Source organism: Hymenobacter rubidus (genome assembly GCF_016734815.1).
GTDB lineage: Bacteria > Bacteroidota > Bacteroidia > Cytophagales > Hymenobacteraceae > Hymenobacter > Hymenobacter rubidus.
In genome coordinates this window covers 114861-228679 of the sequence record NZ_JAERQF010000001.1, presented here as the reverse complement: position 1 = coordinate 228679, position 113819 = coordinate 114861, and the positions used below count along the sequence as shown (strand labels likewise).

Annotated in this window: 106 protein-coding genes (1 of these 106 only partly in view); 37 read left to right on the top strand and 69 right to left on the bottom strand. The window is 60.6% G+C overall.

Annotation, left to right across the window (positions count from 1 at the left end; translation table 11 throughout):
- The 4 genes from JKL48_RS00975 to pelA all read left to right on the top strand — a co-directional run.
- Positions 1-1163, top strand: partial view of a RagB/SusD family nutrient uptake outer membrane protein gene (locus JKL48_RS00975; RefSeq protein WP_201977446.1) — the 3' portion only. Its footprint begins 643 nt before the window's first position; the window shows 1163 of its 1806 coding nt (coding positions 644-1806); its start codon lies beyond the left edge, outside the window; the stop codon is at positions 1161-1163.
- Between the two features lie 159 nt (positions 1164-1322).
- Entirely contained in the window at positions 1323-2729 is a 1407-nt protein-coding gene (locus JKL48_RS00970; protein ID WP_201977445.1) for a glycoside hydrolase family 28 protein, read from the top strand.
- Entirely contained in the window at positions 2722-4716 is a 1995-nt protein-coding gene (locus JKL48_RS00965) for an alpha/beta hydrolase family protein (RefSeq protein WP_201977444.1), read from the top strand. The genes JKL48_RS00970 and JKL48_RS00965 overlap by 8 nt, the downstream gene beginning before the upstream one ends.
- A 119-nt stretch (positions 4717-4835) precedes the next feature.
- Positions 4836-6887, top strand: a complete 2052-nt coding sequence (gene pelA, locus JKL48_RS00960) for a pectate lyase (RefSeq protein WP_201977443.1) — start codon at positions 4836-4838, stop codon at positions 6885-6887.
- A gap of 379 nt (positions 6888-7266) precedes the next feature.
- On the opposite strand, the gene metK is transcribed toward pelA, so the two are convergent.
- The 4 genes from metK to JKL48_RS00940 all read right to left on the bottom strand — a co-directional run bounded on the left by metK (position 7267) and on the right by JKL48_RS00940 (position 11418).
- Positions 7267-8529, bottom strand: coding sequence for a methionine adenosyltransferase (gene metK / locus JKL48_RS00955; protein ID WP_201977441.1), 1263 nt, complete (start codon positions 8527-8529; stop codon positions 7267-7269).
- Positions 8530-8719: 190 nt separating this feature from the next.
- On the bottom strand, positions 8720-9454 hold the full coding sequence (locus JKL48_RS00950) for an SDR family NAD(P)-dependent oxidoreductase (RefSeq protein WP_201977439.1): 735 nt from the start codon (positions 9452-9454) through the stop codon (positions 8720-8722).
- Between the two features lie 117 nt (positions 9455-9571).
- On the bottom strand, positions 9572-10777 hold the full coding sequence (locus JKL48_RS00945) for a class I SAM-dependent methyltransferase (RefSeq protein WP_201977437.1): 1206 nt from the start codon (positions 10775-10777) through the stop codon (positions 9572-9574).
- A gap of 29 nt (positions 10778-10806) precedes the next feature.
- Positions 10807-11418, bottom strand: coding sequence for a hypothetical protein (locus JKL48_RS00940; RefSeq protein ID WP_201977435.1), 612 nt, complete (start codon positions 11416-11418; stop codon positions 10807-10809).
- Positions 11419-11572: 154 nt separating this feature from the next.
- Here JKL48_RS00940 and JKL48_RS00935 point away from each other — a divergent pair, with 154 nt between their 5' ends.
- Both JKL48_RS00935 and ahcY read left to right on the top strand, forming a co-directional pair.
- Positions 11573-12328 carry a DUF4397 domain-containing protein gene (locus tag JKL48_RS00935; protein WP_201977433.1) on the top strand — a complete coding sequence of 252 codons (756 nt, stop codon included), beginning with the start codon at positions 11573-11575 and terminating at the stop codon, positions 12326-12328.
- 127 nt (positions 12329-12455) lie between these two features.
- Entirely contained in the window at positions 12456-13775 is a 1320-nt protein-coding gene (ahcY, locus tag JKL48_RS00930) for an adenosylhomocysteinase (RefSeq protein WP_201977430.1), read from the top strand.
- Positions 13776-13847: 72 nt separating this feature from the next.
- Here ahcY and JKL48_RS00925 read toward each other — a convergent pair whose 3' ends face one another.
- From JKL48_RS00925 to JKL48_RS00890, 9 genes are all read right to left on the bottom strand, one after another.
- Positions 13848-14516: a T9SS type A sorting domain-containing protein gene (locus tag JKL48_RS00925; protein ID WP_201977428.1), complete on the bottom strand. Its 669-nt coding sequence runs from the start codon at positions 14514-14516 to the stop codon at positions 13848-13850.
- Positions 14517-14573: 57 nt separating this feature from the next.
- The gene (locus tag JKL48_RS00920; protein WP_201977426.1) at positions 14574-15638 is read right to left on the bottom strand and encodes an LLM class flavin-dependent oxidoreductase; all 1065 of its coding nucleotides are present in this window, start codon (positions 15636-15638) and stop codon (positions 14574-14576) included.
- Between the two features lie 6 nt (positions 15639-15644).
- Positions 15645-16424: a hypothetical protein gene (locus JKL48_RS00915; RefSeq protein WP_201977425.1), complete on the bottom strand. Its 780-nt coding sequence runs from the start codon at positions 16422-16424 to the stop codon at positions 15645-15647.
- A gap of 2 nt (positions 16425-16426) precedes the next feature.
- Positions 16427-18484: a prolyl oligopeptidase family serine peptidase gene (locus tag JKL48_RS23480; protein ID WP_317191869.1), complete on the bottom strand. Its 2058-nt coding sequence runs from the start codon at positions 18482-18484 to the stop codon at positions 16427-16429.
- The gene (locus JKL48_RS22930) at positions 18456-18647 is read right to left on the bottom strand and encodes a hypothetical protein (protein WP_236668531.1); all 192 of its coding nucleotides are present in this window, start codon (positions 18645-18647) and stop codon (positions 18456-18458) included. The genes JKL48_RS23480 and JKL48_RS22930 overlap by 29 nt, the downstream gene beginning before the upstream one ends.
- 73 nt (positions 18648-18720) lie before the next feature.
- Complete coding sequence (locus JKL48_RS00905; protein WP_201977423.1) at positions 18721-19776, bottom strand: hypothetical protein; 1056 nt, start codon at positions 19774-19776, stop codon at positions 18721-18723.
- A gap of 131 nt (positions 19777-19907) precedes the next feature.
- A complete protein-coding gene (locus JKL48_RS00900; RefSeq protein ID WP_201977422.1) occupies positions 19908-22856 on the bottom strand; it encodes an Eco57I restriction-modification methylase domain-containing protein in 2949 nt (982 codons plus the stop codon).
- Between the two features lie 300 nt (positions 22857-23156).
- The gene (locus tag JKL48_RS00895; RefSeq protein ID WP_201977421.1) at positions 23157-24599 is read right to left on the bottom strand and encodes an RNA-binding domain-containing protein; all 1443 of its coding nucleotides are present in this window, start codon (positions 24597-24599) and stop codon (positions 23157-23159) included.
- 230 nt (positions 24600-24829) lie between these two features.
- Positions 24830-25831, bottom strand: a complete 1002-nt coding sequence (locus JKL48_RS00890; protein ID WP_201977420.1) for a sugar phosphate nucleotidyltransferase — start codon at positions 25829-25831, stop codon at positions 24830-24832.
- 191 nt (positions 25832-26022) lie between these two features.
- Here JKL48_RS00890 and JKL48_RS00885 point away from each other — a divergent pair, with 191 nt between their 5' ends.
- The 3 genes from JKL48_RS00885 (at position 26023) to JKL48_RS00875 (ending at position 27999) form a co-directional block, all read left to right on the top strand.
- Positions 26023-26601, top strand: a complete 579-nt coding sequence (locus JKL48_RS00885) for a LemA family protein (protein ID WP_201977419.1) — start codon at positions 26023-26025, stop codon at positions 26599-26601.
- An 88-nt stretch (positions 26602-26689) separates the two neighbouring features.
- Complete coding sequence (locus tag JKL48_RS00880; protein ID WP_201977416.1) at positions 26690-27148, top strand: TPM domain-containing protein; 459 nt, start codon at positions 26690-26692, stop codon at positions 27146-27148.
- The gene (locus JKL48_RS00875) at positions 27145-27999 is read left to right on the top strand and encodes a TPM domain-containing protein (RefSeq protein ID WP_201977414.1); all 855 of its coding nucleotides are present in this window, start codon (positions 27145-27147) and stop codon (positions 27997-27999) included. Before JKL48_RS00880 ends, JKL48_RS00875 begins: the two co-directional genes overlap by 4 nt.
- Positions 28000-28132: 133 nt before the next feature.
- On the opposite strand, the gene JKL48_RS00870 is transcribed toward JKL48_RS00875, so the two are convergent.
- The gene (locus tag JKL48_RS00870) at positions 28133-28516 is read right to left on the bottom strand and encodes a hypothetical protein (RefSeq protein ID WP_201977410.1); all 384 of its coding nucleotides are present in this window, start codon (positions 28514-28516) and stop codon (positions 28133-28135) included.
- Positions 28517-28659: 143 nt separating this feature from the next.
- Between JKL48_RS00870 and JKL48_RS00865 the strand changes: the two genes are divergently transcribed.
- The 4 genes from JKL48_RS00865 to JKL48_RS00850 all read left to right on the top strand — a co-directional run bounded on the left by JKL48_RS00865 (position 28660) and on the right by JKL48_RS00850 (position 32033).
- The gene (locus JKL48_RS00865; RefSeq protein WP_201977408.1) at positions 28660-29061 is read left to right on the top strand and encodes a hypothetical protein; all 402 of its coding nucleotides are present in this window, start codon (positions 28660-28662) and stop codon (positions 29059-29061) included.
- Positions 29062-29178: 117 nt separating this feature from the next.
- On the top strand, positions 29179-30186 hold the full coding sequence (locus tag JKL48_RS00860) for a hypothetical protein (RefSeq protein ID WP_201977406.1): 1008 nt from the start codon (positions 29179-29181) through the stop codon (positions 30184-30186).
- A 128-nt stretch (positions 30187-30314) separates the two neighbouring features.
- A complete protein-coding gene (locus JKL48_RS00855; RefSeq protein ID WP_201977404.1) occupies positions 30315-31358 on the top strand; it encodes a DUF3089 domain-containing protein in 1044 nt (347 codons plus the stop codon).
- A 57-nt stretch (positions 31359-31415) separates the two neighbouring features.
- Entirely contained in the window at positions 31416-32033 is a 618-nt protein-coding gene (locus JKL48_RS00850) for a DUF6624 domain-containing protein (RefSeq protein WP_201977402.1), read from the top strand.
- A gap of 88 nt (positions 32034-32121) precedes the next feature.
- Here the strand turns inward: JKL48_RS00850 and JKL48_RS00845 are convergent, their stop codons facing one another.
- The 6 genes from JKL48_RS00845 to rplM form a co-directional block, all read right to left on the bottom strand.
- Positions 32122-32424 carry a hypothetical protein gene (locus JKL48_RS00845; protein ID WP_201977400.1) on the bottom strand — a complete coding sequence of 101 codons (303 nt, stop codon included), beginning with the start codon at positions 32422-32424 and terminating at the stop codon, positions 32122-32124.
- A 107-nt stretch (positions 32425-32531) separates the two neighbouring features.
- Positions 32532-33323, bottom strand: coding sequence for a hypothetical protein (locus tag JKL48_RS00840; RefSeq protein WP_201977393.1), 792 nt, complete (start codon positions 33321-33323; stop codon positions 32532-32534).
- A 112-nt stretch (positions 33324-33435) separates the two neighbouring features.
- Positions 33436-34272, bottom strand: coding sequence for a translation elongation factor Ts (gene tsf / locus JKL48_RS00835; RefSeq protein WP_201977391.1), 837 nt, complete (start codon positions 34270-34272; stop codon positions 33436-33438).
- Between the two features lie 103 nt (positions 34273-34375).
- On the bottom strand, positions 34376-35143 hold the full coding sequence (rpsB, locus tag JKL48_RS00830; protein ID WP_201977389.1) for a 30S ribosomal protein S2: 768 nt from the start codon (positions 35141-35143) through the stop codon (positions 34376-34378).
- Positions 35144-35161: 18 nt separating this feature from the next.
- Positions 35162-35548: a 30S ribosomal protein S9 gene (gene rpsI / locus JKL48_RS00825; RefSeq protein ID WP_198069873.1), complete on the bottom strand. Its 387-nt coding sequence runs from the start codon at positions 35546-35548 to the stop codon at positions 35162-35164.
- Positions 35549-35584: 36 nt separating this feature from the next.
- A complete protein-coding gene (gene rplM, locus JKL48_RS00820) occupies positions 35585-36037 on the bottom strand; it encodes a 50S ribosomal protein L13 (RefSeq protein WP_201977388.1) in 453 nt (150 codons plus the stop codon).
- Between the two features lie 303 nt (positions 36038-36340).
- Between rplM and JKL48_RS00815 the strand changes: the two genes are divergently transcribed.
- Positions 36341-37714 carry a hypothetical protein gene (locus JKL48_RS00815; RefSeq protein ID WP_201977386.1) on the top strand — a complete coding sequence of 458 codons (1374 nt, stop codon included), beginning with the start codon at positions 36341-36343 and terminating at the stop codon, positions 37712-37714.
- Positions 37715-37722: 8 nt separating this feature from the next.
- Here the strand turns inward: JKL48_RS00815 and JKL48_RS00810 are convergent, their stop codons facing one another.
- The 6 genes from JKL48_RS00810 to recA all read right to left on the bottom strand — a co-directional run bounded on the left by JKL48_RS00810 (position 37723) and on the right by recA (position 43372).
- Complete coding sequence (locus JKL48_RS00810) at positions 37723-38436, bottom strand: RluA family pseudouridine synthase (RefSeq protein ID WP_201977385.1); 714 nt, start codon at positions 38434-38436, stop codon at positions 37723-37725.
- 148 nt (positions 38437-38584) lie between these two features.
- Positions 38585-39649: a sensor histidine kinase gene (locus JKL48_RS00805; protein ID WP_201977384.1), complete on the bottom strand. Its 1065-nt coding sequence runs from the start codon at positions 39647-39649 to the stop codon at positions 38585-38587.
- Between the two features lie 139 nt (positions 39650-39788).
- Positions 39789-40484, bottom strand: a complete 696-nt coding sequence (locus JKL48_RS00800; protein WP_317191868.1) for a response regulator transcription factor — start codon at positions 40482-40484, stop codon at positions 39789-39791.
- A gap of 99 nt (positions 40485-40583) precedes the next feature.
- Positions 40584-41240 (bottom strand): hypothetical protein, encoded by a 657-nt coding sequence (locus JKL48_RS00795; RefSeq protein WP_201977383.1) that lies wholly within the window; start codon positions 41238-41240, stop codon positions 40584-40586.
- Between the two features lie 140 nt (positions 41241-41380).
- Positions 41381-42199 (bottom strand): DUF3108 domain-containing protein, encoded by an 819-nt coding sequence (locus JKL48_RS00790; RefSeq protein WP_201977382.1) that lies wholly within the window; start codon positions 42197-42199, stop codon positions 41381-41383.
- A gap of 141 nt (positions 42200-42340) precedes the next feature.
- Complete coding sequence (gene recA, locus JKL48_RS00785; protein WP_201977602.1) at positions 42341-43372, bottom strand: recombinase RecA; 1032 nt, start codon at positions 43370-43372, stop codon at positions 42341-42343.
- Between the two features lie 523 nt (positions 43373-43895).
- On the opposite strand from recA, the gene JKL48_RS00780 reads away from it, so the two are divergent.
- A complete protein-coding gene (locus JKL48_RS00780) occupies positions 43896-44834 on the top strand; it encodes a hypothetical protein (RefSeq protein WP_201977381.1) in 939 nt (312 codons plus the stop codon).
- Between the two features lie 6 nt (positions 44835-44840).
- Here the strand turns inward: JKL48_RS00780 and JKL48_RS00775 are convergent, their stop codons facing one another.
- From JKL48_RS00775 to JKL48_RS00730, 10 genes are all read right to left on the bottom strand, one after another.
- On the bottom strand, positions 44841-45386 hold the full coding sequence (locus JKL48_RS00775) for a GNAT family N-acetyltransferase (RefSeq protein WP_201977380.1): 546 nt from the start codon (positions 45384-45386) through the stop codon (positions 44841-44843).
- Positions 45387-45567: 181 nt separating this feature from the next.
- Positions 45568-45993 carry a hypothetical protein gene (locus JKL48_RS00770; protein ID WP_201977379.1) on the bottom strand — a complete coding sequence of 142 codons (426 nt, stop codon included), beginning with the start codon at positions 45991-45993 and terminating at the stop codon, positions 45568-45570.
- 135 nt (positions 45994-46128) lie between these two features.
- Entirely contained in the window at positions 46129-47094 is a 966-nt protein-coding gene (locus JKL48_RS00765; protein WP_201977377.1) for an AAA family ATPase, read from the bottom strand.
- Positions 47095-47227: 133 nt separating this feature from the next.
- The gene (locus JKL48_RS00760; RefSeq protein ID WP_317191867.1) at positions 47228-48607 is read right to left on the bottom strand and encodes a peptidylprolyl isomerase; all 1380 of its coding nucleotides are present in this window, start codon (positions 48605-48607) and stop codon (positions 47228-47230) included.
- A gap of 226 nt (positions 48608-48833) precedes the next feature.
- A complete protein-coding gene (locus tag JKL48_RS00755; RefSeq protein ID WP_201977375.1) occupies positions 48834-51152 on the bottom strand; it encodes a peptidylprolyl isomerase in 2319 nt (772 codons plus the stop codon).
- Positions 51153-51360: 208 nt separating this feature from the next.
- A complete protein-coding gene (locus JKL48_RS00750; protein WP_201977374.1) occupies positions 51361-51774 on the bottom strand; it encodes an ATP-binding protein in 414 nt (137 codons plus the stop codon).
- A 108-nt stretch (positions 51775-51882) separates the two neighbouring features.
- Complete coding sequence (locus tag JKL48_RS00745) at positions 51883-52212, bottom strand: STAS domain-containing protein (RefSeq protein ID WP_201977373.1); 330 nt, start codon at positions 52210-52212, stop codon at positions 51883-51885.
- A gap of 15 nt (positions 52213-52227) precedes the next feature.
- Positions 52228-54330 (bottom strand): PP2C family protein-serine/threonine phosphatase, encoded by a 2103-nt coding sequence (locus JKL48_RS23475; protein WP_201977372.1) that lies wholly within the window; start codon positions 54328-54330, stop codon positions 52228-52230.
- A gap of 180 nt (positions 54331-54510) precedes the next feature.
- The gene (gene guaB, locus JKL48_RS00735; protein ID WP_201977371.1) at positions 54511-55989 is read right to left on the bottom strand and encodes an IMP dehydrogenase; all 1479 of its coding nucleotides are present in this window, start codon (positions 55987-55989) and stop codon (positions 54511-54513) included.
- 89 nt (positions 55990-56078) lie between these two features.
- Positions 56079-57254: an alpha/beta hydrolase-fold protein gene (locus JKL48_RS00730; RefSeq protein ID WP_201977370.1), complete on the bottom strand. Its 1176-nt coding sequence runs from the start codon at positions 57252-57254 to the stop codon at positions 56079-56081.
- 116 nt (positions 57255-57370) lie between these two features.
- Between JKL48_RS00730 and JKL48_RS00725 the strand changes: the two genes are divergently transcribed.
- Both JKL48_RS00725 and JKL48_RS00720 read left to right on the top strand, forming a co-directional pair.
- Entirely contained in the window at positions 57371-58222 is an 852-nt protein-coding gene (locus tag JKL48_RS00725) for an oxidoreductase (RefSeq protein WP_201977368.1), read from the top strand.
- Positions 58223-58387: 165 nt separating this feature from the next.
- On the top strand, positions 58388-59230 hold the full coding sequence (locus tag JKL48_RS00720; protein ID WP_201977367.1) for an FRG domain-containing protein: 843 nt from the start codon (positions 58388-58390) through the stop codon (positions 59228-59230).
- A gap of 9 nt (positions 59231-59239) precedes the next feature.
- Here JKL48_RS00720 and JKL48_RS00715 read toward each other — a convergent pair whose 3' ends face one another.
- The 5 genes from JKL48_RS00715 to JKL48_RS00690 form a co-directional block, all read right to left on the bottom strand.
- Positions 59240-60154 (bottom strand): fatty acid desaturase, encoded by a 915-nt coding sequence (locus JKL48_RS00715; protein WP_201977366.1) that lies wholly within the window; start codon positions 60152-60154, stop codon positions 59240-59242.
- Between the two features lie 113 nt (positions 60155-60267).
- On the bottom strand, positions 60268-62982 hold the full coding sequence (gene hrpB, locus JKL48_RS22920; protein WP_317191866.1) for an ATP-dependent helicase HrpB: 2715 nt from the start codon (positions 62980-62982) through the stop codon (positions 60268-60270).
- Positions 62983-63059: 77 nt separating this feature from the next.
- On the bottom strand, positions 63060-63812 hold the full coding sequence (locus JKL48_RS00700) for a YqjF family protein (RefSeq protein ID WP_201977365.1): 753 nt from the start codon (positions 63810-63812) through the stop codon (positions 63060-63062).
- Between the two features lie 225 nt (positions 63813-64037).
- Positions 64038-64550: a hypothetical protein gene (locus JKL48_RS00695; protein ID WP_201977364.1), complete on the bottom strand. Its 513-nt coding sequence runs from the start codon at positions 64548-64550 to the stop codon at positions 64038-64040.
- 411 nt (positions 64551-64961) lie between these two features.
- A complete protein-coding gene (locus JKL48_RS00690; protein ID WP_201977363.1) occupies positions 64962-65294 on the bottom strand; it encodes a rhodanese-like domain-containing protein in 333 nt (110 codons plus the stop codon).
- A 74-nt stretch (positions 65295-65368) separates the two neighbouring features.
- On the opposite strand from JKL48_RS00690, the gene pnuC reads away from it, so the two are divergent.
- From pnuC to JKL48_RS00675, 3 genes are all read left to right on the top strand, one after another.
- The gene (pnuC, locus tag JKL48_RS00685; RefSeq protein ID WP_317191865.1) at positions 65369-66004 is read left to right on the top strand and encodes a nicotinamide riboside transporter PnuC; all 636 of its coding nucleotides are present in this window, start codon (positions 65369-65371) and stop codon (positions 66002-66004) included.
- Between the two features lie 176 nt (positions 66005-66180).
- Positions 66181-67644 carry an aldose epimerase family protein gene (locus JKL48_RS00680; protein WP_201977362.1) on the top strand — a complete coding sequence of 488 codons (1464 nt, stop codon included), beginning with the start codon at positions 66181-66183 and terminating at the stop codon, positions 67642-67644.
- A 299-nt stretch (positions 67645-67943) separates the two neighbouring features.
- A complete protein-coding gene (locus JKL48_RS00675) occupies positions 67944-68354 on the top strand; it encodes a GNAT family N-acetyltransferase (RefSeq protein ID WP_317191864.1) in 411 nt (136 codons plus the stop codon).
- A gap of 73 nt (positions 68355-68427) precedes the next feature.
- On the opposite strand, the gene JKL48_RS00670 is transcribed toward JKL48_RS00675, so the two are convergent.
- Positions 68428-68652: a hypothetical protein gene (locus JKL48_RS00670; RefSeq protein ID WP_201977361.1), complete on the bottom strand. Its 225-nt coding sequence runs from the start codon at positions 68650-68652 to the stop codon at positions 68428-68430.
- 201 nt (positions 68653-68853) lie between these two features.
- Here JKL48_RS00670 and JKL48_RS00665 point away from each other — a divergent pair, with 201 nt between their 5' ends.
- Entirely contained in the window at positions 68854-69006 is a 153-nt protein-coding gene (locus tag JKL48_RS00665) for a hypothetical protein (protein WP_201977359.1), read from the top strand.
- Between the two features lie 102 nt (positions 69007-69108).
- The gene (locus JKL48_RS00660) at positions 69109-70344 is read left to right on the top strand and encodes an acyl-CoA dehydrogenase family protein (protein ID WP_236668530.1); all 1236 of its coding nucleotides are present in this window, start codon (positions 69109-69111) and stop codon (positions 70342-70344) included.
- A 69-nt stretch (positions 70345-70413) separates the two neighbouring features.
- On the opposite strand, the gene JKL48_RS00655 is transcribed toward JKL48_RS00660, so the two are convergent.
- The gene (locus tag JKL48_RS00655) at positions 70414-72120 is read right to left on the bottom strand and encodes an FG-GAP-like repeat-containing protein (RefSeq protein WP_201977357.1); all 1707 of its coding nucleotides are present in this window, start codon (positions 72118-72120) and stop codon (positions 70414-70416) included.
- Between the two features lie 231 nt (positions 72121-72351).
- Here JKL48_RS00655 and JKL48_RS00650 point away from each other — a divergent pair, with 231 nt between their 5' ends.
- From JKL48_RS00650 to queG, 3 genes are all read left to right on the top strand, one after another.
- Positions 72352-72699 carry an HIRAN domain-containing protein gene (locus JKL48_RS00650; protein WP_201977355.1) on the top strand — a complete coding sequence of 116 codons (348 nt, stop codon included), beginning with the start codon at positions 72352-72354 and terminating at the stop codon, positions 72697-72699.
- 212 nt (positions 72700-72911) lie between these two features.
- Positions 72912-73967 carry a Holliday junction branch migration DNA helicase RuvB gene (ruvB, locus tag JKL48_RS00645; protein WP_201977353.1) on the top strand — a complete coding sequence of 352 codons (1056 nt, stop codon included), beginning with the start codon at positions 72912-72914 and terminating at the stop codon, positions 73965-73967.
- A gap of 144 nt (positions 73968-74111) precedes the next feature.
- Positions 74112-75047 carry a tRNA epoxyqueuosine(34) reductase QueG gene (gene queG / locus JKL48_RS00640; protein ID WP_201977351.1) on the top strand — a complete coding sequence of 312 codons (936 nt, stop codon included), beginning with the start codon at positions 74112-74114 and terminating at the stop codon, positions 75045-75047.
- 25 nt (positions 75048-75072) lie between these two features.
- Here queG and JKL48_RS23470 read toward each other — a convergent pair whose 3' ends face one another.
- The 7 genes from JKL48_RS23470 to JKL48_RS00605 form a co-directional block, all read right to left on the bottom strand.
- Positions 75073-75477, bottom strand: a complete 405-nt coding sequence (locus tag JKL48_RS23470) for a hypothetical protein (protein ID WP_317191863.1) — start codon at positions 75475-75477, stop codon at positions 75073-75075.
- A 10-nt stretch (positions 75478-75487) separates the two neighbouring features.
- Positions 75488-76342, bottom strand: coding sequence for a ferritin-like domain-containing protein (locus tag JKL48_RS00630; protein WP_201977349.1), 855 nt, complete (start codon positions 76340-76342; stop codon positions 75488-75490).
- Positions 76339-77079 carry a ferritin-like domain-containing protein gene (locus JKL48_RS00625; protein ID WP_201977347.1) on the bottom strand — a complete coding sequence of 247 codons (741 nt, stop codon included), beginning with the start codon at positions 77077-77079 and terminating at the stop codon, positions 76339-76341. Before JKL48_RS00625 ends, JKL48_RS00630 begins: the two co-directional genes overlap by 4 nt.
- A gap of 169 nt (positions 77080-77248) precedes the next feature.
- Positions 77249-78226 carry a ferritin-like domain-containing protein gene (locus JKL48_RS00620; protein ID WP_201977345.1) on the bottom strand — a complete coding sequence of 326 codons (978 nt, stop codon included), beginning with the start codon at positions 78224-78226 and terminating at the stop codon, positions 77249-77251.
- 29 nt (positions 78227-78255) lie between these two features.
- A complete protein-coding gene (locus tag JKL48_RS00615) occupies positions 78256-78936 on the bottom strand; it encodes a ferritin-like domain-containing protein (RefSeq protein ID WP_201977343.1) in 681 nt (226 codons plus the stop codon).
- Positions 78937-79164: 228 nt separating this feature from the next.
- A complete protein-coding gene (locus JKL48_RS00610) occupies positions 79165-80139 on the bottom strand; it encodes a ferritin-like domain-containing protein (protein ID WP_201977341.1) in 975 nt (324 codons plus the stop codon).
- A gap of 38 nt (positions 80140-80177) precedes the next feature.
- A complete protein-coding gene (locus JKL48_RS00605) occupies positions 80178-80951 on the bottom strand; it encodes a ferritin-like domain-containing protein (protein ID WP_201977339.1) in 774 nt (257 codons plus the stop codon).
- A 275-nt stretch (positions 80952-81226) separates the two neighbouring features.
- Between JKL48_RS00605 and JKL48_RS00600 the strand changes: the two genes are divergently transcribed.
- The 4 genes from JKL48_RS00600 (at position 81227) to JKL48_RS00585 (ending at position 85486) form a co-directional block, all read left to right on the top strand.
- Positions 81227-82723 (top strand): BatD family protein, encoded by a 1497-nt coding sequence (locus JKL48_RS00600; RefSeq protein ID WP_201977337.1) that lies wholly within the window; start codon positions 81227-81229, stop codon positions 82721-82723.
- Positions 82724-82828: 105 nt separating this feature from the next.
- Positions 82829-83908, top strand: coding sequence for a chorismate synthase (gene aroC / locus JKL48_RS00595; protein WP_201977335.1), 1080 nt, complete (start codon positions 82829-82831; stop codon positions 83906-83908).
- 54 nt (positions 83909-83962) lie between these two features.
- Entirely contained in the window at positions 83963-84760 is a 798-nt protein-coding gene (locus JKL48_RS00590; RefSeq protein WP_201977333.1) for a phosphatase PAP2 family protein, read from the top strand.
- A gap of 123 nt (positions 84761-84883) precedes the next feature.
- Complete coding sequence (locus JKL48_RS00585; RefSeq protein ID WP_201977331.1) at positions 84884-85486, top strand: NifU family protein; 603 nt, start codon at positions 84884-84886, stop codon at positions 85484-85486.
- An 86-nt stretch (positions 85487-85572) separates the two neighbouring features.
- Here JKL48_RS00585 and JKL48_RS00580 read toward each other — a convergent pair whose 3' ends face one another.
- The 9 genes from JKL48_RS00580 to JKL48_RS00540 all read right to left on the bottom strand — a co-directional run bounded on the left by JKL48_RS00580 (position 85573) and on the right by JKL48_RS00540 (position 96851).
- Positions 85573-86484 (bottom strand): DUF5777 family beta-barrel protein, encoded by a 912-nt coding sequence (locus JKL48_RS00580; protein WP_201977330.1) that lies wholly within the window; start codon positions 86482-86484, stop codon positions 85573-85575.
- A 30-nt stretch (positions 86485-86514) separates the two neighbouring features.
- Positions 86515-87099, bottom strand: coding sequence for a YceI family protein (locus tag JKL48_RS00575; protein WP_201977329.1), 585 nt, complete (start codon positions 87097-87099; stop codon positions 86515-86517).
- An 18-nt stretch (positions 87100-87117) separates the two neighbouring features.
- Entirely contained in the window at positions 87118-87513 is a 396-nt protein-coding gene (locus JKL48_RS00570; protein WP_201977328.1) for a c-type cytochrome, read from the bottom strand.
- Positions 87514-87609: 96 nt separating this feature from the next.
- Positions 87610-89277 (bottom strand): porin family protein, encoded by a 1668-nt coding sequence (locus JKL48_RS00565; RefSeq protein ID WP_201977327.1) that lies wholly within the window; start codon positions 89275-89277, stop codon positions 87610-87612.
- Positions 89264-89878, bottom strand: a complete 615-nt coding sequence (locus JKL48_RS00560) for an RNA polymerase sigma factor (RefSeq protein WP_201977326.1) — start codon at positions 89876-89878, stop codon at positions 89264-89266. The genes JKL48_RS00565 and JKL48_RS00560 overlap by 14 nt, the downstream gene beginning before the upstream one ends.
- Before the next feature lie 273 nt (positions 89879-90151).
- Positions 90152-93148, bottom strand: a complete 2997-nt coding sequence (gene secDF, locus JKL48_RS00555) for a protein translocase subunit SecDF (RefSeq protein ID WP_201977325.1) — start codon at positions 93146-93148, stop codon at positions 90152-90154.
- Positions 93149-93301: 153 nt separating this feature from the next.
- Positions 93302-93673, bottom strand: coding sequence for a hypothetical protein (locus JKL48_RS00550; RefSeq protein ID WP_201977324.1), 372 nt, complete (start codon positions 93671-93673; stop codon positions 93302-93304).
- Between the two features lie 310 nt (positions 93674-93983).
- Positions 93984-95399: a T9SS type A sorting domain-containing protein gene (locus JKL48_RS00545; RefSeq protein WP_201977322.1), complete on the bottom strand. Its 1416-nt coding sequence runs from the start codon at positions 95397-95399 to the stop codon at positions 93984-93986.
- A 33-nt stretch (positions 95400-95432) separates the two neighbouring features.
- Positions 95433-96851 (bottom strand): T9SS type A sorting domain-containing protein, encoded by a 1419-nt coding sequence (locus JKL48_RS00540; protein ID WP_201977319.1) that lies wholly within the window; start codon positions 96849-96851, stop codon positions 95433-95435.
- 467 nt (positions 96852-97318) lie between these two features.
- Between JKL48_RS00540 and JKL48_RS00535 the strand changes: the two genes are divergently transcribed.
- Positions 97319-98008 (top strand): hypothetical protein, encoded by a 690-nt coding sequence (locus JKL48_RS00535; RefSeq protein WP_201977317.1) that lies wholly within the window; start codon positions 97319-97321, stop codon positions 98006-98008.
- Between the two features lie 47 nt (positions 98009-98055).
- Here JKL48_RS00535 and JKL48_RS00530 read toward each other — a convergent pair whose 3' ends face one another.
- The 5 genes from JKL48_RS00530 to JKL48_RS00510 all read right to left on the bottom strand — a co-directional run bounded on the left by JKL48_RS00530 (position 98056) and on the right by JKL48_RS00510 (position 101303).
- A complete protein-coding gene (locus JKL48_RS00530) occupies positions 98056-98517 on the bottom strand; it encodes a DUF4268 domain-containing protein (RefSeq protein WP_201977316.1) in 462 nt (153 codons plus the stop codon).
- Between the two features lie 148 nt (positions 98518-98665).
- The gene (locus JKL48_RS00525) at positions 98666-99058 is read right to left on the bottom strand and encodes a hypothetical protein (RefSeq protein ID WP_201977314.1); all 393 of its coding nucleotides are present in this window, start codon (positions 99056-99058) and stop codon (positions 98666-98668) included.
- 204 nt (positions 99059-99262) lie between these two features.
- Positions 99263-99889: a uridine kinase family protein gene (locus JKL48_RS00520; RefSeq protein WP_201977311.1), complete on the bottom strand. Its 627-nt coding sequence runs from the start codon at positions 99887-99889 to the stop codon at positions 99263-99265.
- A gap of 176 nt (positions 99890-100065) precedes the next feature.
- Positions 100066-100653 carry an RdgB/HAM1 family non-canonical purine NTP pyrophosphatase gene (gene rdgB / locus JKL48_RS00515; protein ID WP_201977309.1) on the bottom strand — a complete coding sequence of 196 codons (588 nt, stop codon included), beginning with the start codon at positions 100651-100653 and terminating at the stop codon, positions 100066-100068.
- Positions 100654-100811: 158 nt separating this feature from the next.
- Positions 100812-101303: a hypothetical protein gene (locus JKL48_RS00510; RefSeq protein WP_201977307.1), complete on the bottom strand. Its 492-nt coding sequence runs from the start codon at positions 101301-101303 to the stop codon at positions 100812-100814.
- A 166-nt stretch (positions 101304-101469) separates the two neighbouring features.
- Between JKL48_RS00510 and JKL48_RS00505 the strand changes: the two genes are divergently transcribed.
- The 6 genes from JKL48_RS00505 (at position 101470) to JKL48_RS00480 (ending at position 107019) form a co-directional block, all read left to right on the top strand.
- Positions 101470-101739 (top strand): type B 50S ribosomal protein L31, encoded by a 270-nt coding sequence (locus JKL48_RS00505; protein WP_201977305.1) that lies wholly within the window; start codon positions 101470-101472, stop codon positions 101737-101739.
- Positions 101740-101922: 183 nt separating this feature from the next.
- On the top strand, positions 101923-103134 hold the full coding sequence (locus JKL48_RS00500; RefSeq protein ID WP_201977302.1) for a GlmU family protein: 1212 nt from the start codon (positions 101923-101925) through the stop codon (positions 103132-103134).
- Positions 103131-104261 carry a DNA polymerase III subunit gene (locus tag JKL48_RS00495; RefSeq protein WP_201977300.1) on the top strand — a complete coding sequence of 377 codons (1131 nt, stop codon included), beginning with the start codon at positions 103131-103133 and terminating at the stop codon, positions 104259-104261. Before JKL48_RS00500 ends, JKL48_RS00495 begins: the two co-directional genes overlap by 4 nt.
- Positions 104262-104372: 111 nt before the next feature.
- Positions 104373-105338, top strand: coding sequence for a hydroxymethylbilane synthase (hemC, locus tag JKL48_RS00490; protein WP_236668529.1), 966 nt, complete (start codon positions 104373-104375; stop codon positions 105336-105338).
- Between the two features lie 81 nt (positions 105339-105419).
- The gene (locus JKL48_RS00485; protein ID WP_201977298.1) at positions 105420-106073 is read left to right on the top strand and encodes a peptidylprolyl isomerase; all 654 of its coding nucleotides are present in this window, start codon (positions 105420-105422) and stop codon (positions 106071-106073) included.
- 34 nt (positions 106074-106107) lie between these two features.
- The gene (locus JKL48_RS00480; RefSeq protein WP_201977296.1) at positions 106108-107019 is read left to right on the top strand and encodes an SDR family oxidoreductase; all 912 of its coding nucleotides are present in this window, start codon (positions 106108-106110) and stop codon (positions 107017-107019) included.
- Between the two features lie 152 nt (positions 107020-107171).
- Here JKL48_RS00480 and JKL48_RS00475 read toward each other — a convergent pair whose 3' ends face one another.
- From JKL48_RS00475 to JKL48_RS00455, 5 genes are all read right to left on the bottom strand, one after another.
- Positions 107172-107375 (bottom strand): hypothetical protein, encoded by a 204-nt coding sequence (locus JKL48_RS00475; RefSeq protein WP_201977294.1) that lies wholly within the window; start codon positions 107373-107375, stop codon positions 107172-107174.
- 388 nt (positions 107376-107763) lie between these two features.
- Entirely contained in the window at positions 107764-108696 is a 933-nt protein-coding gene (locus JKL48_RS00470) for an ABC transporter permease (protein WP_201977292.1), read from the bottom strand.
- 29 nt (positions 108697-108725) lie between these two features.
- Entirely contained in the window at positions 108726-109790 is a 1065-nt protein-coding gene (locus tag JKL48_RS00465) for an ABC transporter permease (protein WP_201977289.1), read from the bottom strand.
- A 3-nt stretch (positions 109791-109793) separates the two neighbouring features.
- The gene (locus JKL48_RS00460; RefSeq protein WP_201977288.1) at positions 109794-111407 is read right to left on the bottom strand and encodes an ABC transporter substrate-binding protein; all 1614 of its coding nucleotides are present in this window, start codon (positions 111405-111407) and stop codon (positions 109794-109796) included.
- A 207-nt stretch (positions 111408-111614) separates the two neighbouring features.
- Entirely contained in the window at positions 111615-111896 is a 282-nt protein-coding gene (locus tag JKL48_RS00455; protein WP_201977286.1) for a hypothetical protein, read from the bottom strand.
- 414 nt (positions 111897-112310) lie between these two features.
- Between JKL48_RS00455 and JKL48_RS00450 the strand changes: the two genes are divergently transcribed.
- Entirely contained in the window at positions 112311-113789 is a 1479-nt protein-coding gene (locus JKL48_RS00450) for a hypothetical protein (RefSeq protein WP_201977284.1), read from the top strand.
- Positions 113790-113819 lie beyond the last annotated feature (30 nt).

Sequence of the window (113819 nt, the reverse complement as noted above, 5' to 3'; positions counted from 1 at the left end):
GTGCCGCCAGCGAGCGCCTCACCAAAGCGGCTGTGAAGGGACTGCGCGCCCGCATGGCCCTGTACCGCGGCGGCTACCGCTCCAATGCCAGCACCGGCTTGATGGAGCGCCCCGGCGATTACGCCACCTTCTACACCATGGCCCGGCAGGAATGTTCCGACATCATGGCCAAGCGCGGCGAGCACACCCTCAACCCCAGCTTTTCGGACCTGTGGCGCAGCATCAACGAACTGCGGTTTGATACCTACCACGAAATTATTTTTGAAGTGGCCATGGCCGGCTCAAGCGCCGTTTCGGACAGCAAGCTGGGCTACTACAACGGGCCCAAGCTGAACGGGTCGACCACCTACGGCACTACCGCCGGCTCCATTGGCGCGGTGCCGACCTATTTCTACGCCTTCGACTCGACCGACGTGCGCCGCGACATTACCTTGGCTGCCTATACAGTTGAGAGCAACAACCTGCAAAAAGCTACGCCCCTGGCGCCCCTGACCACTGCAGGCGGCGGCATGACGGACGGCAAGTTCCGCCGCGACTGGCGCAACCCCGCTCTGCCCGGCGTGAACAACTACCTGCAATACAACTGGCCCATCCTGCGCTTTGCCGACGTGCTGCTGATGTTTGCCGAAGCCGACAACGAGCTGAATGGCCCTACTGCCGCCGGCATTGCCGCTGTGCAGGAGGTGCGCAACCGCGGCTATGGCGGCAACACCACCCTGGCCCGCCTGCCGGCCGCCGGCACCGCCACCAAGGCCGACTTCTTCAACACCATTGCCAACGAGCGGTACCTGGAGCTGGGCGGCGAGGGCATCCGCAAATACGACCTCATCCGCTGGAACCTGCTGAACCAGAAGCTGACCGAAGCCCGCGCCAACCTGGCGGCCCTAAAAGCCGGTACGGGCCGCTACGCCGGCTATCCCGCCACCGCCTACTACCGCGTGGTGAATGGCGTGGTGCAGTGGGCCCGCTCGTTCTATAAGCCTTCGCCTGCTACCGCGCCCACCGGCACCACCGCCGTGGCCTGGCGCAGCTCCATCACCGATGCCGGCATTGCCAACCTGGCCTCCGAATACAAGCCAAATGCGGGCAAGGAGTTGCTGCCCATCCCGCAAACCACCATCGACACCAACCCCAACGTGGTGCAAAACATGGCCTACAAATAAGCCGTCAGTTACGACTTAAAACGTCCTGCTGAGCTTGTCGAAGCATCACTACTGCGCAACTAATCAATTTTAATGCTGCGGTAGAGGTGCTTCGACAAGCTCAGCAGGACGTTTAGTTCTGTTTTAAAGCCCCCTTCCGACTTAGCGAAAACATGCTTTATGGGAAACTCTAATACCCGGCGCGGCTTCCTGAAAATAGCCGGGCAAAGCCTGCTGGTGGCGCCGGTGGCCTCCTCGCTGGTGGGCAGTGCGGCGGCCGCTGTTTCAGGTAGTACTCCCGTCCCGGCTCCGACTACACCCAAGGTTTTGCTCAACGTGCGCGATTTTGGGGCCAAGGGCGACGGCACCACCAAGGATACCGTGGCCATTCAGCAGGCGCTGGACCGCTGCTGGGTGCTGGGCGGCGGCGAGGTGCTGGTGCCGGCCGGCAACTACCTCACGGGCGCCATTGCCTTGAAATCGAATACGCTGCTGCGCCTGGACAAAGAGGCCGTGATGACCGGCACGCCGGATTTCGCCGATTATCCGGTGATGCAGGTGCGCTGGGAGGGCAAGTGGATTCCGGGCCACGTCGGGCTCATTTACGCCGTCGATGCCCACAACATTGGCTTGGTAGGACCAGGCAAAATCATGGGCAACCACGCGCTGGGTGGGCGCCCCAATGCCGAAAACCCGCTGCGCCATCCGGCCCTCATCGAGCCGTTGGGCTGCACCGGCCTGCGCTTCGAGGACTTCTCGACCGACTACTTCCGCATGTGGTGCCTGCACCCCACGTACTGCGAGAACATCGTAATTAAGAACCTCACCATCCGCAGCACCGGCGGCAACGGCGACGGCATCGACGTCGATTCCTGCAAGCACGTGCTCATCGAGGGCTGCGACATCAACACCGGCGACGACTGCATTTCGCTCAAGTCGGGGCGCGGCCTGGAGGGCTACACCCTGCTGCGCACCACCGAGGACGTAGTCATTCGCAACTGCACCTTCGCCGACAGCATTTTTGCCTGCATCGGCATTGGCAGCGAAACGTCGGGCGGCATCCGCAACGTGCGCATCGAGCACTGCAAGTTCACTTTTGCCAACACCCACGCCATCTACATCAAAAGCCGGCCCGGCCGGGGGGCGTTTATCGAGGACATCGTCGTCGATGACATCGACGTGACGGGCACGGTAGCGGGCTTCCTGCGCTTCAACCTGTTGGGCAGTGGCTTGCAGGACCAGCAGCCCGTGCCCGGCGACGAAGGCATTCCCACGGTGCGCAACTTTCAGTTTTCCAACATCCGGGTGAAAGACGTGCCGGTGCTGGTGGAAGGCACGTCCGTGCATCCGCATAAGCCGCTGGACGGGTTTACGTTCGTCAACGTGTCGGGCACCTGCGCCAAAGGCATTTCGCTGGCCAACATCAAGAAAGCTAAGCTGCGCAACATTAGCGTCACCGGCTTCAGCGGGCCGCTGCTGAGCGTAAACAACGTGACCGGCTCGGGGCTGGAGGGCGCCGTCACCATTGACCCACCCAAGCTGCCCGATGTGGTGAACGCCCCGGCCCAGCCCTACAAACTTGGTTAGTCCTTCTGCCATGCGCCACGGCCTGCTGCTCTTGCTGCTCTTTACTGGCGTGGCCCGGCCCGGCCGGGCCCAAAGCGCCTCGGCGCTGACCTGGAAAAACAACACGGCCTACAATGCTTACCTGATGCGGGCCGTGCATCAGCAGTACGCCGACCGCCAGCGGGAGCTAACCGAAGCCCTCGCTTCGCGCAAAGCGCTGCTGCGCTACCAGCAAACCCGCCGGGAGCGGTACCGCAGCATTCTGGGCGAGTTTCCGGCCAAAACCGACCTGCACGCGCAGGTGGTGGGCACGCTGCCGCAGGACGGATTTCGGGTAGAGCGGGTGGTGTTTGAGAGCGCGCCGCACCGCTACATTACGGCTAATCTGTACTTGCCGATGGGAGCGGGGCGTTTTCCGGTGGCGCTATCGTTGGCCGGGCACGGGCCCAATGGCAAGGTGGGCGACCAGCGCGTAGGGGCGCTGTTTGCCCGCCACGGCGTGGCCGTGTTCGCCGTAGACCCCGTGGCGCAGGGCGAGCGACTGCAGTTGACTGACGCGGCCGGCAAAGCACTCACCCGCGGCTCCACCACTGAGCACACCCTGCTCAATGCCGGCGCCAACCTGGTGGGCACCAGCGTGGCCGCCTACGAATATTGGGACAATACCCGCGCCCTCGACTACCTGGAAACCCGCCCGGAGCTTGATAAAACCAAAATGGGCTGCATCGGCAGCTCAGGCGGCGGCACGCAGGCCACTTACCTCATCGCCCTCGACGAGCGCATCAAGGCCGCCGTGGTGTGCAGCTACGTGTCGCGCCGCGAGCGGGTGCTGGAACTACAAGGCCCTTCCGACGGCTGCCAGCACATCCCGAACGAAGGCCGCGAACACTTGGAAATAGCCGATTTCCTGGCGCTGTTTGCGCCCAAGCCGCTGCTCATCATGTCGGGCTACTACGATTTTGTGGATTACTGGGGCGCCACCCAGGCTTACGATGACCTGAAAAAAGTCTACCGTGTTTTCGGGGTTGAAAAGCAGGTGAGCCAGTTCACCATCGAAGGAGGCCACGGCATGCCGCAGCCCAAGCGCGAGGCCGCCATCACTTGGTTTCGCACCTGGCTGAGCCACGATGCCGCGCCCGTAGCCGAGCAGGCCCTGACGCCGATACCCGAGAAAGACCTGCTGTGCACCGCTACCGGCCAAACAGCCACCGCCTTTCCCGATGCCGTGAGCTTGCCGCGGGCCAACCTGGCACTGGCGCAGGCGTATGCCGCCCGGCGCGCCGCTTTTCTTGGGCAGGAGAAGACAGAAGTGGCCCGACAGGTGCAAAAGCTGCTAGGCATTGAGGAGCCGTTGGAAGCTGTCCGCGCTGAGCCCACGGGCACCGTGGCGGGCCGGACGTATGCGCTGGCCAAGTACCAACTTATTCGGCCGGGACAACTGCCGGTGCCCTGCGTGGTGCTGACGCCGGAAAATGCGTCGCCCGCCTCCACCGTGGTGCTCTACCTCAATGCGGCGGGCAAAGAGCCGGTGCTGAACGACGAAACCACCACCAACGCCTACCTGAACCGGGGCGATATTCTGGTGCTAGCCGACCTGCGCGGCTTTGGCGAAACGGCCGACCCTGCCGAGCTCAACGACCTCAAATACTGGAGTAAAGAATACCGCAATGCCATGCTGAGCCTGCACGTGGGCCGCCCCGTACTGGGCCAGCGGGTGGTTGACGTTCGTTCGCTGGTCGACTTCATTGGTACCGATGCCGGCCTGCGCGGCCATGCCCTAAAACTGGTGGCCAATGGTTTGTACGCCCCCACCGCCATCCACGCAGCCTACCTAGACGACCGTATTAAAAGCGCCGAAATATCCGGCGGCTTTCGCTCCTTCGAGCAGCTGATTCAGAACCCGATGCAACAGGATGCCTACACGAACGTGCTCTACGGGGTGCTGCAATACTACGACCTGCCGGATTTGGTGGCCAAGGCCGGTGGCCGCATTCGGTTTGTGGATTAAATAGCCGTCATGCAGAGCATAGCATCTCGCGTGCTTTAGTAAACAAATCGATTGAATTACGTTGAGCAAGCGAGATGCTTCGCTACGCTCTGCATGACCGTTCAATGATGTTCAAAACAATGTTCAAGTACCTGTTCCTGCTCTTACCTCTGCTGTTCGGTAACTCTGCCTCGGCCCAAACACCAGCCAGCGCCAAGCGCCAGATTACAGTGGCCCAGAACGGCACCGGCGATTTTCGCACCATTCAGGCAGCCATCACCAGCCTGAACGGCCGCGCCGCGCCGTTGCCGGTGGTGTTCATTAAAAACGGCACCTACCGCGAAAAAGTCACCATCGACGGCAAGCCCGGCCTGGTGCTGCGCGGCCAAAGCGAAGCGGGCGTCGTCATCACGATTTCGCAGGCCAACGCCAACTTTCGCTGCGACCCGGCCAATGCCGGCCGCTGGGACGTGGCCACGTTGAACCTGCGCGACAGCCCCGATGTGACGTTGGAGAAGCTCACTGTCATCAACAGCTACGGAGCCGACCACCCTAAGGGCGAAACCATTGCCTGCGCCAGCGAGCCTGGCGGCCAGAAGGTCATCAACAGTGCCGACCACCAAATGGCCCTCTACACCGCCGCCAACACCACTCGGCTGGCCGTGCGGCATTGCACCTTCCGCACCCTCGGCAACGACACGGTGAGCCCCTGGGACAAGGAGGAAGGCCTGTACTATTTCCAGGACTGCACCATGGAAGGCTCGGTGGATTTCTATTGCCCCCGCGGCTGGGCCTACGCCGAAAACTGCCGCTTCGTTTGCCACAACCTGAACGCCGCCATCTGGCAGGATGGCTCCATGAATAAGGACGCGAAAACGGTGCTCAAAAACTGCACTTTCACCGGCGACCCGGATTTCAAGCTCGGTCGCTACCACCACGACTCGCAGTTTTACCTCGTCAACTGCACGTTTGCCAAGAACATGGCCGACGCCGACATCTACCCGGCCCCGTCCGGCGATTCGGCGCCCATGTGGGGGCGGCGCGTGTATTACTTCAACTGCCACCGCACCGGCGGCGACTACGCCTGGCTGCGCGACAACCTGAGCACCGCCGCCAATTCCCCCACGCCCCAGCAGATTACCGCCAACTGGACCTTCGGCGGCCGTTGGAACGTGGACCCCCAAGCACCCAGGCTGCCCGCGCCCGGCCCCGTGGCCCAGGACACCGTGGCCGAGCGGATGCTGGTGTACCAGCGCCTCGACGGCGGCTGGCCCAAGGCCATCGGCGAGAAGCGGGTGGACTACCACCGGCCGCTGGACCCGGTGTTCAAAGCCCTGCTCACAGACGAAGCCGGCCTCAACGATGCTACCATCGACAACGACGCGACCACCCGCGAAATCACTTACCTGCTGCACGCCTTCGTGACCACCAGCAACCCCGCCTACCGCCGGGCCGCCGAGCGCGGCATCGGCTACCTGCTCAAAATGCAGTACCCCAACGGCGGCTTCCCCCAATTCTACCCCAACCTGACCGGCTACCACCACCAGATTACCTACAACGACGACGCCATGATTCGGGTACTGCGCCTGTTGCGCGCCGTGGTGGCCCGCACCGGCGATTACGCCAGCGTCGACCAGAACCTGCGCCAGCAGGCCGAGCAGGCCCTAGCCCGCGGCATCGACTGCATTCTGAAAACCCAGTACGTGCAGCACGGCAAGCTCACGGCCTGGTGCGCGCAATACGACGAGAAAACCCTGCAGCCGGCCAAAGCCCGCAACTTCGAGCTGCCCTCGCTCAGCGGCAGCGAGTCGGTGGGCATCGTGGCGTTTCTGATGGGCATCGAGCACCCGTCGCCCGAAGTTAGAAAAGCCATCGACAGCGCGGTGGCCTGGTTCGAAGAAGTAAAAATCCCCGGCTACACCGTGCGGCAAATCGGCGCCCCCGGCACCCCCAAGGGCTACGACCGGGTGATGGTGCCCGACCCCACCTCCACCATCTGGGCCCGCTTCTACGACCTCGAAACCAACAAGCCCATTTACGTAGGCCGCAATAGCGAAAAAAAGAACTCCTTGGCCGAAGTCGAGTACGAGCGCCGCACGGGCTATGGCTACGCCGGCACTTGGCCCGCCGAGCTGCTAGCGAAGGAGTACCCCGCTTGGCAGCAACGGGTAAGCGCGGAGAAAAGCCATTGACTGTCAGCAGAGCACCTGGAAGAACGTCATGCAGGGGCGCCGCCGAAGCATCTCGCGTGTGGTAGTAATTCACGTGTGGTAGTAATTCAATCGTCTGTCATCCTGAGCATCGCGAAGGACCTTCTCACCTATAAACGATTACATTCAAACCATGCTAATATGGTAAGTTTCTGTTTATCTGGCTGATGAGCAGATGGTCGGGATGGCGGGCACCGCACGCGAGATGCTTCGGCGGCGCCTCTGCATGACGTTCTTCCAGGTGCTCTGCCACCGCCGTTCTGCGAATTACATCATACAAAAGCCCCGCTCACCGAAAGGTGAGCGGGGCTTTTCATTGCTCGGCCATTGACCACGGCGCAAGCGGAAGCTTCTGCTAAAATTATAACCCGAACTCGGCCTTAATCTGGGGCACGTAGTCGAGCTTTTCCCAGGTAAAAGTCTCAAAGGTCTTCTTCTCGCCGCCGGGCATCACCACATCCACGGTGCCGGGCAGGCGGCCCATGTGCCCGTAAGCTGCACTTTGCGCGAAAATGGGATTTTGCAGGCCAAAGCGCTTCACAATGGCATAGGGGCGCAGGTCGAACAGCTTGTTCACTTTCTCAGCCACTTCGCCATCGGTCAACAACTGGCCGGCCGCGTTTTTAGCCTTGATGGTACCGTAAGTCGTCACGAACACGCCCACCGGCTGGGCCACGCCAATGGCGTAGGCCACCTGCACCAGCACTTGGTCGGCAACGCCGGCGGCTACCAGGTTTTTGGCAATGTGGCGGGCGGCGTATGCGGCCGAGCGGTCGACTTTCGAGGAGTCTTTGCCGGAGAAAGCGCCGCCGCCGTGGGCGCCTTTGCCGCCGTAGGTGTCCACAATAATTTTACGGCCGGTGAGGCCGGAGTCGCCGTGCGGGCCGCCGATAACGAACTTGCCCGTGGGGTTGATGTGGTAGGTAATCTGGTCGGTGAACAAGGCTTGCACATCGGTGCTCAACCCGGCTTTCACGCGCGGAATGAGGACAGCCAGCACATCAGCCTTAATCTTTTCCAGCATTGCAGCTTCCGACGGGTCGAACTCGTCGTGCTGGGTGCTGATAACGATGGTATCGATGGCCTCGGGCTTGTGGTCGTCGGAGTAGCGGATGGTCACCTGGCTTTTGGCGTCGGGGCGCAGGTAGGGCATGTCGCGGGCCTCGCGGCGGATGGCGGCCAGCTCCTGCAGCAGACGGTGCGAGAGGTCGAGGGCCAGCGGCATGTAGTTGGCCGTTTCGTGGCTGGCGTAGCCGAACATCATGCCTTGGTCGCCGGCGCCCTGGTCTTCGTCCTTGGCGCGCTCCACGCCTTGGTTGATGTCGGGCGACTGCTCGTGCAGGCGGTTCATCACCTCGCAAGTGTCGGCGTTGAACAGGTATTCGGGCTTGTTGTAGCCGATGCGGCGGATGGTTTCGCGCACAATGGGCTCGGCATCCACGTGGGCCGTCGACTTAATTTCGCCGGCTACGAGGGCAAAATCCGTGGTCACGAGCGTCTCGCAGGCTACTTTGGCGGTGGGGTCCTGACGCAGGTATTCGTCGAGAATGGCGTCGGAAATCTGGTCGGCAACTTTATCAGGATGGCCTTCCGAAACCGATTCGGAAGTGAACAGATAGGGCATTGAGTGCGCGAAAAGAGGAAAAGATTAGAAGCAAAGGCGCCCGCCGGGCCGGAAACCGGCGGGCGGGCGCGGCGCAAAAGTACGGAAATTCGAGCTATTAAGATAGGCGGCCGCCGATTTTGCTGCATCGCGCAGTAGCCTGCTCACTCGCAGCCGCCAGCCGGTGCAAAAGTTGGCGCAATGGCGGCCCTTACAGTTGCGCCAAGCGGCCGCCATCGACCACCAGCGTCGTGCCGTGCACAAAACTCGCTTCGTCGGAAGCCATGAAAGCAATGGCTGCGGCCAGTTCCTCGGGCGTCCCCACCGTGGCTTTGTCGATTTTTTCGGCGCCGCTTTTCACGTTGGGGTTGCTCCAAAGCATGGGCGTGTCCACGGCGCCGGGCGCAATGGCGTTGATGCGGGTCTGCTGGCGGTCGAGCTCCAGGCTCATGCCGCGCACAAACGCTTCCAGGCCGCCTTTGCTGGTGGCGTAGGGCACCACGCTGGCCGTGGTTTGGTGGGCGTGCACCGAACTGATGGCCACGATGGCGCTGCCCGCCGGCATGTGGGGCAGGCATAGTTGCGTGAGCTGGGCCAGCGAGCGCAGGTTCACCAGCATCAGCACATCCCACTGGGCCAGCGGCAGGTCCACAAGGTGGTCGAAGGTCATCATGGCGGCATCGTTCACCAACACGTCGATGCGGTGGTAACGGGCCAGCGCTTTCTTCACCATCGCTGCTATCGCGCGGGGCTTGGCCAGGTCACAGACCAGAAACACGGCTTTGCCGCCCGCTTTCGTGATGAGCCGAACGGTATCGGTTCCCTCGGTGCGGTCGCGGCCCACCACTACAACGGTGCCCCCTTCAGCTGCCAGCCGCACACAGGCGGCCCGGCCAATGCCGGAGGTTCCGCCCGTAACCAGGCATATCTTATCGGTAAATCGCATCGAAAAAGGCATAGGCAGAAAAGCGCCCCGCGCTAAGTGCGCGGCAAGCAAGAAGCTGGAATACAGCTAAGGTTGAGCTTTGGTTGTGAGCGCGCTGCTTTGGCCTTCCTGCACCGGCTAGCGGACGGACCCCGCCTGTACCTTTTCGCACACCAGTACAGTGAGCCGGCCGCGCAGGTCGGTGGTGGCAAAAAGGTACACCTCGCCCCCCTCCCGAATACCGGTACGCCGCCGAAAGTCGGCCACCGAGTCGGGAAAATTGCGGGTGGTAACGTGGGCACGCGCTTCCGGGCCCAAGTGTGCTTTCAAAGCCGCACCATCGGCTTTCTCCACGGCCAGTACTTTAAAAATGCGCCCCGGAAAGTCCGCCCTTAGAACATCCGACGTGTAAAGGTGGCTGTGCTGGTGCAGCTTCAGCAGCTCGAAGGCCGTGCCAATGCTGCGGAAGGCTCCCGCCTTGAGCACGGCCGCGTTGGGCTCGTACAGGTACTGCTGCGCCTCGGCGTAGCGGGGCGTTGCCCGTGCTTCGCGGGCGCGGTTGAGGCGAAACTCCTGCTGGCTCCCGTCGCGGCGCAGGTTCAGGGCGTGGCGCTCGGGGTCAACGGCGGGCTCCTGCCCCAGCTCATACAGCACTTCTTTTACCTCATTGTCGACGGCCACCACCCAGAGGCGGCGCACATGCCCCAAGCCCTGCACCGCGTGCTCAATGTCGAGCATGGGCGAAGTTTTGAGCAGGATTTTATCGGCCTTGTGCAGCAGCAGGGGCAGCAGTTTCACTACATCGGGCTCGCAGTCGCGGAGCAGAAAAATCTTGCGGGCGGCCGTGTCGCGGCGGGCGGGGTCGAGGTAGAGCCAGTCGAAGTGCTGCGGCGTGCTTTTGAGAAACGCCAGCGCATCAGCCGGATGCACCGTCACGTTGCCAATACCTAACTGCGTCAGGTTGTAGCCCACAATGGCCGCCAGCTTGGGGTCGCGCTCCACGTAGTCGACGTGCGCCACGCGCCCGGCAAATGCCGCCGTGTCGGCCCCGAAGCCTCCGGTGAGGTCGGCCAGTCGTTGGCCCGCCACCAGGGTGGCCTTAAATGCTGCGGTGCGCGCCGAAGAGGCCTGCTCAACCGAAAGCGAGGGCGGAAAAACAAGGTCGGGGTTGTCGGCCCAGTCGGGCAGCTTGGCGCGGGCCTTTTGGCGGGCCTGAATCTGGCGTACCAGCTCCGGTACGGGCAAGCCGGGGTGTCGGCGGGCTTGGAGGGCCAGGTGGGCGGGGTCATCGTGCAGGTGCGCGGCCACGTAGCGCCTGGCCGCTTCGGGCAAGGGGTAGTCCATGATGGGACCTATACGGGAAAACCGCGAAGTTAGCGCACCGTCCAACGCAGGGCCAGCACCGGCTGGCCGGTGGGCGCGGCGCCCAGGCCCACGGCGGCAGGGCGCAGGCGCGGCCACCAGCCGCTGTGGCTGAGGTTGCCGTTGTAAGAATTCACCGCCCGCTGCAGATAGCTGTTGGTGTTGTGGTTGATGAAGGCGGTTGATAGGATACTCACCGCAAACACGCCCAGGGCGACCTTCTGGGTGCCGTTGAAGTACTGCGGGGTCCCGTCGGCAAAAATTTGCTGGCCCCATACCCCAAACGAGCCAACTGCGACCAGGCGGTCGATGAGAAAGATGGTTTTTTGACGCTTGTACAGGTCCAGCGCGGCCAGGGCGTCGGGGTGGCCGGCGAGGTAAGGCCGCAGCTTCTGGCCAAAAAAGCCCGCCGTCTTATACTCATTGCCCGTCACGCCGGGGGGCAGAAAATCGAAGTTGTGCTGGGGGCCGCCCAGGCCGCGCTCGGCGTCTTCAGGCAACAGGCGGATGGTGGCGGGCGCTTGCTGGGCAGCGGCCGAAGCTAAAAAGCCGCCGGTGAGGGCTGCGCTGGCCGCAACGCGAAGCTTCCAACGCTGCAGGGACAACCGGGTGATAGTACGCATAAGCGCAAATATAGCGCGACGGCTAAAGCCGAAAAGGACAGCAACCCCAATATTTTGTGGGCGCCTACTCAACAAAGTAGCCGCGGTGCACGTTCAGGCCGAGTCGGCCGGCTAAGCCGGATGACATGCTTCACCCTTAAGCCGATTTATTTTCATGGAAACTTCCTTTCTCTTTCGTCGGACCCTGCAGGCCGTTTTGCCGGCCACCATGCTGCTGGCCGCGTGCAGCAAGAGCGATACCCCGGCGCCTGCCCCTGCGGATACGGGTAAGGTAACGTTCATCAATGCAGCGTCGCACATTGCACCCACTACGTTAAAGTTTTTGGTTGACAATGCTGAAAAAGCTTCGCAAGCTTATGGTGGAAACAGTGGTTACCAAAGCATCAACACTGGCAATCATACATTGCAGGTTGCTGCCGGAACCCAAACGGCCTTTTCAACTGCGTTGGTCGTTGAAAAGGATAAGTCCTACACCTTTGTTGCCTCTCCCTCCGCGTCTTCGTCCTCTACTAATGGCCTGACATTTACGGACGACCTGACCGCTCCGTCAACAGGCAAGGCCCGAATTCGCGTCATTAATCTGGGTCAGGGCGTAGCAACTCCTGTTCGCATATCGCAGGTTACCAGCACAGTGACCGGCCCTGTAGTAGCAGATATTGTTACCGGCGTTGCGCTGAATACTGCTTCAGCCTTTACGGAATTTACTCCGGGTACCTATGCACTATCCATCCTGGATAATTCGGCCACGGCGGGTGCGAATCCTTTGGCGCAAATAGGAGACGGTTCAGGCTCAGGTACTGGTACCAAGAACTATGAAGCGGGCAAAATTTACACGGTTGTATTCAGCGGAACGAACGGTAGTCTGAACGCCGACCAAAAACTCAAAGCGTTTTTGTCTCAGAATAATTAGACTACCGCCATTCGCTAGGTTAGTTACGCACAACGCTCGCCCATCCAGGCGGGCGTTGTTGCATTTCACCCCAAACAAATCCAGTATCTTTGCAGTTGAAAAGCGAATCAATAATCTAATCCGCATCATGGTGGAAACCAAGACGAAAACGTACGAACCGTACAAAGTAAAGGACATGGCCCTGGCCGAGTGGGGCCGCAAGGAAATCCGCCTTGCCGAAGCCGAAATGCCGGGTTTGATGAGCTTGCGCGCGGAGTTTGGCGCAGCACAGCCCTTCAAAGGCGCGCGCATTGCCGGCTGCCTGCACATGACCATCCAAACGGCCGTGCTGATTGAAACCCTCACGGCATTGGGCGCGGAGGTGACGTGGTCGTCGTGCAACATCTTCTCGACCCAGGACCACGCCGCTGCGGCCATTGCCGCCGCCGGCATTCCGGTGTATGCCTGGAAAGGCATGGACGAAGCTTCGTTCGACTGGTGCATCGAGCAGACGCTGTTTTTTGGCGAGGACCGGCAGCCGCTGAACATGATTCTCGACGACGGCGGCGACCTCACCAACATGGTGCTGGACCGCTACCCCGAGCTGGCCGCCGGCATCAAAGGCGTATCGGAAGAAACCACGACCGGCGTGTTGCGCCTCTATGAGCGCGTAAAAAATGGCACCCTGCCTTTCCCCGCCATCAACGTGAACGACTCGGTTACGAAGTCGAAGTTTGACAACAAGTACGGCTGCAAAGAGTCGGCCGTGGACGCCATCCGCCGGGCTACCGACGTGATGATGGCCGGCAAAGTGGCCGTGGTAGCCGGCTACGGCGACGTAGGAAAAGGCACTGCGGCTTCGCTGAGCGGCGCCGGGGCCCGCGTCATCGTGACGGAAATTGACCCCATCTGCGCCCTGCAGGCGGCCATGGATGGATACGAAGTGAAGAAGATGGAAAACGCCATTCCGCGCGCCGACATCGTCATCACCACCACCGGCAACTGCGACATCATCCGCGAGGAGCATTTCCGCGCGCTGAAGGACAAGGCCATTGTGTGCAACATTGGCCACTTCGATGATGAAATCGACATGGCGTGGCTGAATGGCAACTACGGCCACACCAAGGACACGGTGAAGCCGCAGGTCGACATCTACACCATCGAGGGCAAAGAGGTAATTATTCTCGCCGAAGGCCGCCTCGTGAACCTGGGCTGCGCCACCGGCCACCCGTCGTTCGTGATGTCGAACTCGTTCACCAACCAGACCCTGGCCCAGCTGGAGCTGTGGCAGCGCGGCGGCCAGTACGAGAACCAAGTGTACACCCTGCCCAAGCACTTGGACGAGAAAGTAGCCCGCCTGCACCTCGCCAAAATCGGTGTGGAGCTGGACGAGCTGACCCACAAGCAGGCCGATTACATCAAAGTGCCGGTAGAAGGTCCGTTCAAATCGGACTTGTACCGCTACTAAGCCTTGAAGATTCAGATACAAAAAGGCCCTGGCTGCAACTCGCAGCCGGGGCTTTCTGCATTTAAGCCGGTTTTACTGGCGTAAGAAGCGCTGGGTACTCGTCTGGCCGGTAGCATCTACCACGCGCAACAGGTACATGGCGGGCTCCAGGGCGGGCAAGGGTACTTGGGTTTGGTTGCTTTGCACCGCCAGCTCGGCGGCGGTGAAGCGAGCTTTTTCGCGGCCGGTTAAATCATAGATGCTGATTTGCTGAAGCTTGGACGCATTGGTGAGGCAGAGGGTAGACGCCGTAGCGGGGAGAATGGTGGGGGCAACCTGCCAGATAGGCACGGCCGCGCGAGTGGCCAAGGCAAGCCCCACCGTGAAATTGCCCACCGCATTGGGCTGGCCGGGCGGGGTGATGGTGCTGCCGTCGCAACCGGCTGCGCTGGTGGCAATGTGGCTAACTGTGCTAATGGAATAGCTGCCGGCAGGAAGGCGGCCCAATCGAACCGTGTCGTACGTGACGCACGGCATCGCAATGACCACCGCTGGGTAGCAACCCGTTATTGCCAAGGTAGTAGCCGTGCGGTTGACAGAATAGCCAAAATTGCCGCCGCAGCCCCCATGAAAAACGGTTAACACCAGTTTCAGATTGTCGTTGGCCGACGCATTGGCAGGCAGCAGCTGGTAAGCCGTGATGGACTGCGCAAAAGCCTGTTGGCTGGCCAGTAGCAGCAGGAGAAGAAAGAAGGGGCGCATAACAAGAAGCGGTGTGGTGGACAACTTGTTGACCGGTGAGCGAAGCTGATGGTTGCTTTAAGCAGGCAATGTAGCGATAGGGATGTTTGGGCTGCCCAGCGCTGCCCGCACGGCCGGCGCCACCTGCGTGCCCAGCAGCTCAATGGAGCGCAATACGCTCGGGTGCGCAATGCCCTCGATAACCAGCTGGGCCAGGAAGCGGGTATTATGGAACAGCCGGTGCTGGTACAGCAGCTTGTCGATGACATCCTGCGGCGAGCCCACGAGCAGCGGGCCTTGCGGGCCGCACAGGTAGTCGAAATGGCGGCGGTCCATGGGCGACCAGCCCCGCTCGCGGCCGATGCGGTTCATGAGGGTGGAGTAAGGCGGGAAAAATTCGTCGCGGGCCTGCGCGGCGGTGTCGGCCAGGTGCAGGTGGCAGTTGATGGCGAGCTGCAAAGCAGCTACGTCGTGGCCGGCTTTTTGGGCCGATTCGCGGTAGAGCTCCGCAAACGGCACGTACTGCGCCGGCGCCCCACCAAGGATGGCAATGGTAAGCGGCAGCCCCAGTTGCCCGGCCCGAATGACCGAGGCCGGCGTGCCGCCCACCCCAATCCAGACCGGAATTCTGGCTTGCGCTGGGCGCGGGTATACGCCTTTGGCGTCGATGGCGGCGCGGTGCTTGCCCTGCCAGGTCACCACTTCGTTGTCGTTGATTTTCAGCAGCAGCTGGAGCTTCTCAATGAACAGCGCATCGTAGTCTTTTAAGTCCTGCCCAAAGAGCGGGAACGACTCGATGAAGGAGCCTCGCCCGGCAATAATTTCAGCCCGGCCGTTGGAAATCAGGTCGACCGTGGCGAAGTTCTGAAACGTGCGGACCGGGTCGACGGAACTCAGAACCGTGACGGCACTGCTCAGGCGGATGCGCTTGGTGATGGCAGCCACGGCCGCCAGAATGACTTCGGGAGCCGAGATGACGAAGTCGGGGCGGTGGTGTTCGCCCAGAGCAAATACATCGAGACCGGTTTCGTCGGCCAGCCGGCCCATGGCCAGCAGCTCCTGCATGCGCTGGGCCGCGCCGTGGTCCTCGCCGGCCACGTGGGCAGGGGCCACTTCGCCGAAAGAGCTAATTCCTACTTCCATAGCTGATTATTTTCGTTTGGCTTTTGGTGGGGCAACTGGGGGCAAGTGCGCCAGGTAGGGCTGCACGTAGCGGTTGTGGGGGAAGAGCTTGAGGGTTCGGTTGCCGTAGTAGCGGCACAGCTTGGCGTTCTGCAGGTTATAGAAGCATTCGGTAAGGTAGGCCAATGCTTCCTCGTGAATGGGCGTGCTGTTGAGGGTTCCCAGTTCCTCCAGGCTCAGCAGAGCCCGGGCAATGTTGTCGACGGCTGCCGCCCACTGCGCGTTGTCCATTTGCAGGGTGCCCAGCTTCCAATACGCCTCCGGAAACCACATGTCAACCACCGCAATAGTGTCGTTCTCGCCTCCTTGGCGGGCCAGGGCGGCAATCAGCTGCTGGTAAACGGTGTAGCTCTGGGGCTTGGTTTCGTCGGTCTTGTAAAGCGCCCGGGCGTAGTGGTAGAGTAGGAAAGGGTTGTCGGGCTCATGGACTACTGCGTCGGCCAATGCCGCGGCGGCCTGCGGGAAAAAGCCTTCATCGTACGCTTTTTTGGCGCCAGCCAGCACCAGGTCGTAGCCTTCCGACTGCACCGCGGGCTCGGGCTGAATGACGGCAATCTGCTGGCCCTTCTGGACTTTGCTGCCGAGTGGTAAGTTATCCACCACGTCAACGTGGGTGTAGCTGACGCTGTTTTTGCGCACGGGCAGCACGGCATCAGGCGTGCGGAAATAGTATTGCGCGACGCCGGTTGCGGGAAGCAAAAGCCCCAACGCCAAGCTAAAAATGGAGTAGAACAGGCGCATGGACATGGCTAATGGCTATCCGGCGTTACGCCCATATTGGCGTAGCAGAAGCTCCACACGTCGGCCCACTCCTCAATCAGCAGCTTGGTGCTTTTGCCGGCGCCGTGGCCGGCGTTCACGTCCACCCGAATCAGGGTGGGGTGGGGGCCGGCATTAGCCGCCTGCAGGGCGGCCGCGAACTTGAAGGAATGCGCGGGCACCACCCGGTCGTCGTGGTCGGCGGTGGTGATGAGCGTGGCGGGGTAGGCGGTGCCGGGCTTCAGGTTGTGCAGGGGCGAGAAGGCCAGCAGGTTGTGGAACTGGGCTTCATCCTCGGAAGTGCCGTATTCGGGGGCCCAGTTCCAGCCGATGGTGAAGGTGTGGTAGCGCAGCATGTCGAGCACGCCCACGGCTGGCAGTGCCACCCGGCAGAGGTCGGGCCGCTGCGTCATCACGGCCCCCACCAGCAGGCCCCCGTTCGAGCCGCCTGCTATGGCGAGGTGCTGGGTGTCGGTGTAGCGGTTGGTTTTGAGGTACTCAGCGGCGGCAATGAAGTCGTCAAACACGTTCTGCTTGTGCGGCGTCATGCCGGCCTGGTGCCAGGCTTCGCCGTACTCGCCGCCGCCGCGCAGGTTCGGAATAGCCAGAATGCCGCCGTTTTCCAGCCACAGCATGCGGGCCACCGAGAAGCCCGGCGTGAGCGATACATTGAAGCCGCCGTAGGCATAGAGGTAGGTGGGGGTGCGGCCCGTGCGCTCCACGCCCCGCTTGTGCACGATGAACATGGGCACCCGCGTGCCGTCCTTGCTGGGGTAAAATACCTGGTGGGTTTCGTAGTCGTGCGGGTTCACATCCACCTGCGGGGCCCGGAACACGGTGCTGATGTTGGCAGCCAGGTCGTACCGGTAAATCGTGGTGGGGTAGGTGAAGGAAGTGAAAGCGTAGTACACCTCCGTAGCATCGCACCGGCCGCCGAAGCCGCTGGCCGTGCCAATGGCCGGCAGCTGCACCTCGTGCTGAAACGCGCCCGCTTCCGAATACACCTGCACCTGCGAGCGGGCATCGTGTAGGTAGCCGGCCACGAGGCGGCCGCCCACTTGGCTCACGCTTTCGAGCTTATTCGGGGTTTCGGGCAGCACGTCGTGCCAGTGGGCTTCCTGCGGCTGGCTGGGGTCGATGCGCACCACGCGGTAGTTGGCCGCCCGGTAGTTGGTGTACACCAGCACCTCACCGCCCACGTTGCCAATAACGCTGTTGTCGAATTCGTACGAAGCGATGAGTGTGGTCCAGGTAGTGGCCTGGGCCGGGTCGGTGAGGTCGCGCACCAGCAGGCGGTTGCCGTCCGAAACGCCGTCGGTCAGGCTCAAAATAAGAAACCGCTCGTCTTCCGTCACGCCCACAATGCGAAAGCCCAGGGGCATTTCGGGGTTCTCGTACACCAGCTCGTCGGCAGCCTGCGGCGTGTTTAGTCGATGAAAATAGACCTTGTGGAACTCATTTTTGCCGGCCAGCTTGTCTTCCTCGGGTCCGGGCGCATCGTAGCGGCTGTAGTAGAAGCCGTTGCCAGCCCACGACGTGCCCGATACCTTCACCCAATCCAAGGTTTCGGGCAGCAGGGCATCGGTGGCCAGGTCTAGAATGCGGACCTGGTTCCAGTCGGAGCCGCCGCTGCTGGTCGCGTAGGCCAGAAAGCGGTGGTCGTTGCTGAATTCCATGCCGGCCAGCGCGGTGGTGCCTTCCACGGAAAACTGGTTGGGGTCGAGCAGCACGCGCGGCTCCTCGGGGCCGCGCTGGCGGTAGATGACGGCTTGGTTTTGCAGACCGTCGTTTTTGGCAAACACCCATTCGTCGCCCACCTGCTCGGGCACACCGTAACGCTCATAGTTCCAACTATCGGTGAGGCGGGTGCGAATGCGGTCCCGAAACGAAATCTGGCTCAGGTAGCCAAACGTAACCTCGTTTTCGGCCGCTACCCAGGCCTTGGTTTCGGCCGAGTCGAGGCTTTCGAGCCAACGGTAGGGGTCGGGGATGGAGGTGCCGAAGTAGGTGTCGGTAACGTCAGTTTTGCGGGTGTGGGGGTAGTGCACTGGTATCGGGGCGAGGCGGGCGGCTGGGCTCGGCGCGTTCGGGCGTGGCCGCTTCGGTGAGGGGTTGGTGGCGCGGCAGCGTGTTGCGCTCCGCGGGGGCGGTAGCACGGCAGGCCGACAAGGTGGTCGCCAACAGCGCAAGCAGGCGAAGGGCCGCTTTCATAGAAAACGAGGAAAAGGGCGGACTGTTGCTGGTCGAAGCGAGGCAGAAAAGAAAGGCGCTGGTATCCCGTAAATTAATCCATCTGCACGTCATCCGCAACGGGCGGCGCTGTGCTTTCCGGCGCAGGCGCCTCGGTTGCCGCCGGTGTCCGGGAGGCCGGCGTTTCGGCGGCCGGCACAGGAGCTGCCACGGCCGCAGCTACCAGTTCGGGCAGGTTGGCGCGCAGCCAGCGCAGCTCCTCGTCTACGCGCTGGCTCACCAGGCGCTCCACTTCCAGGCGCTGGGCGGGGCTGAGCTGGTCGGGGGCCGGGGCGGCGGGTGCAGGATGGGCTTCGGCCGCCGCCGCCGCCAATGCTTCGGCGCGCTTCACCCGGGCGGCCGAGTCGGCTACGGCGGCGCTGGTTTCGGCGGCGGCGGCCTGGGCGGCGGTGGCAGCCTGCTTGGCCGTGAGGGTTTCGCGGCGCTGCTGGCGGCGCCATTGGCCCAGCGTCACGCGCAGCATCACGTACAGCACCAAACTCAGAATGGCCAGAATCAGGGCCAGCGGGGCGGCAAAGCGCATGAGCAGGCTTTCGGTGCTGGTCGAAGTCGTGGCCGAGGCGCCCACAGCGTCGCGCTCGGCGGCAGTCTGGGCTTCGGCCGCTTCGGCCGGGCCGAGAGGGGTGCCGGCGGCCACGGCGGTATCGGGGGCTTCGGGCGTCATGGCGGCGTGCACATCGCCCAAGGGCGTGCCCGAGGCCACGTAGTTGGTGAGGGCGGTTTCGAGGGCGGCCACGCGGGCCATGCGGGCGGGGTCTTTGCGGCGGGCCGGCGAGCCTTTCAGCTTGTTCACAATGGCTTTGGCCAGGGCCGCCAGCCGGGCAGGGTTGTCTTTTTTGCCCTGGTAAATAGCGCCCCGGCCCTCAATGGGCTGGTACAGCAAGCTGTACACGCGCAGGCTGTCGGGTCGGATGCTGGCGGCCAGGGCGTCGAGGTTGCCGCCTTCGCAACGCACGCTGCTCTTAAGGTTGGGCCGGCCGGCGTCGTCGTACACGAAGCGCACCGTGGCGCACCAGATTTGCACCTTGGCTTCGTCGAGTGAAGGCTGGCCCAAGGGCGTTTGGGCACGAAGCGGGTTCGTGAGTAGCACGAAGGCCAAAAGTGGGGCTAAGACAAAGCGGAAAGTCATAAGCAGCGCGGTTTTGGCCGAAAGTACGGTGTTGGGCGCTATTTATTATGAGATTGGTACTATGAGGGTGAGGCGCCCCGCCAAGGCGATTACTATTTAATCGCCCCCGCGACGTGCGCCCGTTCTTCCTCCGTCAACTGGTACAGGTCGTACACCAGCCCGTCGAGGCGGCGCTCTAGGTGCCGCAGCTTCGCCTGCGCCTGCTCTTTGGCCGCCGCCAGCTTGTGCCCCGCCAGTCCCGCGTAGCCGGCCAGCAGCTGGTCGACCAGGCCCACTACTTCGTCGTGCTTCATTTTGTCGGTGGGGGTTTTGAGTAACCTAAATGGCATTGCATCCAGCTCATTAGTGCCCACATTATTGTTCGTGCTAGTGAGTTTGAACCGCCATTGAAACAGTTTTGAGTTCAGCAGCCCTAGTAAATAGCGCAAGTCATATTCACCAGCTTCTAGTTTGACAACTGAATTAGTGGAGTCAGCAAAGTAGCAGTTCGGTTCAATGATGGTGGCAACAATTCGCAACTTTTCATCGACACCTGTGATTCGCTGGGTAGCGATACGACGCAGCTTTATTATGCTTTTAGGTGAGTTCTTTTTAAGAAATTCCTTTTCATCAAACCACTCCTTTTTTCCTTGGCTCAGTTTGGAGTTCTGCTTGTAACGCCCAACTTCAACACCTTTTAACATCCTCACATTGGACGGGTCTTCATTTATGAATTGGCGGAGTATAGTTTGGTTAACCTCACCTCTAGTGACCTTAAAACCTGTTTCGGAGTTTCCTAATCTAACCACATTAGGGAGAGAATAGATATTGCGCAATACCAACCAATCTGCTTCATCAAGTAAGGGTATTGGCAGGTTTTTACTGTCTATTTTTTTAAGGTTTATCGTTTCAATAAGAGCCTTCTTATGCTCCTCATCAAGACTGTTACCTGGGAATGTCCGAATTCGGAAGGTCGAAGAGGGCTTTGTTTTATTCTTTACTGCTGTAATAACTACTGTGGATAATTTAGCATCAGTAAATACCCTTCTGGCAACATCATCTTTTTGAGGGAAGCAATCGAATTGCAAATTTTCACTGGATTTCAGAATAAAATCCCGGCTACTGGCACAGCTAATATCTGCTAGGATGGATAAGGGGATTATCATTCCAAACCGACCATCTGCTTTGCACAAGTTCACAAACTTGACAATGAAGAATCGAAACAGATTGAGCTTTCCACCTAACGCAGGCTGATATTCAGGTCGGTCTATGAGGTATTGATGTACAAATTCGTGCGGGTCGCCGTCACCGAGTCGTTCTTTTTCCAACACATCATACGGCGGGTTCCCAATCACCACATCGAACCCGCCCTGCTTGAACACGGCCGCAAACTCGTCGTGCCAGCCGAAGGGCTTCACGGTTTTTTCGGAGCCGGGGGCGAAGTCGATTTCCCCGTCGTAGAAATCGGTTTCGACCAGCGAATTGCCTACCCGAATGTTCTGGTCGATGGTGGGCAGCACCCGCTCCAGCCCCAGCACCTGCTGAATGCTGGCCGACGTTTCGCCCTCCAGGCACTTGAGCAGCAGCGAGAGCTTGGTCACTTCCACGGCCTGCGCATCGAGGTCTACGCCGAAGATGTTGTTGAGCAGAATGGCTTTTTTGACGGTGCTGCTCAGCCGGCCATCCGGCGTGAGGCCACCCCCGCGCCGGGGCGGCGCTTTGGCCCCCGCCTTGCCCGCCGATGTGGGCACGGGCGGCAGGGCCGCCGTGGGATGGGTCTGGTAGTAGGCCAGGTGCCAGTCGAGCAGGTACTGATACGCCCCGAGCAGAAATGAGCCCGAGCCGCAGGCCGGGTCCAGCACCCGCAGCTTGGCCACGTCCTGCGGGGTGCGGCCGGTGCAGCGCGGCCCCAGGGTGGCGGCCACAATGTAGTTCACGATGTATGCCGGGGTGTAGAACACGCCGCCCGCCTTGCGCACCTCCGGCTTGTCGTCGATGCGCACCACCCGGCCCGGTTCCAGGCTGATGACCTTGCCCAGGAACCGCTCGTAGGCCGAGCCCAGGATTTCGGCCCCAATCACCGAGAATTCGTAGGGCGATTCCGGGTAGTAGAGGTGTTGCAGCAACGGGGACAGCACGGCATTATCGAGCCGCACCTCGGCCGAGAGCGTGTCCTTCTCCAGGTCGAACAGCCCCGAGTTGTAGCGGGCCGCCGCCGCCTTGAAGCGGTCGAGCAGACCGGCGTACACTTCGTCTTTTTTCTTCACGCGGGCCACGGCCTGCAAGTCGGCGTAGGGCTCAATGCCCCGGTCCTCGGCAATGCGCAGGAAAATGATGCGGTCGAGCAGCATCTGCACCAGAAAGCGCAGCTCGTCGGCGTCGAGGTGGCGGTTGCGGGTGGCCAGGCCCTGGGCCAGCTCGGCCCGCATGGCTTCCAGGGTGGTGAGGAAAGCGGCGTCCACGGTTTCCTTGCCGCGCTTGCCGCTGCCGGTGGTCACAAACCTATCAAGGCCGCCGCGCAGCACGCTTTCTTTCGAAAACGTGTCCCACAAGAAATCAAACTCCGCCGCGTACTCCCGAAACGTGAGGTACTTCAGGCGGCCCTTGGCGGCCTTGTCGGTGGGGGCGGGCTGCAGGGTGCAGTCGTACACGGCCAGCTCCTCAAAATCGGTGAGGATGCTCAGGGCCAGCTTGGCACTCCAGCCGTAGCGGCGCACTTGGTAGGCGGGCAGTATTTCTTCCTTGATTTTGACGCTGGGCTTCTTCGCCTCCACAAAAAACAGCCGCTGCCCGCCCGGTAGCCGAAACGAGTAGTCGGGCGCTTTGGTGGCCTTGCCCACCTTCACCTTGTCTTCGTGAATGACTTCACGGTAGGCTTCGGCGGCCCCACTGCTGTTGTCGATGTCCCAGCCCAGGGCCTGAAAGAAGGGGTCGATGAAATCGCGGCGGGTCTGGGTTTCGTTGTAGCTGCCCCGGTGGTAGTCGGGCAGCTGGCGTTCGAAGTTTTCAACCAGCGTCGCAATGCGGGCACGGGCTTCGTCTTTGGTAGGAGCTTGAAACATTGAAGAAAGGGGATAAAATATAGCGACTAAGCTACGCTATGTCCGGTACATGCTGGCTAACTCATGCGTTAGTAATTAGTGCTAATAGACTAAGACGGCATCACCGTTCGCCATCAGGCGTTTAAAGTAGAAGCCCCAGCCGCTCACGCAGCCGGGGCTTCATTCGCTTCCGCCAACAGGAAGCGTTGTTGCCAATAACCCAAACGCTGCCCAAACGGACAAAACGGACAGAAAGTAGGACACGCTGTCCGTTTTAGGGCCTGAAACGGACATCTCTGTGGCCACACTGTGGCGCGTAATCTAATTTGCCAACCGGTAGGAGCCATATTCTTCGGCCGGCTCAATCAACCCCGCTTCTCGAAGGGTCTGGAAATCGCGCCGAACCGTTCGGGGAGTTATGGCCAGTAAATCAGCTATTTGCGTAGCCATTAACGGCTCGCCCGCAAAGAAAAAACCAAGTTCCTGGGCTAGCCGGTTGCTGACATTTTTAGCTAGGTTAAGCGTCGCCAACTTATCGATGAAGGGCTTGATAGCCGCCAGGCGATTTAGGGGTACAAGGTCAGCGTCGGCAGCTGGGACGGGAATTATCGTGCGGAAAACGTCCTCTTCCACAAATTCGGCACTGGCACCTGGCCGGTAGCTTTTCAGGTAGCGCGTCACGTTGCGTATCCCGGAGCCTAACTCCTCGACCCGGCCCAACTGTACGAAGAATTTAGCAATGGTTGGGTTTTTGGGAAAAGGCGAAAACCGTTCTGGGTTGATGGGGCCGTGGCTGATGGGCTTATTGGCGTTTTCGACCTCAACGCGGTCAGCGTAGATAATAAGCCGGGCCGGCGTCGCATTGGTGTATTCCCGATGCACCAAAAGGTTAGCCACGACCTCCCGAAATATCTTTTCGCGCAGACTGACCCGTTGGGCTCCTTCCAAGTGGAAGGTGTCGGGCAGATGTTTGGCTGTGAAGGCCATGAGTTGGTCGTAGGCATCCAGTAGGTTCGTGCGGATGTCGAGCCGGTCGTCGTACCGGTCCAGGTCGCGGCGGCGCACTAGGGCATCGATGCGAAAGTGGGGCAGGATATCCTGAATAACCTCGTCGCGGCCCAACAATAGTGCCGCTGCCAACGTGTATCCCTGTTCGCCGGTCAGGAAATCGGTTTTATAAAGCCCGGCGCTTCGGAGCAGCTCCTTGTCTTCAAGAGCCAGCCACGGGTGGTCAGGTCGGTAGCTGCGGATGAGCGTACGAGCACGGTCGAGCAGACCAGGTTTGAAAGCAGAAGCCCCCAAAAAAGGAAAAATCCGGGCTTCTGTGTAATAACCGCTTTTACGCGCGTAGAGCTGACTGATGCTGGTATTATCAAGTACTCTAAAATCGCCCTCGTGTCCCCGGTCAAATACCACGCCGGCCGAACGATGTACCTGGGAGCTTTGCGGCACATATACGTACAGCAACAGCATACCCCGCACCCGTACCTGCTGCAATTCGAGCAGAAAAACCGGCTGGAGCTTGTTGGGGTTGTTGCTCAGCGAAGCAAAGTCGCGCTGCAAGGCATCGGCGGCTTCTTCGGCTACCCCCATTGGCACCCCATCATTGCGTACTCCTAGTAGCAGATGCCCACCTTGCCGGTTCAGAAAAGCACAGATACTTTCAAAAATATCCGCCGGTAATTGATTACGGGCCCGCTTGAATTCTAGGTTGATGCTTTCGGGCTGGCTCAATAAACGCTCTACTACGTCGGCGGTGGTCATGTAGCGGTTAAAAACAATGCTTTTGAGGTAGTCATTCTGCAAAACAAACACTTGAAAACGGCTGGAAAATATGCGACATCCTGAAGCAGCTGTCTTTTAGCACTATTCCGGTTTTGCCATAACTGGCTTGGCTCCGGTGTTTATCAGGGGAAGCTCCGACGTGGCTCCGATTTCACCAAACTAGCCAAAAGCCTGGGTAAAATAGCATTTTTCAGAGAAACCGTTTGTAATCAACTGTAGTCAATTTCCGTGTTGTCCCCGATGTTGAGCGAGTGGTTCATGCCCCGGAACGAGGCGTCGGAGCCCACAATGCAGTCGTGCATCACGGCCGAGCGCAGCTCCGAATAGGAGCCGATAATGGAGTCGCTGATGATGGTGTTCCGGACAATGGTTTTGTCGCCGATGGCCACGTTGGGGCCGATGATGGAGTGCGAAATCTGGCAGCCCCGCCCGATGCTCACCGGCGGAATAATCACCGAATCGGGGTATTGCGAGTAGTCGAGGTCGTCCAGAAACTCGGGTTGGTTGAGCAGCCGGGCGTTGGCTTCGAGCAGGGTGTCTTTGCGCCCGCAGTCGAACCAGTTGTCCACCGAGCAGGTCGTCATCACCTCGCCTTGCTCGATGAGGTGCATCAGCGCATCGGTGAGCTGGTACTCGCCGTGGGTGCGTACGTCGGTGTCGCGCAGCCATTCCAGGGCCAGGGCCAGCTTTTCGGGGTAAGCCAGCTTGTAGAGGCCCACCATGGCAAAGTTTGATTTCGGAATTTTGGGCTTCTCCACCACCTTGCTTACCCGGCCGCTGGCGCCGGTTTCTACCAGCCCAAACATGCTGGGCGTCTTCACCTCCTTCACGGCCAGCACCGAGCCGGGCGTGGCCAGCAGGGCGCGCAGGTCCACGTCCACAATGGTGTCGCCGAGCAGGATGAGCACGCCGTCGGGGTCGTGCCGAAATTCTTCGCGGGCCAGCCACAGCGCGTGGCCCAGGCCCTCGCGGGGCTCCTGCACCACAAAGGTGGCCTGCAAATCGGGGTAGTTGCGGCGCACGTAGCGCACGATTTTATCGCCCAGGTAGCCCACAATGAACACAAATTCGGTAAGCCCGGCGGTGGTGAGGCGGTCGATGATGTGGCCCAGAATGGTGTTGCCGGCCACCGGCACCAGGCTTTTGGGCTGGGTGTGGGTGTGGGGGCGCAGGCGCGAGCCAATGCCGGCCACGGGAATGACGGCTTTCATGTAATGGATGGGATGCGAGGACGATAAAGCAGGCGCTACGCGCAGCTACGCAGCAAGCTACAACTAGTAGGGCTAAGCTGCGTACTTTGCGCCAAGCCCGGTACCAAACCGGCGCCCCCGCCGCAGGTTTTGCCGCTGCACTCTGAAACCCGTCAACCCTTTCACCAACACCCTTCACAACCCATTTCAAGATGAAACGCTTTCTTCTCTATTTCGCGGGCCTGGCCCTGTTGCTCACCCAGTCGTCGTGCGGCTACAACGGCATGGTGCAGCGCGACCAAGCCGTGAAAGCCCAGGCCGGCAACGTGCAAAGTGCCTACCAGCGCCGCAACGACCTCATCGGCAACCTGGTGAATACCGTGAAAGGCGCCGCTAAATTTGAGCAGGGCACCCTCACCAGCGTCATCGAAGCCCGCGCCAAGGCCACCAGCGTGCAGCTCAACCCGGCCGACCTCACCCCCGAAAACATCAAGAAGTTCCAGGAAGCCCAAAGCCAGGTATCGGCCGGGCTGGGGCGCCTGCTGGCCGTGTCCGAAAACTACCCCGACCTGAAGGCCAACGCCAACTTCCAGGAGCTGCAGGCCCAGATTGAGGGCACCGAAAACCGCATCAACGTGGAGCGCAACAAGTTCAACGCCGTCACCAACGACTACAACACCTTCACCCGCTCCTTCCCCAACAACCTGTTTGCGGGCATGTTCGGCTTCCCGCCCAAGCCCTATTTCGAAGCCGACCCGGCCGCGAGCAAAGCGCCCACGGTGCAGTTTTAAATGAGGAATGAAGAATGAGGAATGAAGAATGGGCCTGACGGTCGGTTCTTCAATTCCTCATTCTTCATTCTTAATTCCTCATTCAAAGATGAATTCCCCTCTCACTCCCGCGCAGGATGCAGCGTTGGTTGCCGCCATCCGGCAGGCCGAGGTCACCACTTCGGGCGAAATCCGGGTGCACCTCGAAGACACCTGCCCCACCCCCGAGCCCCTGGACCGCGCCGCCCAGGTGTTTGGCGAGCTAAATATGCACAAGACCGCCGAACGCAACGGTGTGCTGTTTTACCTGGCCTGGAAAAGCCGCCAGTTCGCCGTCGTCGGCGATTCGGCCATCAACGCCGCCGTGCCCGATGACTTTTGGGAAACCACCAAAGAAGCCGTGCTGGAGCAGTTTCGGCACGAAAACTACGTGCTGGGCCTGGAGCGCGGCATCCGCATGGTGGGCGAGCAGCTCAAGCGCTACTTCCCCTACAACGCCAGTACCGACCAGAACGAACTGGACGATGCCATTTCTTTCGGCGGCCCCAAGCCGTCTTCCGACGCATGAAAAATCCTGTGGCTAACGCCCGGAAGTTGACTCTGTTCCGCTCGCTTGCCAGCAGCGGGGCTGGTTTTGCACGGCCGTGGTTGTGTGCAGTGCTGGTGCTGCTTGGGCTTGTTCTGGCCCTCACGGCTTCGGCCCAAAACATTCCGCCCCGGCCCAACCCGCCGAGGCTGGTAAATGACCTGGCCGGCCTTATGCAAGCCGGCGAAGCCGACCAGCTGGAACGCAAGCTGGTGGCCTACAACGACAGCACCTCCTCGCAAATAGCGGTGGTGACGGTGCCCAATCTCGACGGCGACGACATTGCCGACTACGCCCAGAAGCTCTACGAAAGCTGGGGCATCGGCCGCAAAGGCAAGAACAACGGCATTCTCATTCTGGTGGCCCAGCAGGAGCACACCGCCCGCATTCAGACCGGCTACGGCCTGGAAGGGGCGGTGCCCGATGCCATTGCCAAGCGCATCATCACGAATACGCTGGTGCCCGCTTTCCGCCAAAACCAGTACTACGCCGGCCTCGACCGCGCCACCGACCAGCTCATTGCCCTGGCCAAAGGCGAGTACCAAGCCGACCCGGCCGATGCCCAGCGCCAGGACCAGGGCGACCACACTGGCTCGGGCTTTCCCTTCTGGCTTATCATCTTGGTTATGGTTCTCGTCTTTACCATGCTGCGCAACCGGGGTGGCGGGGGCCGTGGCAACCGTGGCTTCGGCGGCGGTTTTGTGCCGCCCATCATCTTCGGTGGTGGCGGTGGTTTCGGCGGCGGCGGCTGGGGCGGCGGTGGAGGCGGGGGCGGCTTCGGTGGCTTTGGCGGGGGCAGCAGCGGTGGCGGCGGTGCCAGCGGCAGCTGGTAGTTTATTTAAGAACCCGGATTAGCCAAACCTGGCCATGCAAGCGTAATAAAATAAAGAGCCCCGCCTGGATTTTCCGGCGGGGCTCTTTTGCTGTCGCTAAATGGGGCTTACATAGAACAGAAACCAACCAGAACTACTTCTTGGCGGCTTCCTTCATGTTCTCTTTGGTCTGAGCAGCCGATTTGGCGGCGGCATCGCCCATAGCGTCCATTTTGCGGCCGGCAGCTTCCATTTTAGCGTCCATCTTGGCACCGGCGGCGTCCATCTTCGCGCCCGCTTCGTCCATTTTGGCATCCATTTTGGCACCAGCTTCTTCCAGTTTGCCTTCCACTTTATTGCCGGCCGCGTCCATTTTGGCGCCCGCTTCCTCGGCCGAAACCGTGGTGGTCGAGTCTGTGGTTACGGTAGCGGTGGTGCCTTCGGGCGTAGTAGTGGTTTCGGTGGTTTTGGTTTCGCAGGCAGTGGCGGCGAAAGCAACGGCAGCAGCAACAAACAGGGTTTTAACGGAGAAATCCATGTCTTTTCCAAAAGTTGGGTGAGAAGATGCCCTTAATCGGTGCGCTGGGAAAAGGTAACCCGGCCGCTTCGAAACCGGCCGGCTAACTTTTCCGGCCTTCGAAGAGTATAGCCTTACACGCATCCTCTTTATCCCGCTTTCTCATGGATTCCACTGCCTCCAATCCGCAAACGCCCGCCACTCCCGAAGTGCCCATGGCCGTGAGCGACCAGCAAAACACCGCCCTGCTCGACGACACCCTGACGTTCCTGACAGCCAGCACGCCCACCAACTCCGGCCCCCAGGGCCGCGCCGAAGTGGAGCGCTGGACGGCGGTGCTGGCCGCTTCTGAGCGGCCGGGCCTTGCCAAAATCAAGCAAGAACTCAACCAACTCAGCGAATTGCTGGCCGATACCAAAACCCCCGCTCACGACATCGCCGAAGTCCTGGCCAGCCTCGGCGCCGAAACTGCCAAGGTAGCCGATGATGCCGGCGGCGACTACAGTACCCCTCTCACTAACTTGAGCAAGCTGCTCATCAAAGCAGGCAACACGCTCTCGCGCTAAACCGCGCCGCCGTAACCATTGTAGCGCGAACTTTGTAGTTCGCGTCCCCGCGCCGCCCGGATTATTGGGTTGGCCGCTTGGCGACGCGAACCATGATGTTCGCGCTACTGCTTTTCTATGCCCCCACTCACCCCCGCCGACCTGCTGCCCTACGACCCGTTCGACGGCATGCGCTTCGGCCCCGAAACCTGCTTCCTCAGCGGCCAGCCTGTGGGCCCCGACGATACCGTGCCCGTGTTTGCCGAATGGCTGCAAACCCGCTACCACTTGGCCGAGCGCCCCATCCAGCTCCTCGACCAGCGCACCGTGCTCATTCAAGACCTGCGCCTGCCTGCCAGCCCGGCGGCTCGCCAGCGCATCGAAGAATTGGAGGATAGGGTAAAGGCCGCCAGCCTCGAAGGCCCCGCCGCCTTGCGCGCCCTCGGCGACGACACGCTGTTTCTGTGGCTGGGCAAAATGTTCTACGGCATCTTCATTACCGAGCTGCTGAACGAATTCGAGCCGCTGATAAAGCCCAAATACCCGCTGGCCGAAAACGCCGCGCTGGTGCGCCGCTTCCAGGCGTTTTTTCAGCTGCTGCAGGGCCTGCGCGTACCCACCGAGTACGCCGACTTCGTGCCCGGCTCCGTGTTCGTACTCGAAGCCGACCCCACCGAGGACGTGACGCCCTTCGAATACGACGACGACCTGAACACCCTCGTCTTCAGTATCAAGCTTGATAAAGCGGTGCTGGTGGCTTGTCTGGTCGATATCGGCCTCGTGGGCCAGGCCATGCGGAAAGTGTATGCCGATGCCCAGCGCCCCCTGCACCCGGTCCAGATTGCCGAGTTCAAGGCCCGCGTGTACTACGCCGCCCACCTGCTGCACGTCGTGCCCGATGTGTACCCGCGCCACCCGCGCCCCGGCGACACGCAAATCGTGTACGACGCCCTCATCGACGACGTCACCGGCGCCATCTTCAATCCCTGGGAAAACAGCGCCTACACCCAAACCCTGGCCGAAATGTGGCAACGCTGGGGAATTACCCTGGCCGATGTTGTAGCCAAGCCTGCCGAGCCAATGAGCTTGCTCTACAACCCCGACGGCACCCCGCGCGAACTGAAGCACTGGCCCGAAACCGTGTAACCAAACAAAACGAACGTCATGCCGAGCGCAGCCGAGGCATCTCGCGTGCCATAGTAATTCAATCGACTGAGTTGCGTTGCGCACGCGAGACGCCTCGGCTGCGCTCGGCATGACGTTCAATATCGATAATGCAAGCCTACCTCCGCACCGCGCTGATTCTGCTGTTGCTCCTGCCGCTAAATGGCTGCATCCGGCTGCTGCTCAAGCCGGGCCGGGATTTTGAGAAATACACGCCCCCACCGGCCCCCAACTACGCGCAGGTTAGCAGTTGGGCCGCCCTGCCCACCAAGCGCGACTCAGCCGATGCCGTGCCGCGCCACTCCTCGTTGCGCGACGAGCAGGCCACGGCGGCCGTCGACGTGTTTTTTGTGCATCCCACCACCTATTACTCGCCCCGGCACTGGAACGGCGACGTGCGCAAAAAGTGGCTGAACAAGTACACCGACCGCACCACCATCAAGCAGCAGGCCAGCGTGTTCAATGCCACCGGCCGCATCTACGCGCCGCGCTACCGTCAGGCCACCCTCTTCTCCTTTCTCGACAAAGAACCCAACGGCGAGAAAGCCCTGGAGCTGGCCTACTCCGACGTGCGCGCCGCCTTCCAGTACTACCTCGCACACTACAACCAGGGCCGCCCCTTCATCATCGCCAGCCACAGCCAGGGTACCGACCACGCCACGCGCCTACTCCACGAATTCTTCGATAAAGCCACGCCGCTGCGCCGCCAGCTCGTAGCCGCCTACCTCATCGGCTTCCAGGTCAAGCCCAACGAATTCCTGACCATCAAGCCCTGCGCCGACTCCCTGGCCACCGACTGCTACGTCGCCTACAACACCTCCGACGCCGGCCACGAGTCCACCATGTTCCAGCCCAGCATCGCCGTCAATCCCCTCACCTGGACGCTCGATTCCACCCGGGCCCCGGCCAGCCTCAACCGCGGCGCGGTCAGCATCCGCTTCAAGCACGTCCACCCTAACTTTACCGATGCCCAGATTCATCACGGCCAGCTCTGGGTACACGCGCCGTGCTTCAAAGGCTATCCGCACTTCCCGCCCTCCGGTAAGAAGAAACTGCGCTACTCTCGCCACATCGCCGATTACGCGCTGTTTTACATGAATATTCGCGAGAATTCCAAGGCGCGGGTGCGGGCGTGGCAACGCGCAAAGCAGTAGCTTGCAGACAATAGGAGCCGTGCTCAACGTTGGGCATGCGCACCAAGCGCCTAGCTTATGAAAACCCTCGTTCTGCTGCTGGCAAGCGTTGGCTTTGCCTTCACTGCCGCTGCCCAAAGCACTCCCGTGCTGTACCCTGCACTCAGCAAAACGCTGGACAGCCTGGCCGAGGTCGACCAGCGCCCCATGCAACTGATGATGCGCGGGCAACTCCCCGACAGTACCCGTACGCGGCTGATTGCCTCGCAGCACGTCAATTTCGCCCGCCACCAGCCGGTGCTGGAAGCCATTGTAAAACAGGTTGGTTTCCCCGGTTTCAAGCAAGTAGGCGAAACCAGTTCCAAAAACTTCTGGCTGCTGGTACAGCACGCCGATGCCCACCCCGCTTTTCAGCAGCAGGTGCTGAAGCTAATGCTGCCCGAAGTCCAACGCAAAAACGCCAGCGGCCGCAACTATGCCTATCTCACCGACCGCGTCGCCCTCAACAGCGGCCAGCCGCAGACCTACGGCACCCAGGTTGAATACAAAGCCGACGGCCAACCCACGCCCCGCAACCTCCTCGACCCCGCCAACGTGGACAAGCGCCGCGCCGCCATCGGCATGGAACCCTTGGAAGCCTACCTCGCCAAAATCCGGGAGATGCAGCAGCAGTCGCGCCAGCCGCAACAGAAGTAGCAGAAATTACGTGTTCTACCTGTATATCGGCGAGAACTCCCAGACGCGGGCGCTGGCGCGGCAGCAGACTCACTAATCTTGGCTGCTCTTAAACCAGTTTTTGTAGTTCAACAATAACAGTCTCGGTGAAAGGAGCCCAATTGCTTGGGGGAAATTCACGGCGAAAGCGCTGATACTCCTGCCAAAATGGTTCTTCCTCAAATCCTTCAAAGTCAAAAGACGAGAAATGGGCCACATTATGCAGCCAATTGGTAATTGCTGAAATGAATGTTAGTATTCTTGCTTGCCTTCTCCAATTCCAAAAATGTGAATTGCCAGGAGCATGGCTTCGCATATCTATCATTGCCCAATACAGTAATTCACGATACAACTTTTTGCGCTCTTCCGTCATAACCACAAAGAAAAGCCCCGTCGGCACACTGCCAGCGGGGCTTTTACTTAAACTACAAGCCGCGATTAAGCGCCCATAGCTTCGCGGGTAAAGCTGTAGTGAAGTAGCTATTGCTCCGGCTGGTAACGATACTTGGTGCCCGTCAGAAAAACGTACCGTACAGTGATTGCAGCAGACAGCGTATTTAATCTAAGGTCCGTGTGTGCCGTAGCCAAGACGTTGTGCGTCGCCTCATCCACCACGGAAATCACATTTTCATTCAATCCTGATAAGGCTACCATGTTTTTCACTTCTCCCCCAATCAGGAGCATGGGTGAAGCCTGCCACTCCGCTCGCAATCCTAGTGCAGCAGTATATCGGGCTCCGGGGGTCTTGCCTTGTGCGGTAAGAAAAATACGCTGATTGGGCACTGTCCTGAGACCGTTTTGATAGCCTAACGTGTCAACTAATAAGGGATAATTTTGAGGAGAAAGAAAGCTCACGACTCCGCCAGCTACTACGTGCAGCGCAATCTGCGGTGTCGGCTGCCACAGCCGTAGCACCACTGATAGCGGCACCTGCGCGTAGTTATGCAGGTAAGCACGGTTTATGCCAACCTGCTCCACCTGCACTCGAAAGCCGTAGCCGGCGCGCAGGAATAGCAGTCCGGTTTCAAACGACAGCGTCGGCGAATGACTATAGCCGAAGTGCAGCCCCCAGACCGGAAGAAGCGGGCCCTTGCTGGTTTGAAGGACAGCATTTGTCGACTCGAAACGCTGAGACTGTAATGCAGTTGCCACAGCACTCACGTACAGCCCATACGTGCGCTTGTGTACCGTAACCGGCAAATCCTGAGCTTGCCCTGGCAGCCCAATACCCATTAACATTGTCAGTAAGCAGGCATAGCGTAAAGGGTCCATACCATCGGCGCATTTAGAGTGAAACTGCCTGACTAGCAACTGAGAAAACACCTAAATATAAAAGCCCGCCGGCAAATTGCCAGCGGGCTTTCACAACTAACGCGGATGGGGCTTAAGCGCCGATAGCCACGCGCTTGAAGTCCGAAACCGTCATGCCTTTCGACTTGCTGTCGAGCAGCTGGGCGATGGTCATTGAGTTGTCTTTCACGAACTCCTGGTTCAGCAGGGTCTGCTCTTTGTAGAACTTGTTCAGCTTGCCTTGGGCGATTTTCTCCAGCATCGCCTCGGGCTTGCCTTCGGCACGCGCCTGCTCTTTGCCGATTTCAATTTCACGCTCCACCGTAGCCGAGTCCACACCGTCTTTGTCAACGGCAACGGGCTTCATGGCTACGATTTGCATGGCCACGTCGCGGCCCACGGCAGCAGCGTCGGCCGAGCCCACGTTCTTCAGGCCCACGAGCACGCCTTTTTTGCTGTCGGAGTGGATGTACGAAGCCACTTTCTCAGCGGTCAGCGTAGCGTAGGTCAGGTCCAGCTTCTCGCCGATTTTGCCCATCAGGTCGGTGATGTGCTCCTGAATGGTCAGGCCATCGTCCTCTTTCACGGCAAGCAGCTCCTCTTTGGTAGCGGCGTTGGTGCGCACAGCGGCATCCAGGATGCGCTGCACCAGCTCGCGGAAGTTAGCCACTTTGGCAACCGACTCCGTTTCGCAGGCCAGGGCCACCAGCTTGCCGTTGGTGCCATCCTCGCTCACGTTCACGGCCACGAAGCCTTCCGACGTTTCGTTCTCGGCGCGCTTGTCAGCGATTTTCTGACCCGCCTTGCGCAGAATGTCGCGGGCAGCTTCGAAGTCGCCATCGGCTTCGGTCAGGGCTTTTTTGCAATCCATCATGCCGGCACCGGTCATGGTGCGGAGCTTGTTTACGTCTGCGGCGGTAATAGCGGCCATTAGATGTTGTGTTTGTTGGGTTGGAATTCAGGGAAAAGAAAAAGGGAACCTCCGGAGCCTAGACTACTCGAAGGTTCCCTTTTTTCAAAGAGCTCAGAAGGGACTATTCTTCGTCAGCAGCCGTCTTTTCAGCAATGGCAGCCTCGTCGGCTTCCTTGCGGTCGGCGTCTTCTTTGTCAACTTTGCGCTCCGACAGGCCGTCTTCGATGGCCTTGCCAATCACGCTCACGATGAGCTGAATCGACTTCGAGGCATCGTCGTTGGCAGGAATCGGGAACTGCACCAGCTCGGGGTTCGAGTTGGTATCGCAGATAGCGAACACCGGGATACCCAGTTTGTGGGCTTCTTTCACGGCGATGTGCTCGCGCTTCACGTCCACTACGAACAGGGCAGCAGGCAGACGGCCGAGGTCGGCGATACCGCCGAGCACGCGGTCGAGCTTCTCGCGCTCGCGCTGCATCATCAGCTTCTCGCGCTTAGCCAGTGCGGCGTAAGCGGTGTTCTCTTTCACCATCTTGTCGATGGTGGCCATCTTCTTCAGGCTCTTGCGAACCGTGGCGAAGTTGGTGAGCATGCCGCCCAACCACCGGTCGGTCACGAAGGGCATCTTCAAACGCTCGGCTTCCGTCGTAACGATTTCCTGCGCCTGCTTTTTCGTGGCTACGAACATGATTTTGCGGCCGCTCTTCGCGATGTTGCGAATAGCCTGGGCTGCGTAATCCAACGAAACCAGCGTTTTGTTGAGGTCAATGATGTGGATGCCGTTCTTCTCCATGAAGATGTACGGCGCCATTTTGGGGTCCCACTTGCGGGTGAGGTGACCAAAGTGGGCACCTGCGTCGAGCAGGTCCTTATAAGTCGTCTGAGCCATGATGTATTTCCTCCTGGATTAGCGTTTCGAGAACTGGAACGAACGACGAGCCTTACGCTTGCCGAATTTCTTGCGTTCCACCATGCGCGGGTCGCGGGTCATGAAGCCTTCCTTCTTGAGAGCAGGACGAACTTCTTCGTTGTCGCTAACGAGCGCCTTGGTGATGGCCAGACGGATAGCCTCGGCCTGCGCCGAAATGCCGCCGCCGCGCACGTTCACCTTGATGTCGTACTGGCCGACTTGCTCGAGGATTGCCAGGGGTTGGTTCACTACGTTCTCCAGCAACTCGTTGCTGAAGTACGATTTCATGTCCCGGTCGTTGATAGTGATATTCCCTTGCCCGGCCTGCATGTAGATGCGGGCCACCGAGGTTTTTCTTCTACCAGAGGTGTTGGTAATTGCCATTAGTGGAAAAATTAAAGAAGCGTAAGCCGTCGTGGCTTACAGGTTTTTCAGTTCGATGGCCACGGGCTGCTGGGCCTCGTGGGGGTGCTGGTCGCCGGCGTACACGTACAGGTTGCGGTACTGAGCGGCGCCGAGGCGGTTGCCTTGCAGCATGCCTTTCACGGCGTGCTCAATCACGCGGCGCGAGTCGCGGTCCATTTGCTCACGCACGGTGCGGCGCTTCTGGCCGCCGGGGTAGCCCGAGTGCGTGATGTAGACCTTCTCGGTCATTTTTTTGCCCGTTACGCGCAGGTTGTCGGCGTTGATAACGATGACGTTGTCGCCGCAATCCGCGTTGGGGGTGAACGAAGGCTTGTGCTTGCCACGCAGAATGTTGGCAATTTGGCTGGCAACGCGGCCCAGCGGGGCCACGCTGGCGTCTACGATAACCCAGCTCTTCTGGGCGTTGGCCTTATTGACGTGGGTCGTCTTGAAGCTCAGGTGGTCCATGAGTCGAAAAAAAGGTATGCTAAACTATTGAATAAGAGTACGGAGCCGCTAAGGCTTCGGGAAAAACGGACACAAAGGTACTGATTTCTCGGGAAATAGGCAAACGTGGCGCAGTAGTTTTTCGCTGATTCTCTTCTATTAAGCCCACCTGACCACAAGCTTCCGGTAGCAGCGCTTGGTTTGGAGGCGTACTTTTGAAGCTTAAAGTTGATTATGACTCCAGCCGCTGCTCTCCCAAACACTGGTGCTTCTGACCGCCACGCCCGTCTTTTGCTGGCAGGCTTACTGCTGCTTTCCGTGGTAATGGCCTTCATCACGAAGGGGACATACGATTCGGGCGATAGCATCAAGCACTATCTGTTTGCCCATTACGCCTTTCAGTACCCACTGAACTACTTCGATTCGTGGGCCAAGCCGCTGTTTACCTTGCTTTCGTCGGGGCCGGCGCAGGCCGGTTTCATTGGGATGAAATTGTTTCAGTGCACCGTGGTAGCGGTTTCGGCTTGGTGCGCCTACGTTATAGCGCGGGCCCTGCGCCTGCCGGTACCCGAGTTGGCGGTGCTGTTTGCCTATGCCGCCCCCGATTATTTTCGTATTCAATACTCCGGCCTGACCGAGCCTTTGTTCGGACTGGTGCTGGTGGGCGCAGTGGCGCTGGCCATGACGGGACGAGCAGGCTGGTCGGCGGCACTCATTTCTTTTCTGCCCTTTGTGCGCTCCGAAGGATTTATTCTGATAGGGGTGTGGGTGGTATACCTGGCGTGGGAACGGCAATGGCGCTTTTTGCCGCTGGTGGTGCTGGGTTATGTGGTGTTCAGCGTGGCCGGAGCGCTGGTGCTGGGTGAACTGGGCTGGGTATTCGGGCACAATCCCTACGCTACCGTGTCGGTGTACGGGCACGGTGGATGGATGCATTTTGTGCGAAACCTGCCGGGGCTGTTAGGCTGGGTGCTGGCCGTACTGGCACTGGTAGGGGGCCTGCGCATGCTGCGCGACTGCTTGCACGTGGAGCGTCGGCGCGAGCCTTTGTTCAGTGCTGAACTACTGCTCGTATATGGCAGCATTGCGGTGTTTGTGCTGGCGCATAGTGTGTTCTGGGCCCTGGGCCTGTTCAATTCCTTTGGCCTGACGCGCGTGCTAACCGTGACTACGCCGCTGTTTGCCGTGGTCGCGCTCAATGGCTTACGTGGGGTAGTGCAGCTGGGCATCACGGCCGCTGCCCAACGACGCCTTCGCGTGGTGGCCGTGGCAGCAGTGGTGGCGTTTCTGTTTACGGGTGTCCGAAGTTCTTTCCGCTGGCACCGCGACTTCATGCTGCCCGCCGACCAACAGGTAGTAGAAGATGCGGCTGCCTGGACGCGGCAAACGTATGGGGCGGCTATGCCCCCGCTTGCGTACGAGTTTCCCTATGTGGCTGTGGCTTTTGCGAATGATTGTTTTAACCCAATTACTCACCCTTCCATGATACTCGATTGGGCGCCGCACTTGGAACTTCTGCCCGTGGGCACGCTGGTGGTATGGGACGACTGGTATTCCCGCGTCGAGGGGCGGCTGCCATTGGCTACGCTCCGCGCCGATACACGCTTTCGGCAGCGCTGGGAAGAGGCAAAGCCTCGCAATCCGGCGCAGCCGGACCGCGATACCACCCGCGTCGCCATCTTCGAGCGGGTGCGCTGAGATTGAGCCTATCGGTTCTGGTCCAATACTTCGACCAACACCCGGAAGTCCTTGGGGTAGGGGGCTTCCACTGAAATTTCCTCGCCGTTCAACCCCGCAAATTGCAGCCGCAGGGCGTGCAATGCAAAGCGTTTGATGAAGGGCTGCTCTTCCTGGCCCTCCTTCATATTAAACTTCTTTTTGAGGGAAGACAGGTAAAAATCCTCTCCGCCGTAGTCCTTATCGCCCACAATCGAGGCCTGCAAATACATAAGGTGCAGGCGAATCTGGTGCATGCGGCCCGTCACGGGCTCGCAGAGCAGGAGGGCGTGGCGCGTGTAGGTTTCGAGGGTGGTGAAGTGGGTTTCGGCGGGCTTGCCTTTGTAGGCAAGGCGGGCCTTGCCGCGGCTGGTGGTTTCGATGTTGCGCTCCACCACTTCGTCGTGCAGCTGCGGGGTGCCCCACACCACGGCGTGGTACTGCTTTTTCACCTCGCGGTTCTCAAACTGCATGGCGAGGTGGCGGTAGGCCTCGGGGTGCTTGGCAAAGGCCAGCGCGCCGCTGGTTTCGCGGTCGAGGCGGTGGGCGGCCTGAATGTCGTCGTGGTGCTGACGGGCCAAGCGCAGCATGTTGGGGGCGCCGCCCACCCGCTCGTCGAGCGTAGCCAGAAACGGCGGCTTGTTGACGACGAGGTAATCGTCGTTTTCAAAAATAACGAGGTCAGCGAAATCGGGAAGCTTCATAAGAAGCGGCAAAGGTACGGCGTGCGAACGGTGGCGTTGAAACGTCCTGCTGAGCGCCGCCGAAGCATCGCTACCGCGCAACGCATTTCAATCGAATGGTATACTGCTGTGGTAGAGGTGCTTCGACTGCACTCAGCCGGAAGGTCTATTAACCACCAGCCGCGCTGCTTTTCGGCTTGTTTAGCTTGAATTCCAGCGTGGTGCCTTCGCCCACCGTGCTTTTGACCTTGATGGTGGACTTGTGCGCTTCCACAATGTGCTTGCTAATGGCCAGGCCCAGCCCCGAGCCGCCCGACTCGCGGGAGCGGCTTTTATCAATCCGGTAAAATCGCTCGAAGATGCGGGCCTGGTGCTCCGGCGCGATGCCGGCGCCATCGTCGCGCACGGCAATGCGAACGGCCCGGCCGCTTTCTACCAGCGAAACCACCACCCGGCCTTGTTCGCGGCCGTATTTGATGGCATTATCGATGAGGTTGACGAGCACCTGGCGAATGCGGTTGCGGTCGGCCACCACGGACAGGCCCGTGTTGGAAAGGGTGGGCGGGAATAGCTCCAGGGTGGTTCCGCGCCGGGCGGCTTGCTGTTCCAGCAGCTCAAATATCTCGCGCACCAAGGCTATCAGGTCGAAACGTTGGCGACGCATGCGCACCACGCCTTTTTCGAGCTGCGCGATGGTGACGAGGTCCTGCACAAGGGCATCGAGCGTGTCGAGGCTGGCGGCGGCCTTGGTGAGAAACTTCCGGCGGGTGGCAAGGTCAATGTCGTCGTCCTCGTCGTCCAGAATGGTGTGCACAAAGCCCTGGGCGGCGAAAAGCGGCGTTTTCAACTCGTGCGAAACGTCGGCCAGAAACTCGCGGCGCAGGGCCTGCAGGCGCACCAGCTCGTCTAGCTCCTGCTGGCGGCGCTCGGCCATGAGCAGGATTTCGTCGCGCACGCGTTTCACGGGCTCGGGCCGAAACAGGAACTTGTTGCTCAGCTTCTTAAATTCCTTGCGCTTGATGTGCTCCAGGCCCGCGTAAATGCCGTTAATTTCTTTGAAAATCAACGCCTCAAAAGACATGTACACCAGCAGAAAGCAAGCCGCTACCGTGACGCCCGCCGCCAAAAATGCCTCCCGAAACGGCAGCGTGGGGCCAATGCGGGCATACGTCGTGAGCACGCCCGCCACCAGCAGTGCGATGAGAATGGCAATGGTGCGAGAGGAGAGGTTCATAGCAGAGGCAAGTAATTAAAGAACGTCATGCAGAGCGCAGCGAAGCATCTTGCGTGCAATAGTAAATAATTACTGGTGGCGGGCAAGATGCTTCGCTGCGCTCTGCATGACGTTCTTTCTACTCACGGCTGCCCGCAAATCAATCCGCGTTAAACTTGTAACCTACGCCCTTGATGGTCTGGATGTGGTGGTCGCCCACTTTTTCGCGCACTTTGCGCACGTGCACGTCCACGGTGCGGGCCAGCACGAATACGTCGTTGCCCCAGATGTTTTTTAGCAGCTCTTCGCGGTTAAACACCTTATGCGGAGTAGAGGCCAGAAAGGCCAGCAGCTCAAATTCCTTCTTAGGCAGCGTGATTTTTTTGCCGTCCTGGTAAACAGCAAAGGCCGTGCGGTCGATGCGCAGGCCGTTGATATCGATGGCATCGACGGCGGTGTGCGGGTCCTGGTCGCGGCGCTTCACGGCGGCCAGGCGGCCCAGCAGGGCACGCGGCTTGATGGGCTTGGCAATGAAGTCGTCGGCGCCGGCTTCGAAAGCCGCTACTTCGGAGAATTCTTCGGCGCGGGCCGTTAGAAACAGAATGTAGGTGTCTTTAAACTTGGGCTGCTCGCGCAACAGGCGGCACGTAGCAATGCCGTCGAGGTTGGGCATCATCACATCGAGCAGAACGATGTCGGGATGGAAAGTGGCGGCAACCTCCAGCGCTTTGCGGCCGTCAGGCGCCGAGGCCGTCTGGTAGCCTTCCTTCTTAAGGTTGAACTCCAGCAGCTCAACAATGTCCGGGTCGTCATCAACCACGAGAATCTTGTACAAGGGCGGTTTGGAAGCAGTCACGGCGTCGGGGCTTAGGTGAAGAAGGCTTTGCGGGTGCAAAAGTACCGCCTTGCGCGGGCAGCCTCATGTTACGATTGTGTGACGCAAGCCCGACCGCGGCTAGGGCAAAGGCTTTGGACGACTGATGGCCAGCGCAATGATGTACAGGACGTAGCTAAAGATGTATATCAGCCCGTGAATGGCCCAGATGCGCCGGCTGAGCGTTAGGGAAAGGGTGAGAACGTAATTGCTGGACAGAAAAATCAGGCTGTTGCTCAAAAAATACAGCAGCGCAGCCGTTGAAATCCAGAAAGCCGGCTCGCGTTCCAACCGTTTGGTAACGACCGGCTGGCTGATTTCGTGGTGAAAGAAGCCGGCCACGAACGCCAGCACCAGCACGCATTCGATGAAGTGCTGCACCGGGCTGAACTGCACGGTGTCGAGGCGCGGAGAATACGTCAGGGCCGAACCGAGCACGAAGCCGGCGATGAGCAGCGGCGCCAGGCGACTGAGCAGCGAAGGCCGCAGCACCCGCCGGTAAATGAGCGCCAGCAGGCAAAACTCGATGGTGGTATCAATGGGCGCCAAAAAAAGGTTGGGTCGCTTGTACACGTGCAGCGTCCGGGACGCTATTTCCATCAGCAGCGACGCCGACACCAGCGCCAGCAGGTAGCGCTGCTCCGGTTCGAGCCGTCGGTACCGCACCAGCCCGACAAGAACCGCAACGACCACGGGCACTATCGCAAAGTTGGCAATCAGGTGCTGGATACTTTGCATAAGGCGGACTAGCCGGGCGGTATTGCGGGAATGAAATGAAGGATGAAGGAAATGGGCGCTAAAAAAAGCCCCAATGCAACTGCACCGGGGCAATATACGGTCGGGGTTATGGGCCGCCTTCCTGTAGTGGCAACCACAACCTAGTTAACCATGTTCAGGCGCGCTTTCAGGCCCTTATAGCTCACCATGTCCACCTTCACCGTGCCCACAAACATTTCGGCCTGAAACAGCACCGGAATCTTGTTGCGGTCGTCGGACAAGTACACCGAAATGGCATTCTCGCCCCGGAAAAGCTTGTTGTTTGGCATTTTGGGCACCAGCTTAAACGTGCGCACATCGCCCGCTTTGGTTTCCACGGTTTCGCGGCCTTTGTAAGTCACTTCCAATATGAAATTGTCGCCATCGAAGAAGCCAGGCATCTTGATGACGTCGCCCACCCGCATGCGGTCGAAATTGATGGTACGCAGGTAGTAGAAGCCGCTCACCAGCTCCAGGGTGTTATTGGCCACCTTCACGGTACTGTGCTTGGGGTTGTCCTTGTCGTGGTCCTGCACCTCGGCAATGTCGCGCAGGTGGTCGAAGTCGACGGTTTCTTTTTTGCGGTAGTTTTTCTCGGCAATGTCGCGCTGGGCCCGCAGGGGCAAGATGCTGGTCGTGTCGATGTAGGCCCGCCACTGGTCGCGGATGCGCAGAAAAAAGTCGAACGAGCCCGTGGTTTTGCCGCTTACGGTGGCCTTGTAGCAGGGCCGGTCGTTCACGCGTTCCAGGTTGCCGGCGGTTTCCACCGTGGCCTCGCCGCCGTTGATGAGGCCGTAGTGTACGGTGTATTTAATGGTTTCGCCGCGCCCAAAGCTGGACTGCGGAATGCTGCGAACAGCATCGCCGGGGCCCAGGGCCGGGTGCGCAGCGGCTAATAACAAAAGAATAGCAGGAGTAAAAAAGAGCCAGCGGCGGTTCATAATAATAAAGAGAAGTAGCGCGGACCGGGCTTAGACAAACGCAATGCCAGTCCAATATTTCACTACAAAGATACGGACGTAAAAAAAGCCCGTTACCATCGGCAACGGGCTTTGCGTTTTATCCTGACGGAGTTACGCCGATTACAAGGTGTCCTCGCCGTCGTCGGCAATACTCATGTCGACGGGGATGACGTCCTCGTCGCCCTTGGCCATGGTGCGGATTTTGTCTTCGATTTCGGCGGCCAGCTCGGGGTTGTCGAGCAGCAGTGTCTTCACGGCTTCGCGGCCCTGGCCGATTTTGGTGTCGCCGTAGTTGAACCACGAGCCCGACTTGCCGATGATGCCCATATCGACACCCAAATCGACGATTTCGCCGACTTTCGAAATGCCCTGGCCGTAGATGATGTCGAACTCAACTACCTTGAAGGGCGGCGCTACTTTGTTCTTCACCACCTTCACCTTGGTGCGGTTGCCGGTCACGTTGTCCTTGTCCTCCTTAATCTGGCCGATACGACGAATGTCGAGGCGCACGGAAGCGTAGAATTTCAGAGCGTTACCACCGGTGGTAGTTTCGGGCGAGCCGAACATCACGCCGATTTTCTCGCGCAACTGGTTGATGAACACGCAGCAGCAGCCCGTCTTGTTGATGGTGCCGGTGAGCTTGCGCAGGGCCTGACTCATGAGGCGGGCGTGCAGGCCCACTTTCGAATCGCCCATGTCGCCTTCGAGTTCGCCTTTCGGCACCAGAGCGGCCACGGAGTCAATGACGATGATGTCGATGGCACCCGAGGAAATCAGCTGGTCGGCGATTTCGAGAGCTTGCTCGCCGTTATCGGGCTGGGCGATGAGCAGGTTGCTCGTGTCAATACCAAGTTTTTCGGCGTACGATTTGTCAAAGGCGTGCTCGGCGTCGATGAACGCGGCCATGCCGCCTTTCTTCTGCGCTTCGGCAATCATGTGCATCGTCAGCGTCGTCTTACCCGACGATTCCGGGCCGTAGATTTCAATCACGCGGCCGCGGGGCACGCCGCCAATGCCGAGAGCAATATCCAGCGAAAGCGAGCCCGTGCTGATGCTCGGAATGTCGCCCACCTTGTTATCGGAGAGCTTCATCACGGTGCCTTTGCCGTAGGCTTTGTCCAGCTTGTCCAGCGTGAGCTGCAGGGCTTTCATCTTTTCGGCGGCGGTGTTCACTTCGCCCTTCTCTGCTTTTTCGGCTTTCGGGGCCGCTTTGGTAGCTAGTGCCATGTGGGGGTGTTTAAGAAAAACGGGTTAGGTTTGGTAAAGTTAACGGTTTTGGCCGGGTCGCAATCGAATAAATCTATTCTTTAGCAAAAGCCCCGAATGGGCTGTTTTGCGGCGGCTTTTTCTAACAGAAAGACCAGTTGTTTGGTGCCGTTGAAAGGCGAAATATATGCGGATTTATCTAAAAATATTAGTTGGCCTTGTGGCTCTGCTAATTAGAGTGGGAGAAGCGCGGGCGCAACTAAATAATCGGGCGTTTACAAACGTAGAGCCAGGTATTAAATGGCCTTCTCTTTTTCTAGGAAATCCCTTACATGAATATAAACTCAGAATTATTGCTCCTGATTCGAATGTAGGTCAGCTACGTCTTTCTTTAAATTCCTTCACTTTCTTCAAAGACAACGAGTACTTCAATAAGATTGTCGACGGCTACACCCTGTTCGGTACACAGTTGAATCCGCAACTGGTCTATTATCCTACCAACAATCTGCGCATCGAAGGCGGCGTGTTTCTGTGGAAAGACTTCGGCAACCCACAATTGAAGCAGGTGCGGCCCACCTACCGCGCCACCTGGACGAAGGGCAATCAGCAGTTCATCTTTGGCAACATTCGTTCTAATCTCAATCACAATTACATCGAGCCACTATTCAATTTCGAGCGGGTGATGCTAAATCCGCTGGAAGAGGGGTTGCAGTATCGCTACCTGAGCAACAAGCTATTCCTGGATGTGTGGGTGGACTGGCAGCGGCAGCAGTACCGCTACAGCAACTACCAGGAGGAAATTGCGGGCGGCCTGAGCAGCAGCTACAGCCTGACGCGGCCCGAAAGCGCCATTCAGGTGGCGCTCCCGTTCCAGTTCACGGCTATCCACCACGGCGGGCAGATAGACACGCTTGACAAACCATTGCAAACGCTTTTTAATGAAGCGCTGGGGGTTGAGGCCCGCATGATGCTGGGCAACCGCCACCGCGCCCTGCGCTTCAACGGCTACGTGCTCGGCTTCCAGGACCATTCGCCCACTGAAGGCCAACTGCCCTTCAAATACGGCCAGGGCCTGTACCTGAACACCACCCTCGAAACGCGCTACGCCGACGTGATGCTGAGCTACTGGCGCGGCTCGCGCTTCATTGCACCGCTGGGGGGCGACCTGTATCAGAGTGCCTCGCGCACGGTGTCGAACCCGGATTTTCTGGACCGTGAGCGGCGTATTCTGTTGGTGCGGCTCTTGCGCGACTTCCGTATCTCGGACGCGGCAGCGCTTACCGTGCGCGTCGAGCCACTCTATGATTTCAACGCCAAGCTGCTGGACTTCTCGTTTGGTGTGTATTTGAATTTCCGCCAGGAATGGCTGCTGGGCAACGTGGGCCAGCGTGTGCGGGTGGGGCAGTAACAGGCGCTACGTGCGCTCCAGCCAGAAGCGGCAGATTTGGCTCATCGCATCGGAGTTGCGGAACCAGAGCGGGCGCTTGGGCGGCGGTTCGGGCCGGAAGCCAATGGCACGCGCCACGGCCTGGCCCCGCTCGTTGCTCAGGAAGCAGCGCACCAGCAGGCGCTGGCGTTGCATCGGCCCAAACCCAAAGTCAACAATGGCCGCCAGCGCCTCGCGGGCGTAGCCGTGGCCCTCGGCAGTGGCAGCCAGGTAGTAGCCAATTTCGGCCTGGCCTTTTTGCTGGGGCATGATGCAGATATCGCCTAGGTAGGTTTCCTGCATCCGGTGCCAGATGCCGAACACGTAGAAGCGGCCCGTGCTCCAGTCGTCGGTGAAAGCGCGCAGTGCTACGCGCGCATCGGCAGCAGAGCGCACAGCCTGGAGCCGGTCGGGAAACGAGGGCTGAAACCGGGCGCGGTCGGCGTGGAGCAGGGCGAAAAAGTCCTCGGCGTCGGCGGGCTCGTAGGGCCGTAAGCAGAGGCGGGCAGTCAGGAGCGGTACGCGAGAAAGCATTGGGCTGAACCGCGGATTTATCGGATTCGTCGGATTATCCGGATTTTGTGGGTGGGAATAAGAAAGGCGAACGCAGGGTCAATAACGAAAAAAAGGCCCGCGTGGCGAGCCTTTTTATGCGTAAGGACGAAAACACAAAATCCGACCAATCCGCAGAATCCGATAAATCCGCAGTTCAGATTTATTTGTTCACGCCCACGTACTGGCTCGGGCTGCCCAGCGACTGCTGCGTGCGCATCACGTTCACCTGCCGGGCCGCTTCGTTGAAGAATTCGAGGCGACGGGTGAGCATCTCTTTCACCAGCACGCGACCTTCGGGTGTGCGCATGGTGCCGCGCTTGTCAGCCAGCACCCGTTGCATGGCGGCCAGCGTCTGGCCTTCGTGTTTCATAAACTGCTGCTGGAACTCGGCCAGCCGGGCCACGCCGGTAGCCGAGAGGCTGAAATCTTCGCCAGCGCCCTGGTTCAGCACTTCGCACAACACATATACCTCAATGGGCAGGCTGGTTTCGAGGGCCGTGGTGCGCAGGTCGAGGCCGGCGGCCAGGGCGTCGAGGATGATGCGCACGTTGCGCTCAAATTGCTGATAGTAGGCTTGGGCTTCCATGTAGTGTTGAGGTCTTATCAGTGCTTTTGTCATCCTGAGCGCAGCGAAGGACCTTATCACGCTTGGAGTAGTAATTACTGCAAACTGTTCTCCAATGATAAGGTCCTTCGCTGCGCTCAGGATGACAGGCGTCTTCTACAAAAGTTCTTTCACAATCTGCTCCACACCGATGCCTTCGGCTTCGGCTTTGAAGTTGCGCACGAGGCGGTGGCGCAATATCGGCACAGCCACGGCGCGCACGTCCTCAATGTCGGGCGAGTATTTGCCGGTGAGCAAGGCATTGCATTTGGCCCCTACGATGAGGTGCTGCGAGGCGCGCGGCCCGGCGCCCCATTCCAGCAGCTGGTTGGTGCGGGCGTGGGCGCGCTCGGAGTTAGGGCGGGTTTTGTGCACGAGGCCCACGGCGTATTCCACCACGTTGTCGGCCACCGGCACGCGGCGTACCAGTTCCTGGAAGGCCTGGATGTCGGCCGCGTGCAGCACCTTGTTCACCGTTTGCTTGCGGTCCGATGTCGTGTTTTTCACGATGTTCAGCTCCTCGGCGTAGCTGGGATAGCCCAACTCGATGTTGAACATGAAGCGGTCGAGCTGGGCTTCGGGCAGGGGGTAGGTGCCTTCCTGCTCGATGGGGTTCTGGGTGGCCAGCACGAAGAACGGACGGCTGAGCGGGTAGCGCTGCCCGGCCACCGTCACGGCGTATTCCTGCATGCTTTCGAGCAGGGCGGCCTGGGTTTTGGGCGGCGTCCGGTTGATTTCGTCGGCCAGGATGATGTTGGCAAAGATAGGGCCTTTCACGAAGTGAAAATCCCGTTGCTGGTTCATTGTTTCCGAACCCACGATGTCTGAGGGCATCAAATCGGGCGTGAACTGGATGCGGTTGAACGAGAGGTCCAGCGAGTCGGCGATGGTTTGAATCAGCAAGGTTTTGGCCAGGCCGGGCACGCCCACCAGCAGGCTGTGGCCCTGCGAAAACACGGCCGTGAGCACCAGCCGCACCACCTCATCCTGCCCCACGATGACCTTGCCGATTTCCTGGCGCAGCTTCTGGAACGAGGCGGCCAGCGCATCGGCAGCTTCTTTGTCGTTGGCAAATGTGGCCATGTATCAAGTTAGAACGTCATGCTGAGCGTCGCCGAAGCATCTCGCATGGGGTAGTAAATCAAACGTTGGAGTTGGTCAACCGAGCGAGATGCCTCGGCGACGCTCGGCATGACGGGCTTTTTCAGCGCTTGCATCATCGTTCCGCCACGTCCAGCACTTTACACTGGGCATATTCCGGCGCAATTTCCAGGTACACGGTGCCCCGGTTTTTCAGGAACCACTCATCCAGCGCCTTGTTCTTTTTTTCGCTCAGGGCCGCCGCGGCAATTTTCTGGTAGTCGTCCTGCAGGTTGGCCTGGTGGGGCGGGGTGTTCGATTTCAGCCACAGTATGCGCATGGCATCTTTGCCGTCGTCGGTGCGGTAGGGCAGGGGTGGAGTAATGTGGCCCACCTTCATGGTATCGATGGTAAAGAAGATGGCCGGGTCGAGCTTGTCGAGCGGCAGACGGGAGCTGCCGTCCTGGCGGTTTTGCAGCAGGCCGCCGTTGGAGCTGCTCTGCTTATCCGAAGAATTGTCTTTAGCCGCTTTGGCAAAGCTGATGCTGTCCGACAGGATTTGACGGCGGAGCTTGGTGAGCAACTGGGCCGACGCCCCGGCATCGGCCGCCCCGGTTTCGGGCTTGAGCAAGATGTGCCGGGTCGAATACGTATTGCCTTTGCGCTCAATGAACTGAATGAGGTGGAAGCCGAACTGCGACTGCACCACCGGCGACATCTGGCCGGGCTCCAGCTTCATCGAAGCGGCTTCGTATTCCGGCACCAGCTCGCCCCGCTTGAAGAAGCCCAGGTAGCCGCCCTCCTTGGCCGAGCCAGGGTCTTGGGAGAATTCCTTGGCCAGCGTGGCAAAGTCGGCCCCGGCCAGCACCTGGGCCCGAATGTCGTTGAGCTTGGCAATGGCGGCCTGCTTGGCTTTTTCATTCACCTGGGCCGGAATCACAATCTGGCCTACTTCCACTTCGGTGCTGAAATACGGCAGACTGTCCTTGGGTACTTTGCTGAAGTACTGGGCCACCTCGCGCGGCGTCACGGCCACCTTGCCCGTGATGGTTTCCTGCATCTTCTGCTGCGTGAGTTGCTCCTTAATCTGGGGCCGCAGGTCGTCTTTCAGCACCTTGATGGACTTGCCGTACTGCTCTTCCAGGCGCTTTTCGGAGCCAATCTGCTGCACGAAGTAGGCCATGCGGCGGTCCACTTCGCTGTTCACCTGCTTGTCTTCCACCGTCACGGAGTCCACTTCAGCACGGGCCAGCATCAGCTTGTTCAGCACCAGGCTTTGCAGAATTTTGCACTTCAGGTCCGGCGGCAGGGGCTTGCCGGCGGCGCGGGCCGTCTCCTGGGCATAAATCAGCTCCACGTCGGAGCGCAGCACAATCTGGTTGTCTACTTTCACCACAATGCCGTCGAGCAGTTGCTGGCCCTTGGGCCGGCTGATGCCCAGTTGGGCCTGGGAGGCAGGCGCAAAGCCCAGTAACAGCAGCAGCGTAAGCAGGGCCAACGCTGCGGCGCGATTCACTTTAACAAGCATAGGGGAATAATTAAAGCCCGTCGGGCAAGTGCCGGGGCTTGGTGCGTTGGCAGCTAACACGCAAACGCACCGACAAATTTCACGATAAATCCGTTGGCGGACAAAAACAAGGAGCCCGGCCGCGCATAGATGGTTGCAGCCAGTACGCTGCGCTCAATGAAGAATGAGCAATGAGGAATTGTCGCTGGATAATTCTTCATTCCTCATTAAAAAGCTACTTCGTTACCAGCTTGTTCAGCTCGGTCTCGTTCACTTTCACCGGACGGGCGGCGCGCATCTGGCTAATCCACTCTTTCTCCAGGTAGGTCTGGTAGTCAGAAGTGGCCTGGCCGCGGGCTTCAGCCAATGTTTTGGGGCCGGCAGGTATCGTTTTATCGATGGTTACGGCGTAGTAGCGGCCGTCCTTCTGCACGTTGTAGGTGCCGGGGCCTTTGCTCATCAGCTCGTCCATCACCTTGTTGTCGCCCTTCTGGAAAATGCGCTGGCTGATTTGCACCGACAGCGGGTTTTGTTCATTCAGCTCCGTTTCCAGCGCGGCGGGGTTGCTGGTTACCAGGGCAATCTGGGCGCCGCCATCGGCCGTAGCCGCCGTTTGCACGGCTTTATGAATGCGGCGCGTCGGCACGCCCCGGCGGCGTAGGCCGCGCACGGCGCTATCGGCACGAGCGTTGGCCAGGCTGGCTTTTTCCCCTTTTTTTACGCGGCCCGTGAGGGTAATCTGCGTCAGGGTGTCCTGCATCATGCGCTTGGCCAGCTCGTCCAGGGCCATCACGCCGGGCTTGGTCAACACAACGGTACCGGGGCGAAAAGCTACCGTTTTCTGAATATTTTTAGTTACTGGGAAGCGGCTGGTTTTCAGCTCTTTCTGCACGCGGGCCAACAGAGCCGGCGTGGCAGCGCTCACCACGGTGCCTTGCACGCGCTGGTCCCACTGGTACTTGGCCTGGTTGTCGGCAAAGAATTTCTTCAGGCCCACGGTGTCTTCAATGGCTTTGCTCCACACTTTCTCGTCCATCAGCTGGAAGAGCAGAATGCCGTCGCGGTATTCCTTCACCAGCATGCGGTAATCCTCGTACTTGGTGTCGAGGCTGTTTTTCTCAAATTCCGTGAGCGACTGCTCCACGTACTGGTCGTAGAGCTGCTGCATGGCAAAGCTCGGCTGCGCGCCTGTGCGCGGCTTCTGGTTCTGCTGCACGTAGGTCAGGAAATCCTTTACCAAGTACGGCTTGCCTTTGATGCTGAACAGGGTGGAGTTGTCGGTAGCGGCGCCCTTGGCGGCTTTTATGGGGGCAGCGGGCGCGGTGTATTTGTAGCGGCCGGCTACCAGCGCCGTATCAGCTTTGCTGAAGGCGTAGGTTTTGGCGGCGGCTACTTCCGTAAACTGGTCTTCCTGGCGCACGCGCTTCAGGAAAGCGGCTTTGTTGAGCTCCGAGCGGGAGTCTTTGGCCACCTTGCTTTTCAGGCTCGATTCCAGGTCGGCGAACTTGGCCAGCGGCTGGCGCTCAATCAGCTTGATGATGTGCCAGCCGTAGGGCGTCTGCACTGGCGGCGCAATTTCGCCGGGCTTTTGCAGCTTGAAGGCCACTTCCTCGAAGGAAGGAATCATGCGGCCGGTGCCGAAGGGCGGCAGCTCGCCGCCATTAGCCGCCGAGCCGGCATCTTCCGAGAACTGGGCCACGAGCTTGTCCCAGTTCTCGCCTTTCTTCAGGCGGCTGTACAGCTCATCAATCTTCTTCTTGGCGGTGAGCGAGTCGGCCTTGGCGGCGTTGGCATTCATCCGAATCATGAGGTGGGCTACCTTGATTTCGCCCTGCGCGGCCCGCTTGTCGTTCACCTTAATCAGGTGGTAGCCAAAGCGCGTGCGAATGGGCTGCGAAATCTGGCCCACCGGCGTTTTATAAGCGGCCGACTCGAACGGGTACACCATCTGCATGGCCGTGAAGTAGCCAAGCTTGCCGGCGTTTTCCTTGGCCGAGGGGTCTTCGCTCTCGGTACGGGCCAACTGGGCAAAGTCTTCGCCCGCCAGGGCCCGCTGGCGGATGGCCGAAATTTTCTTGTAGGCGATGAGGGTATCCTGCGGGGTGGCGTCGGGCGTCACCCGCACCAGGATGTGCGAGGCGTTTACCTCCTGCGCCATGCGGTCGTAGGCCTCGCGCACCAGCTGGTCGGTCACGCTCTTTTCAGTGAGGTAGGGCTGGGCCAGCTGCTGGCGGTAGCCGTCCAGCTCGCGCTTGAAGGCCTGGGTGGTATCCAGCCCTTTTTGTTCAGCTTCCAGCACTTTAAGGCGGAAGTTGGTGTACAAATCCAAGTAGTCGGTCACGCTTTGGCGGGTGCCGTAGTCGGGGGCCGAGCCATTGTTTTTGCGGTACACGTAGGCAAACTCATTGGCCGGTACCGGGTAGTTGCCCAGCGTCTCGACGGCCGGGCCGGTGGTGGGAGCGGCCGTGGGGACCGAAGCGGCTGGTTTAGAAGCCTGGCAGCCAGCCAGCAGCGTAACGACGGCGGCGCCGGCGTACAGAATGCGTTTGTGCATATAAAAAAATAGGAGTCGATTGCACCGGCCAGAATGAAGCCTGGGGCGCGGGCATAAAATTACCAGTGCGAAATTAACTAATTTCCGGGGGGAAATGGTGCAAAAGATTGACCAGCCGCATCCGTTACCTGAGCGCGCAAAAAAAAACGCCATGCTGCGCGGGGGCGGCACGACGTTCTGCTTCGCTATACCGGCCCAGCTAACGCAACTAAGCCAGCGTTTTGCTCAGGTGGCACACCGTGTGGTTTTCACGGGTGAAAAACTCAACCCGGTCCATGAGCCGGTTCACCAGGGTCATGCCCATGCCGCCTTTGCGGCCTTGGCGGATGTAGGCGCGCAAGTCGGGGTTCTGGTGGGGGGCGGGGAGGAAAATCGTATCGCCGTTGTCGGTGATTTCCACGTTCAAGTTGTGGCCGTCCAGGGTGAGTTGGAGGTCCAGAAACTGGCTTTCGTCCTCGCCGTTGGCATGGATAATGAAGTTGGCCACCACCTCGTCTACGGCCAGCACCACCTGGTTTACGGTGATGTCGGGCAGCTGCCGGCTGCTGAGGTATTCCCGCACGAAGTCACGCACCTGCTGGAGGTGAACGCGTGAACAGGCAATGCGGAGGATGGACTTCACGTTGGAAGGGTTGAATGTTGAGGGCTGAATGTTGAATGACTGGTTACGCAGAGCATGGGCCAAAGCCCCATTAACTCAACATTCAACCCTCAACACTCAAAACCTGTTTTAGGCAGCTTCGGCTTCGGCCACGCTGGGCACAATGGTCATCAGCGCGTCCAGGCCCAGGATTTCAAACACGTTGAACACCTTTTCCTGCATATTGAAGAAAACCAGCTTCACATTGGCATCCTGAAAACGCTGGAGGTGCGAGATGAAAACGCCCAGGCCGGCGGATGAAATATAGCTAAGCTTGGCGCAGTCAATCAGTACCTTGCGGTAGTTTAGAATATCGGGCTTGGCCAGTTCAGTATCAAGCACAATGGCGGAGCTGGCGTCCAGTTCACCGTCCAGCTGGAGGGTGAGGGTATCGGCGGAGGGTTGAGCAGTAACTTTCATAGTGAGGGCGATACGTCAGGCCAATGGTGGGGGTTGAGCGGACTTGAATTTAATGACGAGCAGGGTTTGGTCGTCGTGAATGGGGAAGCCGTGGGTAAAGCGGTTGAGGTCGTCCAGAATGAAGTTTTTGATGTGCTCGGCGTCCTGGAAATAACTTTCTTCGAGGCGCAGCTTGAGGCGGTCCTCGCCGTATTCGTCGGTTCCGCTGCCGCCGCGGGCCTCCACGATGCCGTCGGTGTAAATCACCATCACGTCGCCGGGGCTGTAGTCGTAGAACTGGTTCTTGATGTGCTTCTCGTAGGTCTCGTTGCGGATAATGCCGAGCCCCAGACCGGCCGAATCGAAGTAGAATACTTCCTCGCGCAAGGCGTGGTAATACAGCGTGTGGCAGTGTCCGGCGCGTGCAAACACAAAGCCCCCCTGCTCGTAATCAATGATGTAGAGCGAGGAGGTGATGAACGAAGACCGTTCTAGGCAGTGGCAAAGGGCCGTATTGGCTTGCGCCATGAACTTGCTGGGCACCGGAAATTTGTCCCGCTCGTTTTTGGCCAGCGGATTTTCCTGCATCAGCGAGTGGAAAATGCCTTTCATCTGGGCCATGTGGAAGGCGGCGGTCACGCCCTTGCCGCTCACGTCGCCGATGATGACGGCCAGGCGCCGGCCGGGCAGGTGCAGGAAGTCGTAGAAGTCGCCGCCTACTTCCTTGGCCGCCAGCGAGTGCGAGCTGATTTCGAACCAGTTATCCGTCGGCAGGTTTTTTGGAATCAGGCTGTCCTGCACCTGGAAGGAGATTTTCAACTCCTCCTGCGTGCGCTGATTTTCGAGGGAGGTACTCACCAGCTCCAGGTTTTCGATGCTGAGCACCGCCTGGCTGGTGAAGGTTTGCAGAATGCTCAGGTCCTCGCGGTCGAAGGTGTGAGGCTCCAGTTTGAGCAGGTAGAGCATCCCGTAGTTGAAGTGCAGGCCCCGCAAGGGCAGCTGCAGCAACGAGCGGAAACGCTGGGGCACTCCTTCGAACCCAACCCGGAAATTCAAATCGTTGGTAATGAACTCGCCTTCGGGCAGGTCATGGCCTTTGAGGCGGGCCCGCAGGGCGTTGGCCTTGTCGGGGTCTAAGTTGAAATACAGCGTCGGTTCGACGTTTTCGGGAGTGGTATGGCTGGGGTCGAGGTCGAGCCAGGCCGCGTCGGCCTGCACCGTTTGCACCGCCGATTCGAGCAAAATACGGTACACCTCAGCCGTGGTTTGGCCTCGCTGAATGATTTGGGTGAGGCGCTGAAGGCGCAAAATCTCGTTCCGCCGCTGCTCAATGATGTCGGCAATGGGCAGGTTAAAGAACGTCACCAGCAGGCCCATCAGGGCATAGAAGGCCGAGAAAAAGGCCGTGAGCAGCAGAAAGGCATACTGCGGCTGCGGAGCAATCAGTTGCGGGTCGACCTGCGTAATGCGGAAGTACTGCACAAACACCAGCACGCCCCCCAGCAGCGCTGCCTGGTAGAGCACGGCCCGCCATTTGTCGCGTTGGCTCAGGTAAGCCACCCATTTCTGGTGGCCGCTGAGGTACACCCCGAACAGGCCCAGCCCCGCCACCAGGGGAATGCCCACGTAAGTAGGCGGGTTAATGCCCACGAGGCGGAGCAGAAGCGTAGCGCCTAGGAGCACTTCAAAGATGGTCCACTCGCGTTGCAGCCGGGGCGTGGAGCGAAACAGGACCAGCGCCCGCCACGCGTAGTTGGTTCGGGCCAGGAAAATGACGAACAGCCCGAGATTGAGGGTGTAGATGCTGGTGAAGAATAAGCCGTTGTTGCTGAAAACTGGCTCGTTCTTGGCCAGCCGCTCCAGCAGGTGCAGGCACACGCATGCCACGGCCAGCAAGCCGGGCACCAGCACCAGCCGGCGCAACAACTCCACAAACGCCTGGCCCTGCAAGGGCGAGGCCTTGTAGCGGTAGTACAGAAAAATACCCAACACAAAAAGGCCCTGGGTCAGTTGGGTGCTCCACTCCGGCCAGCTACCCAGCCACGGCCCTGCGCCCGAATGGCTCAGCGCGCTAAGCAGCAGCAGCACCCAACTAAGCAGGCTAAGCGGCAGCAGAAATGAGAGTAAGCGTTGAGGCACAGACAGAAACCAGGAATAACACAAGCGTACCAGCCCGCCGCACGATTGACGGCTACCAACTGGTTTGCAAGATACAATCGGCTAAGTAAAACAAGCCAGCGCACCCAGCCCATGCCCCAAACAAAAACGCCGGCACAGGCCGGCGTTTTGCAGTAAGAACAGCGCCCTGAGCCAAATAGCCTACCGGCTCGAGTAGTTCGGGGCTTCGCGGGTAATTTGAACGTCGTGCGGGTGGCTTTCGCGCAGGCCGGCTCCGGTGATGCGCACAAACTGCGCCGCCTGCAGCGCTGCGATGTTGGCCGCGCCTACGTAGCCCATGCCGGCGCGCAGGCCGCCCGCCAACTGGTATATCACCTCGCTTACGTTGCCCTTGAACGGCACCCGGCCCACAATGCCCTCGGGCACCAGCTTCTTCACGTCGTCCTCGGCGTCCTGGAAATACCGGTCCTTGCTGCCGTCTTCCATGGCTTCGACGGAACCCATGCCGCGGTAGCTCTTGTATTTGCGGCCTTCGTAAATGATGAGGTCGCCGGGGGCTTCCTCGGTACCGGCCAGCAGCGAGCCCACCATCACGGCCGCCGCGCCGCCGGCCAGGGCCTTCACCAAGTCGCCCGAAAACTTGATGCCGCCGTCGGCTACCAGTGTTACGTCGGTGCCCGCTAGGCCTTTGGCGGCTTCGAGCACGGCCGAAAGCTGCGGCACCCCAATGCCGGCAATGATGCGCGTGGTGCAGATGGAACCCGGCCCCACGCCCACCTTCACCACGTCGGCACCGGCTTCGGCCAGGGCGCGGGCACCGGCTTCGGTGGCCACGTTGCCGGCCATCACATCGAGCGTGGGAAAGGCGGATTTGATGGCCCGAACGGCATCCATCACGCCTTTGGAGTGACCGTGGGCGGTATCGAGGCTCACAATGTCCACGCCGGCTTCCACGAGGGCGGTTACGCGCTGGAGCAGGTCGGGCGTCACGCCCACGGCGGCCCCCACGCGCAGGCGGCCCTGGCTGTCCTTGCTGGCGTGAGGCGCGCGGCGGCGCTTACGGATGTCCTTATAAGTCATCAGGCCGGCCAGGCGACCGTCGGCGTCAACCAGCGGCAGCTTATCTACTTTGCTGTCGGTAAGCAGTTGCTCGGCCGCGGCTTGGTCGATGCCGGCGGGTGCCGTAACCAAGCGGGCCAGCGGAATCATCACCGACGTTACCGGCTGGTGCAGGTCGGTTTCGAAGCGGAGGTCGCGGTTGGTGAGAATGCCTTCCAGGCGGTGGTCGCCGTTCACCACCGGAATGCCACCGATGTTGTGCTTGCGCATGAGCTGGCGGGCGTCGGCCAGGGTGGCGGTGGGCGGTAGGGTGAAAGGGTCCTGAATCAGGGCCGATTCGCTGCGCTTCACGCGGCGCACCTGCTCGGCCTGCGCCTTGATGGACATATTTTTATGAATGATGCCCAGTCCTCCTTCCTGGGCCAGCGCAATGGCCATATCGGACTCCGTGACGGTATCCATGGCCGCCGAAATGAGCGGGGTGTGCAGCCGGATGGTCGAGGTGAGGCGGGTGCCAGTGTCGCAGTCACGGGGCAAAACCTCGGAGTACGCTGGCAATAGCAGCACATCGTCGTAGGTGAGGGCCTCGAAGGCAATTTTGGGGGTTGCGGAATCCGCCATGGCAAAAGGGGTTGGGGGTGGTAACCTTTTGCCGGACGAAGTTACGGCGGGAAGTTGGCTCGAAACCCCGCCGTGCCGAAGTTATTCCATTATTCTTTGGTGAACTGGTCATTGCTAACCGTGCTGCCTGCCGTGAGGGTAGCCCGGTACACCCCGGCCGCCAGCCGACTCACGTCCACCGTCTGGCCGTCGCGGACGCGCGCCCGCAGCACGGTACGGCCCTTCTGGTTGCTTATTTTGAGCTGTGCAGTTGGGCCCACGCTGGCCGGCAGGGCTACGAGCAGCTCGGCAGCAGCGGGGGCGGGGTACATAGTTACAGCCAGGTGCTCGACCGGGCGGGCCGTGATAGTGGCTGCCGACGCATATAGCCAGGAATAGGCTGCCGGAAACTCGCGTTGCCAGAACCATTCGGCGTGCTGGCCATCGGGGCGGGGGCTGAAAACGAGGTTGGCCTCCGGCACGCCGGCGCGCAGCAGCACGTGGCGCAGGGCCGCCATTTGCGGCACCATGTCATCGCTCTCGGTGGTGCCGCTGGCAAAATAAAAGCGGCTGTCGGGGGCCGCCGGGTTCTGCCGCACGTGGTCGAATAAATGCGTAGTGGCAAACCAGAAAGCCGGCGAAAACACGCACGCCCGGCCAAACACCGTGGGCTCGCGCAGGGCCGCGTAAGCGGCAATGAGCCCCCCCATGCTGGAGCCGCCAATGCCCGTAGTCGCGGGGCCGGGCATGGTGCGATAGGTAGTATCGATATAAGGCTTTAGGGTTTGCACCAAAAAATCAACATATAAGTCGCCCTGTCCGCCGCCGAAAGCCGCGTTGTTCCAGGGCGAATACTCACCAAAGCGGTTGGGCCCGTTGTCGACGGCCACCACAATGCAGCCGGTGGGGTCCTGGCCGCTGGCCGCGAGTTGATTGAGAGATTTGTCGACGCCCCACTCGCCGGCAAAGGAAGTTGTGGCGTCGAACACATTCTGGCCATCCTGAAGGTAAAGCACGGGGTAGCGGCGGGTGGTACTGGCGTAGTCGGGCGGCAAGTACAGCCAGATGCGGCGGGTGCTGTCCAGCTGTGGCATCGCAAAATCGGTGGCGATGATGTGCACATTGGCCGATGCCGTAGAAAGCGGAGCAACCTTATTGGTCAGGGCCTCCGCGGGCTGGTCCATAACCACGGCGCTGCTCAACGTATCCGCGGGGGCGGGCAGCGAATCAGCAGTTGCGTTGATTGCCTCGGCTTGTTGCGTGTCTGGGGTAAGATTCTTGTCCATAATATAGCAAAAACGACTGAGCATGAAGGTAAGGCGGAAGCGGCAACCGGGCACAGCGGGCAAACAATTTCCCCCCTTAACCCGTCTTAGGGCCTACCATTTTATCCATTGCTTTTATGCCTGATTCCACCCCCCAAACCTGGTTTATCACCGGGGCCTCGTCCGGTTTTGGCGAAGCCCTGGCCGACTACGTACTCGAAAAAGGTGGCCGCGTGGCCGCCACCTTCCGCAAACCTGAGCAAGCCACTGCCTTCACGGCTAAACAAGCAGGCCGCACCCTCGGCTTGGTGTGCGACGTGACCGACGAAGCCACCGTCAAAACGGCCATTGCCGATGCCATTGCCCAATTTAGCCAGCTCGATGTCATCGTCAATAACGCCGGCTACGGCTCCATGGGCAGCATCGAAGAAATTACGGCCGAGGAAGTGCAGCGGCAGTTCGACGTGAACGTGTTTGGCGCCCTGCATGTGCTGCGGGCAGTGCTGCCGCAGCTGCGCAAGCAGCGTTCGGGCCACGTACTCAACATCACCAGCATCGGCGGCCTGAAAACCTTCCCCGGCGTGGGCATCTACAATGCCAGCAAGTTCGCGCTGGAGGCCATTGGCGAGAGCCTGAGCCAACAGGTTGGTCCGCTGGGTATTAAGGTGACCAACATCGAGCCCAGCGGCTTCCGTACCAAGTGGGCCGGCGAGTCGGCCACCATCGCGAATACCAAAATCGATGACTACCAGCCCACGGTGGGCGAAAATATTCGCGGCATTGAGGGCTACAGCGGCCGCCAGCCCGGCGACCCCGTGCGCGCCGCCAAAGCCATGTACGACGTGGTGCAACTGGAAAACCCGCCCCTGCACCTGCCGCTAGGCAAGGCTGCCGTGAAGGGCGCCCGCGACAAGTTCGCGGGCCTGGTGAAGGAGCTGGAGCAGTACGCCGACATGGGCGACGCGGCCGATTTCCCGGCCGGCGAATAAGGAAAAACTGGCGTTTGCTGGCCAAAAACGGTCATGCTGAGCGCAGTCGAAGCATCTCTACTGTGCAAGTAATTCGTTCACTGCTGCACGCGAGATGCTTCGGCTGCGCTCAGCATGACCGTTTTTTAACACCATTTAGCTTGGCAGCTGGCGTATCTTCGCCCCATGCCCTTTTCTGCTAATAACGACTACGAAGCCACTTCCTGGGAAGACCTGCAACGGCTGCTGTTTCAGGACACCTGGGATGCGCGCATTGGGCGGTTCCGGTCGCCGTTTGTATACCGGGGTGGCCGGTCGCGCCATTTTCAGCTCGATACCAGCTTGCAGCGCCTCGGGGGCCACTACCACGAGCTGGAACACCACCTGCTGCGCAACTTCCGCAAGTACGCCCGCGACACCACCCTGTCGGCCCAGGTCACGAGCACCTGGGACTGGCTGGCCCTGGCCCAGCACCACGGCCTGCCCACGCGCCTGCTCGACTGGACGTACTCGCCCTACGTGGCCCTGCACTTTGCCACCGACGACATTGCCGCTTACCACGAAGACGGCATCATCTGGGCCCTGAACTACGTGAAGGCCGCCGAACACCTGCCCCAGCGCCTGCGCCAGGCCCTGCGCAACGAAGGCTCCAACGTCTTCACTTCCGAGCTGCTTTTGCCCGGCAGCAGCAGCCTGCGCGAGCTGGAAGAGCTACAGGCCGAGCCCTACGTGCTGTTTCTGGAGCCGCCCAGCCTCGATGCCCGCATCGTGCACCAATACGCGCTGTTTTCGTTGATGAGCACGGCCCAAAGCGTGCTGCACGACTGGCTGGCCGACCGGCCGGAGTTGTACTTCCGCATCATCATTCCGGCCCGCCTGAAGTGGGAGGTGCGCGACAAGCTCGACCAAGCCAACATCACCGAGCGGGTGCTGCTTCCGGGCCTCGGCGGCCTCAGCCGCTGGCTGCACCGCCACTACTCGCCCCGCGCCGACGGCAAGAATTTCTTAGATGATAATGAGATGCGCTAGCTTCGGCGGCTAGCCCTGCCACGGCCAGCGCCAGCGGAAGCTGCGCTGCTTGGCCCGCGCTTTCTGGGTATGGTCGCGGCCGACCACCTGCACGTCCCACACCAAGCCCACGGCGCGCAGGCCGGCCACCAGGTACCAGCCCAGGTCAAGCTCGTACCATTCGGTGCTCATTTTGGCCGAGCTGGGGTGGGCGTGGTGGTGGTTGTGGAAGCCCTCGCCGAAGGAGAGCGCGCCCAGCACCCAGTTGTTGTAGCCGTGCTCAGTGGCGTCGTCGATGTCGTAGCGGGCGTAGCCGTATTTGTGCGAGATGAAGCCCACAAACCAGTGCCCCAGAATGGTGATGCTGATGCGCAGCGGCACGCACACTATCATGGCTTCGAACCCAAAAAAGGCCCAGATGAGGCCGGCCGCCGCCAATACGTGCAGGTACCAGGTTTTTTCGAGAAAGGCCAGCCAAGGGTCGTAGAGGTCCTCGTCGGGTATTTCGTAGCGGCCGATGTCGCCCGATTTCAGGGCGAAATGCAGGTTCCAATAGTAATCTTTCGCCATGGAATGGTCGTAGCGGAAATAAGCCGGGCAGTCCAGCCGGTTCTGCCAATAGTCGCGGAAGTAGTGCACCCGCACCCACGAAAGCGGCCCGCCCAGCCCGGTATGCACAAATAAATAAGCAAGCAGTCCCCGCGTAAACCGGGCGCACCGGTACGAGCGGTGAATGATGCCCCGGTGCAAACCAATGGAATGCCCAAAGCCCACCGTGACCACCGTAATCAGGGCCGATGCCAGGCTGCGCGGCCCGGACAAACTCGAAAAGCCCCACACCAGCGCCGGCGTGAGCATCAGATAAAGCCAACCGATTTTAAGCCAGCCCGGCGTGAGCCGGTCGCCGGCAATAACCGGTGCTTCGGCGGGAACAGTAGAAGCCATGCAGACGGGGTGAAAATGCTGATTTTCTACGAAGTTACGCGACGGCTACCCGGCGGCGAAATGGTTTTTAAGCGGATTCTGCATTTCGCAAACCCCCTGAATTCAGCCCCATACTACTGGCCCAGCCGCTTTTTGGTGAGGCGGGTTGGAATATGCTCCATCGGCTTATCGGGCCACGGGTGGCGGGGGTAGCGGCCCTTCAAATCCTTGCGAACTTCGAAGTAGCCCTTCTCCCAGAAGCTGCGCAAGTCGCGCGTCACCTGCGCCGGCCGGCCGCCGGGCGACAGCAGGTGCAGCAGCAGCGGCACCCGACCCGCCGCCACGGTGGGCGTTTCGGTCAGGCCGAACAACTCCTGCAACTTCACGGCCAACACGGGCGCGGCCGGGTCGCTGTAATCCAAGGTGATGTGCGAGCCGCTGGGGACTTCCAGCGCGGCCGGGGCGAGGCGGTCCAGCTCCTGGCGTTGGTTCCAGCCGCCGGGCAGGCGCGCGAGCAGCGGCTCCATCAGGTCGAGGCGCTGCACCTGGTCGAGGGTTTTGAGGCCGGTGAGGTGCGGCCCGAGCCAGTCGGCCAATTCCTGCGCCAGCGTGGCATCATCGAAAGCCGGCCACGGCGCCGAAGATTCAGTAGCAGCGAAGTGCTGCCGCAGAAATACCAGCCGCTGCTGCAGCTGGCGGGCAGCGGGCGTCCAGTTCAGCTTGCCCACGCCGACTTCCTGCAAATAGGCCAACAAGGCCTGAGCCACCAGTTTCGGGTCGGGCTGGCCGATGACTTTTTCTTCGAGTAGCAAGGCCCCCAGGCGGCGCACGCGCCGGCCGGTCACGCGCTGGGTGGCGGCATCGTAGCGCACCTCGTCGGTGGTCGTAAGCTGGTCGGCGAAGGCCTGCTCCAATTCATCCTGCCCCAGCGGCGCGGCCAGCGTCGCCCGCGGGGCCGAGGCCGTGCCCGCCAGGTGCGCCACCGCGAAAAACGTGGCCTGCGGGTCAACATCGTTGGTATTGAGGCTCACCCGCTGGCCCGTCACGAGGCGCAGCCGGTCGGGGGTTTCGCGCTGGGCCAGCCGGTCGGGGTAGGCCAGGGCGGTGAGGAGGCCGACTGGCGCTTGCGCAATGGAGTAGGTGGAGGAGTTGTCCGACTTGCCCAGGCGGCCGGTGAGGTTGCGGGCCACGTCGCGCACGCGCTGCAACGTGGCGGGGTGCAACGCCAAGCCGGGCAGCGGCGGATGGCCAGAGGCCAAGGCTTCAAGGCGCAGGCGCAGGTCGGGTGGCGCGGGGCGGGTGTCGGTGGGCGAGGCCCAGCGCAGCAAATCACGCTCGGCCAGCAGCGCCGCCAATGACGCGGCGGCCCTGCCGTGCCCCAACTCCTGCCCGCGCACCACGAGGTGCCCCAGGCGCGGCGGCAGGCCCAGCGCGGCCAGCTGCCGGCCGTGGGGGGTCGGCCTGGCCTTCTTCAATGAAGAATGAGGAATGAGGAATGAAGAATTGGGTAGAGAGCCGGACACGGAAGAGGCAGTGCCCACTACCCTACCCAACTCTTCATGCCTCATTTCTACTTCCTCATTAAGCGGAGCGTCAACCGCGCCCAGTCGAATCAATAATTCCTGCGCTTGGGCAAAGGCCGCGGGCGGGGGCGCATCCAACCAGCGCAGGCTGCCGGGCTCGGTGGCGCCCCACAGGGCCAGCTCCAGGGCAAGACTGCTGAGGTCGGCGGTGTGGATTTCGGGTGGGCGGTGGGCGGGCAGGTGGTGGTGCTCGGCCTCGGTCCAGAGGCGGTAGCAGGTGCCGGGCGCGAGGCGGCCGGCGCGGCCCCGGCGCTGGTCGGCGGCGGCGCGGGCCACGGGCACGGTTTCGAGGGTGGTGAAGCCGGTGCGGGGCACGAAGCGCGGCACCCGCGCAAAGCCGCCGTCAATTACCACCCGCACGCCCTCAATGGTGAGGCTGGTTTCGGCAATGCTGGTGGCGAGGATGACCTTGCACCGGCCTGCTTTTGAGGGCCGCAGCGCCGCATCCTGCGTTTCGAGCGGTAGCTCGCCGTGCAGCAGGTGCAGGTCCACGTTAGCAGCCAATGAATCCTGGAGCTTGCGGGCACTGCGCTGCAAGTCGCCCACGCCGGGCAGGAACACCAGCATATCGCCTTCGGGGTGGGTGTTTAAAGCTGCTTTTACCTGGGCTGGCACCAGCTCCGCCAGCCGCTCGGCCGGCTTGTTGGGCAGCGTAGCGGCGCGGCGCGGGTCGAGGTAGTGCGTATCAATCGGAAACAGAAAGCCGGCCGATGACACCACCGGCGCGGGCAGCCATTGCCCCAGCCGCTGCGCATCCAGCGTGGCGCTCATGATGAGGATGCGCAGTTCGGGCCGCAGCACGGCCTGCACATCCAGCGCCAGCGCCAAGCCGAGGTCGGCATTCAGACTTCGCTCGTGAAACTCATCAAACACCACGGCCGCCACGCCTTCCAGCGCCGGGTCGTCCTGAATCAGGCGGGTGAGAATGCCCTCGGTGATGACTTCCACGCGAGTTTCCTTGCTCACCTTGCTGTCGAGCCGCACCCGGTAGCCGATGGTGCGGCCCACGGGCTCGCCCAGCAGTTGGGCCAGCCGCGCGGCCGCGCCGCGCACAGCCAGCTGGCGCGGTTCCAGCACCAGGATTTTATCTTCCGGATGGCGCCACTCGGCGGCCAGCAGTTCCAGCGGCACCACGGTGGTTTTGCCGGCGCCGGGCGGCGCTTCCAGCACCACGCGGCTGTTGGCGGCCAGCGCTTCCCGCAAAGCAGGCAGCGCCGCGAGGATGGGCAAGTCGGGCAGCGCGGGCAGGACAAACGGCTTATTCACCAGCCAAAATTACGCGGTATGGCCGCGTGGCCGATGCTACCAGCCGCCGCGGCACTTGCCTACCCGCTCCCTAATTTCTACACCCGCCGCATGGGCCACAACTCCACGCTCACTGGCCCGCCCGCGTGTACCAGCGGCGCCCCCTCGGGTGCAGGCAGGCCGTGGCCTTCCAGCAAGTCGGACTCGTAGCGCAACAGCTGGGCTTCGCGCAGCGGCCACGGCGCGTGTGCCACCCGGCCCCGGTAGAGCTTCGTATGCGCGCGGTTGCTTGCGTAGAGACAGTAGCGTTCGGTGAGGAAAAAGACTAGTGAGCCCGGTTCAGCCGGGGGCAGGGATGCCCCCACTGTCCAGGTGGCACGGAAGGTAGCGGGCGGGAAGCCTCTATGGGTGCGCTCGGCCGCAAACTGGTAGTGGTCGGCGCTGGGCTTGTGCAGCTGCATGGTGGCGTGCAGGTAGGGCAGGTTGAAAAACGTGCGGGCCGTCCACACGGCCAACGGGCTGGTGGCATCAAGCGAGAAAAACCACACGCCCGGCACGCCGTCGAGGTGCACGTAGGTGCGCACGTTTAGTTCCAGAAACTCGCTGGTGCCGTGTACCGGCGGCGTGAGTCGGGTTCGCACCTTGCTCATCTGAAAGGGCACCACGGCAATCCAAGCCGTGCCCTCGTAGGTATCGATTTGCAGCCGGGGCGGCAGGTGTGCTTGTAGCAGGGCCACCGGTACCGGCCAGTGCATAAAAAGCAACTCCCGCCAGTCCTGGCGCAGAAATGGAATGCCCTCGGGACGCTGGCGCAGGGCCAGGCGGGCGACTAATGTAGGGGGAAGAGGCAACAGACAGCTAGTTTGTTCCTGAGATAAAAAACCTAACGCTCGATGTGACATTCTCCTTTCGACGGTTTTTTATCTGGAAAAATGCTTTGTAAATAATGTGATTACACACTGCCATTACTTCCTTGCCCTTTCTATCCCAACCTTCCAGAAACAGGAATGCCTCCCTACTTTAAGTGGGGAGGCATTCCTGTTAACTATTCACCTTATATTGGCAAGTACCTAGGCTTACGGCTGGTCGTCTACGTCGTATACGACAGTCATGGTCGCAGCACCTGTTATGTCCCAAACAGTGCTGTAGCGGAAGTAAAAATCCTTGTATTCGCCAGTGGGATTACCATTAGCATCAGCAACTGGCAGGTTGTTTTTGTAGAGGGGAGAGCCGTTTGCAGTATACACGAAGGTGTAGGGCAGGGTAGCAGGCCGTAAACTCGCATCCGTAACGCCATCATTGCACTTGTAGACTTGCGTGAAGCCTTTGGGATTTAACTGATAGTTAAACAGCATCATCTTGAGTTCTGTGCCATAGGCTCCTCCTGTAATCCAATATGGCTGCGGGCTAACCTCGTTGTTGTGTCTAACAAGACCTCCTTCAATAATGAACGGTACGAAGGGCTTAACGTCAGCCGAAACGGGGCTCGCCGTAACCGGGACAACGCTGTCCGCTGTCTTTTCGCAAGAGGAGAACACGGTGGCAACTGCGAACAGGGCAGCAAGTGCAGGTAATGAAAGGGTTTTCATACGTTTGGGTTTTTAAATGCGTTTATCAATGATTCAAAGGTATAATACTAGGTGTGCAATACCAAATAAAATTAGAAAGTTTATATTAAAAAGGCTTTGGATGGCCATAATAGTTTTAAAAATTCAATAAAATAAAAAGAAGACAATAATTTATTGGTTCTACCACACAGGTAGTACCTTATTATACCTTGAGTAGGTCAATTGATTTAAAGCGGCGTTTAATACTAGAAATCGCATTAAGCCATTATTTAACAGGTTTGGAAGAACTCTAAACTGCACAGGCAAAGGGGCAGGCCAGTTGGATGCCTGCATGCTGAAAGGTTTACGCAAATGATAACGCACTTCGGCTTACCCAAATGCGGTGCCATCACTGACAACTGCACTGCTCTTTTTTACCTGCTCACTGCCTCCCTAATATGTGGGAAAGCTTGGGTCAACCTGCTCGGCCCAGGCGGCTACGCCGCCGCGCAGGCTCAGCAGGTTCTGGAAGCCCAGGCGCTGCTGCAGGTAGCTCAGCGCCTGCATGGAGCGTACGCCGTGGTGGCAAATGAGCACTGCCGGCCCCTCGGAGCGGATTTCATTGGTGCGGCGGGTTAGCTCGCTCAGCGGCACCAGCACGCTGCCGGGCAGGTGGCAGTACTCAAATTCCATGTCCTCGCGCACGTCTATTAGTTGCAGGTCGTCGCCGGCTTGCAGGCGGCGGTACAGGTCTTCGGGGCTGATTTCTACCGGGGCGCTTTCCATAACTATGCGGGTTGAGTGGGCAAAAATAGTCCGGCCGGGCCCTACCTTGCGGCTTCCACTTACGCCGGGCTCGCGTGCTTGCATTGTTGTTACTCGATATTTCTACAGCCTTTGCGCAGTACTGGCACACCACCACCCGGCTGGAGCTGGTGGCCGTGGTCACGGGCTTTGCCTGCGTGTGGCTGGCCGCGCGCGAGTCCATCTGGAATTTTCCGGTGGCCGTGGTCAGCTGTCTGCTTTACATCTTCGTGTACTACGGGGCCAAGCTTTATTCCGACTGCTACCTCCAGGGGCTCTTCATTGCCCTCAGCCTGTACGGCTGGTACGAATGGCTATACGGCGGGCGCGACAGCACCGAACTGGGCGTGACGCACGCCACCGGGCGCGAGTGGCTGGTTTCGGCTTTTTTCGTCGTGAATTTTACCCTCGGTTTCGGCTACTACCTTCATCGCCACACCGATGCTTCGCTGCCTTACCTCGACAGCTTCACCACTGCCGGCAGCATCGTGGCCCAGTACCTGCTCACCCGCAAGCGCCTTGAAAACTGGCTGCTGTGGGTGCTGGTCGATGTAATTTACGTGCCAGTGCTCTGGTATAAAGAGTTGTACCCGACGAGCTTACTCTACGCCCTTTACCTGGGGCTGGCCGCCTATGGCTACTGGCAGTGGCGGCGCGACCTGCGGGCCCCTGCGGCCCCCGCTATTAGCTGAGCCCTGCTTTACAGGACACCATCGGCTTCGTCGAAACGCTGGCCGGCGGGCACCAAGTAGGGCTACCTTTGCCGATATTGCAACCGCGCAGTGCCACATTATTTCACCCGATAATACCGCGCCGGCCAGCCCTTTTCTTTTATCCCTCTCCTTCCGCCCTTTTTTCCACCCCCAAGTTGCTGCGTGTTTCCCTGACTGGCCCCGAATCAACGGGCAAAACGACGCTGGCTACCCAACTGGCGGCGCATTACGGCACCTCGTTCGCGCCCGAGTTTGCCCGTGAATACCTGGCCGATACTGGCCCGCACTACACCCTCGAAGACCTCGAAGAAATAGCCCGCGGGCAGTTGGCAGCCGAAGCCGCGGCCGAAGCCCGGGCGCACGGCATTGTGTTTTGCGACAGCGACTTGCTGGTGATAAAAATCTGGGCCGAGCACTCTTTTGGCATGTGCCCCGAATGGATTTTGCGCCGCATCGACCAGCAGCAGTACGACCTGGTGCTGCTCATGGGCATCGACCTGCCCTGGCAGCCCGACCCCCTGCGCGAACACCCCCACCTGCGCCAGCAGTTCTACGACCTGTACCAGCGCGAACTGCGCGACCGCATGTCCAACTTCGCCGAAATTTCGGGCGATGGGGGCCGTCGTTTCGCCCAGGCTTGTTTTTTGATTGATGAGCTGCTGCGCTCCGCGCCTCAGCCGTCGCTTGTGGAAGAGAACCCCCCTTCACTCGTCGCCGAACCTCGAATGGCCTACGCCCCTGTCGCCCACTACACCCTGAACACGCCGCACTGCCGGGCCACTTTTGCCGCTCACGGCGCCGAGCTCACCAGCCTGGTCACCACGGCCAACGAACTGGAATACATCTGGGACGGCGACCCCGCCGTGTGGGCGCGGCACGCGCCGGTGCTGTTTCCGCTGGTGGGGCGCCTGCCCCACGACGAGTACCACTACGAAGGCCGCGACTATAAGCTGCCGCAGCACGGCTTCGCCCGCGACCAGGAGTTCAGCGTGCTGCGCCATTCCGATACGGAACTGGTGTTTCAATTGCGGCACGACGAAACCACCCGCGCGGTGTTTCCCTTCGCTTTCGAGCTCACCATTACCTATACCCTGCGCGACGCCCTGCTCACCGTGCGCTGGGACGTGCGCAACCCGGCCGCCGACCAGCCGCTGCTTTTCAGCATTGGAGCGCACCCGGCGGTGCGCTGCCCCCTGCTGCCGAGGGAGGTGTTCGAGGACTATTATTTTGAGTTCGACCACCCCGTGACCCTGGAACGGCACTTGCTGCGCGGTGGTCTGCTCACCGGCGAAACCGCGCCGGTCCTGAACCACGAGCAACAGCTGCCCCTGCGCTACGACCTGTTTGCCGATGACGCGCTGGTCTTCAAACACTACGATTTTTCGGGCCTCACGCTGCGCTCGCGCAAGTCGGCCCATTTCGTGCGTTTCCAGTTCGATGGTTTCCCCTATCTCGGCCTCTGGACCAAGGGCCCCGGTGCCAGTTTCGTGTGCGTCGAGCCCTGGCATGGCATCGCCAGCCCCGACGGCGAACCCGGCGAGCTCAGCGAAAAAGAAGGGATTCTGACCCTGGAGCCCGGCCAGGTATTCACGGCCGCCTATACCATTGAGGTAGGGTAGGGCTGGATATTAGCGCGGTGTCGGGGTTGGTGTAGAGTAGCGCGCACTTTGTCGTTCGCGTCCCCGCGCCGCGAGCTCGTTCTGGCACGCGAGCGACAAAGTTCGCGCTACTGACCGCACGTACACGGACTTCGAAACGGCTGTAGAACAATCAATAGAACGTAACGTCATGCTGAGCCTGTCGAAGCAGCTCTACCACAGCAGTAAAACCTTTTGATTGGATTAGTTGCGCGGTAGAGCTGCTTCGACAGGCTCAGCATGACGTTTTTTATTTGCCTAGTTGATTTCCCGCAAACGCAGTGCCCTCCGCTCCCGACATCCGCTCCATCCCGGCCGAAGCCACCTATGCCCTGCGCCACCAGGTGCTGTGGCCGGATATGCCACTGGACTACGTGAAGATTGAAAATGATGCCGCTGGCCACCACTTCGGCGCCTTCCAACAAAAGGAGTTGGTAGCCGTTATTTCCCTTTTTGTAGAAGGAACGGAGGCGCGTTTCCGCAAATTTGCCACCCGACCCGATTGTCAGGGGCAGGGCATCGGCAGTGCGCTGCTGCGACAGGTAGTTGAAGAAGCGCGGCGGCTGGGTGCTACGCGCATCTGGTGCGATGCCCGGCAGGACAGCACCGGTTTTTACGCCCGGTTTGGGATGCAGCCCACGGGTGACGTTTTTTACAAAGGACCCATTGCATATGTGCGCATGATTCTGTAAAGGTTAAATATGGAGGGCTGAGGGTTGAGTTACCGTTCAGTAAACTCAACCCTCAGCCCTCCATATTTAACCTTTACAGTTCTACCCGGCGGCGGTTGTATTCCGGTTCCCAGTCGTTGATGGGGCGCGAAATGCCGGGCGGCAGGTCCAGGTCGGGCAGGCCGGGGTCGTGGGGTTCGCCGCCGTCGTCGTCGCCATCGGAAGGGGGAGGCGGTGGCACCACGCGCCGCCGACGTGGCATTACCAGCACGAACAGGAAAAAGGCGCAGAAGGCAACGGCGTAGACTAAGCTAAACATGGCGAAAAACGACTGAAGCGGTGCGGGCCTTACAACGTAGAGCCCCAGCCGGACGTTGCGTCGGCCGGCGTCACTAAATTAACTGATGTTCAGCAAACCGCCAAGCGGTATCAAAGCTGGTACGGCCTGGCCGACTCCCTGCGGTACAAATACCGCCGCTACAACGAAGCCGGCACCGACTACGGCCTGTACGAGGTGGAAATGGCGGTGCTGGTCAACAACGTCTTCGCCACCGAGTACGTGAACAACGGCTACACCTACGGCTACGTGAGCGGCGGCCAAGCCCAGTACTTCAACTACTTCTGCCCGCAGGCCCAAACCAATTTCCTCGCTTCGCTGAACTTGCGGTTTTAGGGGCCGGGGTGCTGATGGAGGGCGGCAGAGCCCGGCACGGACAGGCCCGTTTAGGCTATTATCTTTGCCCAAACTCCCGCCTCACCACCCAATTCCCGCCTCATGTCTTCGGAAGCTGACGTTCTCTCGCCCCAGGCCAAAGCCCACACTGCCCAGAAAGGCAGCACCAACGCCAACGGCTTCACCGATTATTTCGACCTCGACGGCCTGCTGACCGAGGAGCACCTGCTCATCCGCCAGTCCATCCGCGACTTCGTGAAGAAGGAAATCAGCCCCAACATCGAAAAATGGGCCCAGGATGCGCACTTCCCCTCGGAGATGGTGAAGAAATTTGGCGACGTGGGCGCCTTCGGGCCCACCATCCCGCAGGAGTACGGCGGCGGCGGGCTCGACTACATCAGTTACGGCCTCATCATGCAGGAAATTGAGCGCGGCGACTCCGGCATGCGCTCCACCGCCTCGGTGCAGGGCTCGCTGGTGATGTTCCCCATCTACCAGTACGGTTCCGAAGAGCAGCGCCGCAAGTACCTGCCCAAGCTGGCCTCCGGCGAGTGGCTGGGCTGCTTCGGCCTCACCGAGCCCGACCACGGCTCGAACCCCGGCGGCATGACCACCAACCTCAAAGACATGGGCAACCATTACCTGCTGAACGGCGCCAAGCTCTGGATTTCGAACTCGCCCGAGTGCCAGGTGGCCGTGGTGTGGGCCAAAAACGAGCAGGGCCGCATCAAAGGCGTCATCGTGGAGCGCGGCATGGAAGGCTTCAGCACGCCCGAAATCCACAACAAGTGGAGCCTGCGCGCCTCCTGCACCGGCGAGCTGGTGTTTGAGGACGTGAAAATTCCCAAAGAGAACATCCTGCCCAACGTCGACGGCCTCAAAGGTCCGCTGTCCTGCCTCGATTCGGCCCGCTTCGGCATTGCCTGGGGCGCCATCGGCGCAGCCATCGACTGTTACGAGTCGGCCCTGAAGTACTCGCTCCAGCGCGAGCAGTTCGGCAAGCCCATTGCCAGCTACCAGCTGCAGCAGAAGAAACTGGCCGAGATGCTGACCGAAATCACCAAGGCCCAGCTCATGGCCTGGCGCCTCGGGGTGCTCAAAAACGAAGGCAAAGCCACCAGCGCCCAAATCAGCATGGCCAAGCGCAACAGTGTGGACATGGCCCTGCACGTGGCCCGCGAAGCCCGCCAGATTCACGGCGGCATGGGCATCACGGGCGAGTACCCCATCATGCGCCACATGATGAACCTGGAGTCGGTGATTACCTACGAGGGCACCCACGACATTCACCTGCTCATCACGGGTGCCGATATCACGGGCATTCAGGCGTTCAAGTAAGCCGAATCCGGGGCCTGAAAACGCCCCCTGCCACCGAGTAGCAGCCGGGGCAGATGCAACCCAAGCTGCCTACTCCACTGCCAGCCGGCGCACCTGCCCGCCGCAGCGCAGCAGGTACACGCCGGCCGGCAGCCCGGCGGGCAACACCAGCCGCGCCGAACCGGTGGCATCGGTCGTGGCGGTGAGCCGCACCCGGCCCAGGGCATCCAGCACGCCGAGCGGCGCGTTCGGCGTGGCCCCGGTGAGGACAACGGCGCCGTGGGCGGGGTTGGGGAAGAGGGCCAAGGCGATTGGGGTGTGACCGGGAGCGGTGGCCAGCACCTGAGCGTTGCGGAGCAGCGTGACCGTATGGATGGTGCCGCCATTAGCCACAAACACGTCGAGGTCGTCGTCGCCGTCGGCATCACCCAGGGCCAAGCTCTTCGCCACCAGCCCAGCCGCGAAAGATTGCGCGGCTCCGAATGCGCCGCTTCCCATATTTAGGCAGCACCGTACCTGGCCCGCCCCTCGGTCGCTTACCACCAAGTCGGGGAGGCCGTCGGCGTTGAGGTCACCCACGGCCATTCCAAACAGATTTCCCCCAACCATGATGGGCAGCGTGAGGCTGAAATTGCCTTGCCCGTTGTTGATATGCACAAAAATAGCCCCACCGGCATACTCATCGGTTACCACCAGTTCCAAATCACCGTCTCCATCCACATCGGTCATGGCCAGCGCGGCTGGGTGGTTACCACCGCGCAGCGCCTGGGTACCGCTGAAAGTGCCGAGCCCATTGTTCAGGCAGACGTCTACTTCGCCACTGCCGAAGGTGGCCACCGCCAGGTCCAGGTCGCCATCGCCGTCGAGGTCGCCCAGTGCAAGGGCGAGGGGTTGAATGCCCACAAGCACCTCCGAACCTGCCCCAAAGCCGCCGATGCCGGTTCCTAAACGGATGCTGACCGAGGCAGCGCCCTCGTTGGCACTCACTAGGTCCAGCACGCCGTCGCCATTGACATCGCCCAGCTTAATTTCTACGCTGCTTAAACTTAAGGTTACATCCGTGCTGCGCACAAAGCTACTGCCGCTGTTGAGATACACCCGTGCGGTGCCAAAATACGGCGAGGAGATGCTATTGCTGAGCACCACCACGTCTAGTGTGCCGTTGCCGTCGAGGTCGCCCAGAGCTACATCCGCGACCTCGCCGCTGGCAGGTAGGTCCAAGGTGCCTCCGAATACCCCGTTGCCGTTGTTGAGGCGGACGCTGGCGGTAGCGGCGAGGAGGTTTGCCGTCACGAAATCCAAGTCACCGTCGTTGTCCAAATCGCCTACGGCCAGCTTCGTGGGGTCGCCCGGCAGGGCTGTAGGAACATCTGTCACTAATCTGCCGCGCCCCGTGCCGCCCGCCGCCGCCGTGAACTGCCCCACCCGGCCCTGCGCCAGCGCCCCGCCGCTACCGGCGGCTGCCGTGGTCACGGTGTACTGTACCGTTTCGCCGGGCCGGAAGTCGTAGGCCGCGGGGGCGAAGCTGAGTGTGTTGCCGCTCACCACAGCCGGCGTGGTGCCGCGCGTGCGCAGCCCGCCGCGCTGGCTGCTGAACACCTTGAGGGCCCCGGCCGAGGCAGGGGTAAGGGGCTGGCTGAAACTGACGGTAAGCGGGGCGTTGCGGGCGGCCGCCCGCGCATTGGCCATCGGGATGACCGAGGTGATGGTGGGGGCTTGGGCTTGGGCTGCTCCGAGAGAAGCCAGTACCAAAGCGGTACAAAGTGCCGAATAGGCGCGGAGGTAGGAGTGCAGCATCAGGAGCAAAAGGACGAGTGCATGACGAAGCACCGTCTGCTCGAAGGTGCGCTTTCAAATGTAACAAGCTACAACTGCTTTACTTCCGTACGCGGGAAAGGTCAACAACTAATTCGCTGGTTGGCAGTCTTGGCAAGGCCCCGGTACGGTTAGTGAAAAGATAGGTGCTGCACTTCTGCAAAATGCAGCGTTTCGACCTTAATCCCGCCGCCCGTGCCGTAATTTGGCCCCATGATGAAAATCGTCCCCGCGTCCGAACCCCTCGTGCTGCTCGAATGCCTCGTGGCCGGCACCTCGCACCGCCCCAACCTGGAGAAGTACGAGCCCAAGCTCACGGTGGGCCAGGCCCTGCACCTGAGCCGGGAAGCCGATAACCACTACGACGATTGGGCCGTGCAAGTGCACACCGCCCCCGCCACCGACCCTGCCAACGTGTGGCTGGGCTACCTGCCCGAGGGCCGCAACGAAACCGTGGCCCGCCTGCTCGACGCCGGCAAGCACCTCTCGGCCCGCCTCAACCACAAATCCTGGGAAACCGACTGGCTACACCTCGACATTGAAGTGCTGCTGCACGAATAGGGTGCGCGATTCAAAACGGCTGTCATCCTGAGCACAGCGAAGGACCTTATTACGACTGCGCCAGTCGCAGGATAAACGGTTCAGTCGTGACAAGGTCCTTCGCTGCGCTCAGGATGACAAACGAATATTTTCTCTAGGCGGAGCTTTTTTGCTCTCAACATAGTTACTCATACGCTTAGCAAGCGCCGACCAATCATTTTAGCAATATCATTATGCGCGAAGCCTTTCTCTCCGGTAGCGCCGACGGGTTTGATGCCACCGACAAGGACATCGACAAAGCCCTCCGCCCGCTTAGTTTCGACGATTTTACGGGCCAGGACAAGATTCTGGAAAACCTGAAGGTGTTTGTGGCCGCCGCCAAGATGCGCGGCGACGCCCTCGACCACGTGCTGCTGCACGGCCCCCCCGGCCTGGGCAAAACCACCCTCTCCCACATCATCGCCAACGAGCTGGGCTCGGGCATCAAGATGACCAGCGGCCCGGTGCTGGATAAGCCTTCGGACCTGGCCGGCCTGCTCACCAACCTAGAGCCGCACGACGTGCTGTTCATCGACGAAATCCACCGCCTCAACCCCGTGGTGGAAGAGTACCTGTACTCGGCGATGGAGGACTACCGCATCGACATCATGCTCGATTCGGGCCCCAACGCCCGCTCGGTGCAGATTTCGCTCTCGCCATTCACCCTCGTGGGCGCCACCACGCGCTCGGGCATGCTCACGGCGCCGTTGCGGGCCCGTTTCGGCATCTCGGCCCGTCTGGAATACTATGACTCGAAGCTGCTGACGACCATCGTGCAGCGCTCGGCCGAAATCCTGGGCACACCCATTCATGAGGACGCGGCCTTTGAAATTGCCCGTCGCTCGCGCGGCACGCCCCGCATTGCCAACAACTTGCTGCGCCGTACCCGCGACTTCGCCCAAATCAAGGGCGACGGCACCATCACGGTTGAAATCGCGCAGTTTGCCCTGAACGCCCTCGACGTGGATGCCCGTGGCCTCGACGACATGGACAAGCGCATCCTCACCACCATCATCGACAAGTTCAAGGGCGGCCCGGTGGGCATCAGCACCATCGCCACCGCTTGTGGCGAAGAGGGCGAAACCATCGAGGAAGTGTACGAGCCCTTCCTGATTCAGGAAGGCTACATCAAGCGCACCAGCCGCGGCCGGGAGGCTACGGAGGCAGCGTACCAGCACTTGGGCCGTATGTTGCCCAACCACTTGCGCGGCAACAACGGCGCGAGCTTATTTGATGAGATAACGTCGTAGAGGGAAGATTTATCCGGTCATCCTGAGCGCAGCGAAGGACCTTATCACGCCTGAACGATTGTTAGTTGCAATTGTGCAGGCGCGATAAGGTCCGTCGCTGCGCTCAGGATGACCTATTTTTACCCAATACCAATTCCGTTTCCCATGCTTCCTCCGTCCCAATGGGCCCCGTTCATCAAGCGCCGCGCGGCGGAGCTGGGCTTCATGGCCTGCGGGATTTCCAAAGCGGAGTTTCTGGAGGAGGAAGCGCCGCGCCTCGAAACCTGGCTCACGCGCCGCATGAACGGCAAGATGGGCTACATGGAAAACCACTTCGACAAGCGCCTCGACCCGCGCCGGCTGGTGGACGGCGCTAAGTCGGTGATTTCGCTGCTGCTCAACTACTACCCCGCGCCCGAAATCCAGCAGCCCGACGACACCCTCAAAATCAGTAAATACGCCTACGGCCGCGACTACCACTTCGTCATCAAAGACAAGCTGAAAACGCTGTTGGCCGATATGGAAGCCGAAATTGGCGCTATCGGCGGGCGTTGCTTCGTAGACTCGGCGCCGGTGCTGGACAAGGCCTGGGCCAAGAAATCGGGCCTCGGCTGGGTGGGCAAAAACTCGAACCTCATCACGCCGGGCACGGGCTCGTTCTACTTCATCGCCGAGCTGATTGTGGACGTGGAGCTGCCCGCCGACGGGCCCATCCGCGACTACTGCGGCACCTGTACCAAGTGCGTGGACGCCTGCCCAACGCAGGCCATTACAGAGCCCTACGTGGTGGACGGCAGCAAGTGCATCAGCTACTTCACCATCGAACTCAAGAACCAGATTCCGACCGAAGTAGCTGGGCAGTTCGGCAACTGGGTGTTCGGCTGCGACATCTGCCAGGACGTGTGCCCCTGGAACCGCTTCAGCAAGCCGCACAACGAGCCGCAGTTCAACCCCGCGCCCGGCCTCAAAGACCTGACGCCCGGCGACTGGCGCGAAATCACCCACGAATTGTTCTCGGAGCTGTTTCGCCAGTCGGCCGTGAAGCGCACGGGCTACGAAGGACTAAAGCGCAACATCCGGTTTGTGACGGATGGGCAGTAGCCGCGCTGGCTCAACCGCTACCCAATTAGCCTACGCCAGCAATGGGGAAGTCGGCCCGGAAATGGCCGAACACCGCTTTCAGTACATTGCGGTAAACGCGGGCAAACTGTTCGTAGCACCAACTGCGGAAAGCCGGTACTTCGGCGGGCTGCAACATCTTGAGGGCTTTGCGGAGTTCTTTCTCGAATAGGGCCCGGTTAAAGCTGACTTTCGTCAGAATCATTTTCACATAGTCTAGCATCGGGAAGTAGTACGGAAGACGGTGAAAAAAAGCGGAAAATTTTCGAAAAAAGGCCGGTGTGGCAATGGATGAGAAAGATACAATATTTCGATACCGTTTCGCAAGAGGGTTGAAACAGACAAAATCAGCGAGGTGCCCTGAAACGCAAAAAGAGCAGTATTTACCTGCTCTTCTGCTGGAAAAAGCCAAAATCTTTTAGCTATATGAACAAACTGAGGGCTGCTTGCGCAACAGCTAAACTCACCGGCTCATCAAATGCCTCAGCCAGGGCCGTGTCGTGAATGGCCGTGTTGTCACGAATCAGGAGAAAGTTCGAGAACGGTACTTTCACTCCGGCGGTCAGGTACTGAAAAACGTTTTCATCGCCGCCAGTAGCTGCCGTGGTAAGCGCTTGCGCTGCAGCGGGGCGCGCAATGGGGGCATCGGCATCGCTGGGCCAGTTTTTTACGACTACGCCCCGGCCGCGCCGCAGCCCGCGCACGTGGGCCGAGTGTTCGGCCTCAACCGCGTGCTGGCGGAGCAGGGACTTAAGTGCCTGAGAGTCGCTGACGCTGAAGGTGTGGGTTTTATACAGCCGAACGCCGAGGTCTTCCAACTGCTGAGCCAGCGCCAGGAAGGCATCGTAGTCGCTCAGCACGTTGGGGAAAAGCACGGGGTTGGCCGATACGCCATGGCGGCCACTGAAATCGAACGTGGGAACGGGCTGAATGGCCGCACCGGCGTTTTGCAGCACCAGCACCAGGAATGCCTCGTGTTGCGTTTGGTGCAGCAGCATGCGTTGGAAGCCAGCGATTTGGGTGGCCGGAATGAGGCCGGAAGCGGCCAGCGCCTGGGTATACAGGGCTTTTTGCAGGCGTTCGAGCAGCAAGAGCTGCGTCAGGGCATCGTAGGAAGTTTCTTTGGTGCCGGCGGCGGCGGGAAGCGAACCGAAGGCCAGGGGCAGGGCCGCCACGGCCACGCGGCCGAATTGCTGGAGCAACTCGCGCCGTGGGGTGGCCGTTGTGGGGGCGCCCGGAGTAGCCGCCAAGCGGTCGAGCAGGGAAATCAGCTTCATACAGGAACGGCCAGATTGGCAATGGAAATGACGTAGGGCGCGAAGAAAGGAGCCAAGGCGGTGTTCACTTCGGTGGGGGTTTTGGTGCGAATTTGTCCGGCCAGGGCGCCGGTGTTTTCCACCACATCATCGTTGGCAAAGGAGCCGGGGGAGAGAAGGTCGCGCACGGTAGCGGCATGACGGGCGTGGACCGACGACGTTTTCAGCAGCAAATCGCGAAGCAAGGTGCCGCTGGTGGTGGTCAGCAGCGTAAGCAGCACCGGGTAGGCTGCCGTAGCCAAGTCTTCGAGCTGCTGCGCGGCTGCCAGCACGCCGGCGCGGGTGGTGAGGGTAAACGACTTGAGGCTGAACGCGAGGTCGGCGGGAACAATAACTGTCGAAGCCGTAGGGTCGAGCTGATACTTGAACACTTCGCGGTGCACCACCTCGTGGTCGCGCAGGTCGGCGAAGATGGCGCGCTCGGCTGCCGCAAGGTCGCTGGGCGGCGCGTCTACCACTTTTTGGTAAAGCGTGGCCTGCGCCATGGCCAGCAGGTAGGCATATTGCACCAAGCCGGCGTCGCCGGTCGACAGCGACAGGGCATACGGGTCGGTGGCGACCGGAGTGGGCGTTTGGGTGCTGCATCCGGTGGCACCTATCAAGGCAGCCGTAGCCGCCGATGCCGCCGAAACCCGTAAGAAACCGCGCCGTCCCAGCGGCTGTGCCCGCCAGGCGGGCGAAAAGATGGATTCAGACATTCGTTCGCTAATTCAATCAAGCCGCTCAATACGGTGAGTTCTGGCTATTACAAAGGTACTCGCTGCCCGTTCATTGGTTGCAACGCCCTAAAAAACAAAGCCGGCCCCGCGCGCGAAACCGGCTTTGTGCAGCAATAAGTACCTGCGGGAAGGCAATTCAAGGACTGTTTTACCTCACCAGGCCACCGGCGCGCGAGCCATCCAGCACCTCGGCGGGCTGTAGGTATTCGTCGAATGCCGCGGCGGCTTCGGCGGCCGTGTAAGGAGTGCCAAGGGCCGTAATCAGGGCCACATTCGACTGCGTGGTGTTGTCCTCGCGGGGGCTGGGCTTAGTCGCATCGTAGGTGGGAATGGTGAAAGACCCGCCGCCAAAATTGAAGAAAGTGGGCGGCGGGGTAGGGGGCGTAGTTGTGCTAGGGGTGATGCCGTTGGTGTAGGCACTGGTATAAAGTGCGTTGGCAGGAGTCTGGGCAGCCGAGTCGGCGGCCGTAATCCAGGGCCGGATGTCGGTGGAAGCGCCGGGACGGGTGGCGCGCATGTAGCGAATGTGTGCCGCGTGGCGGGCTTCCATCGAGTGGATTCTGAGGGCCGTGGTCAGCAGGTCGGTGCCGAGCAGCTCGGAGGCGCGGCCTTTGTAGGCCCGCACACCGGTGTCTTCCAGCACTTGGGCCACCAGCAGCTGCGTATCGTAGTTCGTAGCAAAGTTTAGATTGGAAGGAATGGCGGACGCATTGAAGCGGATGCCGCTCACCGGCGTGCCGCCCAGCGATTTGATGGCACCGCTCGTGCCGCCCAGCAGGGCTACGTGCTGGTCTTCGTGGAGCTTGATTTTGGCAATGGCTGCGGCCGCGGCCGCACCACCGACAGAAGTTGCCAAGCCGGCCGTAATCACCTGTGAGTAGAAATCCTGTTCGAGCAATTCCAGCGTCAGCGCGTAGTTCAGCACGTCGACAGCCGTCGACTTGATACCGGTTTCGCCAGCGTAAGCTTTGTTGAACAAGGCCCCCACCAACAGCGGCGAGGCCGCCATGGCTGAGCGTTTGGCCAGGCTGCCAAGCGAATTGAAGATGGCCCGGCGGGAATCAAAACGGCCGAGCAAGTCGGCGTCCACTTCGGCAAGTTGGTCAATGATTTTGAAGAAATCCATGAGGAATAGCTGATTATACGTGGAAAGCGTTATTGTCCAACCGTGCTGCCGTCGAGCTTCTCGGTGATGTACTGCTGGGCAATGGTCAGCACTTCGACCGGGGTGCGGGAGAGGTCGAGGCCGTTGGCATCGGCCGTGTCGGAGAAGGTGCCCGGCGACACGAAATCGCGGATAATGGAAGCATGACGCGCTTCGACCGACACAATTTGCCCGGCTATTACCAAATAAGCCGCGTTTTTGATGAGCTTGCCGGCGCCGTTGTAGGCCGACACGCCGAGGTCTTCAAACGCCTGAGCGGCGTCAAGCACCGATTTCCGCTTGGTAAAATCAACCGTCGTAAAATTGGGCGTTAGGTCTTGCAACAGTTTCCCAGGAGCATCACGGTTGATGGCGGCCTTGAGAAAGTCGCGGTGAATGGCCTCGTGCTTGGCTACTTCCTGAAAGTATAGCAGTTCCGTAGCGGAGAAGTCGGCCGCCGGGGCTTTTGCCACCTGTGCGTAGAACGCTGCTTCGAGCTGCTCCAGAGCGTAGGCGTAATTCAATACGCTGGCATCGCCGGTGCCTAGGCTAATGGTGGAACTGGGCGTGGTGTCGCTGTCTTTGGAGCACCCGGCCAGCACAAGGGCCGTGGCGCCCGCCGTGGCGCCGGCATACATGAAAAACGAGCGCCGCTTGATGGGCACGTGCAGAGGTTGAAGGTTATCCGCCATAAAAAAATGAAATAGGAATTTGAAGGCCCTTGCCACAGAAGCACGAGCCGGCACTGGGCCAGAAGGTTGTACGGGTGCGCAGGTAAAAGTAACGGCGCGGCAACGGAAGTGGCGCGCTCCGCAGGGACTTCCGATAGGAACCTTGGTCCGGTTCGGCTGCCTTAAACGCAGAAAAAAGGCCAACCCGCAGGTCAGCCTTTTCTGTTAGCAAATAGGCAGCAGGAACAGCTACGCCAAGAAGGTACTGCCATTCACCACGAAAGTGCGGGCAATGGCTTTCACCGTCGTCACGTCCAGGGCTTCGTCAAACGCCTCGGAGAAGGCCGCGGCCGGGAAACCGGTGGTGTTTGGCAAGCCAGTCAGGGCGGCACCGCCCTGGGTGGTGTTGCTTTCGGCATCAAACGTCACGCCCGTAGGAGCGCCCGTGTTGTTGCCAGCGCCGTATATGCCAGCCGTTTGGGCGGGCGAAGCGCCGCCGTTGTCGGTGCCGGAAATCCAGCTTTTGGGCGAAGCGTTGAGGGTACCCGACTGTGGGCTCTGCGAAGCCGTGTTATTCAGCGGCCCGCCGCGGCGCATGGTGCGCAGGCGCGAAGCATGGCGCGCTTCTACCGAATGGATATTCAGCGCGGCCGTGAGCACGGTTTTGTTGCTCATCAGCAGCGGGGCACCGCCTTTGTAAGCCCGCACGCCGGTGTCTTCCAATGACTGCGCCACGGCCAGGTAGGTCAGCGGGTTTGTAAACACGTCGAGGAAGGGCGCGTTGGCAGCCGTTGGCGTTGCGCCTTTCGCGCCAGTGAAGTCGAATGTGGCCGCCCCTGGGTCGGCAATGGCGGCCGTGCCCAGTACCGAGCGCAGGAAAGTGACGTGGTTAGCCTCGTCCGTCCGAATGAGGTCCAGCGCTGCCTTGTTGGTGGCGCTAAAACCAGCCTGCAACGCAGCGGTTGCCTGGCCGCGCTGGTAGAAATACGATTCCAGGTACTCCAGGCTCAAGGCAAAGTTGAGCACGTCGTTCACCGTGGCTCCCACCGGGGTTTGGGCGTAGGCTTTGTTGAAAATGGCGCCTACTGCCAGCGGCAAGGCCGCCGCCGACAGCTTCTGGCCCAGGCCGGTCATGTGCTTGAAAATGCTGCGACGCGAGTCGAGGCGGTCGTACACTTCCGGGTCCACTTTCTCGATTTCCGAGATGATTTGAAATATATTCATGACGAAGAAAATTCAGAGTTGAAAAGGAGAAAGGGATGTTATTTCAGGCCCGAAGCATCAATCTTGGAGCCATCGGCCAGGTAAGCGTTGGCCGCAGCCGTCACCTCGTTGGGCGTCATCGAGCGTTCCACGCTGGAGCTGGCCGGACCGGCGCCGCTGGCGCTGGCGCTGGCGTTGGCCGTGGTCAGGGTCACCACGCTGTTGTCGATGAAACTGCCTTCCTGTACCAAGTCGCGAATGATGGCGGCGTGACGGGCCTCGACGGACACAATCTTGCCGGCCAGCGTCAGGTACAGCGGCGAGGTGATGTATTGGCCCGCGCCGTTGTAGGCCGCCACGCCGAGGTCCTCAAACGCTTTGGCAGCGCCAAGCACGCTGGTGCGGCTGCTGAAGTCGATTTTGGAGAAATCCGGCTTCAGGCTGTCGCTGATGCGCCCGGAGGTGATGGCCGCCTTGAAGAATTCGCGGTGAATAACCTCGTGGTAGTAGAGGTCGTCCAAAATCTGCCGCTCGGCGCTGGTTGTGGCCAGTCCTTTGTAGTAAGCGCCGTCGCGGAGGGCGGTGTAGAAACCCGCTTCCAGTTGTTCCAGCGCATAAGCGTAGTTGAGTACGCCGGTATCGCCCGAACCTACGTTGATGAGGTTGCTTGTGGTAACAGGGTCACTATCTTTGGAGCACCCGGCCAGCACAAGGGCCGTGGCACCCGCCGTAGCGCCGGCGTACATGAAAAACGAGCGCCGCTTGATGGGCGTGTACAGCGGTTGCGCGAACGTGGCATCGTCGGCGCCGCGGGGCTGAAGGTTGTCGGACATGAGAAAAGGAGGGTTAGGTGAGAAATTGAACCGGGGAGGGAAAGGCAATAGGGGGCCGAACGGTCCGAATTGGGCCATTGGCTAGGAGAGGAACCAGAACTGCTGAAGTGATTTGGAAGCAGATACGGTAACTACGACCTGTAAGGATTCAATTAGCCCGTATTTTGTGTTTGCGCGGGTGGGGCAGGCGAGGAAACCGCACCATTGCCAGAAACGCAAAAAGTGGATTTCAGCGTTTGGCGCTACTTTTAGGCCGATTCATTTGGCCAAGCACTATGGGAAGAATTTTTGGTGTGCTGGCGGTGTGGCTGGGCTTGCTGGGGGCTGGGGCGGCCCGGGGCCAGCAAGCCGGCCCCGGCCCCAGCCGAACCGCTGCGACTGACGTGGTGCTGCTGCCGGGCCCGGCCACGCTGCCCGTGACGGGGGAATACACGCTGGGCTTTCGGCTGCGCGGCGGGGTGCTGGATAACTATTCGGAGTTTCCGGAGCTGGAGGGCTTTAAGAAAAGCGGCAAAAACCGCACGGTCACCACCCGGATTGTGCAGGGCCGCCGCTTCGCCGACCTCACCATTACACAACGCTACGTGCCCTACGGCGAGGGCGAATACGTTATCAAGGCCTTTCAACTGACCGTGAACGGGGTGGTGCTGCGCAGCAGTGGTGCCACCGTGCGGGTGGGCCCGGCCGCCCAGCCCACCCCGGCGCCCGGCGCCAAGCCGACGGCCCCGCTGCAAGCAGTGGGCAACCTCGACAAGCTGTTTGGCAAGCCCAAGCCTGCGTTGTACGACGACATTCCCGACCATGCCTTTCTGACGGTGCTGGCCGACCGGCCCAGCGTGTACGTGGGCCAGGGCGTGCGCGTGGGGCTCTATTTCTACCTCAAGCCCGAAGACCAGGCCCTGCTGGCTTTCCACGATTTTATGAACCAGCTGCCGCCGCTGCTGCACGAGCTGCACCAGCCCACCGCCTGGCAGGAGCCCGGCCCCGAAGCCAGTGCCTCGGCCGATACGGTGCGCTACCAGGGCCAGCGCTACCTGCGCTTCCGGTTGGCCGAAAACGTGTATTACCCGCTCACGCCCCAGCCCCTGCGCTTTCCGCCCCTGGCCCTGACCATGGTGAAGTACAAGGTGCTGAAAAAGCCCGCACCAGGCCAGGACAACCGCCTGGCGGGCTACAAAACGTACTATGCCACCGGCAGTACCGTCGCGGTGCGGCCCTTGCCCGAGGCCGCGCAGCGCGGGCCCGTGCCCGTGGGAACGTACAGGGTGAGCGAGGCCATTAGCCGGACCACGTTTCGGGTGGGTGAGACGTTTACGTACGCATTTGGGGTAGAAGGGGAGGGCGATTTGTCGGCCGTGCTGGCGCCCACTTTTGTGCCCGGCCCTGGGCTGGAGGTATTTGGCCCCGAAGTTCGGCTGGAAGCCCGGCCCGGCGGCGGGAAAAAGTTGTTTCGCTACCGCCTGGTGGCGCGGCAGCCAGGCGTGCTGCCGCTCGATAGCCTGTTGCAACTGACTGTTTTTAACCCCACTACGGCTCGGTACGATACCCTGCGCCCCGAATTGCGGCCATTGGTGCGCGGCCGGGCGGCACCTGCCGGCCCGCTGCCCAAGCCCGAAGACGACCCCTTCTACGGTCCCGCGCTGGCCGGTGCCGATGCCACCATGCAGCCGCTGGATGTGTACCGCGACGTGCGCCGCTACGCCGACTGGCTGCTGGTGGCGCTGGCGGGCGTGGCCGGTCTGGGGTGGTGGCGGGCCGGCCGGGCGGCGTAGTTTTGCTTGATTCTAGTTGGTAGGTGCTTGCTGTTAGTTGTCAGATTAGGGATTGACTAACCGTTGCGAGACTAACAACTGACAACCCGCAACTAACAACCAACTATGTCCAACACCTTCGGTTCGCTGTTTCGCATCACCACGTTTGGCGAGTCGCACGGGGCGGGCATCGGCGTGATTATTGACGGCTGCCCGGCGGGCGTGGCCGTGGACGCTGCCCGGATTCAGGCCGCGCTCGACCGCCGCCGGCCCGGCCAGTCCGACCTCACCACGCCGCGCAAGGAGGCCGATACGGTCCACATCCAGTCCGGCTTGTTTGAGGGCCTGACCACGGGCACGCCCATCAGCCTGTTCATCCCCAACGCCGACCAGCGCTCCGACGACTACTCGCACATTGCCCACGCCTACCGCGCCAGCCACGCCGACTACACCTACGACGTGAAATACGGCCGCCGCGACTACCGCGGCGGCGGCCGCAGCTCGGCCCGCGAAACGGCCGCCCGCGTGGCCGCCGGTGCCGTGGCCATGCAGCTATTGGCGCATTTCGGAATCGAAATGGCCGCCTACGTCTCAGCCGTGGGCGAAGTAGAAGTTCCTTTGGAATACCCGGAGCTGGATTTAAGCCTCATCGACAGCAACCTCGTGCGCTGCCCGCACCCCGAAACGGCCGTGCGCATGGAAGCGCGCATCCGCGAAGCGCAGGCGGCCCACGACACGGTGGGCGGCGTGATAACGGGCGTGGCCCGCCACGTGCCCGCCGGCCTGGGCGAGCCCGTGTTCGACAAATTGCCGGCGGTGCTGGGCCACGCCTTGCTCAGCATCAATGCCGTGAAAGGGTTCGAGTTCGGCTCCGGCTTTGCCGGCACCAAGCTGCCCGGCTCGGTGCACAACGACGAATTTTATACCGACGAAGCCGGCGCCGTGCGCACCCGCACCAACCACAGCGGCGGCAGCCAGGGCGGCATCAGTAACGGGCAGGATATTTATTTCCGGGTCGCGTTCAAGCCTGTAGCCACGCTGCTGCAGCCCCAGCAAACAATCAACGACCAGGGCGAGGCTGTTACGCTGGTCGGCAAGGGCCGCCACGACCCCTGCGTGCTGCCCCGCGCCGTGCCCATCGTGGAAGCCATGACGCAGCTGGTGCTGGCCGATTTGCTGCTGCGGGCCCGGGCCAATAAGCTGTAGGCAAGCAATGCAGCTTGTGGTACTTGTGGTATGCTGGCTTCTGTACCTGCTTTTATGCGTCGCTTACTGTCTTGGGGGCTTTTCGGGGCGCTGCTCCACGCGGGGCAGCCGGGTTGGGCCCAAGCCCAGGCACTGCCCGTGCCAGCCCGGCCCGATACTGTGACGGGCAATCCGACCCGACGCGGTTTTTTTCGTCGGCCGGCAGTGCAGGCACTGGCTGTGCCCGCAGTGCTCGTCGGCTACGGCATCAGCACGCTGCACGAACACGGTTTCTATAGTTCTTACCAAGCCCAAGCCGATGCACAGCGGGCTTTTCCGAACTTTCATCTCCCCATCGACAATTACCTCGGCTACGTTTCCTACCTGGGCCTGGCGGGCGCCGAGCTGGCCGGAGTTCGGCCCCGCCACGATGCGTTGAACACGGCACTGCTGCTGGCCAAGGCCGAAATTGTGCTCAATGCCGCCGTGTTTGGGCTCAAGTATACCACCCACGTAGAGCGACCCAGCGGCAAAGACGACCATTCGTTTCCTTCCGACCATGCCGCGCAGGCCTTCCTTGCGGCCAGCATCGTCGATTTGGAGCTGCGGGATAAGAGCCGTTGGTACGGCGTCGGGGCCTACGGCCTGGCCAGCAGCGTGGCCGTGCTGCGGGTGCTCAACAACAAGCACTGGGAGTCCGACGTGTTTGCGGGCGCGGGCTTTGGCATTTTGGCGGCGCATCTGGCCTACCTCACCCACCGCAACCGCTGGGGCCGCCTGCCCAACGGCCCGGCTTTGGGCTGGCGCCTGGCGCCGGCCTGCTGGCCGGGCGGCACCTCGGGGGTGCGCCTGAGCTGGCAGCCACGTCGCTAGGCCCGCTTACCTGGTACCACTGCTGGCACGGTACCTTTGCAACCTCTGCGGCCCCATTGCGGTTGTACCTTTGCACCCGCGGGCACCGTGCCCGCTTTCCCCTGATAGTAAACCACCTAAGCCATGGCTGCAATTTCCATTTACGCCGAAGCCTCTCCCAATCCGGAGAGCATGAAATTTGTCCTCAACCAAAACCTGCTGGCCGATGGCGTGAGCGTGGACTACCCCAACGTGGAGGCCGCTTCTAACTCGCCCCTGGTGCAGGAGCTGTTCAACTTCGACTACGTGGGCCGCGTGTTCATTGCCCAGAACTTCGTGACCGTCACCAAAACCCGCCCCGAGCTGGGCTGGACGCAGCTCATCCCCGAGCTGCGCCAGTTCCTGAAAAGCTACGTGGAGGCCGGCGGCCCCATTTTCCTGGTCGACCCTGCCGCCGAGCAAAAGGCCGCCCAGGCCGCCACTGCCGGCGACCCCACCCAGCAGGAAGGCCAGATTGCCCAGAAAGTCATCGACCTGCTCGATAACTACGTGCGCCCCGCCGTGGAGCAGGACGGCGGCAACATCACCTTCAAAAGCTACCACGAAGGCATCGTGACCGTGAACCTGCAAGGCTCGTGCTCCGGCTGTCCTTCGGCCACCGTGACGCTGAAGTCAGGCATCGAAAACCTGCTCAAGCGCATGGTGCCCGAAGTGCAAAGCGTTGTGGCCGAAGGCATACTAGCCTAGCCCTTAGAAGCGGAGCGTCAGACGCTAAAAAGGCCCGTTGGAATTGTCCAACGGGCCTTTTTAGCGTCTGACGCTCCGCTTCTAACTCATTTCAGCTGCGACTTTACGGTGAAATTCCTTGCCACGGTGAAGCCGAAGTAAATGTCGCCCTTAAAGAAATTGCCGGTGGTTTGGGGCACGAAGAATTTCTCCACCATGCCGCTGGAATTGGTGAAGTGCAGCTGGAACACGTGGCCACCGGTTTCGATGTCGACGCCCAGACCGAGGGCATTGGTGTAGTGGTCGGCGGCGTAGCCGGGCAGCAGGTAGAAATAATCGGCGGTGAGGGCAATGCGCTTGGTGAGCTTTTGGCGCAGGCCCGCGCCGATGGCGTACACGTCGTTTTGCATGCCGGCCAGCGGCGTGTAGTTGCGGTGGATGAGCGTGGGCATCAGCTGCACCGAGAGGCTGGGGCTGAATTTGCGCGCCACAAGCACCTGGTAGGCATAGTCGAGGCGGGAAGAGGTGTTGCGCTCCTGCGTGGCGGTGCCAAACTTGAGCGTAGTGATGGCCGACGAGGCAAACAACGTGACCGAAACCGGCATGGGGTGCGCGCCGCTGGTTTGCTGCAAGGCGCGGTATTTTACAAAGCCGTCGAAGGTTTTTTCCTGCGAGCTGCGGCCCACGCCCACGGCCAGCCGGCTGGTGATGCCGTACTCGAAGCTGAGACGCAGCACGGCCTGGTCGAGGCCGAAAAAGTTGTAGGCGCCGCTGTTCAGGGTGCCAAAGCGGTGCTGGATGAGGAAGGCCAGCGTGCCCTCGCCCGGCGTCTCCACCGACTGCGAATTGATGATGTGCGTGCCCTTGAAGGTGGCGGCCACCGGCTCGCGCTTGGTGGAGTCGGCCGTTTGCTTTTCGAGGTCGTTCAGTAAGTCGGTTTGGGCGTGGGCAGGGGTTGCCAGGGCCAGTAGCCCCCCCAGCAAGCCCGCAAACAGCGGTGCAGAGTAGGTGTAGCGCATAAGAAAACGGATAAAGCAGACAAAAGAAAATCAGCGGCCGGGCGAAGCGGCGCCCGCTACGGGCGCGCAGGCAAGGGCCACGCGCACGGTCACAATTTTAGCAATGTTGTTGCGCACCAGCAGCGGAATCTCAATGTTGTAGTCGGCCGAGGCTACGGGAAACGTGGCAAAGGCCAGCAGCTGGCCGCTTTTCAGTTCCACGCTGGCGGGCACCTGCACGTGGTGCGTCACGCCGTGCAGGGTCAGGTCGCCTTCTACCTGCACGTTGTGGGGGCCGGCCGTGGCCAGCATGGCCGCATCGCACCCATTGAAGCGCCCGGCAAAGGTGGCTTTCGGAAATTTATCCGACTCCAGGTAGTTTTCGTTGAAGTGTTCCTGCATGAGCGTGCGCTTGAACACAAAAGCCTTGATGGGCACCGAAAACGCCAGCTGACCAGTTCCAAAATCGAGCACGGCCGCCACCTGCTGGTTTTTGGCCTCGATGTCCTCGATGGGGCTGGACGAAAAAAACGATACCTGCCCCGTCTTGGTCATGTATTTATTCTGCGCAGAGGCCTGCCCCAGTGCCGCGAGCAGCAGCGCCGCGGGCAGCAGGAAAGAAAGCGAACGGTTCATAGCTGGTGGAAGAAGTGGTTACTGGGGTCGGCCCTCGTCTATCCACCGCTGAATGCGCTCAATGTCGCAGTCGGAAAGCTTGGGTTTGCCCTGGGGCATTTCGGGGTAGCCGGCCGTGTGCTTGATGCACCCGAGAATGGTGGCCGAAGGGTAGTTCTTCAGGCTTTGGTACGTGCTGAAGTCGTTGCCGCCGCCCAGGGTATTGGCCACCGTGCTGGCGTGGCACTCGCGGCAGTTCGCATCAAAAATGGGGGAGATGACGCTGGCGTAGGTGATAGTTTGGGTGGAGGCAGTGCAGGTCGGCTCGGGCTCGCCGTGCGAATAGGTGCAGCTGGCCGCCAGGCCCAGCAACAAGGACGCCGCGCCCAAGAGCGCCGGCCGGATGAATGCAGAAAAAGGAGCGATAACGGGCATGGCGAACGGTGGCAAAAAGCGTGAAAACATAAAAAACAGTGCGCCTGGGCCCAGCCCAAGGCCGGTAAGATACAAGGTGCCGGGGCTGGCCAGGAGCTAGAAGCCGTATTTCACCCCCAGAAATACCCCGGCGCTGGTCAGCTTCAGTTTGCCGGTTCCTACCCCGGTCAAGGGCAGCTTGAAATAAGGCTCGGCCAGCACGCTCCAGCGGGCGCCAAGGGCGCGCTCATAGCCCGCCGACAGGTTGAGAATGCTGAGGTAGTGCCGGTTGGCATTCAGCACTTCGCCTTCCCAATAGCCGGGCTTGTTATACTCCACGTAAGCGTAGGAGTAATCCTCGCGCTGCATGAAAAAGGACGACAGGCCGGCGCTGCCGTAGAGCCGATAGTGCGGCCGGATTAAAAAATCATAGCGCAGGTTCAAGGGCACGTCAAGTACGGTGCAGGTGCCGTCCACGCTGTCGAAATAGCGGTGGGTGAGGTAGGTGCTGTAAGCGCCGAAGTCATAGTCGGCCCGGCGGGCCTTGTACTGTTTGGTCGAGCGCAGCAGGCCGGTGTTGAGGCGCAGGCGGTCGGTCACGCGGTATTCCAGCGTCAGGCCCACGTTGGGCATGGGGCTTTCCACGTAGGCAAATTTCACCGTGCTTACATCGGGCGCGGCCACCAGCCCAAGGTAGAAGCGGGGCTGCCGGGCAGAAACTGCTTGCTGTGGCTTAACGGGGGCATCATCCACAGCAACCAAAGCCAGCGGAGCCGGCAAGGGCCGCAACTCAGCGGCTGGCAGAGCGGCCAGGCGCGGAGTCAGGATGGAAAGGTCCGTTGTGATGGTGCGTGGCGTCAGGGTTTCGTCCGCCGAGGCGGCCTGCCCAATGGCCGACTGCTGAACCGGAGCCGAGTCGGCTGGGCGGGATTGGGCTGTGGTCTTGGCAGGATGCCGGCGTGCCAGCACTGAAGTCGACGAGTGGGTAAAACGCCGGCCCGCGGCGCGGGTTTCTTTGGCTCTCGCTTCGGCATCACCGTCGGCGACAGTTGTTTCAGCGACGGACTTGCTGCGCGTAGTGTAAGTGCCTTCTGTGGGGTTGTGCGCCGTTTTAGCGCGTCGGGCGCGTGGTGCCGCAAGTGCCGCAACCGCCGTGTTTTCAGCCGTAGTCAGGGTACAAACACTGTGCTTGTTTTCAAGCGGTTGCGAGCTTTTTTGATTCCGAATTACCCGTTTGTTCGCAGCAAGGGCCGCCAGCACTGGTGCCGTTGGCAAAGGCTTTCGGGCCCGCGCCCCGGCCGCTGCTGGCGTTGCAATGGCAGCTTTGGAACCGGCCAAGGCCGATGAAGCGGAGGATGAAACGCCTGCATCACCAGCGGTGGCCGATGCCGGAACGGCCGCCGGCACCCTGGCTGCGCCGACCGAATGAGGAATCGAAGCTGCGGCACCTGCGGCCGTTGCGTGAGTGGCCGTTGCGTGAGTGGCCGTCGTTGTGGAATTGAATGGGGTAAGACGCGCCGCTGGGCCAGTGGCGACGGTGGTTTTATTGATGCCCGGCGCGACGGTGCCCACATGCCACAGGAGCCAACCCAGCCCCAGCATGGCCACTATGACCAATTCGGCCGCAAAAAACTTCCACAGCCGCCGCCGCACGGCGCGCTCAATCACCGCCTTGTCCAGTTGGGTTTCCAGGCGCAGCCAGGCATCCAGCGGAAAAGGCGTGGGTTCCGGTTCCGGCGGGTTTAGCCGCTGAAACGCGTTATCAATATCGTTATCTGACCACATAGCGGGCTTTTTCTGACATAGTAGCGTGGGCCAGCATCGTGCGTAGGTGGGCCCGGGCTTTAAATAAATTTGATTTCGAAGTGCCGACCGAAATGTGCAGCTGCTCCGCGATTTCCTCGTGGCCGAACCCATCAATCACGGCCAAGTTGAATACCGCCCGGTAAGCCGGGGGCAGGCGCTGCACCAGGCTCAGCAGCTCGTCGTAGCTCAGCGTGTCGAGGGGCGTGGCGGCTTGGTCGGCTTGGTTCAAGGTCACGTCGTCGAGCTCCTGCTGGTGCTGGTGGCGCTCGTTGGCGCGGTAGTGGTCAATGGCCGTGTGAATCATGATGCGCTTGAGCCAGCCCCGGAACGAGCCCAATACGTCCTCGGGGTGGCGGGCCGCATCGAAGCGGTAGATGTCGCGGAATACTTTCAGGAAACCATCGTTGGCTGCTTCCAACGCCTGGTCGCGGTCGCGGGCATAGCGCAGGCAAATGCCCATTGCGAAGCCGTGAAACTGGCCATACAGGCGGCGCTGGGCCAGCCGGTCTTGCCGGACACAGGCGGCCAGCACTTCCAGCAGCGAAGACGGGGCAGCATGAGGTGGGGAGACGTGCAGCATATGCGGCGGTTGGCAGGCTTCTGAAGACCACTCGGAAGGTAGCAAAAAAAGGTTGCCTCCCGTCTGAACCGCAGATGTAACGGATTTAACGGACTAAACCGATTCAAGCATATCAGACCTGTTTCCGAGCAGTTTCCTGATTCATTCCTGCGGCAGCAAGCACAAAAAAAGGCCGCCCATCGGGCGGCCTTTTCATTGCTACACAAATTGAACGCGACCAGATAATGCTCGAATCAGTTCAATCCGTCAAATCCGTTACATCTGCGGTTCAGACTAAACCGTAGCCGTGCTCAGCTTGGGCGCGTCGCCGGGCAGGCCACTCACGTCCTCACCGGCGGCAAGGCGCTCGCGCTCCTCTTTTTTGCCGTAGGTGTCGAGGATAATCGGGGTAGCGATGAACAGCGACGAATACGTGCCGAAAATCACCCCGATAATCATGGCGAAGGAGAACGAGCGCAACGTTTCCCCGCCGAAGATGTAAAGCACGAGCACCACCAAGAACACCGTGGTGAACGTAATCATGGTGCGCGAGAAGGTCGAGTTCAGGGCCGGGTTCACCACTTGGGCGAAGGTCAGCTTGGGGTTCTCGCGCAGGTACTCGCGAATCCGGTCGTAAATAACCACCGTGTCGTTCATCGAGAAGCCGATAACCGTGAGCACGGCGGCCACGAAAATCTGGTCCATTTCGTAGTTCAGCCCGAAGAGGCGGGCAATCGGGAAGGCCGCAATAACCAGCAGCGCATCGTGGAACAGGGCTACCACGGCCGCCATTGAATACTGCCACTTCTCGAAGCGGAACAACACGTAGACGAAGATGCCCAGCAGCGTGAGACCCAGCGACAGCACCGATGTCCGCTTGATGTCGTCGGCAATGGTGGCGCCTACTTTCGAAGCCGAAGGCACCGTTGGGGCCGCCGATGAGAACTTTTGCAGGCCCGCATCCAGGGCGTCGCGCACTTGCTTGTCGGCCGCCGTGCTCTCGTCCTCGGCCAGGTAGCTGGTCGTCACGCGCAGGCGGGTGGGGGCACCAAACTGCTTCACTTCCAAGCCAGCGCCTTTGAAAACCGGCTCCAGGGCCGTGCGGACGTCGGAAGCCACCATCGGCTTGTTGAAGTCGACCACGTAGGCCCGGCCGCCTTTGAAGTCAACGCCCAGGTTGGGGCCGCCCTGCACAAACATCAGCACGAAGCCCACGATGATGAAGAAGGCCGAGAAAGCGTAGGCGATTTTGCGCTTGCCCACAATGTCGAAGCTCAGGTTCTTGAACAGGTTGCGCGAGATGGCCGTGTTGAAGGTCATCGGGTGGTTCTCGTTGCCCTTCACCATCCACTCGATGATGAGACGCGACACGTACACGGCCGACAGGAACGATGTCAGCACGCCGATGCCCAGCGTGATGGCGAAGTTTTGGACCGGGCCCGTGCCGAAGAAGCCCAGAATCACGGCAATCAGCATGGTGGTCACGTTCGAGTCGAAGATGGCCGAGAAAGCGCGCGAGTAACCCTTGTTAATGGCGTCGGGCAGGCTCAGCCCGTGGCTCAGCTCTTCCCGGATTCGCTCGAAAATCAACACGTTGGCATCCACCGACGAGCCGATTACCAGAATCAGGCCGGCAATGCCGGGCAGCGTGAGCGCCGTGCCGAACTGCGCCAGCACGCCCAGAATCAGGAACATGTTGAAGAGCAGGGCAATGTCGGCCACGATACCGGCGCGGCCGTAGTAGGCGGCCATGAAAATCATGATGATGACGAGGCCGGCCAGCGACGAGTACAGGCCTTGGTTGATAGCCTCCTTGCCCAGCGACGGACCCACCACGGCTTCTTCCACAATGCGCGTGGGAGCGGGCAGCTTACCGGCTTTCAGCTGGTTGGCCAGGTCTTCGGTGTCTTCCAGCTGGAAGCTGCCCGTGATGCTGGTGCCGCCACCCGAAATCTCGCTCTGCACCACCGGGGCCGAGCACACGTAGTCGTCGAGCACCATGGCCACCTGCTTGCCGATGTTGGCAGCCGTCATTTTTTGCCACTTGCGCGAGCCCGAAGGCGTCATGTTCATCAGTACTTCGGGCTGGCCGTTGGGGCCAATGTCGGAGCGGGCGTCGCTCACCACTTCGCCGCCCAGCGGGGGCACGCCGTCGCGGGTTTTGCGCACCGGAATCAGCTCCAGGTACTCTTGCTTGTCGATGGTAGTCGGTTTCAGGCTCCACAGCAGGGCCAGGGTGGGGGGCAGGGAGGCTTTGGCTTCGGCCGAGCGCAGAATGGTGTTCATGCGGGCGGTGTCGCGCAGGTTCACGCCCAGGCGGCCGGGCATGGTGAAGAGCTTGGCCAGTACCCCGGCCTTGTTGGCGGTAGCCGACGAATCGGCGGCCGTTTTGCCGGCTTTGGTTTTCTTGGCCAGCTGGGCAGCCAGCGAAGTCGAGTCGCCAGCGGCGGCGGCCGTGGCGGTGGTATCGGTGGCGGTGGTAGCGGCCGTGGCGCCGGTTTTGGCCGCGGCTTCCTTGGCTTGCAGCTGCTTGTCGAGGGCCACCAGGTAGGGGCCTACTTCGTTCTGGTTCCACACTTCCCAGAACTCCAGCTTGGCCTGGCCTTGCAGCAGCTTGCGCACACGGTCGGGATTGTCCACGCCGGGCAGTTCAATCTGCAGGCGGCCGGTGCCCTTCACGCGCTGAATGCTGGGCTGGTTCACACCAAACTTATCGACGCGGGTGCGCAGGATGTTGAACGAGCGGTCGATGGCTTCTTCCACTTCCTTGTCAATAGAAGCAATGACCTTCTCATTGGAGGAGTTGATGTTGATGCCGCGGCTCTTGTTGGTGGTGTTGGCGAAGATGGTGGCCAGCGGTTTGCCGGGCGCATTCTGCTGGTAGGCCTGGGCAAACAGGGCCGTAAACGGCGTGCCCGAATTCACTTTCTGGGCTTCCTGCGCTTGCTCCAACGACTTGTTGAAGGCCGGGTCTTTGCTGTTGCCGCTCATGGCGCGCACAATTTCTACCGGCGAAACTTCCAGGGTCACATGCATGCCGCCTTTCAGGTCGAGGCCGAGGCCCAGCTCGCTCTGGCGCACCTCGCGGTAGGTGAAGGGCCCGAACACGGGCGCGCGCCACACCGAGTCGAGGTAGTGCTGGCGTTGGGTTTCGTTGAGCTTGCCGTTGTGCGTGGCATACGCCACGGCTTTCTGCTGCACCCCGCGCGAGACGTAGGTGAAGAAGAGGAAATACGCACACAACGCCGTAACGACGACGGTAAGCGCAATGATTAGTCCTTTGTTACGCATGAATTCAATTAGTAATTAACAATGAGCAATGAACAATGAGGGGGTGGGCGGTAAGAACTGCCCGAAAGCCGAAAAGAGCAACCGACGCCGAACCAGAGCCACTAGGCAGCGCTGCCTAGTACTCATTGTTCATTGCCCATTGCTCATTGAAAACTAGGGTGCCTGCGGCGACAGCGCCACGGCCAGCAGCCGCGCCCGGAATATTTCGCCGGCGCGCACCCCGGCGCGGGGGCGTGGCACGGCCAGTGCCCGGCGCAGGGCGGGCAGCCACAGGGCCGGCACGGCGGCCGGCAGCCAGGCCACGGCGGGCGGCGCCACAAAGTGGTCGAGGGCCGTGGTGGCTTCTAGCAGTACTTTTTGCTTCACCACCGTGGCGCGGGTGGGCAGGTTCAGGCGGGTTTCGCCCCGGCCCACGGGCCGCAATACACTCACGGCGCGCTGGTTCAGGCCCAGCACCAGCAGCACCGTAGCGGCGAGCAGGGCAAAGCGGAGCGAAAACCAAAAACGGGAGAGCAGAAGCGACATGGGTGCAAACGGGGTCTGCAAAGATACCATTTTGGCTGGGATGGGCGCAAGGCCTTTGGCATCGCCATTACAGAGGACGGTTGCCAGCCGCTACATTCAGCTTGCAGGCGTACAAACCGAGGTTGCAACCGGCTCACAGCAGGTCGCACCGCTCCCAGGCACAGTCGCCGGCTTTCCAACCGGAGTTGCAAGCGTAAAAAACGACCTTGCAGCTTGCTCAATGCAACTTGCAATGGTGTGCACCGGAGAGGTAAGCGTGTGAACTTGATGCGTGGCCGTAAATACGGCCCTTGCCGTTTTGGGAAAGAAACTATTTCTTTTCCAGACGCAGGGTTTGCGTGGTGTGGCGTTGCGCATCCGTCAGGCGCAGCAAGTAGAGGCCGGCGGGCTGCTCCGCTATCGAAATCCGGGGGCGGGCCACGCCCGGCAGCATTCCCTTTTGCACCGCTCGGCCCACGATATCGTAGAGCGTCCAGTTTCCAGTGAGCGGGTGCCCATCGGCTGCTTCAAGCGTTGCCGCGTCAGTAGTAGGGTTGGGGTAGGCGGCGAGTAGGTCAGGTATAGCTGGCTGGCGGGTAGCGGTAGGTAAGAACCGGCTCCAGTTGCGCAGGGCAAATACAAGTTGGTCCGGCCGGCCGTTCTGGCCACTGTTCGTACCACCGGCTATCACGTAATCACCCACTGGGGTCAGTGCCACTCCAGCTACGTTTTCCTCGCTTTGAAAGCGGACCAGCAGCGTATCGCGGAGCTGGAGGCCGTTGTGGTCGACCAGAATCAGGTCAATATCGTTATCAATGCCATTGTTGCGCGTCCCGGCTACAAGATAGTTGCCCGCCGGTGTTTCTACCAGTCGCTTAACATCTACCGTGCGGTTGCTTCGTCGGTAAGTATGGCTCCAGATGGTATCGCCAATAGGTGTGAGTTTGGTCACCCCGAACACCCCGGCAGTCAAGATGTTGCCCTGGGAGTCGCGTTGCAACTGATAAGAAGGCACCCGCCCACCGAGCCGTTCGCCTTGGTATATACCTTGCTCATCAACCGTAATGTACTTGCAGGGCAGATTGCCACTACTGGGCGGGCAGAGTAATAAATAGCCATTCGGCACGGCCACTATATTTTGCAAATAGCCTTGAATTGTACTACTGTAGGGAATGGACAAGTTCAATAGTAAGGCCCCGGCCGGCGAATATTTGACCAAAACAGGTAGCGTTGCGTACTCTCCCACGGCCACGTAGCTGCCGTTGTTGCCCAATACCAGACTCAGGAACCCGCTGGAGTTGGGGCCGGAACTAGGCAGGGTGCGTGTCCACAAAGTATCGCCCGTGGCCGTGAGTTTGACCAACAAGCCTTGATTCGGTGGAATCGGGGAAGTGGGCGTAGCTAGCGGAGCTAGTGTATTTGCACACACGACTAGATTACCGGTGGCATCCTCAATCAGGCCTTTCGGGTAAATAATGTCGACTTGGCGAAAGGTCCAACGCTTAGTCCAAACCGTATCACCACGATAATTGACTTTGCTCAAGTATAGCGCTGCATTGGCGGATGCTGTCGCGCTACTGGCTGTACCGAGCGTAACAAAGCCGCCAGCCACAGGTATCATGTATTCACCCGTTTCGTTAGCCGTAGCCTTACCGATGAGCCGCTGCCACAGGAACTGGGCGCGGGCGGGCGTAGCGCGGCCCAGCAGCAGGCCAAGCGCCAGGAAAAAGAGGTAAAACAATTTCATAAAGCAGGGGGAAATGAAGAGAAACAGCAGCGGTTAAGCCTTTTCCAAGCGCAGGGTTTGCGTGGTCTGGCGTTGAGTATCCGTCAGGCGCAGCAGGTAGAGGCCGGCGGGCTGCTCCGCCAGCGAAATCCGGGGGCGGGCCACGCCCGGCAGCACGCCGGTTTGCACCGCTCGGCCCACCATATCGTAGAGCGTCCAGTGGCCGGTGAGCGGGTGCCCATCGGCTGCTTCAAGCGTCACGGCGTCGGCGGTTGGATTGGGGTAGGCCGCTAGCTGAGCGGTGAGGGCCGATGCGCGGGTGGCGGCGGGCAGCAGCCGGTTCCAATTGCGGTAGGCAAACAGCATCTGGTCGGCCCGGCCGATGGGCCCCTGGCTGGCCCCGTAGGCCACGACGTAGTCCCCGGCCGGCGTGAGGCCCACGCCAGCCACGTTCTCGTCGCTGTTGTAGCGCACCAAGAGCGTGTCGCGCAAGAGCGCGCCGTTGCGGTCGACCACGGCCAGGCCCACATCCCGCGTGGGGCCGTTGTAGCGCTGGCCGGCTAGCAGGTAGCGGCTGCCGGGCAACTCCACCAGCCGGGTTGGGGCCAGCAGTACGCCGAATTGTTGGTAGGAGCGGGTCCAGACGGAATCGCCCTGGGCCGTGAGCTTGGTCAGGCCCCCCCCGAGGGCGAAAACATTGCCTTGCGAGTCGCGTTCCAGCCGGGAGGGGCCATAGAAGGTGGCCAGCCGTTCCCGTTGGAAAGCGCCCTGCTCGTCGACGAGGATGTATTTACCGCGCAGGTTGGTGTTGGAAGACGCAAACAGCAGGTACCCGGTGGGCACGGCGACTAGGTTTTGCAGGTAGCCGTTGCGGGCGTTGTCGTAGAACACGATTTGGGTCCAGAGCAAGGCCCCGGCGGGCGAGAACTTGAACAGGGCGGGCAGGGTGGACAACTCGCCGATGGCCACGTAGGAGCCGTCGTTGCCCAACACCAGGACGGTGAGCGTGCTCTCGTTGGGTCCGGAACTGGGCACCAAGCGGGTCCAGAGCGTGTCGCCGGTGGGGGTGAACTTTACCAACTGGCCCTGCAACGGCAAGGAGGGGGAGGAAAGGGAGGGCGGCGGCGGGGAAGAGATGACGGAGGCCACCAGGTTGCCGGCCGCGTCCACGATGAGGCCGCGGGGGTAGAGGACGCCGGCGTGGGGCAGGTCCTGGCGCTTGGTCCAGATGGTGTCGCCCCGGTAGTTGACCTTGGTCAGGAACAGGCCCGTGGCGTTGGAGCTCAGCGAGCTGTACTTGCCCAGCGTGACAAAGCCGCCGGCCACGGGCACCATGAATTCGGCCGTTTCGTCGCGCGTGGCCGTGCCGATGGCCCGCTGCCACAGGAACTGGGCGCGGGCAGAAGGGGTATTACCCAACAGCAGACTACCGAGCACTGCTAACAGAAATAGGAATGAATAGCGTGTCGTCATAGAAGTAGACCTGAAAGTGAAAGGGCAATAGGAAGCCTGCGCAAGCAAAAGCCCACCAAAAGCACCTGAGAATTACGAACGCAGCGCGCACGTATAGTCCGGTCTCGGATAAGCCCGAAAACGGCACAATAGCAGCCCGGAAAAGAAAACGTTACGAGTCGGAAGCCGACGGGCAGCGTGCAAGCAAGGGCACGAACACCAAGGAACCTGCTACGGGCAGATAGCCAGAAGTTCGGTAGAGAAACTCAGGACAACGGCGGGCCCAGAAGGTGCCCGGAATGCTGGCTGCGGTGGCGGAAGGAGGCGCAAGCCAGTGAGCCAAATGTATACGTGTTTATTGAATATTCACTACGCGAGATAATTTTTTAACAAAAAGGTATTTCGCCCTGCTGAACCGCCGAAAAAGCAGTAACCTTGAGGGCCGTCCGGTATTCGGCCGGTGTCATTTTTCTACCCATTTTGTTTTTATGGATGCTCGCGAGGAGAAACAATACGCCATGACCACCGTGCTGGTCCAGTTCCTGGCCGACAACACGGCGGCCATTGCCGCCAGCGCCGTGGCCGCCACCGAAGCCGCCGACATTGCCCCCGCCTATGCCCTGGTCACGGCCGCCGTGGGCGCCGCCGCCCTCAATACCAAGCCCACCACCGCGCAGGCTACTACGGCGCGGGCTGCGCTACAGGCAGCCCTGCCCGCCCTGCTGGGACCCCTGCGCTCGGTAGCCACCAAAGCGGGCGACACGACCTTGCTGGCCCACGCCACGCTCAGCACCAAGCAGCTCCAACAGATGAAGCCCGAGGAGCTGCGCGACGTAAGCAAGTCCCTGTTCGACGCCGCCGATACCCACGTCAAAGACTTGGCGCCCTACGCCCTCACGGCGCCGGTGCTGGCCCAGCTGCGGGCCTTGCACACGGCTTTCGCGGGCACGGTGCGCAGCACGGCCACCCTCATCGACCAGCGCAGCCAGGGCAACCAGTCGGCTTCCGACCTGCTGCGGGCCCTCCTGCAACAGGTGTATGAGCTGGATAAGCCGATGGAAGTATTTCGCTTCCTCACCCCAACGCTGTACGCGGCTTACAAGCAAGCGCGCCGCGTGGGCAAAACCAGCGGTGGTAAAAAAGGCGGCGCGTCCGACGGTACACCCCCGTTGGCATAGCCAATCCCACGGGTGGGGCAGCCGTGCAGCGGCGGCTACTCTACTCGCTACTTCAACGCCTCAAACGCATACTGCGCATCCACCCAAAAGGCATCCAGCGCCACCAAGCGGGGCTTGAAGAACGAAATCAGCGCCGGCCAGTCGTCCCGGCTGAACATATTCACCGGCCTCAGCTCGGTGTAAATCCGGCTTAGCGGCAGCCCATTGCCGTCCAGGGCGTCGGCCTCCCAGGTCCATTTTTCGCCCAGGATTTCGTGGAGCAGCGTGCGCAGCTCCAGAAACTGCTCCCAGAACAGCTCGCGAATGCCCGCGTCCGGATGCGTCAGCTCGATGGCGATGCTGGCCTGGCGCATGTCGGCCTGCATCCGGAAATACACGTTTTTGAGGCCCGTCTTGTAGTTAATCCAGTTGGTGGTTTCGCCCTCAGCCGAGGGCACCGGCGCCATGTATTGCCCCAGCGCCGTCCAAAAGGCCTGGCGCAGCTGGGCGGCTTCGGCTTTGCTATACATGAATTGGAAAAGGAGAAAAAAGCCCGTCATGCGGAGCTTGTCGAAGCAGCTCTACTGCAAGAGTAATTGGATTACTTACGCGGTAGAGCTGCTTCGACAAGCTCCGCATGACGGGCTGGCGTTGCTTTTGTTGATGCGCTTATCTTCTTTATAAAGGGGTGGCCCACCAGCCTGCCTCATTGCTTTGAATGGCGACGCCGCCGGCGTTGTGGAAGTATTCTTCCACGCACTCCTTAAAGCCGGGGTTGTTGGTGCTGGCAAAGCACACGGCGTGGTCGGCGGTGGGCAGCGGCCCGGTGTGTACCGTGAATACGCTGCCGCGCTCGGCTTTGGTGATGATGAGGTAGGTGGTATCGGTTAGCTTGCCCAGCGAGGCGTCAAACATCTGCCCATACGCCTGGTCGGGGGTCACCTCCGCGCGCAGGGCCGCGTTGCTGGCCGGGTGCTGAAGCACGCCGGCCTGGCCGTTTTTGTCGCAGCTAGCCAGGCCAATGCCGCCCGCCAGCGCCAATAAAGTGAATCGTAGAAGTGAGCGTTTCATGTTTAAAGAGCGGAAAGTGAGAAGCGGGCAAAGCAGCGGCAGGTAGAGCAAAAACCGGGCTCCGGGAAGGGTGGTCCCGCATTGGAGCTTCAAGTTAATCTGTTTTTCCTGCTATTTCATAAAGTTACCTAAAACTTCTATTTCATTTATCCTTCCGTGCTATTTCCCGTGGCTTCGGCGGTGGCGCGGCAACTTTTTCAACGGCTACTTCTCGGCGCTCACTTTGCTTTGCAGGAAGCCCACCAACACTTCCAGCCCTTTCTCGAAGTGGCGGTTATTGGGAATCACGAGGTCGGCGTAGTGCTTGTAGGGGGCAATGAACCGCTCGTAGGTGGGCGCCACGTGGTGGGTGTAGCGGTACAGCACGTCGGCGAGGTCGTAGCCCCGCTCGTCGCGGTCGCGCACGATGCGGCGGTGCAGCTTCACGTGCTCCTGGGCATCGATGTACACTTTAAGGTCGAGCAGCTTGGCAATTTCTTCGAAGTGAAACACGAAGATGCCTTCCACCACCACAATGGGTGCCGGCCGAAACACCAGCTCCTTGGGCGTCACCGCGGCGTTGTTGAAGGTGTATTCCGTGCGCCGCACTTCGTGGCCCTGGCTGATGCGCAACACATCGGCCGCGTACGCCGCCGAGTCGATGCTGGCGGGCAGGTCGAAGTTTTCCACGCCCAACTCGTCGCGCTGCTGCTTGTCGCGGGGGTGGTAATAATTGTCCTGCGAGATGAGGCAAATCTGCTCTTCGGGAAACGACGCCAGCAGTCGGCGCAGAAACGTGGTTTTGCCAGAGGCGCTGCCGCCGGTGATGCCAATTAGATACGGGGTGTGCATAGCAGGCAAAGGTAACGCTGCGCTTAATGAGGAATGAAGAATGAGCAGTGAAGAATTAGGGCGTCTGTCATCCTGAGCGCAGCGAAGGACCTGCTCACTTCTGAACGGTTTGCAGTGAATTCCATTAGCGGAAACGTGAGAAGGTCCTTCGCTGCGCTGAGGATGACAGGCGTTTACTACTCCTTGTTCAAAAACGCCAGCAGCCCGGCCACCGCCCGCGCCCGGTGGCTGATGCGGTTTTTTTCGGTTCCGCTCATTCCGGCAAAGGTGCGGCCGTCTCCTTCCAAAGGCACAAAAATGGGGTCGTAGCCGAAGCCGCCGGTGCCGCTCGCCGTTTCGGTAATACGCCCGGCTACCTCGCCCGCAAACTCGTGCACGGAGCCATCGGCGCCGGCCAGCGCCACCACTGTGCGAAACCGCGCCGAGCGGTCGGCCGCTCCGCGCAGCTCGTGCAGCAGCTTGGCCACGTTGTCTTCGGCGCGGCGCTGGGGGCCGGCGTAGCGGGCTGAATACACGCCGGGCTCGCCATTAAGGGCCGTCACTTCCAGGCCGGTATCGTCGGCAAAGCAGGCCACGCCGTAGTGCTGGCGCACGTATTCGGCTTTCTGGCGCGCATTGCCTTCCAGGGTGTCCTGGGTTTCGGGCAGTTCTTCGTGGCAGCCAATGTCGGCCAGACTCAGCAGTTCGATGCTGGCTGGTAGCAAGGGCCGGATTTCATCGAGCTTGTGGGCGTTGTTAGAGGCAAAACAGAGTTGGGTTGGCATGGGTGGTAAATGGTATTTAGTATGCAAAAAAAGCACGTCGTGCTGAGCAGAGCCGAAGCATCTCTACCGCGTCACTAATTGATTTTAGTAGTGCAGTAGAGATGCTTCGGCTCCGCTCAGCATGACGTGCTTTAGATACAGGCCCTCACTTTCAGGTTCTACCGGAACATCGACTTGATGGTGCCCCAGGAGCGTTGCACGGCGCTGGGCGTGCCGGCCAGAACGGTGAGGTAGCTTTGGTCGCCGCCGGGCCCGCGAATCGTGAGCCGGTAGGTAAACGGTCCGCCGGCATTGACTGGTGCAGGGGTGCTGCTGCCGGCCGGCATGCGGTACACGTTGGTGTCGGTGTACAGGTAGCGGCGCTGCCCGTTGGCCGTTACGCTGCTCAGGAGCGTAAAGCTGGTTTCGGACGCCGCCTTGCGGGCCAGCTCGAAGCTGCTGACGTCGGTTTCGGTGTTCACTTCCCATTCCACGCGCACCGCGGCGCCGTCGTAGGCCACCGTAAACAGCGTGAGGGTGGCGGCATAAGCCACCACAATGCTGCACAGCACCAGCAGCAAGGCAGCAGGGCCGGAGCGGGCAAGTAGACGGCGGACGAGTACGGGCTTCACCACGTGCGACGGGCCGGCCCAATAGCAGGCCGAATTCAAATGTACAACCTTTTGGGGAAGTCAACAAGCTCAGCGGCACGACTTGCGCAGCCGGGCAACTGGTAAAATGTTGGGTTCAGAGTTGGGTATTTCAGAGCTAAGCTGTACTTTTGCAGTCCCTTCCGCAAAATCGGCAGGGTTCAACCGGTAAAACCGACCTCTCGATATGAAAAAGGACACCCACCCCGAGTACCAGGAAGTCGTATTCCAGGACTCCTCTTCGGACTTTAAGTTCATCACCCGCTCCACGATGAAGCCGACCGACACCATCACGATGGAAGACGGCAAAACGTACCCGCTGGTGAAAATCGAAGTAAGCTCTGCTTCGCACCCCTTCTACACCGGCAAAAACATGTTCATCGACACGGCCGGTCGCGTGGAGAAATTCCGCAGCCGCTACGCCAAGAAAGAGCAGAGCAGCGCTGGCAAGCAGTAATTTTTTAGTTGTCAGTTGCTCGTTGTCAGTTGTTAGACTGACGGCAAGACAATCGAAAGCTCCCGGTAGCCTTGCTGCCGGGAGTTTTTCTTTTGAGGAAACCCGAACTTTGTGCGCTATATCGCCGGTGCCCGGCCCTGCTCATAGCTGACAACAAACAACTACCAACTGACAACTAAGTAGATGCACGTTCTCCTGTTCGACGACCCGGCCATTCGGCCCCATTTGCTGCCTTTCACTTTCACGCGGCCGGTGGCGGCGCTGCGCTGCGGCATTCTCACGCTGGCCGAAAAGTGGCAGCACCGGCTGGGCGTGGCGGCCGTGGGCTACCTCACGCAGCCCTATCTGCAGGCCAAGTTTCCGGCGGGCGACGTGCGCGGCGCGGCACTCATCATCAACGGCGCCGTGTGCCCCGACGACCTGCTGACCCGCCAGGTGCAGGCCCTGCAGCCCGGCCAGGCGCTGTATTGCGACGAGCTGCTGGTAGCAGCCCACGTGGCCGACGCCTCGCTCGTGGCCGAGCTCATTCAGGACGGCATTCCCGAAACCCGGCAGGTGGCCGAGCCCGTGACGGTGATTGACCGGCCCTGGCAGCTGTTTCTGCGCAACGGCGTGGAAATCCGCCGCGACTTCGCCCTGCTCACCAAGGGCCGCACCTCGCAGCCGGTGGGCGACGCGCATACTATCGTGTATGGCGCCGAAAACATCTTCATCGAGGAAGGCGTGAAAATCCGGGCCGCGATTCTCAATGCCGAGGACGGCCCGATTTACCTCGGCAAAAACTCGCAGGTGCACGAAGGCGCCATCATCAAGGGCCCTTTAGCGCTGTGCGAGGGCTCGCACATCAACGCGGGCGCCAAAATGCGCGGCGACAACACCGTGGGCCCGTTCTCGAAAGTGGGCGGCGAAGTGGGCAACAGCATCCTGCTGGGCTACTCCAACAAGGGCCACGACGGCTACCTCGGCAACTCCGTCATCGGCGAGTGGTGCAACCTGGGGGCCGACACCAACACCTCGAACCTGAAAAACAACTACGCGCCCGTCAAAATCTGGAGCCACACCGCCAAGCGCTTCGTGGACACCGGCCAGACCTTCTGCGGCCTGATGATGGGCGACCACAGCAAGGCCGGCATCAACACCATGTTCAACACCGGCACTGTTGTAGGTGTAGGGGCCAATATTTTCGGGGCCGGCTTCCCGCGCACCTTCATCCCGAGCTTCAGCTGGGGCGGCGCGGCCGGCTTCGAAACGTTCAAGCTGCCCAAAGCCAACGAAGTAGCCGAGCGCGTGATGGCCCGCCGCAGCCTGCCGTACGATGCGGTGGAGCAGAATATCATGAAGTCTGTGTTTGAAGCGACGGAGGAAGACCGGGTTTGGGAGAAGGCGAAGTCATGACCTTCGCTGAAATTCCCAACCAGTCCGCCGTAAAGGCCCTGCTGCGCCAGTCGGTGCAGCGGCAGCACGTGGCACATGCCCAGCTTTTCCGGGGGCAGGAGGGCGGCGCGGCGCTGGCGCTGGCCCTCGCCTACGCGCAGTTTCTCAACTGCGAGGCCCGCGCCGCCGATGCCGGCGACAGCTGCGGCCACTGCCCGGCCTGCACCAAAATAGCCAAGCTGGCCCACCCCGACCTGAACTTCATCATGCCCGTGACCACCACCAAAACGGTGGCCAAGGACGCGGTGAGCAGCAAGTTCATGGCCGAATGGCGCACCTTCGTGCTCGACAACCCCTACCAGGGCCTCAACGACTGGATGCAGCACATCGGGGCCGAAAACAAGCAGGGCAACATCAGCAAAGACGAGGCCGTGCAAATCCTGAAGCTGGTGAGCCTGAAGGCCTTCGAGGCCCGCTTCAAAATCGTCATTATCTGGCTGCCCGAGCTCATGCATCCGGCTGCCGCCAACGCGGTGCTCAAATTGCTGGAGGAGCCGCCGCCCGCCACCATCTTCCTGCTCGTGAGCCACGCACCGGAGCAGCTGCTGCCCACCATCATCAGCCGGGTGCAGCCGGTGGTGGTGCGCCCGTTTTCGGAAGACGACATCACGGCCTTTCTGCACGCCAAATACCAGGTGCCCGAGGCCAAAGCCCGCCAGGTAGCGCAGCTGGCCGAAGGCAGCCTGGGCGCTGCCATTGCCAGCCGCGACGCCAACGCCGACCACGACTATTTCGAGTTTTTTGCGAAGTGGATGCGGCAATGCTACAGCCAGAAGGCGGCCGATATTCTAAAGCAAAGCGACGAGTTTCAGAAACTGGGCCGCGAAAACCAGAAGGAGCTGCTGAGCTACTCGCTGGGCTTGCTGCGCAAGGTGTTGCTGTTCGGCATCGACCCGAAGTTTGTGCCGCACCTGGCCAGCGGCGAGCAGCAGTTCGTGACCGGCTTCGCCCGGTTCGTAACCCCGCGCAACGCCGACCTGCTCACCAAAGAGCTCACCGACGCCCACTACCACATCGAGCGCAACGCCAACGCCAAAATGGTGTTCGTGGACAGCTCGCTGAGGCTCGGCGGGTTTCTTCGCGTTTGAACGATAAATATTAGGAACGTCATGCAGAGCGCAGCGAAGCATCTTTACCGCGCAACGCAATTCAATCAACAGGATTAGTGACTGCGGGCAGGATGCTTCGCTGCGCTCTGCATGACATTCACTGACCCCAACCCCTTGCCCATGACCCTTATCCGCCTCGCCACCCGCGCCAGCCGCCTCGCCCTGTGGCAAACCGAACACGTGGCCGCGCTGCTGCAGAAAGCCGGTTTTGAAACTGAAATCGTGCCCATGCAAACCACCGGCGACGCCGTGCAGGACCGCAGCCTGGCCAAAATCGGCTCCAAGGGCGTGTTCACCGAAGAGCTGGAAAATAGCCTGCTGCGCGGCGAAACCCACCTCGCCGTACACTCGGCCAAGGACGTACAAAGCAGCATCCCGCGCGAGCTGGAGCTGCTGGCTTTCCTGGAGCGCGAGCAGGTGAACGACGTGGTGCTGAGCTTCGACGAGCATTTTTCGCTCGATAAGCCGGGCATCGTGCTGGGCACCAGCAGCACCCGCCGCAAGGCCCAGCTGCGCCGCTTCTACCCCCACGCCGAAACCGCCGAAGCCCGCGGCAACCTCCAGACCCGCCTGCGCAAGCTCGAAGAAGGCCAGTTCGACGCCCTTGTGCTGGCCTACGCTGGCGTGCACCGCATGGGCTACGAGCACCTCGTGCGCCACACGCTGCCGGCCCACCAGTTTGTGCCCGCCACCGGCCAGGGCAGCATCGCCGTGGAGTGCGCCGCCGACCTCGATGATGACTTGAAAGTCCGCCTTAAAGCCGCCCTCGACCACGCCGCCACCCACACCTGCCTGCTGGCCGAGCGCGCCTTCCTGCACACCATGGAGGGCGGGTGCAGCATCCCGTCCTTCGCCCTGGCTACTTTGGAAAACGGCCACCTGCGCCTGCACGGCGGCCTCATCAGCCTCAGCGGCGAAGAATACGTGGAAGAAATCCAGACCACCGACGCGGCCACCGGAGCCGGAGCCCAGGCGCTGGGCGTGGCCGTGGCCGATGCCGTATTGGCGCGCGGCGGCCGCGAAATTCTGGCCAGCATCCGGGAGCACCGTGGCTAAACCTGGCCCCTGGCGCCGTATAATCGAGGCCAACGAATCCGTTTATTTTTGCAATCGTTCCGCTTCTATTTGCCCCTACCTATGAAATACATTCTCCCACGCGTCGCAGGGCTACTATTGGCCCTGTTCTGTCTGGTTGTCCCCGCTTTTGCTGCCACCAAACCCGGTAAGCCGGGTAAGCAAAGCGGCAAAGACGAAGTCGTCACCATCACCACGTCGCAAGGCATCATCCGGCTGATTCTGTTCGACGACACGCCGCTGCACAAGGCCAATTTTCTGAACAAAGCCCAAAGCGGTTTCTACGACGGCACCACGTTTCACCGCGTCATCGCCGGTTTTATGGTGCAGGGCGGCGATTCCAACTCCAAAGACGCCGACCCCACCAACGACGGCCAGGGCCAGCCCAACGAAGCCACGGTAGCGGCCGAACTCGGGGCTGGGCACAAGCACGACTATGGTGCCGTGGCTGCCGCCCGCCAAGGCGATTTTGTCAATCCGCAGCGGGCCAGCAGCAGTACCCAGTTTTATTTGGTGGAAAACCACGAAGGAGCCCACTTCCTCGATGGCCAATACACCGTCTTCGGCCAGGTTATCCAAGGACTGGATGTCATCGACAAAATTGCCAATCAGCCCAAGGACATTCGCGACCGTCCGCTTGCCGACATCAAAATGACCATGAAAGTGGAAAAGCTTAAGCGCAAGAAAATTGCCAAGCTCTACGGCTATACGTATTGATAAAGAGGTTTTTGCCTAATTTAACAGTTGCTTCGTGAAAATTCTTCTCACCGGTTCCAACGGGTTGCTGGGCCAAAAGCTCGTGGCGCTGCTGCGGCAGCAAGCCGGAGTCGAACTGGTTGCTACCTCGCGCGGCGCCAATAAGCTGGCAACCATCCACCCCGAAGTCCGGTTTCTGCCCCTCGACGTAACCGATGCCGCCCAGGTGCAGCAAGTCCTGGCCCAGGAACTCCCAACCCACCTCATCCACACGGCTGCCCTGACCAACGTGGACGAGTGCGAGCTGAACCGCGAAGCCTGTTGGCAGCAAAACGTAACGGCGGTTGAAAACCTGGTGGCCGCCTGCGCCGCGCAATGTATTCACCTCACCCACGTCAGCACCGATTTCATTTTCAGCGGCGAAAAAGGCCCTTTGGCGGAAGATGCCGTCCCCGGCCCTGTCAACTTCTACGGCGAGAGCAAGCTGGCCGCCGAGCAGTTGGTACAGGCCAGCTCGGGCAACTGGGCCATTGCCCGCACCGTGCTGGTGTACGGCGTAGCCCACGAATATGGCCGCACCAACCTGGTGCTTTGGGTGCGCGATTCACTGCGCGCGGGCCAGCCCATCAAAGTAGTGGCCGACCAGTGGCGCACGCCCACCCTGGCCGAAGACCTGGCCCAGGGCTGTTGGCTGCTGGCCCAGCAATCGGCCCAAGGCATTTACCACATCAGTTCCGATGAGCTGCTCACGCCCTACGCCATGGCCCTGCGCGTGGCCGACTATTTTGCCCTGGATGCCCGGCTGATTGAAAAGGTCGATGCCAGCACGTTCTCACAGCCGGCCCAGCGGCCCGCCCGAACCGGTTTCCGCATCGACAAGGCCCGGCGCGAGCTGGGATTTCGCCCACACACCTTCGCCGAAGGCATTGCCATCGTCAGTGCCCAGAGCAGGCCCACCGGGTGCTAAAGCGGCAAAAAAAACCCGCCGGGGTAGACGGCGGGTTAAAACTCAGCTCGGGTAGACACTGAGCGGTAGATGCTGGAAAATGGGGTAGAAAGCTATTCCAGCTTGTAGGGCGACGATAACAAGATTCAGGAAACGAGCTGAAAGAAGGAGCTTTACGATTGCGGCCAGACGCCTACCAGCAGACCACCCACCAGCACGGCCGTGCGCCCCAGCAAGGCTGCTTCGCCAACGGCGCGGGGTACTACCATGCCATCGGGCGTCACAAAATCAACCCCCACCGAGATGGGGCGAACCTGACGGTTTGGCGCTTTGGGACGACGTGGGGTGCTCAACGAAGGGTAGATGAGTAAGTACATGGTAGGAGATGGGCGAGAATAGGGAGAGCAGCTGCTCAGAAAAAAAAGAGGGAGTGCCTAAGGCAATACAATGTTACCGCCGCCCTTAAGGGCATAAAAGGACATATGCGGGTAGATTGAGACATGGCAATTGGGCCAATACTGCCGGAAAAGCACAATTATTTTCCGGCAAAAATCTTTAAATCGGACTGGTATTATTAATTGATAATGTTTCAGGAGTATAAAAATCAATTAGTTATGTATTCGTGCTGAGTCTGAAAATCGTTGTCAAGTGCTCTGAAAAAATACGAATTTGTGACATTGAAGACACCACATTTTTTTCTAACGATGCAGCATATTGTTCAGGTAAAATGGGCTCGGTGAAACGCCTCATTATTGAACAGCACCATCAGCGGGCTGCGGGCCGCCGCCCAAGCGTATGAAGTAATAAAATACTAATTATCAAGAGTATGCCAGGGAACAGAAAGAGCCACCACGCCTGCGGAGCATCGCGGCCCGAAGCCAGCAGGCGCCCCCAACTGGCCACGTTGGGCGGCAGGCCAATGCCCAGGAACGAAAGCGTGCTTTCCAGAGCCAGCAGGCTTGCCAAACTGAGCGGCAAGGCGGTGCGTAAGGGCGTTACGGCATGGGGCATGGCGTGTCGCAGCCATACCCGGCCCGCGGGCATGCCGGTGGCTTGAGCGGCTTCTACAAAGGGCAGTGTGCGCACACGTAGCATTTGGGCCCGAACCATTCGGGCTGCGGCCGGCCACGAGGTGAAGGCCAGCACCGCCAGCAAGCCTCCCGCCGATACGCCCGTACCAGCGGCCAGCGCCACTACCAGCACCAAGCGCGGAACGGTGTCGAGGACGGTGGCAGCGCCCATCACGGCTGAATTCAGGGGCAGGGGCCACATGGGAAACGCATCCCGATGCCGAGCCGCCACCACGACCCCGGCGGCTGCCACACCCGCTATTCCAACTCCCAGCAACGGCCACGGCAGCGCCAAAATCCACCATGCCAAGCCAGCTACCAGTAGCCAGTAGGGCGCAGCCACGCGAATGGTATTGCCCCAAAAGCCCGCTGCTCCTCCTGCAACTGCCCCTATAAAAGCCGCTAAAAATGCCGAAGGAAACGTAAGCAGTACGGCGGTACGTGCGCCAAATACCAGTACGCTCAACACGTCCTGGCCCTGTGGGTCGGTGCCTAGCCAGTGGCGGCCCTGCACGAAAGGCGCTTGGTTGAGGTGGGCCAGGTCGGGGGTGCCGGGCGGGAAAGGCAGGGGCAGCCACGGTGCTAGTACTGCCACCAGTGCCACCACAGCCAGCCAGCCCAGCGCCAACTTTTGGACCAGTGAAAGAGCAGGGAGTCTTAAGATTGCCACCGGATGCGCGGGTCGGTCCAGAGATACAACAGGTCGGCCAGCAGCAGCGCCAGCAGGCGGGCCACCCCTACCAGCAACACGCCGCCCACCAGCACGGGGTAGTCGCGGGCGGCGGCGGCCTCGGCCAGTAGGCGGCCCATGCCGGGCAGGGCAAACACCACTTCAACTACCAGGGCGCCGGCTACCAGGGCGGGGAGTAGTTCTGCCAATTGGCTGAGGCTGGGCAATAAGGCATTGCGCAGGGCATGGCGCCGGATAATAGCGTTTTCGGGCAGCCCTTTTGCGCGGGCCGTGGCGACATAACCGGCGTGGAGTTCCTGTACCAAGCTGGCTTCAAGCTGCAAAGCAAGTTCCGGCAAAGCGGCCAACGCGAGCGTAGCACCTGGCAAAACGAGGTGTAGCAAGTAAGTGGCCAGCCATTGGCCAGAACTCAATTCAGTATCCTGGTCGAGGCCGTACGCCGGAAACCACGCCAATACTTCGGGATTGGCAAACACAAATAGAAGCGCCAGTGCCAACACAAAAAGGGGCATAGCGTGCACGGCTACCAGCGCAGCCCGCACGGGACGTTGCCACCAAGGTGCCGCCGCCAAGCGCACCGCAAGGGCCAGCGCGGCCAGCACCGCCAGCAGCGCGGCCGTGCCCGTGAGTGGCAGCGTCATCGCCAGGGCCTCGCGCAGCCGGGCGGCTACCGGCTGGCCCGTGCGAAACGACGTTCCCATGTTGCCGTGCAGCAGTTGGACTGCCCAGCGGTGGTATTGGTTGTGCCGGCCATTCCAGTGCCACTGCACGCCACTGGGCGGCGAGGCGGCGAGGCGGCTTACGTAGAACAAGGGCCGGTCGAGGCCCAGGCGGTGCTGTATGGCTTGGCGCGTGGCTAGCTGTCCGGCCGGATTGGTGGCGTTGTGGCGGCTGCGCAGGTCGGCCGCGTCGGGCAAGGCCAGCTCGGTGGCGGTGTTCCGGTCGCGGTAGCTCAACAGAAAAACCAGAGAGGCCAGCGCCCACACCGCCACCAGCGTGCGGGCCAGCCGCCAGACTATGAGGCGAGCCATCGCTTAATTTGGGGGCTGAGACGCCAATGGAGAGGCCGCCGCCACCGAATAGCCAGGCTTGATGCTGCCCACATACACACCGCGCAGCCGGCGACTGACCACCACGCGGTTGGGCAGAAAAAACAACGGCACCAAGGGCATTTCCCGCTGCAGCAGCGCCTGAAACTGCCGCAGCAGTTGGGCGCGGCGCGTCTTGGTACCCGCCGCCGCAATGGCTTCGATGAGGTGGTCGCTGCCCGGCGTGCTGAAACCGGTGGTGTTGTCCTCGCCCACCCCCAGCGAATGCAGAATGGGCACAAAGTTGAACATAAACGGATTGCCCCGCAGGGTGCGGACATACATATCAAAGTCGCCGCCGTGCAGGGCCATCGTGAAAGCACCGGCCTCCGTGGGCTGCAGAACCACCGGAATGCCCAGCTTGGCCGCAACCGACTGAAATTGCAGCGCGATGGTCGCAAATAGCGCCTCCTCGGCGCGGTACCGCAATACCAGCCGCAACCGCTCACGGGCACCGTTCGGACCCCGCCGGAACCAGCCCGGCTCCGGCACGTTGCTTTGTTGCCAGCCGGCTTGGCGCAGCAGCGCCGCTCCGCCCTCGGGACTGAATGGCAAAGGCGTCAGGGTGTCGTTATAATTGGCGCTGTCGCTGGGGCTGATGATGCCCACTGTGCGCTGGCCACTGCCCAGCTGCGTGGCTCGCAACAGCCCGGCCGCATCAAAAAGCTGGCCAAGGGCCCGGCGGGTCGGGGCATCGGCCAGCGTGGAATGGCGGGTATTAAAGCCGGCCACCACCACGTCATAGGACGGGGTGGAGTGAAAAGTCAACTTTTTGCGGGCAGTTGGCGAGGCTTGCAGGCGGGCAAACTCAGGCGCAGGCATTTGAGGGTACAGGTCGAGCTCGCCGCGCTGCAAGGCCAGTGTAGCCGAGGCCGCATTGGGAATGACGGCGTAGGTAAGCCGCCGTGGGCGGGCCTGCAACACCAGTGGGGCAGGCCTAAGCAAATCGGCCCACCAATGCGCCTTGCGCCGGAAGCTGAGGTAGTGGTCTTTCTCCCACTTCACCAGTTGGTATGGCCCACAGCCCGGCAGGTGGCCCAAGGCCGTTTCGGCCCGGTAACGCTGCGCCACGGCTTGCAGTGCGGTGTCAGGAGCGGGGCCGGGAGGCGGATTGCGCAACTGCGCCAGCGACAGGCGCCGCAGCCAACCGCGGGGGTCGAGGACGTGCTCGGGCAAAATAAAAAAATCGCCGGATGCCTGAACGTATTCAGGCGCCTGGCCCCGGCATTCCACCACAAACCGCCGCGCATTGGCCGGGTCAGGCAATATGTTGCGGATGAAGCGGTACTGATTACGGGCCGCCTCGTTGGGGAGGCCGGGGCAGAACATCAGCTTCAGGGTAAAAAGGATGTCCTGAGCCAAAACCGGCTGCCCATCGTCCCAGGTAGCCGCCGGGCGCAGGCTATACGTGAGGCGCGTCAGCGAATCGCCGACGAGCTGAACAGCTGGGAGGGCTTCGGCAAGTGCCGGGACAAACGCTGCCTTGGTGATGTCAGTGTGTAAGAGGCTGACATGTAATAGGTTGTTGGCATCAATGGCTGCTTGGTTCGGCAGCCGCATTGGGTCTAGCGTTTCTGGGTCGTGCACCCAGCGGATTCGGATAGAATCGGAGTCGCTACGATTAGGCCCGCAGGCCGACAAAAGCAGGCCTAATGCAACGCAAAGCAGAATGACAACGGAGAAAGGTTGCTTCACACAATACGCCTAGAGTTTCACCGCTGCATGGCAGCAGGCAGGCAATATAAGGAAGAAATCAGCGGCGGGGCTTTAGTTGCCGCCGCCCGTGATGTCGCCACCCCAGCCGCCGCTGCCGCCGTCCGTGGTGATGTCGCCACCCCAACCGCCGCTGCCGCCGTCCGTGGTGATGTCGCCACCCCAGCCGCCGCTGCCGCCGTCCGTGGTGATGTCGCCACCCCAGCCGCCGCTGCCGCCGTCCGTGGTGATACCCGTGGTCGTAACAATTGGCGCCTGTAAAGCGACACTTTCTGAAGATGCGCTAGAAGTGAGGCTAGCGAATTGGAACAGGGCGATGGCGAAAATATTCAGCACGTTGGGTAAGAGTTAAGAGGTGTGTCAGATGTTTGAATGACACAAAGTTGACGCTTCCCATAGCCGATAAAAAGGACAATATTTCAGTAAATAAGACTTGTGAAAAAACGATAAAAATGTTGACTATAAAAAGAAATAAATTCTTAATTTGCCTTGATTTCATCCAATTGAAATCTTTTTTCCGACACTTTCAAAAAAAAGCTTCAATTTGTGACGCGAACAAGCCGAAAAGGCTTGAACAATCACGATACAAAGGTTGGGTAGGTATTCGCAATGAAAAAAGGAAAGAATACCCCGATTTGTGACATCGGTTTTTGGTGTGATGTTTTCGAAAAAAGCGTCTTAATTACTTAAGGAGCCATTTTTACAATGAATGAAATTGCAAATTTGGCGCGGATTGTGACATCTCGAAGTTTGACTGCGCTGCCCGTTTTGGACTTGCGCAGCCGGCAAGCGAATAAGGAGAATCAATTTGTAAACACATTAACCAATTCGCCCGAAGCCACCCAACTGCAAGTAGTGAAGGCCTTGTATGGCAAGGCCACTGCAGCAAATGTGCGGGCCTTGCAGAAGTTGCAATCGCGGGTGCGCAGCAAGCTGCTCAACCACCTGTATTTTCTGGACCATTCGGACCCGCGCCACTTGGTGTCGCGCCGGTACGAACTGGAGTGTCTGGACTTGTTACACAAGGTAAGCATTCTGTACGCCGAACGCGAATACAAGCTCTCGGAGCTCTTGTTGCAGCGCTGCCTGCGCATGGCCGAGAAGGGGGAGTTTACGCAGTATATGGTGCAGTGTGCCCGCATGCTGCGGAATTTGCACGCCGAGCGGCAGCAAGTGATTCCGTATAAGAAAGCAGCCAAAGTGCTGCAACGGGCCCAGCAAGTGCTGGCCTGGGAAGACGAAGCGGAAGACCTGTACACCGCCACGCAACTGGCCCTGAGCGGTACGGTGGCCATGCGCCGGGCCGTGCTGGGCGTGATGCCCGACCGCTTGGCGCAGCTGGAAACCCTGCACCGAAAAGCCAAAAGCTTCACTACTTATAATATAGTGTACCGGGTGCGGCTGGCCTACGAAGAGCTCCAGGGCAATTACCAGGAAATTATTCGGGTGACGGCGGCGGCTTCGCGGCGGCTGCGCGACAGCAAGCTGAATGCGCGGCGGTTCGACATCCGATTCAATCACTTCATGAGCATTTACGCGTACCTGCGCAGCCGGCAGCCGGTGCAGGGATTGCGCCTGGCCGAGGAATACAACCGCGACTTTCACCCCTCGTCCGGCAACTGGTTCTACTTTCAGGAGCACTACGTGCTGTTGGCGCTGCACGCCGAGCAGTACGAGCGCGCCCAGCAGCTAATGGAGGTGATTACCAAAAACCCGGCCTACCTCATCCAGCGCGAAGCCGCCCTGCAGCGCTGGGACTTGTACCGCGCGTACATTGAATTTGTGCTGCCCCCGCCGCGGGTGGCTACGGCCCGGCAGCGCCAAATGGCGCAGTGGGTGCTGCAACTGCCCGAGTACAGCCGCGACAAGCGCGGCCACAACGTCGCCATCCTGGTATTGCAGTTGCTGTATTTCCTGCGCGAACGCAACCTGGAGGCCGTGTTGGTGCGGCTGGAGCGGCTGCGCAAATACCAGCAGCGCCACCTCTACGAGCCCACCACCCTCCGCAGCCGCCTGTTTCTGCGGCTCTTGCAGGTGATTGTGGAAAAAAACTTCGACGCGGCGCAGGCCGCCGACCGCGGCAAAGCCCTGCTGCAACAGCTGCGCGATACCCCGCCTCCGGGCGAAGCCTTTGCCGAAGTAGAGATTATTCCCTACGAACACCTGTGGAGCTTGGTGCTGGGCCTGCTGCGCGATGGAAAACCCGTGGCCAACGAGCCGGCCGAATAGTAGGCAAAAAACAGCCGACGAGCGGACCTG

Excerpts from the sequence above, each read along its gene's own strand:
- JKL48_RS00970 (WP_201977445.1), top strand. The coding sequence starts at position 1,323 with ATGGGAAACTCTAATACCCGGCGCGGCTTCCTGAAAATAGCCGGGCAA.
- pelA (WP_201977443.1), top strand. The coding sequence starts at position 4,836 with ATGTTCAAGTACCTGTTCCTGCTCTTACCTCTGCTGTTCGGTAACTCT.
- metK (WP_201977441.1), bottom strand. The coding sequence starts at position 8,529 with ATGCCCTATCTGTTCACTTCCGAATCGGTTTCGGAAGGCCATCCTGAT.
- JKL48_RS00950 (WP_201977439.1), bottom strand. The coding sequence starts at position 9,454 with ATGCGATTTACCGATAAGATATGCCTGGTTACGGGCGGAACCTCCGGC.
- JKL48_RS00945 (WP_201977437.1), bottom strand. The coding sequence starts at position 10,777 with ATGGACTACCCCTTGCCCGAAGCGGCCAGGCGCTACGTGGCCGCGCAC.
- JKL48_RS00940 (WP_201977435.1), bottom strand. The coding sequence starts at position 11,418 with ATGCGTACTATCACCCGGTTGTCCCTGCAGCGTTGGAAGCTTCGCGTT.
- JKL48_RS00935 (WP_201977433.1), top strand. The coding sequence starts at position 11,573 with ATGGAAACTTCCTTTCTCTTTCGTCGGACCCTGCAGGCCGTTTTGCCG.
- ahcY (WP_201977430.1), top strand. The coding sequence starts at position 12,456 with ATGGTGGAAACCAAGACGAAAACGTACGAACCGTACAAAGTAAAGGAC.
- JKL48_RS00925 (WP_201977428.1), bottom strand. The coding sequence starts at position 14,516 with ATGCGCCCCTTCTTTCTTCTCCTGCTGCTACTGGCCAGCCAACAGGCT.
- JKL48_RS00920 (WP_201977426.1), bottom strand. The coding sequence starts at position 15,638 with ATGGAAGTAGGAATTAGCTCTTTCGGCGAAGTGGCCCCTGCCCACGTG.
- JKL48_RS00915 (WP_201977425.1), bottom strand. The coding sequence starts at position 16,424 with ATGTCCATGCGCCTGTTCTACTCCATTTTTAGCTTGGCGTTGGGGCTT.
- JKL48_RS22930 (WP_236668531.1), bottom strand. The coding sequence starts at position 18,647 with ATGAAAGCGGCCCTTCGCCTGCTTGCGCTGTTGGCGACCACCTTGTCG.
- JKL48_RS00900 (WP_201977422.1), bottom strand. The coding sequence starts at position 22,856 with ATGTTTCAAGCTCCTACCAAAGACGAAGCCCGTGCCCGCATTGCGACG.
- JKL48_RS00895 (WP_201977421.1), bottom strand. The coding sequence starts at position 24,599 with ATGACCACCGCCGACGTAGTAGAGCGTTTATTGAGCCAGCCCGAAAGC.
- JKL48_RS00890 (WP_201977420.1), bottom strand. The coding sequence starts at position 25,831 with ATGAAAGCCGTCATTCCCGTGGCCGGCATTGGCTCGCGCCTGCGCCCC.
- JKL48_RS00885 (WP_201977419.1), top strand. The coding sequence starts at position 26,023 with ATGAAACGCTTTCTTCTCTATTTCGCGGGCCTGGCCCTGTTGCTCACC.
- JKL48_RS00880 (WP_201977416.1), top strand. The coding sequence starts at position 26,690 with ATGAATTCCCCTCTCACTCCCGCGCAGGATGCAGCGTTGGTTGCCGCC.
- JKL48_RS00875 (WP_201977414.1), top strand. The coding sequence starts at position 27,145 with ATGAAAAATCCTGTGGCTAACGCCCGGAAGTTGACTCTGTTCCGCTCG.
- JKL48_RS00870 (WP_201977410.1), bottom strand. The coding sequence starts at position 28,516 with ATGGATTTCTCCGTTAAAACCCTGTTTGTTGCTGCTGCCGTTGCTTTC.
- JKL48_RS00865 (WP_201977408.1), top strand. The coding sequence starts at position 28,660 with ATGGATTCCACTGCCTCCAATCCGCAAACGCCCGCCACTCCCGAAGTG.
- JKL48_RS00860 (WP_201977406.1), top strand. The coding sequence starts at position 29,179 with ATGCCCCCACTCACCCCCGCCGACCTGCTGCCCTACGACCCGTTCGAC.
- JKL48_RS00855 (WP_201977404.1), top strand. The coding sequence starts at position 30,315 with ATGCAAGCCTACCTCCGCACCGCGCTGATTCTGCTGTTGCTCCTGCCG.
- JKL48_RS00850 (WP_201977402.1), top strand. The coding sequence starts at position 31,416 with ATGAAAACCCTCGTTCTGCTGCTGGCAAGCGTTGGCTTTGCCTTCACT.
- JKL48_RS00845 (WP_201977400.1), bottom strand. The coding sequence starts at position 32,424 with ATGACGGAAGAGCGCAAAAAGTTGTATCGTGAATTACTGTATTGGGCA.
- JKL48_RS00840 (WP_201977393.1), bottom strand. The coding sequence starts at position 33,323 with ATGGACCCTTTACGCTATGCCTGCTTACTGACAATGTTAATGGGTATT.
- tsf (WP_201977391.1), bottom strand. The coding sequence starts at position 34,272 with ATGGCCGCTATTACCGCCGCAGACGTAAACAAGCTCCGCACCATGACC.
- rpsB (WP_201977389.1), bottom strand. The coding sequence starts at position 35,143 with ATGGCTCAGACGACTTATAAGGACCTGCTCGACGCAGGTGCCCACTTT.
- rpsI (WP_198069873.1), bottom strand. The coding sequence starts at position 35,548 with ATGGCAATTACCAACACCTCTGGTAGAAGAAAAACCTCGGTGGCCCGC.
- rplM (WP_201977388.1), bottom strand. The coding sequence starts at position 36,037 with ATGGACCACCTGAGCTTCAAGACGACCCACGTCAATAAGGCCAACGCC.
- JKL48_RS00815 (WP_201977386.1), top strand. The coding sequence starts at position 36,341 with ATGGCCTTCATCACGAAGGGGACATACGATTCGGGCGATAGCATCAAG.
- JKL48_RS00810 (WP_201977385.1), bottom strand. The coding sequence starts at position 38,436 with ATGAAGCTTCCCGATTTCGCTGACCTCGTTATTTTTGAAAACGACGAT.
- JKL48_RS00805 (WP_201977384.1), bottom strand. The coding sequence starts at position 39,649 with ATGAACCTCTCCTCTCGCACCATTGCCATTCTCATCGCACTGCTGGTG.
- JKL48_RS00795 (WP_201977383.1), bottom strand. The coding sequence starts at position 41,240 with ATGCAAAGTATCCAGCACCTGATTGCCAACTTTGCGATAGTGCCCGTG.
- JKL48_RS00790 (WP_201977382.1), bottom strand. The coding sequence starts at position 42,199 with ATGAACCGCCGCTGGCTCTTTTTTACTCCTGCTATTCTTTTGTTATTA.
- recA (WP_201977602.1), bottom strand. The coding sequence starts at position 43,372 with ATGAAAGCCCTGCAGCTCACGCTGGACAAGCTGGACAAAGCCTACGGC.
- JKL48_RS00775 (WP_201977380.1), bottom strand. The coding sequence starts at position 45,386 with ATGCTTTCTCGCGTACCGCTCCTGACTGCCCGCCTCTGCTTACGGCCC.
- JKL48_RS00770 (WP_201977379.1), bottom strand. The coding sequence starts at position 45,993 with ATGGAAGCCCAAGCCTACTATCAGCAATTTGAGCGCAACGTGCGCATC.
- JKL48_RS00765 (WP_201977377.1), bottom strand. The coding sequence starts at position 47,094 with ATGGCCACATTTGCCAACGACAAAGAAGCTGCCGATGCGCTGGCCGCC.
- JKL48_RS00755 (WP_201977375.1), bottom strand. The coding sequence starts at position 51,152 with ATGCACAAACGCATTCTGTACGCCGGCGCCGCCGTCGTTACGCTGCTG.
- JKL48_RS00745 (WP_201977373.1), bottom strand. The coding sequence starts at position 52,212 with ATGAAAGTTACTGCTCAACCCTCCGCCGATACCCTCACCCTCCAGCTG.
- guaB (WP_201977371.1), bottom strand. The coding sequence starts at position 55,989 with ATGGCGGATTCCGCAACCCCCAAAATTGCCTTCGAGGCCCTCACCTAC.
- JKL48_RS00730 (WP_201977370.1), bottom strand. The coding sequence starts at position 57,254 with ATGGACAAGAATCTTACCCCAGACACGCAACAAGCCGAGGCAATCAAC.
- JKL48_RS00725 (WP_201977368.1), top strand. The coding sequence starts at position 57,371 with ATGCCTGATTCCACCCCCCAAACCTGGTTTATCACCGGGGCCTCGTCC.
- JKL48_RS00720 (WP_201977367.1), top strand. The coding sequence starts at position 58,388 with ATGCCCTTTTCTGCTAATAACGACTACGAAGCCACTTCCTGGGAAGAC.
- JKL48_RS00715 (WP_201977366.1), bottom strand. The coding sequence starts at position 60,154 with ATGGCTTCTACTGTTCCCGCCGAAGCACCGGTTATTGCCGGCGACCGG.
- JKL48_RS00695 (WP_201977364.1), bottom strand. The coding sequence starts at position 64,550 with ATGAAAACCCTTTCATTACCTGCACTTGCTGCCCTGTTCGCAGTTGCC.
- JKL48_RS00690 (WP_201977363.1), bottom strand. The coding sequence starts at position 65,294 with ATGGAAAGCGCCCCGGTAGAAATCAGCCCCGAAGACCTGTACCGCCGC.
- JKL48_RS00670 (WP_201977361.1), bottom strand. The coding sequence starts at position 68,652 with ATGTTTAGCTTAGTCTACGCCGTTGCCTTCTGCGCCTTTTTCCTGTTC.
- JKL48_RS00665 (WP_201977359.1), top strand. The coding sequence starts at position 68,854 with ATGGCGGTGCTGGTCAACAACGTCTTCGCCACCGAGTACGTGAACAAC.
- JKL48_RS00660 (WP_236668530.1), top strand. The coding sequence starts at position 69,109 with ATGTCTTCGGAAGCTGACGTTCTCTCGCCCCAGGCCAAAGCCCACACT.
- JKL48_RS00655 (WP_201977357.1), bottom strand. The coding sequence starts at position 72,120 with ATGCTGCACTCCTACCTCCGCGCCTATTCGGCACTTTGTACCGCTTTG.
- JKL48_RS00650 (WP_201977355.1), top strand. The coding sequence starts at position 72,352 with ATGATGAAAATCGTCCCCGCGTCCGAACCCCTCGTGCTGCTCGAATGC.
- ruvB (WP_201977353.1), top strand. The coding sequence starts at position 72,912 with ATGCGCGAAGCCTTTCTCTCCGGTAGCGCCGACGGGTTTGATGCCACC.
- queG (WP_201977351.1), top strand. The coding sequence starts at position 74,112 with ATGCTTCCTCCGTCCCAATGGGCCCCGTTCATCAAGCGCCGCGCGGCG.
- JKL48_RS00630 (WP_201977349.1), bottom strand. The coding sequence starts at position 76,342 with ATGAAGCTGATTTCCCTGCTCGACCGCTTGGCGGCTACTCCGGGCGCC.
- JKL48_RS00625 (WP_201977347.1), bottom strand. The coding sequence starts at position 77,079 with ATGTCTGAATCCATCTTTTCGCCCGCCTGGCGGGCACAGCCGCTGGGA.
- JKL48_RS00620 (WP_201977345.1), bottom strand. The coding sequence starts at position 78,226 with ATGGATTTCTTCAAAATCATTGACCAACTTGCCGAAGTGGACGCCGAC.
- JKL48_RS00615 (WP_201977343.1), bottom strand. The coding sequence starts at position 78,936 with ATGGCGGATAACCTTCAACCTCTGCACGTGCCCATCAAGCGGCGCTCG.
- JKL48_RS00610 (WP_201977341.1), bottom strand. The coding sequence starts at position 80,139 with ATGAATATATTTCAAATCATCTCGGAAATCGAGAAAGTGGACCCGGAA.
- JKL48_RS00605 (WP_201977339.1), bottom strand. The coding sequence starts at position 80,951 with ATGTCCGACAACCTTCAGCCCCGCGGCGCCGACGATGCCACGTTCGCG.
- JKL48_RS00600 (WP_201977337.1), top strand. The coding sequence starts at position 81,227 with ATGGGAAGAATTTTTGGTGTGCTGGCGGTGTGGCTGGGCTTGCTGGGG.
- aroC (WP_201977335.1), top strand. The coding sequence starts at position 82,829 with ATGTCCAACACCTTCGGTTCGCTGTTTCGCATCACCACGTTTGGCGAG.
- JKL48_RS00590 (WP_201977333.1), top strand. The coding sequence starts at position 83,963 with ATGCGTCGCTTACTGTCTTGGGGGCTTTTCGGGGCGCTGCTCCACGCG.
- JKL48_RS00585 (WP_201977331.1), top strand. The coding sequence starts at position 84,884 with ATGGCTGCAATTTCCATTTACGCCGAAGCCTCTCCCAATCCGGAGAGC.
- JKL48_RS00580 (WP_201977330.1), bottom strand. The coding sequence starts at position 86,484 with ATGCGCTACACCTACTCTGCACCGCTGTTTGCGGGCTTGCTGGGGGGG.
- JKL48_RS00575 (WP_201977329.1), bottom strand. The coding sequence starts at position 87,099 with ATGAACCGTTCGCTTTCTTTCCTGCTGCCCGCGGCGCTGCTGCTCGCG.
- JKL48_RS00570 (WP_201977328.1), bottom strand. The coding sequence starts at position 87,513 with ATGCCCGTTATCGCTCCTTTTTCTGCATTCATCCGGCCGGCGCTCTTG.
- JKL48_RS00565 (WP_201977327.1), bottom strand. The coding sequence starts at position 89,277 with ATGTGGTCAGATAACGATATTGATAACGCGTTTCAGCGGCTAAACCCG.
- JKL48_RS00560 (WP_201977326.1), bottom strand. The coding sequence starts at position 89,878 with ATGCTGCACGTCTCCCCACCTCATGCTGCCCCGTCTTCGCTGCTGGAA.
- secDF (WP_201977325.1), bottom strand. The coding sequence starts at position 93,148 with ATGCGTAACAAAGGACTAATCATTGCGCTTACCGTCGTCGTTACGGCG.
- JKL48_RS00550 (WP_201977324.1), bottom strand. The coding sequence starts at position 93,673 with ATGTCGCTTCTGCTCTCCCGTTTTTGGTTTTCGCTCCGCTTTGCCCTG.
- JKL48_RS00545 (WP_201977322.1), bottom strand. The coding sequence starts at position 95,399 with ATGAAATTGTTTTACCTCTTTTTCCTGGCGCTTGGCCTGCTGCTGGGC.
- JKL48_RS00540 (WP_201977319.1), bottom strand. The coding sequence starts at position 96,851 with ATGACGACACGCTATTCATTCCTATTTCTGTTAGCAGTGCTCGGTAGT.
- JKL48_RS00535 (WP_201977317.1), top strand. The coding sequence starts at position 97,319 with ATGGATGCTCGCGAGGAGAAACAATACGCCATGACCACCGTGCTGGTC.
- JKL48_RS00530 (WP_201977316.1), bottom strand. The coding sequence starts at position 98,517 with ATGTATAGCAAAGCCGAAGCCGCCCAGCTGCGCCAGGCCTTTTGGACG.
- JKL48_RS00525 (WP_201977314.1), bottom strand. The coding sequence starts at position 99,058 with ATGAAACGCTCACTTCTACGATTCACTTTATTGGCGCTGGCGGGCGGC.
- JKL48_RS00520 (WP_201977311.1), bottom strand. The coding sequence starts at position 99,889 with ATGCACACCCCGTATCTAATTGGCATCACCGGCGGCAGCGCCTCTGGC.
- rdgB (WP_201977309.1), bottom strand. The coding sequence starts at position 100,653 with ATGCCAACCCAACTCTGTTTTGCCTCTAACAACGCCCACAAGCTCGAT.
- JKL48_RS00505 (WP_201977305.1), top strand. The coding sequence starts at position 101,470 with ATGAAAAAGGACACCCACCCCGAGTACCAGGAAGTCGTATTCCAGGAC.
- JKL48_RS00500 (WP_201977302.1), top strand. The coding sequence starts at position 101,923 with ATGCACGTTCTCCTGTTCGACGACCCGGCCATTCGGCCCCATTTGCTG.
- JKL48_RS00495 (WP_201977300.1), top strand. The coding sequence starts at position 103,131 with ATGACCTTCGCTGAAATTCCCAACCAGTCCGCCGTAAAGGCCCTGCTG.
- hemC (WP_236668529.1), top strand. The coding sequence starts at position 104,373 with ATGACATTCACTGACCCCAACCCCTTGCCCATGACCCTTATCCGCCTC.
- JKL48_RS00485 (WP_201977298.1), top strand. The coding sequence starts at position 105,420 with ATGAAATACATTCTCCCACGCGTCGCAGGGCTACTATTGGCCCTGTTC.
- JKL48_RS00475 (WP_201977294.1), bottom strand. The coding sequence starts at position 107,375 with ATGTACTTACTCATCTACCCTTCGTTGAGCACCCCACGTCGTCCCAAA.
- JKL48_RS00465 (WP_201977289.1), bottom strand. The coding sequence starts at position 109,790 with ATGGCTCGCCTCATAGTCTGGCGGCTGGCCCGCACGCTGGTGGCGGTG.
- JKL48_RS00460 (WP_201977288.1), bottom strand. The coding sequence starts at position 111,407 with ATGCGGCTGCCGAACCAAGCAGCCATTGATGCCAACAACCTATTACAT.